Genomic DNA, 113,184 nt, shown 5'->3' with positions numbered 1-113,184 from the left:
CACCCGCGTCGGGGCCTCCGGCTCCGCCAACCCGGCCAGCACGCGCAGCAGGGTGGTCTTGCCGACACCGCTCGGACCCAGCAGACAGGTGGTGAGGCCAGCCTCCAACGTCAGGCTGAGATCGGAAAACAGACAGGTGCCGCCATAGGTCAGGCGGGCCGACGCGATCGCAACGGCCAGACCCGGCGGAACCGCCGCCGGGCGCGCCTGCGGCGGGCCATTGGCGGATGATGGCGATGATGAAACGGACGGGACGCCCGTGAAACGGCCGGTGTGGTCCCGTTCGATCTGGTCCTGATGGGTCTGATCCAGGTCGATCTGGCTCATGGTGGCTCACTGATCCCTACGCCGGTGTGAACCGGATCAGGTTCCAGGGGTCGTCCCGGTGTGACAGGACCTCTCAGCCGACCATCGGCTCCCCCCAGTGACGCCGCGACTATAGGCGTGGCGCGCCATCCGCCGCAAGAGGGGCGTCGGGCGCGCGGCACGCGCTCAACACCGCCACCGCCGCCGGGGGCAGGGGGCGGGACCGGCGGTCGCCCTGATCGACATGGACGATCACGCTTTCGGCCGATGCGACGTGCCGCCCGTCCTGGAACAGCGCCTGTTCCAGCCGGATCGAGCTGCGCCCCAGCGAGGCGACGCGGGTGGCGATGTCCACCGCGCCGGGCCAGCGGATTTCATCGACGAAGTCAATGGCCAGACGCGCGATGACAAAGGCCCCGTTTTCCGCGTGCAGCGGCCCGGCGGGATCGTAGAGCAGTTCCACCCGGCCGGTTTCGAACAGGGTGGCGAAGACGGCGTTGTTGACGTGGCCCTGCCGGTCGGTGTCGGCGTAGCGCAGCTTGTCGTGGGTGTGGCGGGGGAAATCCGCCGGGGTCGGTGGGGTGGTCATGCGTCCTCCGTCGGCTGTCCCGGATCTGCGTTCCAGTGGGCTGGATCAAGCCGCATGATGGTCGTCCTGTGAGTCGCTGTCAAACCGGCGTCCGGGCCGCAATGTCGGTGCGCGTGTCCCCACTCTTTCTTGGGCAAGCCTCCCTTGAGCGAGCGCCCCTTGACCAGCCCCCGCCCGTGCGCCACCTCATCGCGACACACGAGGATGAGGCCATGCCCGTTTTCCGACCCCCTCTGTTCATTGGCGGCGAGATCTACCGGGGTTCGACCTATGGGGCGAAACACCCGCTGGCGATCCCGCGCATCTCGACGGTGATCGACCTCAGCCGCGCCATGGGGTGGTTGCCGGACGCGCAATACCGCGACACCCACGTCGCCAGCGAGCGCGAGATCGCCCGCTTTCACGCGCCGGACTACATCGCCGCGCTGAAACGGGCGGAGGCCGAACAGCGCGTCGATGCCGAGACCGGGGCGCGCTACAATCTGGGCAAGCTGGAAAACCCGATCTTCGCCGAAATGTATCGCCGACCGGCCACCAGCGTCGGATCCACGCTCCAGGCCGCGCGCCTGTTGCTGGCGGGGGAGGCGGATGTGGTCTATGCCCCGGCGGGCGGAACCCACCACGCGCGGGCGGGGCGGGCCAGCGGCTTTTGCTATTTCAACGCTCCGGTGCTGGGAATCCTGGAATGGCTCGACCGGGGGCTGGAGCGGATCCTCTACGTCGATCTCGACGCCCATCACGGCGACGGGGTGGAGGCGGCCTTTGCCCATGATGACCGGGTGTTGACCATCTCCATTCACGAGGATGGCCGTTGGCCCTACAGCGGCAAGGTGGAGGATCGGGCGGGCGGCATGGCGCGCAATCTGCCGATGCCACCAGGCTTCAACGACAGCGAAATGGCCTGTGCGATGCGCGAGGCGGTCCTGCCGCTGGCCCGCACCTTCGCCCCGCAAGCGATGATGATCCAGACCGGGGCCGACGCGCTGGCCGAGGATCCGTTGAGCCGTTTGGAGCTGTCCAACCGCGCCCTGTGGGACGCGGTGGCCGATCTGCTGCCGCTGGCCCCGAAAATTCTGGTGGTGGGCGGGGGTGGGTACAATCCCTGGTCGGTTGGCCGCTGCTGGACCGGCCTGTGGGCGGTGCTGAACGGTCATGATCCCGTCGCGGCCCCCACAGCGTCGGCCGTAGCGGTGCTGCGTGGCCTGACCTGGCACCGCGCGGCCGGGCGCAACCCGCCCGACCATTGGTTCACCACGCTGGCCGACCAACGCCGTCCGGGGCCGGTGCGCGACGCGGTGCGCCGTGTGATCGACGCGGTGCGGGCCTGAATGGGGGCGCGATGGCAGCGGTCGGAAGAATTGCATGCAATATCGACATTTTGTTGCAAATCATGGAAAAATTGGACGTATCCGACAGGCCGGATTGACGAAACCGGATTGTTTGGCGACTCTGATTGCCTTCCTTTTGGCCGCTGGGGTTTTGCTCAGAGGTGGTGATTGGAAACAACCTGGGGGTGCGGCAACCGCATGTCGAACACGACACTCTTTTTGATCGCCATTGTCGTGATTATGCTGGCCGCGATCCCCATCGCCATGATGCTGAAGGATTTTTTGCCGAATCTCATGGAAAAGAGTTCCGGCATGGATCAGTTGGAAAACAAAATTTACGTCCTGCATTCGGAGGTTCACGAGTTGCAGGATCGGGTCAACCATTTGACCCAACGCCGAAACAGTCAGGCGTCGGAGAAAAGCCGACTGGAAAGCGACATACGCAAGGCGGAAAAACTGATCAAGGAACTGTCCGATCTGCCGCCGATGTTTGTGCATGAGGTGGGGGATCCGCAAGCGGGACTGATGAAGTTCGTGGCGACCTTGAGCCACGCCAAGGCCTCCGCCGAAGCCCGTGCGTCGGGGGAAAAGGTACAAGTCAACCCGATCTGGCGCTGCGCCAACGTGGCGGAGGTTTGGGCCACTGGTTTTGAAGACGCCAAGCAGATGCTGGAGGTGGCTTTTCCTTTCAAAATGGGTTTTGAGAAGGAGTTCTTGCGCAGCGGCGGCAAAGGCATGGTGCCGAAAAAGCCGTCCATGTCCGCGCGCATGGGTGCGGGGTCATGATGCTGAACTTCATCATCGTCCTGGCGATCATCGCCATCGGCGCATGGCTCAGCAACATTCTGCTGGTGGTCGAATCCCGCGTGTCGCAAACGCGCAACCGTGTGCGGGGAGCGCGCGGAACCGTCGACAAACTCGACCACGCGATCAAACGCCTGCACCGTGACGAGGAAAAGCTGCATGAGGAGATCGAGGTGCTGACGCGGGAAACGGTGGAACTGCGCAAGGATCAGACAGAGGTGCAAAACCGTCTGGCCGCTGCGCAATCCCGTCGCCGCCCGCAAATCCTCATCCTCAGCGACCGCCGGAATCCCAACGACAAGGAATGGTTGGTGACGGTCGCCAACCCGCAGATCGGTGAGATCGATGCGGCCCACCCTCTGGCCAGCGAGTGGGCGCGCGGTCGGGAGTATCTGGTTTGGGCTGAAACCGAACGCGACGCCACGGAGCGGGCCAACCGGCGTTTCAGCGCCAAGCCCGGCTATCAGGTGAAGTCGGTGGCGGCGGTGAAGACCGATCTCTATTCGTCCGCCCAGAATCCAACCGCCTGAGCCAGCCCACAATCGGGTCCGCGTCGGCCCCCAGACAGCCCGAGCCAATCAACCCGAGGCAATCAGGCGCGTCCGCAAAAAAAAGCGCGCCCTGGCCGGAGCCAGAGCGCGCCTTCATCGCTGTCACCGTGCCGTGTCGGGATCAGCGCGCCTTGCCGGGCACGCCGCCGGTTTGGCGCAGGGCATCGTGCAGGTAGGGCGACAGGGCTTGCCGCATGGTGCGCAGCCACTCGTGGATCACGATCAAGGAGCGCGAGGCCACCGGCGGGGTCATGCCCAGCTTGACCAGATCCTCGCGGGTCATGTTGGCGACATGGTCCAGGCGATGGCCGGTCAACCGCGCCCAGGCGGGGGCCGAGCAGGGGTTCATCGAAATGACCTGCAAGCCTTCGCGTTCGACCATTTCGGCCTTGCGGCGGGCGTATTGGCTGTCTTCCAACTGGCTGAAGGGGCCGGAGAAGCCGTTTTCGACCAGCACGCGCTTGGCCTTCGGCGCGATGTTGGCAACGCGTTCCAGCGTGGCCATGCCGGTGGACAGCGAGGCCAGATCGACCGTGACCGGAACCATGAAGGTCAGCCGTTCGCCTTCGCCGACATAGTAATCAAAGCCCGACACCTCGGCCCAATTGAAGAACCATTGGGAGATGTTGCCGCCGAAGTCGTACAGGCGGCCACCGCGCTGCAACTCCGGGCCGATCAAGTCCCAGAACTCATAGAAGCCGTCACCCGACCCCATCATGTTCATGAAATCCTGGGTGATGCGGCGGTGCTCGACCATTTCCGGTCCGAACAGGCGGGCCAGACGCTCGTTCACCTCATACTCGACGACCTTCCATTGCAGGCCTTCCAGCATGGCGGTCGCCATCAGGTGATGGGACAACAGCGTCTTGCCGACACCGCCACGGTCATTGAGGACGAAGATCGTGCCCAGCATGCGATCGCCTTTCCAGTATACGTTCGTTGAGTCGTCGTGAGACATGAGTGTGCGTGTGCCTTGCGGTTCCACCGGGGGAACGGCGGGCAGGGTGGGCGGTTCGGGGGCGGACATCGCCGGTGCTGTGCCAGCCGCATCAGCGGCGTCCGGCGGCCGTGTGTCCGGCAGGATGGTTTCATCGGTGCCGTCCGGGACCGTGGCCACGCTTGCGGAGACCAAGGAATCCTGATCATCGCCGATGCGATCCAACGCGTTGGCCGCGTCGTCGCCACCGTCGGTCATTGGCGCGCCCCCCTCGTCAATGGGTGGTGTCTCTTCGGGGGGGGCATTGGTGTCGGCGGGCGTCGCGTTGGCGGCGTTGTCCATGACCATTCCCCCCGTCGCGTCGGACGCCTCCGGGGCGTCGGCGATGGGCGGGCGGCCAGCCTCCAACGCGGCGCGGTGGACCGCCGCCAGGGTTTCGGCGGGCGTGGCGCTTTCCCCCTCCACCACGCTGTCGCCCCGGCCTTCGTTCCCGACCAGAAAAAACGCCGACCGCAGGGTGACGGGGGAAATCGGCTGATTGGCGCGGGCGGTGACGCCCAGTTTGGCCAGAATGTCGGAAATTTCAGCCCAGGACAGGCCACGCTCCCGCATCAGTCCGATGTCGGTGTAGCTCTCGCGCACCGCCTGCATCGCGCTGCGGCTTCCGGCAGGGCGATCGGCAAGGAGCCGCTCAAGTTCCGTGCGATCGATCGACACCGTTCGGGTATTCCGGCAAGGGGGAAGCGTTGGATAGGATGCCGCTAAAGCGATGGGCCATAAGGAATCCGTTCCCCTGGCGGGCAAAAAATAGTACAAGCGGCCACAGTGCGCAAACGGTTTCCGACCGAGGTGGAGGACGGCAAACCGGAGCGCACGGTGGTGGTGACGAGCGGGGCCGCCCGTTCTGACCGGGTGGCGGTCGGTGTCCGCGACCGGTTGCGGGCCGAACAGTCCGGGGTATGGCGAAGATGCCTCACGATTTTGGGTCAAACGGGACACACAACCGGCGCACCGGGATGCCTGCCGGTGGAGGCACCGGCGGTGCGCCCGGCATCGGTTTTCACGAGTTGCGGCAGGCGCTGGAAATCTCAACCCTGCGTGAGGATCTGGAGCGTTTGACGCAGGGAACCGAGGTGTTGCGCGCCCATGTCGAGGATTCGGTGGAACAGGTGCGGGACCGCTTCGCCCTGTTGAGCGCCGACGAAATGGCCGATCCGGCGGCCATGGCCACACTTTTGGAATTCGCCGTTGGCACATTGCTGGAGGTGCGTGAACAGGTCCGTCGTTTGGACAGCCGCACCGGACCGGCCAGCGACGACGAGCGTCCCGGCTGGGTGGTGGCGGGCGACCCGATGCCGCGCCGCGCCGCGCCGACGCCCATCGCCCCCGAGCCGGTGGCAGCGGACTCCCGTCAGGAAACCGTACCGTTGCCCGAGTCCACGCCGTGGCATGGAGCAAGTCCGGTGATGGAGCCGCCGCCGCCACGCCGCGCGTCACCCCCGGTGACGTCCGCTCCGCGTCCTGAGTCTGTTCCGGTCGCTCCACCCCCGTCGCGCGGGCGGGACAATCCGATCCCTGAATCCCCTTCTGTCGACGCTCGATCGGGCTTTTCACCCTTGTCCCCGCCGCCGGTTCCAGCCTCGTGGTTGACATCGGAAAGCCCGCCCAGCCCAACCCGGCACGCCCCCGCCCGGGGGGCCTCCCCCACGACCGGCGGCATTGACTGGCTTGGTCCGGCGGGGCGATGAGCGGGGCGGTGGAATCGGTTTTCAAAGCCGTTCACCTCTGTTACATATGTTCGTGAAGTGTTCTGATTGGCCGGTGGTGGCGTGATCCGCAAATCCACTGTGGCTTGACCGCAGGCGGTTCGCGTGGTTCGGTGCTGCGAACACGGACGCTGCTGCCGCGCGTTTGACGCCGCTGGCTTGGTGTATTTTGGATGTGTGGCGTTGGTGCGGATGATGATCCGCCACAACGCCCGATCATGCGCGCTGGAGGAGAATCGAGCGATGAATGTGTGGACCTTTACCGGACGCTTGGGGGCCGACGGCGAATTGCGCACGACCCAGAGCGGCGAAAAGGTGCTGGGGTTTCGCGTGGCCAACGATGTCGGGTTTGGCGAACGCAAGACCACCCAGTGGGTTGATTGCTCGATCTGGGGCCGCCGCGCCGAATCGTTGGCTCCCCACCTGACCAAGGGCAAGCAGGTGGTGATTTCCGGCGAAGTCACCCTGCGCGAGTATGAAAAGCGCGATGGGACTCGTGGGGCTGGCCTGACCGTGCGTGTGGCTGAAATCGACTTCACCGGCGGTGCCCGTGAAGAGGGTGGCGGCTACGGTGGCGGCGGTGGCGGCGGTTACGAAGCGCGTGAGCCTCGCGGTGGTGGCTATGGCGCGGGTTCGTCGGCGGGTGGGTCGCGCGGCTCTTCGTCCCCACCGCCGCGTCATGACGATCTGGACGATGAAATTCCGTTCTGAGACTCGGTGCGCGTTTTTTTGGCACCGATGCAAAGCCCCAGACAATGGTCTGGGGCTTTTTTGTGCGTGGGGCGGGGGGCTGGGATGGTGAATCGAGAGCTGGGACGGTTGAGACAGCGGCAAACGTGATCCAGACACACCGCACCAGACGCGCAAAAGCCCCGCCGAACCGGGCGGGGCTTTTGTTGACAGGCAACCGATCAGACCGTGCGCGTCATCACGCGCCCGGCGCTTCGCTCCGTCGCTCGGCGTGGACGTAAAGCGGCTTGGCGCGGCCTTCGACCACTTCCTTGTTCACCAGGATGCTCTCAACGCCGGTCAAACCCGGCAGATCGAACATCGGATCCAACAGGATGGCTTCCATGATCGAACGCAGACCGCGTGCACCGGTCTTGCGGGCGATGGCCTTGTGAGCGATGGCCTTCAGCGCGTCGTCAGAGAATTCGAGATGGACATCCTCCATCTCGAACAGCCGCTGGTATTGCTTGACCAGGGCGTTCTTCGGCTTGCTGAGAATCTCGACCAACGCGGTTTCGTCCAAATCCGACAGGGTCGCGAGCACCGGCAGACGACCGATGAATTCCGGGATCAACCCGAATTTCAGCAAATCTTCCGGTTCGACGCTGTGCAGGATTTCGCCGGTCGCCCGCTCGTCCGGCGAGCGGACATCGGCACCGAAACCGATGCTGGTCCCCTTGCCCCGCTGCGCGATGATCTTGTCCAACCCGGCGAAGGCACCGCCGCAGATGAACAGGATGTTGCTGGTGTCGACCTGGAGGAATTCCTGCTGCGGATGCTTGCGTCCGCCCTGCGGCGGCACCGACGCCACCGTCCCTTCCATGATCTTCAACAGCGCCTGCTGCACGCCCTCGCCCGACACGTCGCGCGTGATCGACGGGTTGTCGGACTTGCGGCTGATCTTGTCGACCTCGTCGATGTAGACGATGCCGCGCTGGGCGCGCTCGACGTTGTAGTCGGCGGCCTGCAACAGTTTGAGGATGATGTTTTCCACATCCTCGCCCACGTAACCGGCTTCGGTCAGCGTGGTGGCGTCGGCCATCGTGAAGGGGACGTCGATGATTCGCGCCAGGGTCTGGGCCAGCAGGGTCTTGCCGCAGCCGGTCGGCCCGATCAGCAGAATGTTCGACTTGGCCAGTTCAACGTCGTTGTGCTTCGTTCCGTGCGCCAGCCGCTTGTAATGATTGTGGACCGCGACCGACAGCACGCGCTTGGCGTACACCTGACCGATCACATAATCATCGAGCACCGCGTGGATGTCACGCGGAGTGGGAACGCCGTCGCGGGACTTCACGAGGGTGGTCTTGTTCTCCTCGCGAATGATGTCCATGCACAGCTCGACGCATTCATCGCAGATGAACACGGTCGGACCGGCAATCAGCTTGCGGACCTCGTGCTGGCTCTTGCCGCAGAAGGAGCAGTAGAGCGTATTCTTCGAATCGCCGCTGCTGGACTTGCTCATCGGTACTCCGTCATCTCGCGGGGGACGTGGTCCTGGGACCATGCCCGTCTGTGGCGCCCCCCGACGCCGGTCCATTCCATAGGGCACCAGCAACTTGCGCCGCTGGTGCGGTCACGCGGTCATCACAACCGCATCAGATCAGCCCGTGTGATCGGGACCGCTTCCCGGTCATTCAACAACAGGCAAACGGTCCGATCAACCCTTTGTTGGACAGGCTCAAGACGCCTGACCGTCGGCCCCCGGGCGCCGCTCGACCACCTCGTCGATCAGGCCGAAGTCTTTGGCTTCGGTCGCCGACATGAACTTGTCGCGCTCCATCGCGGATTCGATGGTGTCCAGCGTCTGGCCGGTGTGACGGACATAGATGTCGTTCAGGCGCGAGCGCAGCTTCAGGATTTCCTGCGCCTGGATTTCGATGTCCGACGCCTGACCCTGCGCACCGCCCGACGGCTGGTGGATCATGATCCGGCTGTTGGGCAGGGAGAACCGCTTGCCCGGCGCACCGGCGGCCAACAGCAGCGACCCCATCGACGCCGCTTGCCCCATGCACACGGTGGACACCTGCGGCCGGATGTACTGCATGGTGTCGTAGATGGCGAGGCCCGCCGACACATAGCCACCCGGCGAATTGATGTAGAGCGCGATGTCCTTCGTCGGGTTTTCCGATTCCAGGAACAGAAGCTGGGAGCAGATCAGGCTGGCAACGGTGTCATTCACGCCACCGACCAGGAAGATGATCCGCTCCTTCAGCAAGCGCGAATAGATGTCATACGCGCGTTCGCCCCGGTTGGTCTGTTCAATGACCATCGGGACCAGAGCATTCATCTTCGGCTCGAAGTCGTACATGTGTCCTTCCTTGCCCCGGCGGTTGGCTGTGAACCGGCTGTTGTCACCGGCACGAAACCACATATAGGTGCGAAAGGGGGCGGCGGGTAGTCCGGTCCGCCCCCCTTCGTTGGGAAGTTACGCCGCCTCGGCGGTTTCGTCCTCGTCCTTGGTCAGCTCTTCGACCGTCACGGTCTTCTCGCTGACCTTGGCCAGTTCGAGGATGTGGTCAACGACCTTGTCCTCGAAAATCGGCGCGCGGAGGTTTTCCAGCGCCTGCTGGTTGTTCTTGAAGAATTCGAACACCTGGCGTTCCTGACCGGGGAAGCGGCGGGCTTCGTTGATCAGGGCGCGGTTCACTTCGTCCTGCGTGACCTGGATGTTGTTGCGGCGGCCCACTTCGGACAGCAGCAGACCCAGACGCACGCGGCGTTCGGCGATGGCGCGGTATTCGGTCTTCAGATCGTCTTCCGACTTGGCGGCGTCTTCACCGGCCGTGCCGTTCTTCAGCTCTTCCTGGAGGCGCGCCCAGATGCCTTCGAACTCGATGTCGACCATGCCGACCGGCACCTCGAAGGCGTGCGCTTCGGCCAGCTTGTCGAGCAGCTGGCGCTTCACGCGCAGGCGCGACAGGTTGGCGTATTCGCTCTTGATGCGGTCGCGCACGGCGTCGCGCATCTTTTCCAGGCTCTCCATCCCGAACTCCTTGGCGAGGTCGTCGTTGACCTCGGCCGGGACGTTCTTGCGGAGTTCCTTGACGTCCACTTCGAACACCGTGGCGGCACCCTTCAGGCGCTCGTGCGGGTAGTCGGCGGGGAAGGTGACGTTGATGCTGCGGTGTTCGCCGGCCTTGGCACCGATCAGCTGCTCTTCAAAGCCCGGAACGAAACGACCGGCACCCAGCTCCAGCGGGTAATCCTTGCCGTCCATGCCCGGCAGGGCCTCACCATCGACCGAACCGGCAAAGTCGATCAGGGCGATGTCGCCGTTTTCGGCCCCACGCTCCTCGGTGATCGCCACCTGGGTCGAATGGGCGCTCGCCAGCTTCGACAGGGCGTCGGCAACCGATTCGTCGGTGACGTCGGCGACCGGCTTCTCCAGCTCGATCGCGCCGAAATCGCCCGGCTCGACGTCCGGCAGCAACTCGACGGCCATCTTATAGGTCAGGTCGCCGTTCTCTTCGTAAGACTCGACCTCGATCTTCGGCTGGAGGGCGACGCGCAGGCCACGTTCGCTCAGCGCCTGGCGCGAGCTGGTGGCGATGGCGTCTTCCAGAACCTCGGACAGCACGCCGCCGTGGTAACGCTGCTTGATGACAGTGACCGGCACCTTGCCCGGACGGAAGCCCGGCAGTTGGACCGTGCGGCGCAGCTCCTCGAGCTTGCCGTTCACCTTCTCTTCGATGTCCTTGGCGGAGATGACGACCTGAAATTCGCGCTTGAGGCCGTCGGTGCTGGTCTCGGTGATGTTCATCGGAACGAAAGCCTATCTCGTTGTTCCGGCCCGGCGGCGCCCGTCCGGGCGGCCCGAAACCGTGTTTCTTGCGGTCCACGTCTTTGCCATGGTGCGGGCGAAGGGACTTGAACCCATACGACCGAAGTCACTGGAACCTAAATCCAGCGCGTCTACCAATTCCGCCACGCCCGCAGTTTTCATGGCAAAAGGCAGCCTCAACGGGTGCCGCACACCCGCCGGACCACCGGCGAAGTTGGGTCTATAGCACAGCGTGCCCGTTGCAAACAGGCAAAATGGTCCCGCCGCGCGTGGAGCGGGTTTGCGGGTGCCGCGCCGCTCCGGTCGAGCGCGCGCCATGCGGCGTGGCACGGCAAGGGGGTGCGGTCCCGGTGTCTAAGGGGGCGGTTCTCCATCGGTCGATGGGCAGCTCAGGACGCGGCAACGCCATGGAAAGCATCTGTGAAGTGGGATGTGAGAAAATTCGATTAAACAATTGATTAAAACAAAAAATCACAATCTTCCTTTTGTCTTGGAAGCGGGCAGAAGAGGGGTGCGCAAGGAAAGGCCGATCCTGACATCATACCTTCAGAAATCATTACAAAATATTGAAAAACAATGAATTCTTCAGGCGATGCCCCGCGTGCGGCGGCGCAACGAGACGTCACCCTTTCAACGCGCGCAGGACACCGCACAAGGCACCCGGCAAATCCTCGGCGATCAGCCCGGGGCCGATCAGTTTGGCCGCCTCGCCGTGCATCCACACGGCGGCGCAGGCCGCTTCAAACGGCTCCATGCCCTGGGCAATCAGACCAAGCGCGAATCCGGCCAACACATCCCCCGACCCGGCGGTTGCCAACTCCGGCGGCGCGGAGATGTTGACAACGGCCCGGCCATCCGGGGCGGCGATCACGGTGTCGGCCCCCTTCAGCAGGACAACGGCTCCGGACCGCGACGCGGCGGCGCGGGTGCGGGAGAGCTTGTCGCTGTCCAAGCCGACGGAGGCTCCGAACAGGCGGGTGAATTCTCCCTCGTGCGGAGTCAGCAGACATCGGGCGTGCAAGCGGTCCAGCAAGTCATCGGGTGAATCGGCGAAGCTGGTCAGCGCGTCGGCGTCGAGCACGCAGGACACACCCGCCGCCAGCGCCGCCTGCACCTGAGCGCGCGTGTCCGCACCAACACCGGCGCCCGGGCCGAGGAGGATGGCGTTCTTGCGGGTGTCGCCTAAAATTTGTGCAACTGTGACCGATCCAGCCATCGGTTCCACGATCACGCTGGGCGATCCGCTGGCGTAAATGGGAAAAGCCGACTCCGGGCAGGCGATTGTCACCAAACCGGCCCCGGCGCGCAAGGCCGCGACCGAGGCCAGACGGGCGGCTCCGGTCATCCGGCCGCCGCCCAGCACCACGGCGTGGCCGCGCGCGTATTTGTGGCCGTCGAGCTTTGGCCACGGCATCTGACGCCGCCACAGGGCGGGGCTGTTGATGACCGTTTGCGCGCCGAGTCCGTCGAGCACGCGGTCGGGGATGCCGATGTCGGCGACCACGACCTCGCCGCACAGGCTGCGCCCGGGCAGCAGGGCGTGACCGGGTTTGCGGCGGAAAAAGGTGACGGTCAGAGCGGCCTGCGGGGCCACCCCCAACACGCGCCCGCTGTCGCCGTGCAGGCCGCTCGGCACGTCGATGGACACAACGGTTCGTCCCGCCATCGCTTCGACGATGGTTCTGGCCAGGCCATCCAGTGGCCGCGACAGGCCGGCCCCGAACAGGGCGTCGATCACCAGTGGGTTGCCTTTGAGGATATAGGGATCCGCCGCCTCGATCGGCCCCGGCCAGCGGTCGGCGGCCAGGGCCGCGTCGCCGGTCAGCGTGGATCGGGTGCCGAGCAACGCCAGACGCACCGGCCATCCGGCTTCAAGCAGCAGGCGCGCGACCACAAATCCATCGCCGCCGTTGTTTCCTGGGCCGCACAGCACGGCGGTGGGGTGGGGTGCCCAGCGCTCGCAAATGGCCTGTACCACCGCCGCGCCCGCCGCTTCCATCAGCGCGGCACCGGGGACTCCCGATGCGATGGTCAGGGCGTCGGCCCGGTGCATTTCCGCGACGGACAAAAGTTCGTCCATCACCCCTCCTCGACGTTGGCTGTGGCTGCGCTGGGGATGTGGTGGATGATACGGCAAACACAAAAAAACCCGCAAACGGGCAAAACGCCGTGCGGGCTTCGACGGTACTCCATGCAAAAGGAGTTTGGGGCGATGGATGGGACTCGAACCCACGACCACTCGGACCACAACCGAGCGCTCTACCAACTGAGCTACCACCGCCGCCGTCGGGAGCGCTTATTTGCCTCAGGGAGACTTTTGGGTCAAGCGCTTTTTTCGGCGTCGATGGAAAAAATTGATCGACGGCATAGGGCGCGCGGTGGCGTGCACCGAACGGTGGGTGGGTCAGCCATCGTCCAACCCTTGGGCGAACGGCGTGAAACTGGGCAGGGTGTGATTGCCGAAAGGCCGCTGATGTTGGCGGTGGCGGAGTGGAGCTTGCGCTGATTGCACAAATAATGTTCACTTCGCTGCATTATTCGGCAGCAGCCTGCCCGAAACGGCGTCGTCCGACCGTTGCGGGGCCAGCGTTGACGCCGTTTGAACGGACTGCGTGTTTCTGGCACGCTCCATGCTTATCGACGTTGTGTCGGCAGTGCCGTGGACGGTGCCTGCCGACGTTGGCACCTCGTACACGAGAGACCCATGAAGAAGATCGAAGCCATCATCAAGCCGTTCAAACTCGACGAGGTGAAGGAGGCCCTTCACGAAGTCGGGATCAAGGGCATCACCGTCACCGAAGCCAAGGGCTTTGGCCGTCAAAAGGGCCACACCGAACTCTACCGTGGCGCGGAGTATGTCGTTGACTTCCTGCCCAAGGTGAAGATCGAGGTGGTGATGGAAGACACCCTGGTCGAACGGGCGATCGAGGCGATCCAGCAGGCCGCGCACACCGGCCGGATCGGCGACGGCAAGATCTTCGTCACGCCCGTGGAAGAAGTGGTCCGCATCCGGACCGGCGAAAAGGGTGCCGACGCGATCTGATCGCGGCAGTCCCCACCCAACCCAAACCATCAGCCGTAGCCAACATGCGCGTTTCCCAAATGCCGATGACCGTTAACGAAAAGGCCGCACCCCGATCCGGTTCGTTTGTGACGTTCCGTGCGGCTTGCGACATTTTCGGTTGGCGCGTTGTGCAGGCGGGAAAGGCGTGACATAACGTCCGCCGCGAGCCTCGTTGATCGCCAATCCTGCCGAGGGCTGGCGTTGACGCAGCGGGATCCAAACCCTCTTAAGCGTGGAAAAAGAGATATGTCCGACATCAGCAAGGTCTTCGACCTGATTAAGGAACACGACGTCAAGTACGTGGACCTCCGCTTCACCGACCCGCGCGGCAAGCTGCACCACACCGCTCAGCACGTCTCGACCATTGATGAAGACGTGTTCGAAGACGGCATCATGTTCGATGGCTCGTCGATCGCCGGCTGGAAGGGCATCGAAGAGTCGGACATGATCCTGCAACTCGACCCGACCACCGCCGTGATGGATCCGTTCGCCGCCCAGCCGACGCTGAACATCCTCTGCGACGTGTATGATCCGGGCACCGGCCAGGCCTACGAGCGTTGCCCGCGCGGCATCGCCAAGGCCGCCGAGCGTTACACCGCTTCGGCCGGCATCGGCGACACCGTGTTCTTCGGCCCGGAAGCCGAGTTCTTCGTGTTCGACGACGTCAAGTACGCCGTTGAGATGAACAAGGTGTCGTACGAGTTCGCCTCGGACGAAGGCTCCTACTCCTCCGACAAGTCGTACGAAGACGGCAACCTGGGCCACCGCCCGGGCACCAAGGGCGGTTATTTCCCGGTCGCCCCGATCGACAGCGCCAACGATCTGCGCGCCGAGATGCTGAGCGTCCTGGCCGAGATGGGCGTTCCGGTGGAAAAGCACCACCACGAGGTGGCCGCCGCTCAGCACGAGCTGGGCATCAAGTTCGACACGCTGGTCCGCACCGGCGACAACATGCAGTACTACAAGTACGTCGTGCACAACGTCGCCCACGCCTATGGCAAGACCGCGACCTTCATGCCGAAGCCGGTCTTCGGTGACAACGGCTCGGGCATGCACTGCCACCAGTCGATCTGGAAGGACGGCCAGCCGCTGTTTGCGGGCAACCAGTACGCCGACCTGTCGGAACTGGCCCTGTACTATATCGGCGGCATCATCAAGCACGCCAAGGCCCTGAACGCCTTCACCAACCCGTCGACCAACAGCTACAAGCGTCTGGTCCCGGGCTATGAAGCCCCGGTTCTGCTGGCCTACTCGGCCCGCAACCGTTCGGCCTCCTGCCGCATCCCGTACGTCGCCTCGCCGAAGGGCAAGCGCGTCGAGGTTCGCTTCCCGGATCCGTCGGCCAACCCGTACCTGGCCTTCGCCGCCATGCTGATGGCCGGTCTGGATGGGATCCAGAACAAGATCCATCCCGGCGACGCGATGGACAAGAACCTGTACGACCTTCCGAAGGAAGAGCTGGCCAAGGTTCCGACCGTCTGCGGCTCGCTGCGTGAGGCGCTCAACGCGCTGCGCGAAGACAACGACTTCCTGCGCAAGGGCGATGTCTTCTCGAAGGACATGATCGACGGCTACATCGACCTCCGCACGGAAGAGATGATGGCGTTCGAAACCATGCCGCACCCGATCGAGTACAAGATGTATTACTCCGTTTGATGTAAGTTGTTGATTTCGTTGGGAGTCGTTAGACTTTTGCTCCAGATTTGGCGCAAAGAAACCCAAGGAAAATCAACAGCCGCAGTCTCGGATGTCTAACGTGGAAACGGGTCGGCTTGCCGGCCCGTTTCTCGTTTCGCGAGTGCGATCTGGTCTTCGCTTCGCCTTCTTCAAGGGCATACCTCCCCCAACCCCAGCTTGATCGAACCTGATGACAGCGGCCGCACCCGCGTGTAGAGTTTTCTACCGAAGGGAGAATTCTTGTGGCGCGTTCGTCCAATTTCGGGTTCCTGGCACGGCATGATGTCCAGCTCGAACGGCTGGGTGCCTTGGCCGAGCGCTTCTTCGCGGAAGACGCGAACACCTCCATCATTAAGATCGGGCAGTTCGCCGAGTTCCTGGCGCAGCTGACGGCGGCCAAGCTCGGCATGTGGACCTCCCCGGAGGAAAAGCAGGCCGACCTGCTGCGCCGCCTCCGCGATCGCGGCGTGCTGACCCGCGAGGTCGGTGACCTCTTCCACTTTCTCCGCAAGGCCCGGAACGACGCCGCGCACGATCTCGACGGCGATCATCGGATGGCGCTGTCCTGCCTGAAGAACGCCCGGACGCTGGGAGTCTGGTTCCACCGGACCATCACCGGCGATCGCGCCTTCGCGCCAAGCCCATTCGTCCCGCCGCCGGACCCGCGCGCCGAGGGCGCCGCGCTGAAGGCCGAACTGGATCGGCTGCGCGGCGAGCTCGCCGAACGGCAGTCGGCGCACGAGCGCATGGCGGCGGAGGCGCAGGCGGCGGCCCAGGCCGAGGCCGATCGCCGCCTGTCCGCCGAGGAGCGCGCCGCCCGCGCCGAGGCCGAGCGCCAGTCCTGGGAGCGGCTCGCCCAGGAGGCCGACGCCGACCGCGCGCGACTCGAGGCCGAGCTGACAGCCGCCCAGGCCCAGGCGGCGAGCGAGCCTGCGGAAGCCATCCAGGATCGCGTCGAGGTGGCCTATGCCATCGGCCAGGGCATCGACCTCGACGAGCGCGAAACCCGCCGCCTGATCGACGCCCAGCTCCGCGACACGGGCTGGGAGGCGGACAGCGAAGTGCTCACCCACGCCGCCGGTGCCCGCCCGCAGAAGGGGCGCAATCTGGCGATCGCCGAATGGCCCACCGCCGACGGCGTCGCCGACTACGCGCTGTTCGCCGGCCTGACCATCGTCGGCATGGTCGAGGCCAAGCGCGCCAACGCCAACGTGTCGGAGTTCATCAACCGGGCGGAGCGCTACAGCCGCGGCTACGTCCCGCGCGGCGACGATCAGCCGCCATCCGAGGGGCCGTGGGGCGACCTGCGCGTGCCCTTCCTGTTCTCGACGAACGGGCGCCCCTTCCTGCGCCAGTTCGAGGCGCTGTCCGGCATCTGGTTCCGCGACGGCCGCCACCCGCAGAACCTCGCCAAGGCGCTGGACGGCTGGTACACCCCCGCCGGCCTCCTCGAGGCGCTGCGCAACGACCCGCGCGCCGCCGACGCCCGGCTGTCGCGCGACCCGTTCGCCTTCAACTTCCCCCTGCGCGACTACCAGCAGCGCGCCATCCGCGCCGTCGAGGAGGCGATCTCCGCCGGCCGACGCGAGATCCTGGTCGCGATGGCGACCGGCACCGGCAAGACCAAGACCTGCATCGCGCTGGTCTACCGCCTGCTGAAGGCGCAGCGGTTCCGCCGCATCCTGTTCCTGGTCGACCGGACGGCGCTCGGCGAGCAGGCCGGCAACGCGTTCAAGGAAACGCGGATGGAACACCATCAGGTCTTCGCCGACATCTTCGCGGTGAAGGAGCTGGGCGACATCCTTCCCGACCCCGAGACCAAGCTGCACATCGCCACCGTCCAGGCCCTGGTCAAGCGCGTCCTCTACGGCGAGGAGCCGCCGGCGATCGACCAGTACGACTGCATCGTCGTCGACGAGTGCCATCGCGGTTACCTGCTCGACCGCGAGATGGGCGACGAGGAGCTGAGCTTCCGCAGCCAGGACGACTACGTCTCCAAGTACCGCCGCGTGCTCGACCGCTTCGACGCGGTGAAGGTCGGGCTGACCGCGACGCCGGCCCTGCACACCGTGGAGATCTTCGGCGAACCCGTCGTCCGCTACACCTATCAGGAAGCGGTGATTGACGGCTGGCTGGTGGACCACGAGCCGCCCATCCGCGCCCACACCGCGCTCAGCCAGGAAGGCATCCACTGGGACGCCGGGGAGCGTGTGGACGTCCTCGACACCCGGACCGGGCAGCTCGACCTTATCCATCTGGATGACGAGGTCCGGTTCGACGTGCAGGACTTCAACCGCAGGGTCCTGACGCCGGACTTCAACCGAGTCATCGCCGAATGGCTCGCCGGCCACATCGACCCCGGCCTTCCGGGAAAGACGTTGGTCTTCTGCGCCACCGACCTGCACGCCGACATGGTCGTCGGCGCCTTGCGCACCGCCTTCGCCGCCCGCTACGGCGCGGTGGAGAACGACACGGTCGCCAAGATCACCGGGCGGTCTGACGACCCGATGCGCCAGATCCGCCGCTTCAAGAACGAGGCGCTGCCCAAGGTCGCGGTCACCGTGGACCTGCTGACCACCGGCATCGACGTGCCGGAGATCGTCAACCTTGTCTTCATCCGCCGAGTCAACAGCCGCATCCTGTACGAGCAGATGATCGGCCGCGGTACCCGCCTGTGCGAGGACCTGTTCGGCCCCGGTCGGCACAAGACCGCCTTCCGCATCTTCGACGCGGTCGGCCTCTACGCCGCGATGCAGGACCTGACGGAGATGCGACCGGTCGTCGCCAACCCGAACATCACCTTCGCGACGCTGATGGAGGAACTGGCCGAGGCCACCGGCACGCCCCTTCCGGCCCCCCCGCCGGCGCTGCCGCCGCCCGGCTTCGCCGAAGAGGAACAGGCGCCGTTCGAAGGGCCGCCCGCAGCCCCGGAGATCGCAGAGCGCCGCGCGCAGCGGGCGCGCTGGCTGGTCGGCCAGATCGTCGCCAAGCTGCACCGCAAGCGCCGCCGCCTGTCGGAGGCCGGCGAGCGCCGGTTCCGTGAGCTGGCCGGCACCGACCCGGACAGCTTCATCCGCCGCGTGAAGGACGCGCCGCCCGAGGAAGCGGCCCGCACCCTCCTCGAGCATCGCGCCCTGATGGAACTGCTCGACACCCGCGTCGCCGACGACCCCATCCATGTGCCGCTCTACGGCGGCACCGACGAGTTTCGGCACGAGGAGACCGGCTACGGCCCGAACATCACCCGGCCCGAGGACTACCTCGCCAGCTTCCGTCGCTACCTGGCGGAGAACCTGAACCGGGTTCCGGCGCTGAACGCCGTCGCCAACCGCCCTCGCGAGCTGACCCGCGCCCAGCTTCGCGAGGTCCGCCTGCTGCTGGAGCGCGACGGCTTCGGCGAGGCAGAGCTGCGCGCCGCGTTCCGTGACGCGACGAACGCCGACATCGCCGCCTCGGTCATCGGTTACATCCGGCAGGCCGCGTTGGGCGATCCCCTGATCCCCTACGACGAGCGGGTGGACCGGGCGATGCGCCGGGTGCTATCCAGCCAACCCTGGACCAAGGCGCAACGCGACTGGCTGGAACGGATCGGACGGCAGATGAAGAAGGAGGTCATCGTCGATTGCGAGGTGTTGGACCAGGGCGAGTTCCGCCAGCAGGGCGGCGGATTCAAACGGCTGGACAAGGTGTTTGACGGGCGATTGGATGAAATTTTAGGCCGCCTCAGCGACAATATGTGGATGGTTGGCTAAAAAGGAAAATTGCAAATGGGAAGCCTATTGTTTGACAAAGTATACGGAAGATTATTTGGTGCTTTCTTCTTTTTTATCGCCGCTAAATTTATTCTTGATGGTGTGGAATTTAGTGAAATTTGGACTCCGAAATCTGATAAAGATTTTAGATTGTACCATATAATATATTTTTGGGCGATTATGATTGGTCTTTCTTTTGATCCACCAAATGGATTTGCCGCTGGATTTGGCGGGCTTATGGCCGTTTTAATTGTAATGATTTTTACTGGAATGATAGAATCAAGCCTACACTATTATTATTTTGGTATATCAATTCCAGAGTTTCGCATGACTCGATTGGTATGCTCCGCCTCAGTTCCTATTCTCATCGTTGCTTCCGCGTTCTTATTTTCTAATTCTAGCAAAAACACCAACTACAGTCGAATTATCGTGGCTATATCAGGGTTTTCTGTAGCCCTGTCGATTGCAATATTAACAGTAAACGCTATTCGATTGTACAACTCCATGAATGGTGATGGTAGTTTCTCTTTTAGCGTGTTGATTACGCGCTAGCCTGCAACGGAACAAGATCACACCCCATGACTGCCACCACTGACATCGTCTCCAAGCTCTGGGGCCTGTGCCACATCCTGCGGGATGACGGCATCACCTACCATCAGTACGTCACGGAACTGACCTACCTGATCTTCCTGAAGATGGCGGCGGAGACGGGGGCGGAGGAGCAGTTGCCGGAAGGCTACCGCTGGACCGACGTCAGCCGGCGCCAGGGGTTGGAACAGCTCACCTTCTACAAGGAGATGCTGATCCACCTGGGCACCTACGGGTCGTCGCAGGTGCAGGCGATCTTCCAGAACGCGCAGACCAGCCTGCGCCAGCCGCGCATCCTCAAGGCGCTGGTCGAGGCGATCGACGGGCTGGACTGGTACTCGGCGCGGGAAGAGGGCCTCGGAAACATGTACGAGGGCCTTCTGGAGCGCAACGCGACGGAGAAGAAGTCGGGCGCCGGCCAGTACTTCACGCCGCGCCCGCTGATCGACAACATGGTCGCGCTGATGCAGCCGAAGGCCGGCGAGTATGTCCAGGACCCGGCGGCGGGCACCGGCGGCTTCCTGATCGCCGCCGACCGCTGGATCAAGACCCACACCAACAACCTGTGGGATCTGACGGAGGCCGAGCAGTATTTCCAGCGCCACACCGCCTTCTGTGGGATGGAGCTGGTGCCGGACGCCCACCGACTGGGGCTGATGAACCTGATGCTGCACGACGTCACCGGCGACCTCCAACTCGGCGACGCGCTGTCGGAGCAGGGAACCCGGCTGCCGAAGGCGCACGTCATCCTGACCAACCCGCCCTTCGGGACGAAGAAGGGTGGCGGCCTGCCGAGTCGCGACGACTTCACCTACCCCACCTCCAACAAGCAATTGGCCTTCCTCCAGCACATTTACCGGGGCCTGAGGCCCGGCGGGCGGGCGGCGGTGGTGCTGCCCGACAACGTGCTGTTCGAGGACAACGCCGGGCGCGACATCCGCCGCGACCTGATGGACAAGTGCGACCTGCACACCATCCTTCGCCTGCCGACCGGCATCTTCTACAGCCAGGGGGTCAAGACCAACGTCCTGTTCTTCACCCGCGGCCACACCGACCGGGGCAACACGGGGGAGGTTTGGATCTACGATCTGCGCTCCAACATGCCGCAGTTCGGCAAGACCCGCCCCCTGACCCGCGACCACTTCGCCCCGTTCGAGGCCGCCTACGGCCCCGACCCGCTGGGCAAGGCCCCGCGCACCGACGAGGGCGAGCAGGGCCGCTTCCGCCGCTTCACCCGCGAGCAGATCGCCGCGCGCAACGACAACCTGGACATCGCGTGGCTGCGCGACGACAGCGCCGAGACGGAGTTGCCCGAACCCGACGTGATCGCCGCCGAGATCATGGACGCGCTGCGCACCGCGCTGGAGGAGATGGAGGCGCTGTCCGACCTGCTGGGGATGGACGAGACGGCTGGCGACGCCGTGTCGGAGGTCGCGGAATGAGCGGGCGGGAGTTGCCGACGGGGTGGAGTTTTGCAACGCTTGGCGAGCTTGGGGAATGGTCCAGTGGTGGAACTCCAAGCACAAAGGTAGCGTCATATTATGGTGGAAACATACCCTGGGTAAAAACCGGGGACCTGAACGATGGCATCATCAAGGAAATTGAGGATCACATCACTCAGGATGGATTGCTGAATAGTTCGGCGAAAATATTTCCAACTGGAAGTTTGCTAGTAGCCATGTACGGCGCTACGACTGGAAAGCTTGGCCTGTTGCCAATTCCAGCGGCAACAAATCAAGCGTGCGCCGCTTTGATAGCTTCCGGACAGAATTGCGATATAATACCCTATCTGTTCTATTATCTCAAGGAAATGAGAAATGATCTCAAAGCCAAAGCACAAGGGGGCGCACAACCAAATATCAGTCAGCAGATAATAAAGGAAATTGAATGCTCAATCCCTCCCCTCCCCGAACAGCGCCGCATCGTCGAAAAGATCGAGGCGCTGACAGCCCGGTCGCGCCGGGCGCGGGAGGCGCTGGACTCGCTGCCAGCGCTGATCGACCGCTACCGCCAATCCATCCTCGCCGCCGCCTTCCGCGGCGACCTGACGAGCGACGGAGACAGCGGACGACGATCAATGCCTGTGGGAGAATTGGTTGCGGAGCCAACGTGCAATGGAATCTCCATCAGAGGAACCGATATCCCTCCTGGAATTCCGGCATTGAAACTGAACGCTCTCACGGATCAAGGGATCAACTTTGACGCTCGCCGCTATATTCCACTTGAGGAAAGCAGAGCGCGAAGGATCTATATCCGCAAGAATGACTTCTTTGTTTCACGAGGCAACGGCAGCCTTGAATTGGTGGGGCGGGGTGCTTTGGCATCAACTCCGCCCGAGGAGATTGTCTTCCCCGATACGATGATCCGTATGCGCCTTGATCAGAATACGATTCTTCCCGAGTGGTTCGCATTAATCTGGGGCGCGCCTCAAATACGCGAACAGATACGATCCCGCGTGAAGACCACAGCCGGAATTTGGAAGATCTCTCAGCACGACCTCTCTTCCATCACGGTGGATGTGCCAAGCATCGACGTTCAGGCAAAGGAGATTCGGCACATACGGCTGGGGTTGGGCGCCATTGAAAAGTGTCGCGTTCAACTCGATACAGCCACCGACCGCCTCGCCACCCTCGACCAATCCATTCTCGCCAAGGCGTTCCGGGGCGAACTGGTTCCGCAGGATCCGAACGACGAACCGGCCTCCGTCCTGCTGGAGCGCATCCGCGCCGAGCGCGCGGCGGCGGGCGCAGCGCCCCGGCGCGGACGGCGCGGCGGGGGAAAGGCGTCGGCATGAGCATTCCCAGGCGGGGACGACCCTTGCGAAGCGGTCCGGTCGAATTGGAATGGGGGGCGCTCGACGGCCGCCTGGATGGGCTGTTCCCCTTCCTTCTGGTGGCCGAACGCGGGCCGTGGCGGGGGCGGTTCAAGGACGGCGGCCCCGGCAACGAGCGGCGCGGCCTGTTCGGCATCGCCGACCTGTCGCCGTCGAGGTCCGCCGGCGCCTACGCCGGACTGATCCTTCCCGTGTCGTCCTGCCGCGATCCGGCGGTGCGCACGGCGCTGGAAGACACCGTCCGCCTCTTCAAGGCGCGCGATGGCCGCAAGCGGGCGGAGCGGCGGCGCGAGGCTCAGACCCTGCTGGACGCCGTCGGCGGCGGCTTCACGCTGCTCCAGGATGGCGACACCGCCGGATTCCTGGGCCTCGCCCGCACGCCGGCCCTGTTCGGCGCCCTGCACCGCTGCTTCGACCATGTGACCCGGCTGCGCGACGATCCCGCAGGCGCCGTCGAGGTCCTGGCGACCGAACCCTTTCCCTGGCGCAGCTATGGCGAGGCGCTGGAGTGGTATCACGCCCCCTTCGACGATCGTCCTCATCCCTGGTCACATCTCGCCACGATGCTGGTGTTCGGCCGGGCCGCGGGGATCGGCCCCTGGCTGGAGCATTGGGGAACCCGGCACTCGGTCACGGTGCCGGAACTTCGCCTCGCCGACCATTTCACGCTGCGGCCCGATCTGCCGGACGCCGGTCTTTCCGTCGCGTTCCGATTCAGTGGCTGCTACACGGTCTGGCTCGACATCGCGGCCAATGGACAGACCGTGCGCATCGACTGCACGGATGTCTTTCCACCCTTCCGCGACCTCGTGGAATGGGCCAAGCGGATCGACGCCGGCGAAACCCAAGTCGCCGTCGAGATCGACGAGGAAGGCCCGCTGAAGCGGCTTGAGTTGCTCGGCACCGACCAGCCGGGAAAGGGCTTCCTGACGATCATGGAGACATTCAAGGAAACCATTCACCTTCAGGCGGTGGTGAGCACCAGCGAACTGGCACGGCAACTCAAGGAATCGCTCTGGACCTTCCTTCACGATGAGTTCGACCCGGACCAGTGGGCGAATGCGGACAAGTGCGCACCGGAAGAATTGCCGACCGCCGTCCTGTCCGACCCCTGGTTCGACGACCGTCGCGAGGCGCCGGATGACGGCACCGGACGCGCAGCCACCGGCACCGTGCCACGGCGCGAACTTCCGACCGAGAAATGAGGGAATCGCGTGTTCGGATGGAGACGTCGCAAGCCCGCCCCGCCGCCGCTGCCGCCGCCATCGCCGCCGGTCAGCCAACGGAATGTGCTGGCGCGTTGGAAAGCCGAAGCGGCGAAGTCTCCCTACGACTCCGCGATCGCACTGGGCGTCGCCGAGCCCTCAACGAGCATGCCCTACGCGCTGGCGATCACCGACGCCGACGGCGTGCCCGATTGGGTCGCTCCCTGCACCCGCGTGGCCGGCAATGTCCTGATCGCCTGGGACCAGGCGATTCCGGGCCTGAGCCTTCCCGACCCGGACGGGGCGTCTGTCTATGACGCCTTCATCGCGGATCTCCGCCGGCTGTCCCGCTGGATCGTGCCGCTGTCGGACACCGTCTGGCTGGTCGGCACCACGCGGGACATCACGACCATCCACCGCGACCTCGGCGACCAGTTGGGCGTCATGAGCCGTTCGCTGACCGTGGTCGATCTCTTCACTGGCCGCGCCATCGGCTGGGACGCCCGGCGCGGTCTGATGACCATGGTCGAGCCGGCCCGCCCGCAAGAGGACTGACATGCCCCCCAAGACCTGGATGGTCCGCGCCGGCAAGCGCGGCGCGCAGATCGACCGCTTCCTGGCAGCCAGGCGGGTGGCGATCGGCTGGGCCGACCTCGGCTCGCTGGCCGCGGTCGCGGACCGGCCGGCGATGGTCGCCCTGGTGCGGACGCAGTGGCCGGATTGGAATGCCTACGAGGTGGGGAACAATGCCGGCCAGCTTCATCGCTTCCGGTCGGAGATCCAGGCCGGCGACCGGGTCATCTCCTACGACCCCGAGGGCCGCGTCTACCATGTCGGCTCGGTCGGCGGTGGCTACGCTTTCGAGCCGGCCTTCGACCCAGACTACCCGAACGTCCGCCCCGTGGCCTGGATCGGCACGGTACCGCGCGACGCGCTGACCGTCGCCGCCAAAAACTCGCTGGGTTCGGTCACCACCGTGTTTCAGGTGCCAGCCGACACGGCCGCGGAACTCGACGCGCTGCTCGCCGCTCCGGGAGACCGCGCGCCCGTGGAACTTGCCGCGACGGTCCATGCACGAAGCGACGCGGGAGGGGATCTCGCCGGATGGGCTGGGGCTTGAGGATCCCCGCATCTTCGTGGAGGTGAAGCGCCGCAGCGGCGCGATCGGCGCGCCGACGGTCCGGTCCTTTCTCGGCGGCCGACGGCCGGGTGACCGCTGTCTCTACGTGTCGACCGGCGGCTTCGCCCGCGATGCGAAGTACGAGGCCGACCGCGCAGCCGTTCCGCTGTCGCTGCTCGACCTCGACGACCTCGTGGCGCTCGCGCTCGAGCGCTACGACGCGCTGGACGTCGAGGCGAAGCGGCTGTTGGCGCTGAAGCGGCTCTACTGGCCGGCGTAGAGCCGCGCGGGATCAAGGATCGGTCGCGTCCCGGAAAACATGTGTGGCGTACGCCAAGGCTTCGCGCCGATTCCAAGATCCGCGACCGCGTCATCACCCTGGCCCGCCGGCACCGGCATGAGTAAGGCCGGTTGGCCGCCCTTCCGTCGCCTGGCCGGGGACGAGCCCCGGCCTGTCGATGAGATCGCCTTGCCGGAGCTGGCTGCCCTGGCGAGAGCCGTGAAGGACGAGGGGACCACGGGCGAGGACGCCATCCCAACCCCGCGACGTCGGCTTGCAGAGGCTGCACGCAGCCAGCCGCGATCGCTTCCGCAGCGTCTGGCGCCATGACGTCGTCTGAGGGAGGAGAATAGCCGTCCTCGGCAGGAGGTCGGGTCGGGTCGCACCCCAAATCCGTGTTGCTACGGCGTTTTCTTCGGACGAGTGAACACCCGCGCAAGCGCCGCCCTGTGATGCATCGTGACCGTCAGGTCGTTTCTCTGGGCGAGGTCGAGGACGGCTTCCTGCATCCGGCTGGGAAGCCGTTTGCGGCGAACATAGTCTCGAGCAACTTCATCCTCAGATTGCAGAAGCACCAAGGCCGCCAGCACTCGCTCGGGGTGCTTGACCTCCCGGCGAACGAGGTGGATGGCGCGCTGAACCACCGTCCAGTCATGCATGGCGTTGTATCTGAAGGTCTCCGCGCGACACAGGGCGTCCTCCCTGACCGTCAGGGAGCCGAAGAAGGGATCGGGGGCGGTGAGCTGGTAGTCGCCATCTCCCCGATGGATGGAAATCCCCGACGGCACTCCACGCCCATGAAGATCAATCCACCGCTCGACACCACGACGCGCGGAGCAATAGTAGTGCGGCAGGCGCTTGGACCAAGCGTACTGATCGAAGTACGAATTCGCGATGGTGTCCATGAGATGATCCTCGCTGTTTCTTCGATCTTTTTATTCGAATCCTGAATTCCAGAGAATCGATGGAATCTCGGTTCAGCCTTTCCTCCAGCGTGGAAACCAGCTTTCCCCGAAGAACCCATGGCGGTTTTCGCAAATGACTCCGCGGTCAGAGGAGCGCGACGACACCGGCGGTCCCACCGCCTCGCAGGGCGGCACACCAACGCGAGAGTGGCCCGTCCGTCGTGCCAACCCGCCGTTCTTCTCGTCCTGTCGGGTTGTCAGGGCGTCTCCGGTTCGGTGTCGTCCGTGATGGCCCGGACGCCGATACGCTCGAGCACCTGACCGGCAACGCGCAGCAGATGCGCCCGTGCTCGCGCGGCTGCGGCGGCCTCATGCGCGGTTTCCGTGGATTCGGTCGACTCGGGTGGGGGATCGCCGCGGTCGCGACGCCACGCCGCCCAACTCGCCAGCCGAACCCAGTGCATCGCCAAGGCCGCTTCGTCATGCGATGGCGCCGGGATTCCCCCGAGAGTCGCCCGCAGGACGATCCGCAGCGCGGCCGTCCGGCTGGGCACGCGGCTTCGGGGCACGTCACCGCCGCCCAGGTCCGGATGCGCCACCGTGACGGCGACGGCCACCGCGTCGAGCAGCGCCACCTCGCGGTCGTCGAGGTGGACCGTCATCGGATGCAGGCCCCGGTCCCGGGCCTTCTCCCGCCATCTCCGCTGCCAGTCTGCTCGGGGCAAGATCGTCTCCTCTACTGGTAGAGGTTTCGGACTTGGTTCCCGGCAAAGTCGGCGCATGTCCATCGCACGAACGGTGGCTCCTCCGGCGTCGCCAGACGCCCGCATTCAGGCCGATGTGGGTTCGCTCCCCGGAGCCGGTTCCGGCTGAACGGCCTGAAAATTTCCCAGAATCGGAGGATGCGCCAATTCCAGGGATCCCATCTGGGCGGCGTCGAAAACCACCCCAACGAGCGCCATCATGAAAATCGGATATGCCTACTGCTCCAACGACGCCTTCAGCGAAAATCGGGCGGCTCTCACCGAGGTCGGCTGTGAGTGCGTCCTGCACGACAGCTTGGGAGAAGGCCGCAAGGCGCTGCTGAACATCCGCCAGCTCATGCGGGCCGAGGACACGCTGATCATCCGATCGGTCCGCCAGGCCGCGGACTCCATTCACGAACTGGATGGACTGGCTCAGGACGTCCTCAAGGCGAAGGCCGAACTGGTGATCCTCGCGGAGAACCACACGACCCGAACCGTTGTCCAGGCTCTCGGATTGCTGCGCAGCCTCTCCTCGACGGGGTTGCAGCCCGACGGAGTTGGCGGGATCGGCCACAGTCCGGAAGTGGCGGCGAGCCCGATGTCGACCCGGAACGGCGGCGGACGGAAACGGGGGCGGCCGATCTCCGACGAGGAGATGATGGGTCGCCTGGGGAACGGCGAAACGGTCAATGCCATCGCCAAGGATGTCGGCGTCGCCTGGGCCACCATCGACTGCGTCCGCAAGCGCCACCAATCGACCTGACCTCGTCGCGGTCCCGCCGCCCACGGCGCCCCTGCTTGCGCCGACCCCCAATTCCCCCAACTGCCCAGCAACGAGGAGGGCCCGAGCTTGCCGGCTCAGGCCCTCGAACCCGGATGGCGCGAGGGCTGTGGCGGCCCCCGCGCCGGCCGAGCATGTGAGACCGCACATGCGACAGCTCCCCGCAAATGGGGTCATCCCCGCCTGCTGTCCAGCGGTCTCCGGCTTTCAGGAGACCTTGCCGTGACCGCCTTGCCGACCAGCATTCCGCGCCTTCCCGCCGCCCTGCCGACCGTCCCCGAAGACCGCCTCGAGGGCCGGGTGTTGCCCGCCTCCGGCTGGTGGACGCTGAACCAGCTTCAGCGCGGAGGCCGCATGACCCAGGATCATCATCAACTCAACCAGCTCGCCGCCGTCCTCGGCGCCCGGGGACGTGGAACCGACGTCTACATGTCCCAAGGTGTCTTCGAGCGGCCCTCGCGGCGCGCGGTCCATCTGTCCCACATCACCCACGCCTACGTCGATCTCGACTCCTATAAGTCGCCGATGATGTCCGACGGGAAGGGCATCGACGTGGTCGCCCGTCTGGTGTTGTGGGACTGCGATGAATGGGAAATCCCCCGTCCGTCCTGCATCGTCCATTCCGGCCGTGGGCTGTATCTGAAGTGGTTCTGGCGGGAGCCGGTTCCCCGCGCCGAGGCCGGCCGGGCGATGGCGATCAACCGGGCGCTGGTCCGGTCCTTCCGGGACTTCGGCGCCGACCCCGCCGCGGTCGACCTGAGCCGCATCCTGCGGGTGGTCGGCTCCGTCAACAGCCGGTCCGGCAAGACGGTGGAGGTCGTCTGGAGCAACGACGCCGACGGCGACGTCGTGCGCTACGACTTCGGGGATTTCGCCGACGCCGTCCTTCCCACCGGTGACGCACTGGTCGCCCGCTCGGCGGCGATCGTGCCGCTATCGCGCCCCGGGGCCGAACGGGCGGTCACGCCCCGTGAGGCCGTCGAGGAACTCCGGCGGCTCGGCCGCAAGCCCTTCGACCGCGAGGACTGACACTGGGGCGTGCTCGAGGACCTGCGCCGTCTCGCGGCGACCCGGCACGACTCCGGCATCGTCCAGGTTGCCGGGGCCGGCCGCCGGGTCGGCCTGGACCTCTTCGGCCACCTCGGCACCTGCCAGCTCGCCAAGGTCATCCCGGCGCACCGGCTGGCGGCGGAGGTCGAGGCGTGGGCGCGGCTCATCCTGCCCGAGTCCTACGTTGAGGGCGAGTTCCGTCGGCACTGCTCGACGCTGTTGGATCGTGCGAGCCAGGCCGCCGCCAGCGACCGGGTTCAGCACGACGGCATGAGCGCCGGGCCGATCTGGACCTACAGCAAGCAGAGGTTGATCGAACTCCTCGAGATCACCCCAGAGGAGATGAAGGGGATGAAGCGCCTGATCGATGCCGACGAGAAGCGCCGCCGCGACCGCGAAAAGACGCGTGCCAACCACACCGGCCAGGACCGGGCCACCTATCTGGCGGCCAACACCGCCAGCTCTTCCCAGCCCTGGCAGGCCGAAGGCGTCTCCCGGGCGACCTGGTACCGGAGGCGGCGGAAGCAGGAAGCGGCAACCCGCGCCGAATGAGACAGGTCCTCCCTACATCTACGCAATCGACACGGAGAGGGCCCCGCAAGGCCGGGGGAGGTTGGACAGGGAGCCCCCCTTCGGCCACTCCCCCCCCACGCCCCGCCGCCGCCCACGCCTGACCCTGTGGGCGGCGAACCCGGTCCCGTACCGCCGCAGGCCGTCCATGCGACGCGGCGGCCGTCCGATGCCTGGGGAAGTGGGTGGCGGCGACCGGCATCACGGAACGGCCCGGGGGATGCCCGCGGCGACGAGAGCCAGGCGGTAGAGGATGCCCGTCCGGCTCTGAGGGGACAGGAACAGGAAGTCGGGGCTTCGGTGCGCGGTGCAGATCGCCGCGCAGGCCTCCTCCCGGGTCGGCGGCCGGTCGAGCCGCTCGCTGGAGTCGTAAAGCCCGTCCGGCGTGTAGCGGTTGAGCATCACGAAGGACGTCTCGATCGACACCGCGACGGTCGTCCGGGAGGGGGGCTCGTCGAGGTGGATCAGGATGTGGCGGTTCGGCTTCATGGACGGTTCTCCTGGCGATGATGGTCAGTCGGCGCTGCCCAGGCACTCCGCGAGGCCGTCGGCGGTCCAGGGCGCTCGCGGGACCGCGCGATGCGCGCGGCGGACGCGCATGACCGTTCCGACCGACAGCCCGACGGTCGCGGCGATCTCCCGAACCACGACGCCGGTTGCGGACAGGGCGAGGATCTCGGCGACCAGTTCCGGCGTCACGCGGCCTTAGGGACGGCCTCCCGGTCGCCTCAGCGGCGGTGCCTCGCCGACGTCGTGCAGGGCCTCGAGCAGAGCGACGGCCTGGAGAACGACCCCGCCATCCCGCCCGCCGCGCAGCAGGGTGACGCGGATTCCGGCGTCCACCGCGCGGCGCAGCGCGGCCAGCGCCGTGCGGGCGGTGTCGCCGAGATGCTCGAGTCCGGGGGTGAGCAGGTCGTCGCCCTCGTCGAGCAGCGCCAGCAGAGCGTCGTACCTGGTTCGGCCGGCGCTGGCGTCGCGCACGACGATGGCGTCGGCGACTGCGGCGGTGTGCTCGTCGAGCTGATCGGCCGGTGCGGAGGTGCCGTGGATGTAGACGATACGCATGCGGGGACTCCTGTCGTGACGACGGCGGCCGATCCATGGATCGGCGCGGTCAAGAGCAGGAGCTGAGGGTCATATGGGTTCGGGTTCGCGCGACGGTTCCCGGACAATGCACGGTCTTTTCATGGCTCATCCGATGGTTCCGGAACGCGCGGCCGCCGCGCGGCGGGGTGGCGATCCACGCGGGTGATCCGGCAGAACGCGGACATCGGCGGCCGTCCCGCCCTCCTTGCTCCGCCGTCGGCATTGTGCCGGCGGGCCGGATGTTCGAGGAGACCGCCATGCTTTCGTCCGTCGTGCACGCCTCCGCCCGCCATCGGCCGGGCTCTCTCGTCGGCGATGCTCTCAGCCTGCTGCGCAATCCAGCCATCCTGGGGAGCTGGCTCCACGCGAGCCGCCTCGCCGAGATGCTGGCCGCCGCCCACGCTCCGCACCGCGCCGGCAAGGCGACCGGGCAGATCGCCAACGAACTGCGCGCCAAGCTGCTTCCGCCCGCCCGGAGCGGCCGCTACGCCGACATCGAGGTGCGGGCGGGCTCCCTCATCCGCGCGGTCGCGCTGGCGGGCACCGGCTCCCCGGCGGCCGTCCCCGGCGTGCCCCGGCCGCCGTCGCGGCACGAGCGCCTCCAGGGACTGCTGGCCGGCGTCCACCTCATGCTGGGCGACACCGTCTATTTGCCGCCGGGGGACCGCGGCCGGCATCCCGGTCTGCGGGATCGGCTGGTCGAGACCCTCCCCAGTCTCGGTGACGCGGCGGCGGAGCGGAGCCTCGCCCAGGTCGATGTCGCCGTGCTGCGCGACGGCCGACTCTTCCGGCTCTACGAAGTCGAGACCAACGCCGGGAAGGCGACGAAGGCTCTGGTTCGGCTGAACGACATCCTCGTCACCGCGGGCCAGCCCCCCGGAGGCCTCGTCGTCGTGGTCGATGACCGGCAGATCGACCGCCTGCGCCTCGAACTCCAGCGTCCGACCCTGCGCCCGCTGCGCGGCTTCGGCCGCATCCTGCCCTTCTCCAAGGTCGAGGCACCCTTCGGCCCCTGACGGGTCACGGAAGCGGGCGCCGCGCCGGATGGCGGCGGCGCCCCGTGCGCGTCTCAAAACAGGGTGCCCACAGGGAACCATATGGCCCGTAGGGGTGGCGCCATAGCCTACACCCCTACACCCTGGCCGGCCGTAGGGGTGTAGGAGCGTAGGGTGCCGTAGCGGCGCCGGCCCCGTTCTTGGATCACCGCGACAGAACGCCACCGGGGAGACACCATGACGCAGAAAGCAACACGGGCCGCGGTGCAGGCCGCCTACGACAGCCTCGTCGCACGGGACATCCCGCCGACCTACGAGGCGGTCCGGGAGCAGATCGGCGGCGGCTCGATGACCACGATCGCCCGCCACCTGCGCCAGATCGGCGCCGGTTCGTCCCCGTCGGCACCCCCGCCTCCGGCGCCGTCCGCGCCGCCTTCGGACGAGGTGCCGGTCGAGCTGCCGCTCGAGTGGCTGGAAGTCGCGGACGGGCTGAACCGGACCGTCGCCCGGATCATGACGCGGACGATCGCGGACGAGCGGGAGCGGGCGGCGCAGCTTCTCGACGCGGAGACGGCGGCCCGGACCGCCGCCGTCGCCGCGGCGCGGGTGGAGAACGAGGCGCTTCGGCGCGCCCTCGAGGAGAGCCGGGCGCGCACCGAGACGGACTTTGACGCCGTCGCCGCCGAGGTGGAGGCGCTGCAGGGGATCGTCGCCATCCTGCTGGCGACCGTCGAACTGGAGCCGTCCGACGATCCCGACGATCTGCGCGCCGCCGCCGCCCACGCGATCGAGCGGATCCGCGAACGGACTGAGGCGGCGGCACGCATCCCGACGCTGGAGCTCGATCTCCAGCGGTGGCAGGCCGAGGCCCGGACGGCGGAGGCCCGCATCGCGGATCTGCGGGACGCCGCTGCTCAGGCCGAACTCCGGCATCAGGGTGCGCTCGAGGCTGCCTCGCGTGTCCCGGCGCTCGAGGCAACTCTGCACGCCGCCGAGGCCCGCATCACCGCGCTATCGGCCCAGCTCGTCGCCAGCGCCGAGATCGCCGGGCGCGCCAAGGCGCTGGAGGAGGTCGTCGTACAACTGACCAGCCAGTTGGCCCGCGCCGTTGCACTACCGTCGGCGGCTCCGGCTCCGCCCCGCTCCCGCCCGGCGAAGCACGCCGGCACCACAGCGGCGGCGCGCGTGAAGGACAGCACCGCGCCGGCGCCGGTGCCGGAGACAATCTCGGCCGACCAGCCGCTGGCCAACCTGGTGCTGGCCGCGCCGTCTCCGGTCGACGATGGGGCGTCCGGCGCGCCGACCCCGTCGGTCGCCGCCGCCTGACCCGGAGGACGGCGTCGGCCACCGACACCGTCCTCCCTGCAGTCCCGATCGCCCTTCTTCCCGTTGCGCTGCTGCTGCCGACCGCCATCTCTCCGGCCGCCTCGGCCCCTTCAGGGGCCGGCCAGCCGTGCGCGGTTTACGCCCCCGAGGGGCTTCAACGCGCGCAGGGCCGGCCAGGGGCTCCGCCCCGTGGACCCCGCCAGGGAGGGGCCAGCCCTCCCGTGGACCCACCCAGGAGGCCGCGATGCCGCGAACGCCCCGACACCCCGGCCGCATCGGCAGCGGCAGCGAACAGCGCGCCTTGTCCTGCATCGTCACCTACCGCGTGAAGCCGGACGAGTTCGCCACCCTCCGGCGCGCCGGCGAGGAGCGTGGGATGTCGGCGGCGCAGTACGCCCGCGCCGCCGCCCTCTCCGCCACCGGGCAGGCCATCCCGAGGGTCCGCCGCCCCCGAACGATCAAGGCGTCGCCGGAGCTTCAGGCGGCGCTTCCTCTCCTCGGCGCCCTGCAGAGCGACCTCCGGCACATCCGTGCCCTCCTCAATCAGCTGGCCGCCCGCGGCAACGCCGGTGCCGTCAGACCGGCCATGGCCGGCTATGCCAAGGCCGAGAAGGCCGTTCTGGAACTGGCCGAACGGATCATCGCCGCGGCGCTGGGGACGCGGGCGCCATGATCGTCAAGACGTCCCAGCGGGATCGCGCCGCCTGGCTCGCCGCTCACCTGACCCGCACCGACACCAACGAGTCGGTGGCGATCGTCGGCGGGCGCGACGTCATCGCTTTGGATGTCCAGCTCGTTCTGCGCCAGTTCGAGGCGCAATGGCGCCTCTCTGGGTCAAGGGCGCGCGACTTTCTCGTTCACGCCGCCATCTCGCCCGCCCAGCCGCTGTCGGGGACGCAGTGGGCCGAGGCGTGGGAGATCTACGAGCGGCAGCACGGCCTCGGTGGACAGCCCTTCATCGAGGTGGAGCACGGCAAGCCCGGCGACACCGGCTGGCCCAGCCATCGGCATCGTGTCTATCTGCGCATTCAGGCGGACGGTCGGGCCGTTCACCTCGGCTTCACGCACCGGGTGAACGAGGTCGTCGCCCGGCTCTGCGAGTTGAGCTTCGAGCACCCCCTGACGCAGGGCGCCCACAACTGGGCCGTCGTGAACTACCTCGAGCAGCACGGCTACAGCGACGAAGCCGGACAACTCCGCGGCCTGACCGAACGGCGGCGTCCGCGTGCCGACCGCTCGGAAGCCGAGGCGCAGCAGGAGAGCCGCTCGGGCTCCCGCAAGGCGACCGCCGCCGAGTGCGCCGCCGCAGCATGGCGGCTTGCCGACAGCCCGCAGGCGCGCCGCGCGGCCCTGTCCGAGGCCGGCTTCACCCTTGCCCGGGGTGATCGGCGCAACGCGGTGCTCGCGGTCGACGCCGCCGGGGAAGCCTGGGCACTTCACCGCCTGCTCTCAGCCGGCGAGCGCGGCGCCTGGACCGCGGCGCGCGTGCGCAAGGATCTCGAGGGCGTCCTCGACGCGCTGCCGACCGTCGAGGAGCTTCGCGGCCGCCTGCGCGAGGACGCGGTCCCGGAGAATGCACGGTCGTCCTCCGTGAAGACGAGCGGGCTCGGCGCCCATCTTGTCACCTCGCCGGCGAAGCGGAAGGAACCCGTCGCGCTGACGCCGATGGACGAGGCGGACTCCTACTGGCCGACCGAGCCCGACGACGTCGCCCCGACGCGGCCGTCCCCAGCGCCGATCATCTGCCGGCTGGGCGCCGGCGCATCGGTGTCGACGACATCGAGCGCCGCCACTCCCGGCGTTGGCGAAGACATCGTGGAGACGGTGGAGGACGTTCCGCAGGCGGAGCCAGTCCGGTCCGCCGTCACGCTCCCGACGGCGTTCCCAGCCGGCGCCGCCATCATGGCGCCGCCGTCGCAGGACCAGCGCGAAGGCAGGTGCGGCGCAAGCCGCGCACCGGCGACGGTACGCGTCAAGGCCCCGGCTTCCGGGCAGGCAAGATCGGCGGTGAAGGACACGACAGCCCTGGAGGTGGCGTCGCCGTCCGCCGTCCAGCCGTCCAGCAGCGCCGCGCTCCGGGGCCGTCCCGCACCGGTACGGGATCGTCGCGCACCGCCCGCAGATCGGAATGGAGACAACACGGAGGTCCGATTTCGGCCGCCCGCCGGGACCTCGGTGGCTAGCGGCGGTCCGGGTGCCCCGCCAGCAACCGGCGGCGCGCGGTCTCGCCCATCCCGTCCGCCGAAGCCCCACCGGACAGAGTGGAACGACGTCCAGCTCCTCAGCGTGCCGTCTCCGCCATCCGTCGCATCGCCGGACGAAGACCGGCGGCGCGAGGCCTACGCGGCCAAGACCGCCGCCCGCCGGATCCGGGATCTGACAGCGCAAAGACCGCGCCTCGCGGAACCCGCAGTCGGTACTTCTGCCCCCGTCGACCTGGCCCTCGCCGATCAGCTCGGGTCCTACGTCAGCGCCCTTCTGGACTGGTGGAAGGTCCGCTCGGCCAGGGCCGACCGCCTCGAGGAGGCTCGGGGGCGCCTGCGCCGGGCTTGGCGGGATCTCGTCGCGGCGGCGCGGCTTCTGCTGCGCCGAGACGGCGGAAGTGGCACGACCGAGGAGGCGTGCGGCGTTCTGACCCAGGCGCTCACGCGGAGCCGCCCTGAAGCGCGCTCAGCCCATGACCGCGGGCTCGACCGTGCCTACCCGCCGAGCGCGGCGGCCGTCCGCGTTATGGACCGTACGTCCGACGGCACCACCCCCGCTGGACACCGCGCCACCTCCAGGCGTCGAACGGGACCGGAGCGAGAGATCACTGACGCATAGAAGATTCGGCACCAAGTTCCCGCACTTTTTTCTGCGGTTCGGGGACGCCCGAAATCGCCGGACCGAAATACGCCCCGGCGGCGATGGTGCCGTCACATCCAAGGTGATGCGATGCGAAAGGTGCTGCCGACCAACATCTCGAAACGATGCCTCACGATCGATGAGGCCGCCGAGTACGTCGGTCTGTCCGCACCCTCCTTTGAGAGGGCGATCCAGGCCGGGCTCTACCCGCCTCCGCTCCCGCTCAACCGAGCCGGAATCGCGCGGAACGTCTGTGACCTTCGAGCGCTCGACCACGCCCTCGACGGACTCAGCGGACTGAGCAAAGATTCCGCCGGGACAGCATCGCACGCCAAGACGAAGCTCACGGAGTCCATCAATGCGCGTAAAGCTGCGCTACGTAACCGAGCGGCGTAACGCTAACGGCAAGTCGCGGTGGTATTGGGATCGCAAAGGGCATCCGCTGTGCCGGTTGCCTGACGACCCGGTGAAGCGGTTCGCGCGGGCCGAGCAGCTCAATGCCCAAGCTGACCGCGCTGCCGCTGGCGTGCAGGTGGTAGCGGAGGGTAGCATCGCATGGGTCATCAGCAAGTACAAGGAGAGCAAATCCTACGGCAAGCTGTCGGCGGGCACGCTGAAGTACTACAACCGCTTCCTGGACGATATTCACGAACTCGGCCCCGGCCTGCCGTTCGAGGTGTTCGACCGCCGCATGGTCCTCGACTTCATCGAAACCTATGAGGGAATCGGCGATGACCGGAAGGTCGCCGCCGTGCTCCGCAACCTGTTCAAAACGGCGCAGTACTGGCGGATCGTCCCGGACAACCACGCTTCCAAACTTGATCTCTCGGCACCGGCGGCCCGCGAGCGCATCTGGTCCGACGAGGAGATCGCCGCCTGGCTCGAGGCCGCGGCGTCGCACCCGCGCGGCGAGGCCATGATCACAGCGTTCCATCTGCTGCACTACGTCGCCCAGCGCCCAATCGACATGCTCAAGATGGGTTGGTCGCATCTGCGGTCGGGCGCCGCCCTCGTCCGCCAGCAAAAAACCAACAAGCTGGTCGAAGTGCCGTGTCACTCGGCGCTGGTCGCGCACCTGGAGAACCTCCGGCCAACGGCCACCACCATCGTCGCGTACAGCAGCAAGTCGGTGAGCTACCCGGCGTTCAACGCTGCCTTCCGGGAGATCCTGGCCAAGGCCGGCCTCGCCGACTCCGGGCTGCAGGCGCGCGACCTGCGGCGTACGGCCTGCGTGCGCATGGCCGAGGCTGGAGCAACCGAGACACAGGTCAGCGCCGTATCCGGACACAACATCCAGACGACGCGGCAAATCCTCGAGACGTACCTGCCACGCACGGGCGCGATGGCTCGGGCGGCCATCAAAAAGTGGGAGAAGGCGGAACGTCGCCGGAACAAGAAAGTCTAACGCGTTAGACTTTTTCTGCTCCAAAACCAAGTGAATTCAATGCGTTCAAGGTCGAAGAGGAGTACAAGATGTACTATTCGGTCTGATGCGCGACACCGGTGCTCCTGACGTGTTGTGCGTGTCGGGAGCATTGGTGGTGCTGTTGCCGTTGCGAAAAGCCCCGCCGGTTTCGGTGGGGCTTTTTTCATGGGGTTTGCGCAAACAGTTTGAGTGTGATGGCCGGGGGGCATTTCGGCGGCTTTGCACCGTGGCGATTGCGGCGCGGTCCTTTGTCCAAATCCAGAGGGAGGCAGCGGCGAATCGCCGAGGTTGGGGCGTTGATGGCTGGACGTCGTGGGCCATGCGAGGCCGAAATCAGCGTCGAACGGTGGTGAATCCCAAACTAGCCCCCTCTGCGCCCTGCGATTCGGTTTGACGGGGCGGGTTCACGGCGATTTCCGGTCGGCTTACGGTTCGGAAAACACCGTTGGCAGGTTCTCACCCCCTTGAAGGGGGCGGGGGCGTGTGCCACGTTACTCCCGTGCCGTAGACGGTCCCTCGCGCTCAACCGGAGGCGGGGTATCACATCAGGCCCATTCCGGGCTGGCGGCGATCCATCCATTGAGGCTTTGCCGATGATCGAACTCTCCCGTGGTGCCCTCTACCCGGTCCTGCCGCTGCGCGACATCGTGGTGTTTCCCCACATGATCGTGCCGCTGTTCGTCGGGCGTGAGAAGTCCGTGCGCGCTCTGGAAGACGTGATGAAGGACGACAAGCAGATCCTTCTCGTCACCCAGAAGAACGCGGCGCAGGACGATCCGTCTCCGTCCGACATCTACAGCGTCGGCACCGTCGGCACCGTGTTGCAGCTTCTCAAGCTGCCGGATGGAACCGTCAAGGTCCTGGTCGAGGGTGGTCAGCGCGCCGCCATCACCAAATTCTCGGACAACGAAGAGTTCTTCCAGGCGCAGGCCGAGCTGGTCGAGGAAAAGATCGGCGAGAACCAGGAGCTGGAGGCGCTGAGCCGCGCCGTCGTCTCCCAGTTCGAGCAATACATCAAGCTCAACAAAAAGATTCCGCCGGAGGTGCTGGTCTCGATCAACCAGATCGAGGATTCCAGCAAGCTGGCCGACACCGTCGCGTCCCACCTGGCGCTGAAGATTCCCGAAAAGCAGCAGCTTCTGGAATGCGCCACCGTGTCGGAGCGCCTGGAGCGGGTCTACGCCTTCATGGAAGGCGAGATCGGTGTGCTTCAGGTTGAGAAGCGCATCCGCAACCGCGTCAAGCGGCAGATGGAGAAGACGCAGCGCGAGTATTATCTGAACGAACAGCTCAAGGCGATTCAGAAGGAACTCGGCGAGACCGAGGACGGTCGCGATGAATCGGCGGAGCTGGAAGAGAAGATCAACAAGACCCGCTTCTCCAAGGAAGCCCGCGACAAGGCGCTGGCGGAGCTGAAGAAGCTGCGCTCGATGAGTCCGATGTCGGCGGAAGCGACCGTGGTGCGCAATTACCTCGACTGGATGCTGTCGATTCCCTGGAAGAAGCGCACCAAGGTCAAGCGCGACCTGAAGCTGGCGCAAAAGGTGCTGGACGCTGACCATTACGGCCTGGAGAAGGTCAAGGAACGCATCCTTGAGTATCTCGCCGTCCAGAACCGGATGAACAAGGTCAAGGGACCGATCCTCTGCCTCGTCGGCCCGCCCGGCGTCGGCAAGACCTCGCTCGGCAAGTCGATCGCCAAATCGACCGGTCGCAACTTCGTGCGCATGTCGCTCGGCGGCGTGCGCGATGAGGCCGAGGTGCGCGGGCATCGCCGGACCTACATCGGTTCGATGCCCGGCAAGGTCATCCAGGGGATGAAGAAAGCCAAATCGTCAAACCCGCTCTTCCTGCTCGACGAAATCGACAAGCTGGGGGCTGATTGGCGCGGCGATCCGTCGTCGGCGCTGCTGGAGGTGCTTGATCCCGAGCAGAACGGCACCTTCAACGACCATTATCTGGAGGTCGATTACGATCTGTCGGACGTGATGTTCGTCTGCACGGCCAACACGATGCGCATGCCGCAGCCGCTGTTGGACCGCATGGAGATCATCCGGGTCGCGGGCTACACCGAGGATGAGAAGGTCGAGATCTCCAAGCGCCACCTGATCGAAAAGCAGATCGAGGCGAACGGGTTGAAGAAGGGTGAATTCACCATTTCCGACGACGCCGTGCGCGACCTGATCCGCTACTACACCCGCGAGGCCGGTGTGCGCAGCCTGGAACGCGAGATCGCCAACCTCTGCCGCAAGGCGGTGAAGGAGATCATGCTGAAGACGGGCGGGGCCGGCAAGGTCGCCGTGACCCGTCGCAACCTGGACAAATACGCGGGCGTGCGCCGCTTTCACTTCGGTGAGGCGGAGCTTGAGGATCTGGTGGGCGTCACCACCGGCCTGGCCTGGACCGAAGTCGGCGGCGAGTTGCTGTCGATCGAGGCGGTGGGGCTGCCCGGAAAGGGCCGCGTCACCACGACCGGCAAGCTGGGCGACGTGATGAAGGAATCGGTGCAGGCGGCCGAAAGCTACGTCAAGTCACGGGCCACGGCCTTCGGCATCAAGCCGACCCTGTTCGAGAAGAAGGACATCCACGTCCACGTCCCCGAAGGGGCGACGCCGAAGGACGGTCCGTCCGCCGGTGTGGCGATGGCCACCTCCATCGTGTCGGTGCTCACCGGGATTCCCGTCCGCAAGGATGTGGCGATGACCGGGGAAATCACCCTGCGGGGTCGCGTTCTGCCCATTGGCGGCCTGAAGGAAAAGCTGCTCGCCGCCCTGCGCGGTGGCATCAAGCATGTGCTGATCCCGAAGGACAACGAAAAGGACCTGGCCGACATCCCGGACAACGTGAAGCGCGGTCTGGAGATCATCCCGGTCGGCACGGTGGACGAGGTGCTGCGCAACGCCCTGACCCGTCCGGTGACGCCCATCGAATGGACGGAACCGGAGGTTGATCCGGCGGCGGCGAAGGCGCAGGCGGAAAAGACGGGTGACGCGACCGGCGATCATCTGCGTCATTGATCGAACCGTGGACAATCATGGTTTGAACACGGCGGTGTGACCAACGTGCCCGCTCGTCGCCAATTGACGGGCGGGCAACGCTGTGATTATCCTTTGCCCCTGGAAAGTCGTGGGGCGGCTTTTTCCCATTGAGTATTTGCCGAATTCGGAAGGGGGATTTCGTGAACAAGAATGATCTGGTGGCGCACGTTGCCGATGCGTCGGGATTGTCTAAAACGGATGCGACCAAAGCGGTTGATGCGGTTTTTGATGCGATCACCGACTCATTGAAGAAGGGGGACGAGGTGCGTCTGGTGGGCTTTGGCACCTTCGCGGTCGCCGAACGCGCCGCCAGCGAGGGCCGCAACCCGCGCACGGGCGAGAAGATCGACATCCCGGCGTCCAAGCAGCCGAAGTTCAAGGCTGGCAAGACCTTGAAGGACGCCTTGAACTGATCACGCCTCGTGGGGCATAGTGCCGCCGGCCGGGCCGTACCCGGCCGGTTTTGTTTGTGCCGGTTGTCTGTGTGGAGCAGCCGGGCGATTAGCTCAGCGGTAGAGCGTCTCGTTTACACCGAGAATGTCGGGGGTTCGATCCCCTCATCGCCCACCACACCAGCCTGTCCCAGGCCCGATGATCGCGCAAGGCCCCCATGGTGGGGCCTTTTGTCGTTGACGGAAAATCTATGGTCGGGCCGGTGGAAATCCGAAGCGGGTCTTGCTAGACAGGGGCGCGCCCCAAACGCTTCATAAAAAGGACACACCATGACCGCGCGTCGGAAGCTGATCGCTGGAAACTGGAAGATGAACGGGCTGAAGGCCGATGGGCTGGCGCTCGCCTCGGACCTTGCCGGTCGTGTGAACGGAGCCGGGGCGACCGCCTTCGACCTGTTGATCTGCCCGCCGTTCCCGCTGCTGTTTCCGGTCGCGGACGCCATCGCGGGCAGCGCGTTGGCGCTGGGCGGCCAGGATTGCGCGGCCAAGACCTCCGGAGCGCACACCGGCGATGTCGCTCCGACCATGTTGACCGATGCCGGATGCCGGTACGTCATCCTCGGCCACTCGGAACGCCGCGCCGACCATGGCGAAAGCGACGCGCTGATCGCCGCCAAGGCCGCCGCTGCGCACGCCCAGGGCCTGATCGCCATCATCTGTGTCGGCGAAACCGAATCGCAGCGCGACGCCGGGCAGGCGAACGCGGTGGTGTCGGGCCAGTTGGCCGGATCGATCCCGGCGGGGGCCACCGCCGCCAACACGGTGATCGCCTATGAACCGGTCTGGGCGATCGGCACCGGCAAGACGGCAACGCCGGAGGATGTGCGCGCGGTGCACGCCCACATCCGGGCGGAACTGGAGGGCAAGATCGCCGACGCGGGTGCCGCCAAAATCCTGTATGGCGGCTCGGTGAAGCCCAGCAACGCGGCCGAACTGATGGCGGTCGAAAACGTCGATGGCGCGCTGGTCGGCGGGGCTTCGCTGAAGGCTGACGATTTCTGGGCCATCGCGACCAGTTGCCGCTAGCATATCGCGCGATGGCGCGGTAAAAACACTGGGCGCGCGCCACGGGCCTGTCATACGGCCTGTGGCGCGCTATTCGATTTTCAGGATGGGCGTGGGGAAACGGAACGCATGGAATCGGTGATTCTCGTTGTTCACCTGCTGATTGCGGTCGCGCTGGTTGGCGTGATCCTGATCCAGCGTTCGGAAGGCGGCGGCCTTGGCATCGGCGGCGGAACCATGGGCGGCATGATGAGCACCCGTGGCACGGCCAACCTGCTGACCCGCACCACAGGCATCCTGGCGGGCAGCTTCTTTGCCACCAGCATCATTCTGGCGATCTTGGCGGGCGGTCATTCCAAGCCGACCTCCATCATCGACACCTTGCCGTCCGCGATCCCGGCTCTGCCGGCGGCTCCGGCCCAACCCGCTCCGCCGGTCAGCCAGTAACGGCTGCGTTTCGGCACGGGTGCGACAGACGAGGCGGCCTCCCCGAAGCCGCCTCTTTCTTTTGAGGATCCCGAACGCGCGCGGTCAACGCGTCGGCGGGGTTTCTGGGGACAGGAAACGGCTCTCAAGCTTTTCGGACGGACATGACTCGCTACATCTTCATCACTGGTGGCGTCGTTTCTTCGCTGGGCAAGGGCCTGGCGTCTGCGGCGCTCGGGGCACTCCTCCAGACTCGTGGTTACAAGGTTCGGCTCCGCAAACTGGACCCTTACCTGAATGTCGATCCCGGCACGATGAGTCCCTACCAGCACGGCGAGGTCTTCGTGACCGACGACGGGGCGGAGACGGACCTCGACCTCGGGCACTATGAACGCTTCACCGGCGTCTCGGCCCGTCGCGGCGACAACATCACCACCGGGCGCATCTATTCCACCGTGATCGCCAAGGAGCGGCGCGGCGATTACCTGGGTGGGACCGTCCAGGTCATTCCGCACATCACCGATGAGATCAAGGAATTCATCCGCGCCGATTCGGACGAGGAGGATTTCGTCCTGATCGAGATCGGCGGTACGGTGGGCGACATCGAATCGCTGCCGTTCCTGGAGGCGATCCGCCAGTTCGGCAACGAGGTCGGGCCGGAAAACGCCCTGTTCATCCATCTGACCCTGTTGCCCTACATCCCGACGGCGGGCGAACTGAAGACCAAGCCGACCCAGCATTCGGTCAAGGAGCTTCTCAGCGTCGGCATTCAGGCCAACATCCTGCTGTGCCGCGCCGACCGCCCGATCCCGGAGAACGAGCGCAAGAAGATCGCGCTGTTCTGCAACATCCGCCCGGAGCGGGTGATCGCGGCGCTGGACGTCGATTCGATTTATCAGGTGCCGATCAGCTACCACGAAGAGGGATTCGACACGCAGGTCCTGTCCTATTTCGGTCTGCCGACCGACAAGGCCCCGGATCTGTCGCGCTGGACCCGCATCGTCGACCGCGTGCGCAAGCCGCAAGGCGAAGTCACCATCGCGGTGGTGGGCAAATACATCAGCCTTCTCGACAGCTACAAGTCGCTGGCCGAGGCGCTGACCCATGGCGGCATCGCCAACAACGTCAAGGTCAACCTCGACTGGATCGATTCGGAGATCTTCGAGGATGACGAGGCGGCGGTGAAGCGGCTGGAGAACGTCCATGGCATTCTCGTGCCGGGCGGCTTCGGCTTGCGCGGCACCGAGGGCAAGATTCGCGCGGCCCAATTCGCCCGCGAACGCAAGGTTCCCTATTTCGGCATTTGCTTTGGCATGCAGATGGCGGTCATCGAAGCGGCGCGCAACCTCGCCAAGATCGAGGACGCCGGTTCGACCGAACTCGGCAAGCCCGGCAACCCGGTCGTCGGCCTGATGACCGAATGGCTGCGCGGCAACACGCTGGAACGCCGCACGGAAGTGGGCGATCTGGGCGGAACGATGCGTCTGGGTGCCTATCCGGCCAAGCTGCTCGACGGGTCCAAGGTCGCGGAGGTCTATGGAGCCACCCAGATCAGCGAGCGCCACCGTCACCGTTACGAGGTGAACGTCTATTACAAGGACCGGCTGGAAAATTGCGGCATGCTGTTCTCCGGCCTGTCGCCGGATGGCGAACTGCCGGAAATTGTCGAACTGCCGGATCACCCATGGTTCATCGGCGTTCAGTTCCACCCGGAACTGAAGTCCAAGCCGTTCGAGCCGCACCCGCTGTTCACCGCCTTCATCAAGGCGGCGATGGACCAGAGCCGTCTGGTCTGATTCATCGCGCGAGTTCTTTCTGTCCGGTTTGCAGCCCCGCCTTCCCAGGAAGGCGGGGTTTTCTTTTGCGCCTGAGCGCATCGGATGAACCAATACGTTTTAAGAATGCCGTATACGTCATAGTCCTTGAGCGAACGTCACCCTTGTGCGAGCATCCCATTGGCTAGGGAACCAAGCAATTTGGGTTGGGGAGGATTCGCATGGGTTCGTTTCGCAACAGGGTGGTCGCCGGATCGGCGGTGGCTGCGGTGCTGGCGTTTGCCGCAACGTCGGCGTCGGCTGGGGATTATTCCAGCACGATCTTCTTTGGCGACAGCCTGACCGACAGCGGGACCTTCCGGTCCGTGGTGCCGACCGGTGGCAAATTCACCACCAACCCGGGGCCGGTGTGGGCGGAGAATGTCGCGTCCGCCTATGGCAAATCGGCGACTCCGGCGGTGTCGGGGGGCACCGATTACGCGGTTGGCGGCGCGCGGGTGTCGCAATTGCCCGGCGTTCCGGCGACGGCCCCGACCGCCACGGCCACCCCGGTGCGGACGCAGATCACCAATTATCTGGCCTCGACCGGTGGGCGGGCCGATCCGAACGCGCTGTACTCGGTGTGGGGTGGGGCGAACGACATTTTTGCCGCACTTGCCAGCCCCTCCACCGCGCAGGCGGCGATCACCCAGGCGGCCACCGATCTGGTGGGGGAGGTGGCGCGGCTGCGGGCGGCGGGAGCAAAAACGATCCTGGTCCCGACCCTGCCGGACATCGGCCTGACCCCCTTTGGTCAGGCGCAAGGCGCGACAGCGGCGGCGCAGATCACGCAGTTGGTCAGCGGTTACAACCAACTGGTCACGCTGGGGTTGGGCAACGCCGGGGTGTCGGTCATTCCCATCGACACCTATTCCCTGCTGCGCGACGCGGTGGCTAACCCGGCCTCCTACGGCTTCAGCAACGTCACCGGCACGGCCTGCACCACCAGCAGTTCCCTGCTCTGCACCTCCTCCACCCTGGCGACCTCGACGGCGGCGCAAAGCTATCTGTTTGCCGATGGGGTTCACCCGACCACCGCCGGGCATCGTGCCATTTCCGATTTTGTGCTGAACGCCTTGTCGGCCCCCGGCAACGTCGCGCGTCTGGCCGAATCACCGCTGCACACGCGTGATCGGGTGATGACCTTGGTGCAGGCGCAGGCGGCGGCCAATCTGTGGACCCGCAAGACCGGTGAATCCGGAGCCTGGATCGTCGGCGGTGGCGGGCGTTTGACCTTTGACCGCCAAGGCGACCAGGCGGGAGCGCGGGGAACACCGCTCAATCTCAGCGTGGGTGTGGACAAGCGGTTCACCGACAACCTGCTGGTCGGCGTTGCGGGCACGATTTCCCATTACCGGGGGGCCTTTTCCACCGGTGGTGATTACAAGCAGCGGGAGTATGTCGCCAGCGCCTATGGCCTGTATCGCGTCGATGGACTGTATGTCAGCGGGGTCGGCTCCTTCGGCTTTGCCAATTTCGATCTGCGTCGTGGCGTGACCATCAATGGAACCGACCATTCCACCGGCGGCAGCACCGAAGGCATCAACGCGTCGTTCGCGCTGGAAACCGGATACGAGTTCTCAGCGGGCGGGTTGACCCACGGGCCGTTGCTGGGCCTGCGGTATCAGCATGTCTCGGTCGAGGGCTTCAGCGAGGACAGCAGCCTGTTCGGCTTCACCTATCGCGAGCAGCGGCGCAACGCCCTGGTGGGCAGCGTCGGTTATCAGGTGGCTTACGACGCCGGATCGGTTCGCCCCTTCGCCAAGGTCACGCTGAGCCGGGAGTTCTCCAGCGCCGAGCGCAGCATCACGGTGGAGAGCAGGAGCGTGTCGACCTTGCCCTACAGCATGACGGTGGCGAAGGGCGATCGCGGGTGGCTCAACGCCACGGCGGGCGCGACGGTGCGTTTGGCCGACGCCGTCACCGGCACGCTTGGCATCGACGCCCGGCTGGCGCAGCAGCGCACGCGTGATTTTGGCGCGTATGCCGGGGTCAGCGTCGGATTCTGATCGCGGTTCGGGAGGGCAAGGCGGGCGCGGCGGGGCCAGTGGGCAAAGCCGCGCCCGGCTTTTTGTGGCACAGTCCACGCTGTTGGCTGCAAGCGCGTTGACCTGCCCGCTCTTTGGTGGGATTCACAAAGCGCCGTGCGGGTTGGGGGCAAGGCTTCCCTCCCGGCGCGGCAGCCCCATGTGTGGGGTGGAGCCGTCGCTCTCCTCCCTTCTGTCTGGCCCGTTTGTTTGGAGTTCCCCCGTCCCATGACCACGCCGCGCACCGTTCAGGTCGGCTCGTTGACCATCGCCAACGACCGCCCCTTCACCCTGATCGCCGGGCCTTGCCAGATGGAAAGCCGCGATCACGCCCTGACCACGGCGGCGGCCTTGGTGGAGATGACCACCGCGCTGGGCATCGGGTTGATCTACAAATCGAGCTTTGACAAGGCCAACCGCACCTCGATTTCCACCGCGCGCGGTTTGGGCATGGACAATGCCCTGCCGATCTTCGCCGAAATCCAGGAACGGTACGGCTGCCCGGTCATCACCGACGTGCACGAGGCCGAGCAGTGCGCCCCGGTGGCCGAGGTGGTCGATGTTCTGCAAATTCCGGCGTTCCTCTGCCGCCAGACCGATTTGCTGATCGCCGCCGCCAAGACCGGGCGGGCGGTGAATGTGAAGAAGGGCCAGTTCCTCGCCCCGTGGGACATGAAGAACGTGGCCGCCAAGCTGGTCGCCACCGGCAACGAGCGGGTGATGCTGTGCGAGCGCGGCGTCAGCTTTGGCTACAACACCTTGGTGTCGGACATGCGGTCGCTGCCGATCATGGCGGAAACCGGATTCCCGGTGGTGTTCGACGCCACCCATTCGGTTCAGCAGCCGGGCGGGCAGGGTGCCACGTCAGGCGGACAGCGGGAGTTCGTTCCGGTCCTGGCGCGCGCGGCCATCGCCGTGGGTGTGGCGGCGGTGTTCATGGAAACGCACGAGAACCCGGATTGCGCGCCCAGCGATGGCCCGAACATGGTCCCGTTGGCGGAGATGCCCGCCCTGCTGGCCCGACTTCAGGCGTTTGATCGTCTCGCCAAAAGCCACTGATTTCCCGACCACGTTCCGACCGATGGCGACGGCGGTTCAGGCCCGCCGCCGTAGCCGCTTGGCGATATACATGGCGTCGTCCGCGTGGCGCAGCAGTGCCGCCGCGTTGTTCGCATCGGCGGGGAAGCGCGCCAGGCCGATGCTGCCCGACACCGTGATTGTTTTGCCTTCCCACACCCAGGGGGTGGACAGGGCGGTGGCCATCGCGTCGATCACGCGGGTGATGTCGGCCTTCGGTTCCAGATCCTCCAGCACCACGACGAACTCATCGCCGCCAATGCGGGCCAGTGTGTCGGTGTCGCGCAGCAGCAGGCGCATGCGGTCGGCCTGGGTGCGCAGCAGATCATCGCCGGCGGCATGACCGTAGCGGTCGTTGATCGGCTTGAAGTCGTTGAGATCGATCAACAGCACCACCACGTCGCGCCGATGCCGCACCGCCCGTGACAGGGCGCGCTCCAACCGCTCATCCAACAGAATACGGTTGGCCAAGCCGGTCAGCGGATCGCTGTGGGCGAGAACCCGCATGGCCTGCTCGCTTTCGCTCAAGCGGGCGTTGATGGTGCGCAGTTCCTCCGTGCGGATGGCGACGCAACGCTCCAACTCCTCAATGTGGCGCTGTTCGCGCGCGTGGGCGTCGTTCAGGCGGTGGTAGGCGTTGTTCAGGCTTTCCTGCAGCAGGGTCAACTCGTCGTTGGGCGGCGACTGTCCCCGGTCGAGCGCCAGAGGGGTGAAGGTTTCACCGGGCACGAATGAACGGGCAAAGGCGGCCATGCGGTGCAGATGCCGGGTGATGAGAGCCGAGACCAGCAGCAACAGCGACGCCGACATGACGATTGCGTTGGCGATCTGTGTGCCCAGGATCAACACCAGCCGCTCTTTGGTGCGCCGATGCACCTCCTCCATGTTCGGGCGCACGAGAAGACGCCCGACCTGCACCTGCGTTGTGCCGTTGATGTGGAGCAGCGGGTATTCCCGAACGTCCGACATGTCCGCCCCGAGATCCCCGGCGGTGATGACGGCGTTCTCCTTCACCCCATAGCGCAATTGCGCGGCGGACACCCATGGCGATTCCAGCATACCGCCGACATGGGCCTGAAGCTGGTTCCGGTCGAAGTTCCAGGCGGCCACCGTCAGGCTTGGCAGTTCCATTTTCTCGATCACGTCAAGGGCGTTGCGCAGATTGCTCATGTCGCGCCGGTATTCCATCGTCACTTGCAGGGTGATCGAAGCAAGGGTGATGACGCCGCTGATGAGCAGAACCCACAGCAACAGCCGGGGGCCAAGACGTGACCAGTTGCGGACCATTGTTCTCGACACCGGCGCGTGTTCCATTGCCAGCCTCGTGATCCTTACGGCCGGGTGTATGGATTGAAGCGGGTCAACAGATCTTCCAATTGTTGGGCGCTGGCGGAGTCGGACAGGGCGACCTCCACATCGATCCATGGCGGGCGCGGAGACGCCGCTGCCACGATCGCATCGATCCGCTTGATCAACGCGTCACCGACCGCCCCTTTGGTGCAGAGGACATGCCCAAGAGTATAGTCTTCCACCCCAACGATGGGGAAATACACCAGCGACGCTCCAGGGGTTGTTTCATTGCTGATGTACCAGCGCGGTTCCACCGGATACGCGATGATGTAGTCCACCCACCCGGCGGCCAGTTGCAGAAACGGCGCGTTGAAATGGACACCGGTCATCAGAATGTTCGGTGCCCCTTTGCGCGCGTTCAAGGCGGATTGAATGGCTGGCGCAAAGGCCCGCTGCTCCGTAACCGAGGTCTTCAGACTGGTGTCGTTCAGCAGCCCATCAATGTTGATCCGCCCTTGTGCGTTCAGGAACGGACGCAGGCGGTCGGCGTTGTCGGCGCGCGCCACCACATGATGGGGGAGGGCAAAATGAACCGGGCGGCTGGCAACGGCATACGCCAGACGTTCCGAGGTCGGCAACAGCGCCGGGTGGCAAACGGGCAAACCCAATTGCATCAGATTCAAGGCGCGGGCGATTCCCGACACTTCGAACCGGTGGTTGAATTCCGGGGTTCGTTCGATGATGTGGCGAACCGCCGCATCAACGAATCCTTTACCCGGCAAGGGGCCATCCACCTGAATGAAGGGTGGAAAATCGTTGAGCAACCACGTGATGGTCGGCTTTTCACTGTCTGTTGCGTCAGCCGATCCCGCCGCGTTCGCCGTGCCGATGACAGCGGTGGCCAAGCACAGGGCAAAGACCAATCCTGCCGTCAGGGAACGGACCATCCGCAGCTCCTCAATCAGTTCCACCCATCCTTACCGGCTGCCCACCGGATGCAACGCCGTTGTCGCATCCGATCTCCCGCAGGAGCAGCAAAGAGGCGCGTCTGTGAAGCGAATGCGTGTTCATTCACAGACATCCGCTGTTGGATTATAAGAATCGTGAATTGCAAAGCCAACACGGAAACGGATCGGGTTTTCCCCAATTGGTGCCGGTGAACGCCTGTTTTTGATTGTTTTCCGTCTGTTCTTACAGCGCGGCCTGAACATTTTTGACAAATTGTGTCATGCCGACCTGTCGACGACGGCGCAGTCGTTCGGCGTGAAGAATGGCCGTCACCGCCGCGACGCTCTCGTCAACATCGCGGTTGACGATCACATAATCGTATTCGGCCCAGTGGCTGATCTCGTCGGAGGCTTTGGCCATGCGACCAGCGATGACCTCCGCCGAATCCTGCGCCCGGCCGCGCAGACGGCGTTCCAGCTCTTCTCCCGATGGGGGGAGAATGAAGACGCTGACCAGATCGTCGCGCGCGTTTTCGGCCAACTGCTGGGTGCCCTGCCAATCGATGTCGAACAGCACATCACGCCCGGCGCTCAGCGCCTCGTCCACCGCGCCGCGCGGAGTTCCATAGCAGTTGCCGAAGACGCGGGCGTATTCCAGGAAGGCACCGTCCTCCGCCATCCGGTCAAAGCGGGCCTGGTCGATGAAATGATAATCGACTCCGGACACCTCGCCGGGGCGCATGGCCCGCGTGGTGGCCGACACCGACATGGTGATGCCGGATTCCCGCTCCAGCAGGCGGCGCGAGATCGTGGTTTTGCCCGCCCCGGATGGCGATGACAGAACCAGCATCAGCCCACGGCGGGAGATGTCCTTCGGAGCGGTGGTGGATGGTGAGGGAATCGGGGCCATTGCGGGGTCACTCAATGTTCTGGACCTGCTCGCGAAGCTGCTCGATCGAGGCTTTCAGCGACAGGCCGATGCGGGTCAACTCCACGTCGGCGGACTTGGAGCACAGGGTGTTGGCTTCGCGGTTGAATTCCTGACAGAGAAAATCGAAGCGCCGACCGATGGCCCCGCCTTCGGCCATCATGTCGCGGGCGGCCTGGATGTGGGCGCGAAGCCGGTCCAACTCCTCCCGCACATCGGCCTTGCCGATCAACACGGCGGCCTCGTGGGCCAGTCGTTCCTCCGGCAGGGCCGGGAAGGCTCCCAGGATGGCCGCGACCTGCTGCCGCAGCTTCTCCCGCAACGCCTCAGGCTGGACCGAGTCGCAGGCGGCGGCGGCGTCCACCAACCGGGCGATCTCGTCCAAATGGCCGGTCAGGATGACGGCGAGTCGCGCGCCTTCGATCAACCGGTTGCCCGCCAACTGGTCGATCAGGGTCGACAGATCGGTTTTCAGCCCGGCTTCAAGCCGGTCGCGGGCGTCGGTTTCATCCTCTTCCACCGGTTCGATGATGCCGCGCACGGCCAGCAGCGAATCCAGGCGGGGCGGGGCGGCCCCGGCCCCTTCGATTTCGCGGGCCAATTCCAGCACCTGGGCCAACAGGTCGCGGTTGATGCGCAGCTGTGACACCGCCTGCGTGCGGGTGACGGTCAATGACAGGTTGACGTTGCCACGCGCCAGACGCTTGGGCACCTCGGCCCGCGCCTGCGCTTCGACGGTGTCGAAACCGGTCGGCATCCGGCACCGCACATCCAGGCTGCGGCCGTTCACGCTCTTGGCCTCAAACGTCCAGGAATAGCCGTCGCCATGCCCGTCGACGCGCGCGAAACCGGTCATGCTGGCGACAACAGGGTGATGTGCGGACAAGGCGGCGGCCTCCGGTGTATGGATGAGCGTGCGGTGTGGGCCGGTTATACCGGTGCCGCCATCCGGCAACAAGCGCGCAACAGAGAGGGCTGCATGCGGAACCCGCGATCTTTGGTCATCACCGGTGCGTCCAGCGGCATCGGCGAAGCGCTGGCCCTGTGTTACGCCGAACCGGGGCGGCGTCTGGCCCTCACCGGGCGTGACGCCGCCCGGCTTGATGCGGTGGCCGCCCGTTGCCGCAGCCAAGGCGCACAGGTCCTTGCCCGCGTTGTGGACGTCGCCAGCCGGGAGGAGATGGCCGACTGGTTGGCGATGGTGGACGACGACGCGCCGGTCGATCTGGTCATTGCCAACGCCGGAATCTCCGCCGGAACCGGTGGCGCGGTGGAGAGCGAGGAGCAGGCCCGGCGGATTCTGTCGATCAACATCGACGGGGTGCTGAACAGCGTCTATCCGCTGCTGCCCCGCATGCAGTCCCGTCGTCGAGGCCAGATCGCGTTGATGGCGTCCCAGGCCAGTTTTCGCGGCCTACCCGGCGCACCGGCTTATTGCGCCAGCAAAGCGGCGGTCCGGGTGTTTGGCGAGGCGATGCGCGGTGATCTGGCCGGGGATGGGGTGGGCGTGTCGGTGATCTGCCCCGGATTCGTCAAAAGCCGCATCACCGCCGCCAACGGCTTCCGCATGCCGTTTCTGATGGAAGCGGACGCGGCGGCGTGGGTGATTCGCCGGGGGTTGGCGCGCAACGCGGCACGGATCAGTTTTCCCTGGCCGATGGCGGCGGCGGTCTGGTTGCTGGCGCTGCTGCCACCCGCCTGGACGGATTGGATTCTGGCCCGCGCGCCCCGGAAGGGCTGACGGGGGGGATCCCATTGCCCCCAAAGACAACGCCAGGATGGCTTTTCAGCCCATCTTGGCGTGGGCGATGGCCTCGCGGACGCTGACGCCCTTGCGCAGGATGTTGTCCACAGCGCGGCCCTGCACGAGGCTGATCCCCATCTTATGGGCGTAGACGAGGCTGGACACGCTGTCGCAGCGGGCGAGGATGAATTTGCAGCGGTCCTGTTCGGCGATCCGGTCGCGGAAGAACTTCTCGAACGCCGGCTCCATCTCCAGCATGTCGTTCGACCAGAAGATCTTGGCGTAGTCGGCGTTCAGATACTCCAGATCGAAGTTCGTGACCCAGAAGGGATTCAGACCATCGACGGCAATCTGGTAACGGCGATCCTGCGCAAACTCGACCACCTCGTTGAACAGAGAGAGATTTTCGATCAGATCGCCCTTGGAGACCTCCAGCACCACCTGCCCACGGAAATCAATCGGCAACCGTTCGTCGAACTTAACGAAGCCGGTGGAGATGACCGTGGACAAATTGATGTTGATGCCGATCCGACGGCCGCGCATGAAACTCAACCCGTGATTGAGAGCGCGGAGAACCGACTGGTCAAGATTCGCGGTGAAGTAATTGAACAACCACTTGTTCGCGGTGATGTCGTATTCGGGGCACAGGCGTTCCTGAAGCAGCTTGATCGAGATGTAGAGTTCGAAGTACTCCATCTCGCTTTCCGAGCTGGATCCGATGTTCGCAATCGCCTGGTTGAACAGGAACGGCGACAGATCGAACATCTGCATCGACCGTTCGAGCTTACCCAACTCCTCCAGCGTGATCGGCGGCTTGGTTTCGGTGACGGCGTTGCCGGTTTCGCTCGCCTGCAACTCTTCGATGAAGCGGATGACGTTGATGAAATTCAACGCCAGTTCCATGATCGAATAGAGCGAATATTCCTTGTACGGGTTGGCTCCGGTCAGGGTGGTTTTGGACAGGAAGACCTGTTCCAGCTTCTGGCAGACGTCGGTGACGCCGGTCAGCTTCAATCCCTTGTAAAGGACGATGACGTCGCCGTTGGAGATGTTGAAGGGTTGCAGGTACGACGCCTTGCTGGCCAATTCCTGGATGATGGTGCGGACCATCATCTGACCAGCCGGGTCCTTGTCCTTCAACAGCGACAGATGCATGTGGATCAACCGCATGCCCTGCAATTCGCTTTTGGCGGAACGAAGCAGGTTGAGCAACTTGTCGTTGTCGAATTCAGGACGCTGGTCTTTGGCGGCGGCCACCGCCGCCTGCTTTTCCGTGGTGGAAAGGCGGACCCGGTCCCGTCCCATCGGTGGTTTTCCGCCAAACCTGCTCATTCCGTGTCTTCCCCCAAAGAAACCTTTTGTTCAAGCCGTCGCAATCAGCCTGCTTCATCACCGCTCAAACCCACCACCGCGCTCCACACCACCAGCCCCGATGATGAAGCCACGCAGTGGCCATTTTCGATACCTCGACGCGCGCGCGCGTCGGCAAAGACCCAGCCATCGACCCTGGTCGATTGTAAAAGGAACTTTCTTTAAGAAGCCCTTAAAGCGTGGTTAACGCTGAAATGCGACAAACACTCTCACGGTTGTCCTGTCCGCATCCAATCGACGCCATTGCAAATGGTCAAGTCTCCGCACACTCCGTTGTGGTGGTGTCAAGGGATGACCCAACCGGAACAATGCGCACGCGGCGATCCATAACCGCAAGCGCAATGCGGCCATGTTTCAGCGCCAGCGCATCGTCTCCGAACAGTTCACGCCGCCAGCCGTGAAGGGCCGGAACATCAGCGGTATCATCCGCCGCCATCGCTTCCAAATCGGCCGAAGACGCCACGAGTTTTGCCGCGACGTTGTGTTCATCACACTTCATCTTCAACAAAACGCGCAACAACTCGACGATGGGTTGCAAACCGGGGGGCGGTTCTTCGCGCGGCTCCACTCTGGGCAAATCACGATCCGGCAGATCCAGACCCGCCTGCACCGCAGCCAACACATCGGTTCCTTGGCGTCCTTCGGCGAAGCCGCGCCCCAGACCGCGCGTGCGGGCGAGGTCATCCACATTGGTCGGGGCATGGGCCGCGATTTCCAACAGCGCCTCGTCCCGCAGAACGCGCGAGCGCGGCTGGTCGCGACGCTGCGCCTCGCGCTCCCGCCACGCCGCCAGTTCCTTGAGGATCGCCATGAAACGCGGCTTGTTGGTGCGGACCTTCAGCCGCAACCATGAGCTGTCGGGATCCACCTGATAGGTGCGGGGGTCGGTGAGGATGGCCATTTCCTCCTCCAACCAATGCGACCGTCCCGAGCGGGCAAGGCGGCGCTTCAGCTTCTCGTAGGCCGGGCGCAGATGAATCACGTCCGACAGGGCGTAGGTCAGTTGCCGGTCGGTCAGCGGGCGGTGCGACCAGTCGGTGAAGCGGCTGGATTTGTCGATGCGTGCCCCGGCCAGCTTGGTGACGAGCGTCTCGTACCCCACGCTTTCGCCAAAACCGCAGACCATGGCCGCGACCTGGGTGTCGAACAAGGGGGTCGGAATGCGGCCTGACAGGTGCCAGAAGATTTCCACATCCTGGCGGGCGGCGTGGAACACCTTCAGAATCGCCGGGTCGTCCATCACCGCGTACAGAGGGGCCAGATCCATGCCCTCGGCGAGCGGGTCGATGGCGACCGCGCCGTTGGGGCCAGCGATCTGCACCAGGCAAAGCTGGGGCCAATAGGTCTTTTCCCGCAGAAACTCGGTGTCGACCGTGATGTATTCCGCCCCGGCCAGCGATTGGCAGAAGGCGTCCAGGGCGTCGGTGGTGGTGATGAGCGTCATGGTTGCTTCATACACGAGGCATCGGCCGCTTGAAAGCGTGCGCTTTGACCCGAACGGTCAGTCGGTGGTGTCGGTGGGAAAGGTCGCGTCGGCACCGCGCGCCGTCGCGGACGCCGCGTAGATGCGGCGGCGCAGATCGTTGATCGATCCCAACGGCTCATGCGCGCGCAGCGCGTTCCACGGGCTGAAGGCGACGCGCTCTCCCCGGTCGATGGTGTCGCGGACCGGTTGCGGCGGCAGGGTGAGTTGCGCGACCCGCTGATAGGGCCCGGTCCACGCCGGTCCATCCAGTTCCAGGGACTCGGCGTCGCCCTGTCGGAGTCGCACCAGAAAATCGAACAGGATGGGGCCGTCGTCGAGCCGGCTTTGCAGCTTTTCGGCAAAGCTGCGGCCCCGGGGACGCCGCAGGGTGGTGGGTGGCACCGGACAGCATTGAAACGTCATCGCACCGGACAGGCCCAGGCGGTAGGGGGCAATGCTGTGATAGATCATGCGGGACAGGTCGGGGGTGCGCGCGTGCTCAATCGCGACGGACAGCATGCTCTTCAGGCAGTCCCATCGGATCCGCCAGGGACGGAGTCCCGGCATCAGGTAAGAGGGCGCGATCAGGCTGAGCGGTGTGACCTGTTTGATTCCGTCCAGCGCCTGGAAAATGGCGACGGTGTCACGGACGGTGCTGGCGGGCAGGGTGGTGGCGTTGATCATCAGGAAATCCTGCTGCCCTTCCGGCGCGCCGTCGCACACCTCTCCCGGAACCCCGCGCAGTTTGATCGCCAGACCTCGGCTGTCAGGGTGTCGATCCTCCGCCAGCAAACCGCTGGAGAAGCGGACAAAGGCATCGTAACGGCCCGGCGCGGCGAACAACCCCTGACGCAGGGCCGGATCGGCGGGAGACTCGACGGTGAAGGTGCCGTTCAGGCAGGCGTGTCCCTTGTCATGGAGAATGCGCGGCAGGGAGCCATCCGGGCGCGGACGCTGAAAATTCCGCTGCATCAAGGCGACGAAAATGTCCCCCACAGCCCCCAGCGGGCATTGGGCGCTGTCGGTCGGCGGGCGCGAATCGGGACGGGGCATCAGCGGCCTCATGGAGCGGAGGGCAGGGGAAGGCTCACAAAGGTGCGTCTTTTTCGGCGTGCAACCGTTCGGGCATGCGGTAGCTGATGCCGCTGGCCTCGTGGAAGGAGACATCGAGCATGCGTTGGAACTGGCCGACCCGCCGCCGCGCTCCCAGCGTCGGCACCGCGCGGTACAGCCAGCGTTCCATCCGGTTGGTCCAGCGCAGAGCGGCGAGCACGCCAAAGGTCCGGCCCGGCGGGTAACGCAACCGGTCGGCCAGCTCATCGCCGATCAAGGCGCGGGAAATGGTGTAGATGCGCCGGACCAGCGCCTTTCGGGCATGCGGTGCGGTGATGCCCGCGACGACGGGGGCCGAGTTGATGAGTCCGTTCGCCAGGATGATCGATTCGATGTCCGGCGGTGGTTCGCAGAGCGCGCCGACGCGCTGCAACCGCAACGCCGAATCCAGATCGGTGAAGAGCAGGGCCGGATCCACTCCCATAAGCTGGCCCGAATAGCGCCAGATCATCATGAAGGACTCGCTCTCCTCCGCCGAGAGCGTCACGCCCAGGGCGCGGGCGCGTTCCAGAAGCAGGCCGGAAAAGGCGGCGGTGGCGTAGGCGATGTGCGCGGAGCTGAGCGGTGTTCCCCAGGCGGCGGCGTCCCAATCCTCCGACTCCGCCAGCAGGTGACGGATGCGCGCGTGGATCAGGCGGATGCGCACCGACAGCTTCCAGCCCTCGCCATGGCGTTCCAACCCGCCCGGCAGGAAGATTTCAACCAGATGCAGGTTGTTCTGCTTCAGCCGCCGCACGCCCTGGTCCACCAACCGCCCGGTGATGCTGAAGGATTTGGAGATCAGCGTGGAGAAGCCTTCCACCAGCACCGCCGCGACAAAGGCGCCCAGGAACATTTCCGAATTGCGGTGAAAGGCACGGCAACCGGGCAGCGCGCGGTCCGGGGAAAACCAGGGCGGTGGTGTTTCGATGTCGGCGAAAAAGGCGCGCACGGCGTCGGGCGCGTCGGACAGCGCGGACGGCCCGTCCTCGATCCCGCGCCGCATCCAGTCGCGTTGCAGCGGACCGGGGTGGGCGCGGAACGCCTCCATCACCGCGTCCGCCGCCGGATCGCCGATGGTGGTGTGGCGGACGTAAAGCGTGGCCAGATCGGCATCAATCCGTTGCGCGGTGGCAAAGCCGGTGCGGTAATCGCTGGGAATGATCATGCGGCGGCCCCCGGTGCCCGTTCCTGTCGATTGCGATCCTGTGGAGGCAGCCCATCCGGCGCAAGCGCCTTATGCCCGCTGCGCCGCGACCACAGGGCAATCGCTTGAACGAACGCTCATCGTTCCGCAAACAAGAATGGACGCGGATTTCACGGACAAAATGAGGGATTGCACGGATTTTCGACTCCAATGGCCTCCTGCATCCCGCCATGAGGTTTGTCGCCAGATCGGGAGCAAGGCAGATCGGGGGAGCGTTCCGCGAAATCCGTGAAAAAATCCGTGAAATTCGTGTCCATTCTTGTTTTGATCTGGTGCACGCTGCTTCAAGCGATTGCCTTGGCCGCGACCATGCGAAACGCGCCGGGCGGCTTGACATTCGCGCGCGTCCGGTGTGGTGTGTCGCACTCCATTTCCTTGCCGGAATCCGACCTTTTCAAGGTGTTTCGACCCATGCACCCCTACCGCACGCACACTTGCGGCCAGCTTCGTGAAGACAACGCCGGTGAGATCGTCCGCCTGTCGGGCTGGATCAACCGGAAGCGCGACCATGGACAGTTGCTGTTCATCGATTTGCGCGACCATTACGGCCTGACGCAGTGCGTGGTCGACACCTCCAACCCGGCTTTTGAGGTTGCCAACCGTCTGAAGCTGGAATCGGTCATCACCGTGACCGGCAAGGTGGTGACGCGCACGGCGGAAACCACCAACGACAAGCTGCCGACCGGCCGGATCGAATTGCAGATCGCCGACCTGGAGATCCAGGGCGAGGCGGAGCAAATCCCGTTGCAGGTCAACCAGGAGGCCGACACCGGCGAGGACATGCGCCTGCGTTACCGGTTCCTGGATCTGCGCCGCGAGCGCATCCATGAAAACATCCTGCTGCGGTCGCGCGTCATCGCGTCGGCCCGCCGCCGGATGATCGACCAGGGTTTCACCGAATTCCAGACGCCGATCCTCACCGCCTCGTCGCCGGAGGGTGCCCGCGACTATCTGGTTCCCAGCCGCAACCATCCCGGCAAGTTCTACGCCCTGCCGCAGGCCCCGCAGCAGTTCAAGCAATTGCTGATGGTCGCCGGGTTCGACCGCTATTTCCAGATCGCCCCCTGCTTCCGCGACGAGGACGCCCGCGCCGACCGCAGCCCGGGTGAGTTCTACCAGCTTGATTTCGAGATGTCCTTCGTCACCCAGGAAGACGTCTTCGCCGCCATCGAGCCGGTCCTGCACGGCATTTTCGACGAGTTCGGTGGGTTCCGCCGCGAGACCAAGCCGGTCATCGATCAGGCTCCGTTCCGCCGGATCAGCTACGCCGAATCGATGCTGAAATACGGCAACGACAAGCCCGATCTGCGCAACCCGCTGGTCATCACCGACGTGACCGAGGTGTTCAAGCGCGACGACGTGGAGTTCCGCGCCTTCAAGCAGACGGTGGAGAAGGGCGGCGTCGTCCGCGCCATCCGCGCGCCGAAGGTGTCCGACAAGCCGCGCAGCTTCTTTGACAAGCTCAACGACTGGGCGCGCGGTCTGGGCGCTCCGGGCCTGGGTTACATCATCATGGAAGGTGCGGCGGGCAAGGGACCGATCGCCAAGTTCGTCCCGGAGGCCGCCCAGGCCGCCCTGCGCGATCTGGTCGGGCTGGAAGACGGCGACGCCGTGTTCTTCGTCTGCGATCAGGTCGGCCCGGCGAGCAAGCTGGCCGGTCTGGCCCGCACCCGCATCGGCGAGGAGCTGGACCTCATCGAGAAGAACGCGTTCCGCTTCTGCTGGATTGTCGATTTCCCGATGTTCGAACTCGACGAAGAGACCAACAAGATCATCTTCAGCCACAACCCCTTCTCGATGCCGCAGGGCGGCCTGAAGGCGTTGCAGGAAAAGAACCCGCTGGAGATCAACGCCTATCAGTACGACATCGTCTGCAACGGCGTCGAACTGTCGTCGGGTGCCATCCGCAACCATCTGCCGGAAGTGATGTACAAGGCGTTCGAGATCGCCGGTTATCCGCCCGAGGAGCTGGAAGCGCGATTCGGCGGCATGCTGAGCGCGTTCAAGCTGGGCGCGCCGCCGCACGGCGGCTCCGCGCCGGGCATCGACCGCATCGTCATGCTGCTGGCCGATGAGCCGAACATCCGCGAGGTCATCGCCTTCCCGCTGAACCAGCGCGCGGAAGATCTGCTGATGCAGGCCCCGGCCCCGGTCGATCACGCCCGGTTGAAGGAACTGCATCTCAAACTCGACCTGCCCAAGCCGAAGGTCGCCGCGCCGCAGGCGTAAGGGGGCCGATCAGACACGTCGACGGATCGGGCCGCGCTGCACAGGCGCGGCCCGTTTCGTTCGGGCGGTCGCCCGTGGAGTGTGCATGGCTGCCCTGTGACAAGCACGGGAATCCCCGCAACCCCTGCGTCCACCCGTGTTTTTTCCCGCCATCGCTGTTGCCAAACCCGGATGGGCGGGCTATGAAAGCGCCGTCGTCAAAACCTCACGCGAGCTGGCGGACCCTTGGCTTTGCGCCGAAGGCCCGCTCCGGTGTTCACATCCGTGAACAGACGCTTGCGGCGGATCAACCGGAAAAAGGGATTTTTCCATGGCTATGCCCACCTTCACCATGCGCCAGCTGCTGGAAGCCGGCGTCCACTTCGGCCACCACACCCGCCGTTGGAACCCGAAGATGAATCAGTACATCTTCGGTGTGCGCAACGGCGTTCACGTCATCGACCTGGAACAGACCGTTCCGATGCTGCACCGCGCCCTCCAGGCCGTGCGCGACGTGGTCGCCGGTGGTGGTCGTGTGCTGTTCGTCGGCACCAAGCGTCAGGCGCAGGAGCGGGTTGCTGAAGCCGCCTCGAAGTGCGGCCAGTACTACGTCAACCACCGTTGGCTCGGCGGCATGCTGACCAACTGGAAGACGATCTCGCTGTCGATCAAGCGCCTGCGCGAGATGGAAGAGCGTCTGAGCGTTGACACCTCGGGCCTGACCAAGCGCGAAGTCCTGGAGCTGACCCGCGAGCGCGACAAGCTGGAACGCGCCCTGGGCGGCATCAAGGAGATGGGCGGCCTGCCGGACATCATCTTCATCATCGACACCAACAAGGAGTCGATCGCGGTCAAGGAAGCCAACAAGCTGGGCATCCCGGTCGTCGCGGTCCTCGACAGCAACTCCGATCCCGATGGCGTGGCGTTCCCGATCCCCGGCAACGACGACGCCCTGCGCGCGATCGACCTGTATTGCGACCTGGTGATCGGTTCGGTCCTCGACGGTCTGCAGGCTGAAATGAGCGCCGCTGGCATCGACGTCGGTGCCCGTGAAGACGCTCCGGCCGAGCAGCTGCCGGAAGAAGACGCCGCCGAAGCCGCCCAGGCCTGAGCCTGAGCGACGAAGGGGGCAGCCGGGCCTGTTCGATGGCCCGGCTGCCCTTTTTGTGTGGCGCGACACCCGTTTTTTGTTCATGACGATCACGCGGTCCGACGAAGGATCGCTTGCCAAGGAAGAGGGCGCAACATGGCCGAGATTACCGCCTCGCTCGTTAAGGAACTGCGCGAGAAGACCGGCGCGGGCATGATGGATTGCAAGAAGGCGCTGAACGAGACCCAGGGCGATCTGGAAGGCGCGGTTGACTGGCTCCGCAAGAAGGGCCTTGCCGCTGCCGCCAAGAAGTCGGGCCGCGTCGCCGCCGAAGGTCTGGTTGCCGTCGCCACCGAAGGCACCAAGGGTGCCGTCGTCGAGGTGAACGCCGAGACCGATTTCGTGGCCCGCAACGACAAGTTCCAGGGCTATGCCGCCACCGTCGCCACCCTGGCGCTGGCCGGTTCGGGCGACGTGGAGGCCCTGAAGGCCGCCGCCTATCCGGGGACCGCGCACACCGCCCAGGATGAGCTGACCGCCCTGATCGCCACCGTTGGCGAGAACATGAACCTGCGCCGCTCGATCACCCTGTCGGTCAACGCCGGTGTGGTCGTCAGCTATGTCCACTCGGCGATCGCGCCGGGCCTGGGCAAGATCGGTGTGCTGGTCGCGCTGGAATCGACCGGCGACGCCGCCAAGCTGTCCGATCTGGGCAAGCAGATCGCCATGCACATCGCCGCCGCCCGTCCGGAAGCCCTGGACATCGCCGACGTCGACACCTCGGCCCTCGACCGCGAGCGCAACGTCCTGATCGAACAGGCCCGCGCCACCGGCAAGAAGGAAGAGTTCATCGGCAAGATGGTCGAAGGCCGCATCCGCAAGTACTACGAAGAAGTGTGCTTGCTGGAGCAGGTCTACGTCATCGACGGTGAGACCAAGGTCCGCAAGATCGTTGAGAACGCCGCCAAGGACGTCGGCGCTCCGGTGACGCTGACCGCGTTCGCCCGCTTCGCGCTGGGCGAGGGCATCGAGAAGGCCCAGAGCGACTTCGCCGCTGAAGTCGCCGCGACCGCCGCCGGTCAGGCCTGATCCAGACGGCGCTTCCGGCCGCAAGCCGCATTCCGCAACAGCACAGGAGCGTTTCCCCCATGGTCGAGACCACCGGGACCACCGCGCCGAACAGCAACCGTTACAAGCGGGTGCTTCTCAAGGTGTCGGGCGAGGCGTTGATGGGTCAACGCGACTACGGCCTCGATCCGGATATGGTCAACCGCGTCGCCAACGAGGTGAAGGCGGTGATCGAGCTGGGTGTCCAGGTCTGCCTGGTCATCGGCGGGGGAAACATCTTCCGTGGTGTCAAGGGTGCGGCGGGCGGCATGGAGCGCGCCTCGGCCGACTACATCGGCATGCTCGCCACCGTGATGAACGCGCTGTCGATGCAGAGCGCGTTGGAACGGATCGGTGTGACCACCCGCGTGCAGTCGGCCATTCCCATGTCGTCGGTGTGTGAGCCGTACATCCGGCGTCGTGCGATCCGTCACATGGAAAAGGGCCGTGTGGTGATCTTCGCCGCCGGAACCGGCAACCCCTTCTTCACCACCGACACCGCCGCCGCGCTGCGCGCGTCCGAAATGGGTTGTGACGGGCTGTTGAAGGGCACGCAGGTCGATGGCGTCTACACCGCCGATCCCAAAAAGGATCCGAACGCCGAGCATTACGACCGTCTGACCTACATGGATGTCCTGACCAAGGATCTCCAGGTCATGGACGCGTCGGCGATTTCCTTGGCGCGCGAGAACCACATCCCCATCTTGGTGTTCTCGATCCACACCCCTGGTGCTTTCGCCGAGGTCATGCAAGGCCGTGGCAAGCACACCATCATCACGGAAGAAAGGGAGTAGACCCGTGGCTGCGCCCGACATCTCGGATCTCAAGCGCCGCATGGAAGGCGCGCTTGAAGCGTTTCGCAAGGAATTGACCGGTCTGCGCACCGGTCGTGCGTCGTCCAGCCTGCTGGAGCCGGTCACGGTCGAAGCCTATGGCAACCGGATGCACCTGAAAGAGGTGGCGACGGTGTCGGTTCCCGAGCCGCGCCTCATCAGCGTGCAGGTGTGGGACCGTGGCATGACCAAAGCTGTGGAAAAGGCCATCCGGGACTCCGGTCTGGGCCTGAACCCGCAGGCCGAAGGCCAGGTCATCCGCGTGCCGCTGCCCGATCTGACCCAGGAGCGCCGCGCCGAGTTGGCCAAGGTCGCCAACAAATACGCCGAGCAGGCGCGCGTGGCGGTCCGCAACGTCCGTCGCGATGGCATGGATGGTCTGAAGAAGGCCGAAAAGGCCAGCGAGATCACCCAGGACGAGCACAAGACCCTGGCCGACAAGTTCCAGACGTTGACCGACCAGCATATCAAGATGGTCGACGACGCGCTTGCGGCCAAAGAAAAGGACATCATGCAGGTCTGATTCGGAATGCGCCACGCAGACGACAGCCTGACCAGCCGGACGCCCCCGCTGGGGGCACCCGCCCATGTCGCCATCATCATGGATGGCAATGGGCGTTGGGCCAAGGCGCGCGGCTTGCCGCGCACCGCCGGTCACAAAAAGGGCGTGGACGCGGTGCGTCGCACGGTCGAGGCCGCGCGTGAGCTTGGCATCGGCACCCTGACCATCTTCAGCTTTTCGTCGGAAAATTGGCGTCGTCCGGAAGACGAGGTCAAGGATCTGATGGGCTTGCTGCGCTTCTACCTGCGCAGCGAGGTTGCCGAACTGCACAAGGCGGGAATCCGCCTGCGCGTGATCGGGGAACGCTGTCGGTTGTCGGACGACATCGTGCGTCTGATCGACGACGCCGAAACGCTGACCCGCGACAACCGGACCATGACCTTGGTCGTCGCCCTCAGCTATGGCTCGCGGCAGGAAATCGCGTCCGCCGCACGGCGATTGGTCGAGGATGTGGCGGCGGGGCGCATCGCCGCCGACGCCATCGACGAGGATGCCTTGTCCGGCCGCCTGTTCACCGCCGACCTTCCCGACCCCGATCTCATCATCCGCACCAGCGGCGAAAAGCGGATCAGCAATTTCCTGCTGTGGCAGGCGGCCTATGCCGAACTGGTCTTCGTTGATACGCTGTGGCCTGACTTCACCAAGCGCGATCTGGAGGCGGCGATTGACGAGTTCCACCGACGGGAACGCCGTTTCGGCGCCACCACCGCCAGCACCCGCTAAACCCAGCGACCTCAAGGCGCGCGTTCTGTCCGCGCTGGTCATGGCCCCGGTGGTTCTTGGGGCGGTGTGGGCGGGGGGATGGGTGTTTCTTGCCCTGATTTTGCTCGGCGCGGTTCTCGCCGCGCTTGAATGGGTGGCGCTGGTTCCGTGCCATCGGCGCCCCTTGGCGCGCGCCGTGTCGGTGTTTGCCGTGGCCACGCTGCTGGTCGCCCAGACGGCGGCCGGTCCGTTGGCCGGGCTTGCCGCCGCCGTTGCCGGCGCGCTGGCAACCGCGTGGTTGGGCGGCGGCAAGGATCGGGCGCTGCTCGGCTTCGGCGTGATCTATGTCGGGGCGGGCGTGGCCGGGTTGCTGTGGCTGCGCGAACTGCCAGGGCAGGGGCTGGCGCTGTTCCTGTTCGCCATGCTGGCGGTCTGGGCCACCGACATTGGTGCCTACGCGGCGGGCCGGACCATCGGCGGGCCGAAGCTGGCCCCCCGCATCAGCCCGAAGAAAACCTGGGCTGGGTTGATCGGCGGCATGCTGTCCGCCGCGCTGGTCGGCTGGCTGGTCGCGTTGGTGGCCGGGGCCGCCATGCCCGCTTTGGCGCTGGTCGTCGGCGCGCTGTCGGCAGTGGTCGGGCAGATCGGTGATCTGTTCGAATCGGCGGTCAAGCGCCGCTACAACGTCAAGGACAGCGGCCACCTCATTCCGGGGCATGGTGGCATCCTGGACCGCATCGATGGGCTTCTGGTCGCCGCCCCGGTGCTGGCTGTGTTTCACGCGACCCTCGGAACGACTCTCTCATGGTGGTGACGACCAACAGCGGTGCGACGGCGGGCGTCGGACGGCGGCGCGTGACGATTCTCGGGTCCACCGGTTCGGTTGGAACCCAGACCGTCGATCTGGTGGCGCGCGACCCCGACCGCTTTCCGGTGGAGGCGCTGACGGCCAACCGCAACGTCGCCCTGCTGGCCGATCAGGCCAAGCGCCTGAACGCCCGTTTGGCGGTGGTCGCCGACCCCGCCGGATACGCCGAGTTGAAGGAGCGTCTGGCCGGAACCGGGATTGAGGCCGCCGCCGGTCCGCAAGCCGTGGTGGAGGCCGCCGCCCGTCCGTCGGACTGGGTGATGGCGGCCATCGTCGGATTCGCCGGGTTGGAACCGACGCTCGCCGCCATCCGGCGCGGGGCCATCGTCGCCTTCGCCAACAAGGAGGTTCTGGTTTGCGCCGGAGCCTTCATGATGGAGGAGGTGCGCGCCCATGGGGCGACCCTGCTGCCGGTGGACAGCGAGCATTCGGCCATCTATCAGGTCTTTGACTTCGTCCGCCCGGACAGCGTGGCGCGGTTGATCCTGACCGCGTCCGGTGGCCCGTTCCGCACCAAGGACCGCGCCTTCATGGCGACGGCCACGCGGGAACAGGCGGTGGCGCACCCGACCTGGGACATGGGTGCCAAGATTTCGGTCGACAGCGCCACCCTGATGAACAAGGGGTTGGAACTGATCGAAGCGCATTTCCTGTTCGACATCCCCGAACCGCGCATCGATGTCCTGGTCCATCCGCAATCGGTGATCCATTCGCTGGTCGAATACGTCGATGGCTCGGTTCTGGCCCAACTTGGCACACCGGACATGCGCACGCCCATCGCCTACGCCCTGGGCTGGCCCGCGCGGTTGGCAACCCCGGCGGAGCGACTCGATCTGACCAGGGCGGCGACGCTGACCTTCGAGGCGCCCGATCCGGTCCGATTCCCGGCCTTGCGCCTGACCCGGGCCGCCTTGCAAAGCGGGGGGAGCGCACCTACTCTTTTGAGTGCCGCCAATGAAGTGGCCGTTCAGGCGTTTCTTGACCGCCGGATCGGCTTCCTCGAAATCGAACGGATCGTCGAGGAGACGTTGACGGCGTTGCCCCACCGCCCGCTGCGTGATCTTGACGCGGTGCGCGAGGCGGACGCCGACGCGCGACGCGTCGCCGCTGCCCGTGTGCCGTCCTGATGCGTTCCGGCGGCGTCGGCAGCCGGTGATCCGCGATCAGGCCCCCAAGGGGCGCAGAGGCAAGGGGCGCAAAGGGTAGCATGGACATTCTCGGCGGTTTTTCGTCTTCGGTGCTGGCGTTCCTGCTGGTGCTGACCGTGCTCGTCTTCGTGCATGAGCTGGGCCATTACCTCGTCGCCCGCCGCAACGGCGTTCGGATCGAGGTGTTCTCCATCGGATTCGGGCCGGAGCTGTTCGGCTTCACCGACAAGGCGGGAACACGCTGGAAGATCAGCGCCTTGCCGCTGGGCGGTTATGTGAAAATGTTCGGCGACGCCGACCCGGCCAGCACGCCCGGCGCTCATCTCACCGCGATGACCGACGAAGAGCGCGCGGTTTCCTTCCATCACAAGCGTCTGGGGCAGCGCGCGGCGGTGGTCGCCGCCGGTCCGATCGCCAATTTTGTCTTTTCCATCACGGTGTTGGCCCTGTTGTTCGCCACCGCTGGGCAATCCTTCACGCCGCCCGACGTCGGCGGGGTGCAACCGGGCAGTGCGGCGGAACGGGCCGGGCTGAAGCCGGGCGACCTGATTCGCGCCATCGACGGAACGGAGATCCAGCGTTTTGAGGAAATCCGCGCGGTGGTGTCGATCAAGCCCGGTGAAGCTTTGCGCCTGGACGTCGAGCGCGACGGCAAAATGATCGCGTTGACCGCCACGCCCGACGCGCGCGAGGTGGTGGACCGCATGGGCAACAGCCACCGCGTCGGCCAGCTTGGCATCTCGCGCGGTGGATCGGACATGAAGCGCCACGATCCGTTGACCGCCGTCTGGCAGGCCGGGCGTGAGGTTTACGGCATGATTTCCGGGACCTTCACCGCGCTGGGGCAGATGATTGAAGGCTCGCGCGGTACGGAGGAGCTGGGTGGGCCATTGCGCATCGCCCAGATGTCGGGCGAGGTGGCGCAATCCGGCTGGTACCCGCTGGTGTGGTTCATGGCCTTCCTGTCGGTCAATCTGGGCCTGATCAACCTGTTTCCGGTGCCGATGCTCGACGGTGGGCACCTGCTGTTTTACGCGATTGAAGGGGCGCTTGGTCGGCCTCTTGGTGCGCGGGCGCAAGAATACGGTTTCCGCATTGGATTGGCTTTGGTATTAACGCTCATGGTCTTCGCCACGTGGAACGATTTGGTTCAGCTGCGCGTGGTCGATTTCTTCCGGGGATTGGTGTCTTAACCAACCCCCAAATGCCAGGGAGCGGTGATTTGCCGGTGTCGAGCAAAGTTCTGGTGGCGGGCCTGTTGGCCGGCTGCGCCATGACGACGGTGTCTGTTGCCCTTGCCCAGAGCGGTGCGCCGCTGACGGTGCCCGGCACGCTGGTCGCGCAGGTCTTTTCCGGCGGGACGGTGCGGGATATACGCGTCGAGGGCATTCAGCGAATCGAGGCGTCGACCGTCCGCTCCTATCTCACGATTCAGCCGGGCGACCCGTTTGACCCGGATCGGATCGACCGCTCGCTGAAGGCGCTGTTCAACACCGGTCTGTTTTCCGACGTGAATCTGAAGCGTCAAGGCGACGTTCTGGTCGTGGCGGTGGCGGAGAACCCGATCATCAACCGCATCGCCTTCGAGGGAAATCGGCGCATCGAAAAGGAGAATCTGGAAAAGGAAATCCAGCTTCGCCCCCGCGTCGTCTACACCCGCACGCGCGTTCAGAACGACGTCCAGCGCATCCAGGACATCTACCGGCGCCAGGGCCGTTTCGCGGCGACGGTGGAACCCAAGATCATCCAGCTCGACCAGAACCGCGTCGATCTGGTGTTTGAGATCAACGAAGGTGTGCGCACCGGCGTTCGCGGCATCACCTTTGTTGGCAACGAAAAATTCTCCGACGGGTCGTTGCGCGAGTCGATCCAGACCAAGGAGACCACGTGGTGGCGTTTCCTGAGTTCGGATGACAATTATGACCCCGACCGTCTGGCCTATGACCGCGATCTGCTGCGCCGCTTCTATCTGAAGGAAGGTTACGCCGATTTCCGCGTGGTGTCGGCGGTGGCCGAACTCACCCCGGATCGCGAGGCGTTCTTCATCACCTTCACGATCGAAGAGGGTGAGCGCTACAAATTCGGCAAGATCGACGTCAAGACCCAGATCAAGCAGATCGACCCGTCGCAGTTGTCCGATATCCTGACCACAAAGGAAGGGAGTTGGTACAACGCGCAGGAGGTCGAGAACACCATCACCAAGCTGACCAACGCGGTCGGCGATCTGCAATACGCCTTCGTGGACATTCGCCCACGCATCACCCGCAATCGCGAAAACCAGACGGTTGACATCACCTATGAGGTGGTGGAAGGCCCGCGCGTGTTCGTGGACCGCATCGACATCAATGGCAACGTGCGCACGCTGGACAAGGTGATCCGCCGTGAAATGCTGCTGTCGGAAGGCGATCCCTTCAACGCGTCCAAGCTGAAGCGCTCCGAACAGCGCATCAAGGATTTGGGGTATTTCGAACGGGTGAACATCACCACGGCGGAAACCAGCGTCCCGGATCGATCGGCGATCAACGTCGAGGTGGCGGAACAATCGACCGGCGAAATCTCCATCGGTGCCGGTTTCTCGACCTCCGACGGTCCGCTGGGCGATTTCTCGATTCGCGAGCGCAATCTGCTGGGCCGTGGCCAGGATCTGCGCCTGGGGGCCACCATCTCCGGCAAGCGCCAGGAATACGACATCTCCTTCACGGAACCGTATTTCATGGATCGCGACATGTCGGCGGGCGTCGACCTGTTCCGGGTGCGTCGCAACTATCAGAACGAAAGCTCCTTCAACGAAAAGAACACGGGCTTTGCGCTGCGTCTGGGCTTCCCGTTGAGCGAGCATCTGCGCCAGCGCGTGTATTACCAGCTTCAGGACACGCTGATCGAAGAGGTGGCTTCCACCGCGTCGAAATGGGTCAAGGAGCAGCGGGGCGAGCGCTTGACCTCTCTCATCGGTCAGGAACTGACCTATGACATGCGCAACAGCAAGCTGACGCCGACCGAGGGTTATTACATCCGCTTGACCAACGACATTGCCGGTCTTGGCGGGTCGGTCCGCTTTCTGCGCAACCGGTTGAGCGGTGGTTATTACCTGCCTTTGGGCGCTGAAAACTGGGTTCTCAGCACGTCGGGTGAACTGGGTTACATCCTGGGTCTTGGGCAGAAGGTCGCGCTGTCCGACCGCTTCTTCATCGGTGGTGACACGCTGCGCGGCTTCAACACCGCTGGCATTGGTGCCCGCGACATCTCGACCGGTGACGCGCTGGGCGGCACGCGTTACGCCCGCGCCTCGGTGGAAATGAGCTTCCCCTTTGGTCTGCCGGAAGAGTTCGGCCTGTTGGGCCACGCTTTCACCGACGCAGGCACGCTTGGCAAGTCCGGTGTCACCGACCCGGTGGTCAAGGAAAACGAGTCGATTCGCGTGTCGGTGGGCACCGGCGTGTCGTGGAAGTCCCCGTTCGGGCCGATCCGGCTTGATCTGGCGCTGCCGCTGCGCAAGGAAAGCTACGACAAGAAGGAACTCATCCGCTTCAGCTTCGGAACCAGGTTCTAACATGCAAGTCAGCATTTTCCAGACGGCGGTTCGCGCCGCCGCGCTTTCCGCCGCGATCAGCGCCGGTTTGTTCCTGGCCGCTCCGGTGGCGTTCGCCCAGGAGGCTCCGAAGCCCGATGCGGCCAAAGCGGCCGAAGCGGCGAAGGCGGCGGAGTTGAAGGCTCCCGTCATCGCGGTGATCGACGTGCAGAAGGTGATGCAGGAGTCGAACGCCTCCAAGAGCATCACCAAGTCCTTCGAGGCTTTGCGCGACACCTACCAGAAGGAAATTTCCGGTCTGGAAGACAAGCTGCGCAAGGGAGAGGACGAGTTGCGCAAGCAACAGACGGTTCTCTCGGCGGACGCGTTGGCCAACAAGCGCCGTGACTTTGAAAAGCAGGTCGCGGACGTCCAGAAGACGGTGCAAACGCGCAAGCGTGTGCTGGAAACGACGCTGAACGATGCAATGGCCGTCGTTCACAAGACCATGGTCGAGGTGGTTGCCGACATCGCCCGCGAACGTGGAGCCAATCTGGTGTTGGCGCGCCAGCAGTTTGTTCTGGTGGACACGCAGCTTGACGTGACCGACGCGGTGATGGACCGGGTGAACAAGAAGCTCCCGCAAGTGGCGCTGAACGTTCCCAAGCAGTAAGCTCGCCCGATTGATCGGAAGGCCGCCATCGTCCTCTGCACAGGATGGTGGCGGCTTTTTCCGTAAGGGATGGCGGTCGTTGCGAGTGCCGCGAAAATGCGGCATGAAGACGGGCGTCGGAATCGGTGCGGCGGTGATCCGTTGGGAACGGCACCGGGTTCCGTGATAACCTCAGGCGGTGTTTGGAAAGGTGGGCGGCCGGATTATGGACGCAACGGCAGAAAACAATTCGCAAGACAAGCGGATGGCGGACATCGACGTTGTCCGCATCATGGAAATGATTCCGCACCGCTACCCGATCCTGATGATCGAGCGGGTGGTCGACATCGTGCTGGGCGAAAGCGCGGTGGGCGTCAAGAACGTCTCGATCAACGAGCCGTATTTCCAGGGCCATTTCCCCTCCCGTCCGGTCATGCCCGGTGTTCTCATCATCGAGGCGATGGCCCAGACCTCCGCCGTTCTGGTGGTTGGCACGCTTGGCAAGGACGCGGAAGGCAAGCTGGTCTATTTCATGACGGTGGATGAGGCGCGGTTCCGCCGCCCGGTGACGCCGGGCGACACGCTGCACATCCACGTCACCAAGCAGCGCCAGCGCGCCAACGTCTGGAAGTTCAAGGGTGAAGCCAAGGTGAACGGCGTTCTGGTCGCCGAAGCCGTCTATTCCGCCATGATCCTGGACGAGAAATGACCACAACCATCCATCCGTCCGCCATCGTCGATCCGGCGGCGTCGCTGGGCGAGGGCGTTTCGATCGGCCCCTTCTGCGTCGTCGGCCCCCAGGTCGAACTCGGCGATGGCGTGCGGCTGGTGTCCCACGTCGCCGTTGATGGGCGCACGCGGATCGGGGCCGACACGGTGATTTATCCGTTCGCCTCCATTGGCCACCGCCCGCAGGATTTGAAGTTCCACGGCGAGCCGTCCGAACTCATCATCGGCGCGCGCAACCAGATCCGCGAGCATGTGACGATGAATCCCGGAACCGAGGGCGGCGGCATGCTGACCAAGGTTGGGGATGACGGGCTGTTCATGATGGGATCGCACGTTGCCCATGATTGCATCGTCGGCGATCACGTCATCATGGCCAACAACGCCACGCTCGGCGGCCATGTTGTGTTGGGTGACTACGTCATCATCGGCGGCCTGTCGGCGGTGCGTCAGTTCGTGCGCATCGGCGCGCACGCGATGATCGGCGGCATGTCCGGCGTTGAGAACGACGTGATTCCCTTTGGCACGGTGATGGGCGACCGCGCCCGTCTGGCCGGGCTGAACATCATCGGGTTGGAGCGTCGCGGCTTCAAAAAGGACGACATCCACGCCCTGCGCGCGGCCTATCGCAACCTGTTCGGCCCGGAAGGCACTTTTGCCGAACGTCTGGACGAGGTGGAGCGCGATTTCGGCCAACGTGCGCTGGTGGCCGATGTGCTGGCTTTCATCCGTGCCAAGGAATCGCGGTCGCTCTGCCAACCCCGCGACAACTGACACCGGCGGGAACCGTCGGCATGGTCGAACGGAAAATGGCCATTCTGGCGGGCGGCGGCAGCTTGCCCGCCCGGATCGCAGCGGCGGTGCGCGGACAGGGGCGGGACGTGTTCATCGTCGCCTTCGAAGGTCACACCGATCCTGAAACGGTCGTCGGATGGCCGCATCTGTGGAGTCGCTTCGGCGCGGCGGGCGGCATCATCCGCCGTCTGCACGACGAGGGAGTCGGCGACATCGTGTTCGCCGGCCCGGTCAAGCGCCCTTCCTTCACTGAATTGCTGCCCGATTGGTGGACCGCCCGGTTCCTGGCGCGGGTCGGCACCCGTGCCTTGGGCGACGATGGCTTGCTCCGCGCGGTGGCGCGGGAGTTGGAGGGGGAGGGCTTTCGCGTTGTTGGCCTGCACGACGTGCTGAAGGATTTGCTGACCGTTCCCGGTCCGGTCGGTGCCTTGACACCCGACGCGGAGGCCGAACGCGACATCGCGCGCGGCGTCCAGGTGGCTCGCGCCCTGGGCGATCTCGACGTGGGGCAAGGGGCGGTCGTTCAACAGGGGCTGGTTCTGGCGGTGGAGGCCATTGAGGGCACCGATGCCATGCTCGCGCGTTGCGCCGCTTTGGCTCGGCCCGGTCCGGGTGGCGTTCTGGTCAAGGTGAAGAAGCCGAACCAGGATCGCCGGGTCGATCTGCCGACCATGGGCGTGACCACGGTGGAGCGGGCGGCGGCAGCGGGGCTGCGCGGCGTGGCGATTGAGGCGGGCGGCAGTCTGTTGATCGACCGCGAGGCGGTGGCGGCGACCGCCGACCGGCTTGGTCTGTTTGTGGTCGGCATCGATCTTTCCACCGGGAGTGCTGAGTGACCGACCCGACCCCGCATGTTCCAACCCTGTTCGTGATGGCCGGGGAACCGTCGGGCGACGCGCTGGGCGCGCGGCTGATGGCGGCGACCAGGCGGTTGACCGGCGGGCAGGTCCGTTTCATCGGCATCGGCGGCGAAAAGATGATCGCCGAGGGGTTGGTCAGCCTGTTTCCCATGGGCGAACTCACCCTGTTCGGCGTGTTTGAACTGCTGCCGCACCTGCCCAACCTGATCCGGCGCATCGACCAGACGGCGGCCGAGATCCTGCGCGTGCGGCCCGACGCGGTGATCGGCATCGATTCGCCGGGCTTCACCCTGCGTGTTGCCAAGAAGGTCCGCGCGGCGCAGCCGTCCATTCCGCTCATCCATTACGTCGCCCCCACGGTGTGGGCCTGGAAGCCGAAGCGAGCGGCAAAATACGCGGCGATTTACGATCATTTGCTGGCGATCCTGCCCTTCGAACCGCCCTATTTTGAACGCGCAGGTCTGCCGTGCAGCTTCGTCGGCCATTCGGTGGTGGAAGGCGGGGCGGGGCGGGGCGATGGTTCCCGCTTCCGCGCCGCGCACGGTTTGGCGGACCGCGACCGTGTGGTCGTGGTGCTGCCGGGCAGCCGCAAGGGCGAGGTGGCGCGCCTGTTGCCGGATTTCCGCGCCACGCTGGAACGGTTGATGCCCCGCCATCCCAATCTGGTGGCGGTGGTCCCAACGGTGGCCACGGTGCGCGACCGGGTGGCCGCCGCGCTTGCCGATTGGCCGCTGCGCACCATCTTGGTGGAGGGCGACGCGGACAAACACGACGCCTTTGCGGCGGCGGAGGTGGCGCTTGCGGCGTCGGGCACGGTGGCGTTGGAGCTTGCCTTGGCCCGCTTGCCGTCGGTCATCGCCTATCGCCTGAACCCGATCACGGTGGCGCTCTATCGTCGGCTGATCCGGGTCAAATACGTCAATCTTGTCAATCTGATGCTTGACCGGATGCTGGTCCCGGAGCTGTTGCAGGAGGAGTGCCGCCCCGACCGTCTCGCCGACGCCCTTGGCCGCCTTCTCGACGATCCGCAGGCTCGCCAAGCCCAGATCGACGGTGTGGCGGAGGTGGCGCGCTGGTTGGGGCAGGGCGATGTTCCGCCCAGCGAACGGGCCGCCCGCGTCGTCCTGGATCTCGTCAGCCAACACCCCAACAGGGGGTAAGCCCGAAACGGGAAAGGTGGAACATGAGCAATTTTCGTTTGCTGCACACCATGCTGCGCGTGCTGGATCTCGACAAGTCCATCGACTTCTACACGCGCCTGCTGGGCATGACGCTGCTGCGCCGCACCGATTACGAAAGCGGCCGCTTCACCCTCGCCTTCGTCGGTTATGGTGACGAATCCGACACGGCGGTGATCGAACTGACCCACAATTGGGACCAGACCGAGCCTTACGCCATCGGCAGCGGGTTCGGTCACATCGCCTTGGGCGTGCCGGACATTCACGCCACCTGCGCGGCGCTGGCGGCGGAAGGGGTGTCGATCCCCCGCCCGCCCGGCCCGATGAAGCACGGCACCACCGTGATCGCCTTCATCGAGGATCCGGACGGCTACAAGGTCGAGTTGATCGAGAAGAAATAAGCTTCAGAGCCGACGGTAGAAGATCACCGCGTCGTGATAGCTGCCGTCGGCCTCCAGCGTGTGGGCGGGCAACAGACCGGCGCGCGTCCAGCCGGTGCGGCTGTAGAACGGTTCGCCATAATCCCCGGCGCGTGTGTCCAGTTGCAACAGGCTGCGGCCCAGCCCGCGCGCGACGTCTTCAAGCGCCTCCATCAAGGCCCGCGCCACGCCGCGTCCGCGCTGGTCGGTCAAGACCAGCAGCTTTTGCACCTCGGCCCGATGCGGTCCGTTCTGTTTGGCGCACAGCGCCAACTGCACCGATCCGATCACGCGGCCCGATTCATCGCGGGCGATCAGCAGATGATGATGGCCTGTGGCGAGGGCGGCGGCCACCCCATCCCAAAAGGCGGTGTTCCGCGCCGGATCCAACGGGTGGTGAAAGCCGACCGACGCGCCGCTTGCCACGGCGTCGGTCAACAGCGATTCCAAATCGGCGCGCACCTGCGGGTCATCCAACCGATCAAGGCGCGCGATGGCAAGGGAAGGGGGAGTGTGTGTGTCCATGCCCGAATCTTCCCCTGGACCTGGTGTCCGGTCCATTGACTTCGAAACGGGTGGGTGTGAGGATTTCTCACAGCTCTTTGGCGGCTTGACGCACGCATCATGTCCCGTTTGCCCCTGACCGCGCTCGCGGCCTTCGAAGCCGCCGCTCGCCACGGCGGCATGACCCGCGCGGCCGATGAGCTGGGGCTGACCCATGGCGCGATCAGCCGCCAGGTGGGGGACCTGGAAAAGCGGCTGGGTGTGCGGTTGTTCGATCGCACGCCGCGCGGTCTGGTCCTGACCGAGGCCGGGCGGGAGTTGGCGCGCGCCTGCACCAGCGGTCTGGGCCGGATGACGGAGGCGTTCGACCGGGTGGCCAGCGGCGGGCCGTTGCGCCTGCGGGTTGCGGCACCGCGCGCCTGGGCCGCACTGTGGCTGGTCCCGCGCCTGCCGGGTTTTCTGGCCGACTGGCCGGGGTTGCGCGTGGATCTGGACGGCAGCAACCACGATCGCCCGGCCGAGATGGAAAGCGGCTGGGTGGTGGTGCGCTATGTGCGTGGCGGCGATCCGGTTCCCGAGGGGATCACGCTGTCCGAAGACGGGCTGTTGCCGGTGTGCGCTCCCGCTGTTGCGGCACGGCTGCGGCAGCCAGCGGATTTGCTGACGGGGGCCACATTGCTGCACGTTCACGAATGGCCGGATTGGAGTGTGTGGAAGGCGGCGGCGGGGCTGGACGCGCTGGACGTGTCCGGTGGCCTGAGCTTTTCCGATTCGGTGATGGTGATGCAGGCCGCCGAAGCCGGTTTGGGGGTGGCGTTGGCGCGGCCATCGCTGGCGTTGTCGGCGCTGGCCGCCGGGCGGCTGGTCTGCCCCTTTGGGCCGCTGGCGGCCTGCGGGGATCGTTACGTGTTGTCCGCGCCAGCGGTCGGGCAGGCGCGGCGGTTGCCTTTGGCCTTTCGCGCGTGGCTGGTGGCCGAGGCGGCGAACGATCATCGCAATTTGGACGTCGTTGCCCTCAAGCGTGATGGTGCAACTCAAGAGTAATGTTCTCCTTCCGGTTTGCTGCTTTGGCACGCTTTTTGCTGAACCGCTCCTTGAACAGCGGGGGCTGTGAAACCGAAAGGGGGATGTTCGATGTCGGATCAAGGCGTGTATTTGGGCAACTCAACCATGAAGGCGTTTCCGCTTGATCCATCAAGCTACAAGCCTTTCAAGGTAGCGGAGGCCTCGGAAGAGGTGTTTCAAAGCTTTCTGGAGGCTGGCGAGCGTGCGCTGAGATCCAGCCATTTCATTCTGCCGGACATCAGGAATCATCCAGCCTATCAGGACTTCGCGCGCGTGATGGTCAACGGCAAAGAGGTTGCCCGTGTGAACAATCATGGTGTGGTGACAATGCCCAACAGCGTCGCGGCAAAAGTGGATGGAACCTTGCCCAATCAGACACCCAGCGGTGGAACAGGGCCAACCCTGGCGAAAATGCGGGCCGAGGTCATCGCACGGGCCATGGGGGGAACCATAAAAATGGCCGAAACCGCCATCACACAGCAGCAATATGATGGCTTGGACATGCCAAAGGCAACGGTTGATGAGGAAGCGGTGAAGCGTGACCCCGAGTATCAAAATCTTCAGGATTTGAAAAAGGCTCGGCTTTTGTTTCTGGCCCAGCAGTTGGCGTCCCAATCGGTGGGATGATTCTGCCGACGGGACAATTTTGCCGAGACATTTTCTGATTGCGCGGACTACGACGTCCGTCGGAACCGCGCCCGGTAGGTGGTGGGGCTGAGGCCGACGCGTTGGCGGAAATGGTGGCGCAGGGTGGCCGCTGTGCCGAAGCCGACGCGGGTGGCGACCTCCTCCACCGACAGATCGCCGTCCTCCAACAGGCGGCGGGCGTGGGCCAGCCGTTCGGTCAGCAGCCATTCGCCGGGGGTCAGACCGGTCAGGGCGGAAAAGCGGCGCAGGAAGGTGCGCAGGCTCATCCCCGTCCGTTCGGCCATGGCCGCCAGACTGTGGTCGTCGGCCAGATGGGCGCGCAGGTGATCAAGCAGCGGGGCAAGCCGCGCGCCTTCCCGCGCCGTCGGCACTGGGGTGTCGATGAACTGCGCCTGCCCGCCTTCCCGGTGCGGTTGGACCACCAGACGGCGGGCGACGCTGTTGGCGGCCTCATGGCCAAAATCCCGACGGACCAGATGCAGGCACAGGTCGATCCCGGCGGCGCTGCCCGCCGAGGTCAGGATGGTCCCCTCATCGACGTAGAGCACATCGGGCACGACCTGGATGTTCGGGTGCAGGTCGGCCAAAGCCTGGGCGTAACGCCAGTGGGTGGTGGCCCGCCGCCCGTTCAGCAGCCCGGTGGCGGCCAGCACGAAGGCCCCGGAGCAGATCGACAGCAGGCGGGCACCGCGCGCGTTGGCACGCTTCAACGCGGCGACCAACGGGTCGGGAACCGGGGTGCGCGCGCCGCGCCAACCGGGGATGACGATGGTGTGGGCGTCGTCGAGCAGGTCCAACCCGCCATCGACCAGAATCCGGACTCCCCCCATCGCCCGCAGCGGGCCGGGATCCAGCCCGGCGACGGCGAAACGGTACCAATCCGGCCCCAACTCCGGCCGGGGCAGGGCGAACATCTCCACCGCGACGCCGAATTCAAAGGTGCACAGCCCGTCATAGGCCAGGGCCACGACCAGCGGGGCGGTGTCGGGGGAAGGGGCGTGGTCGGCGGCGCGTGTGTTTGGCATGATCCTGACGGTAGCTGTCCAGAGCGCCACTTTCCAGCCCGACGTGATCCGGCGATGCTGGCGTCACATCAACTCCCAATCACACCCACCGCATCGGAGTCTGTCATGCCCAGTCTGGTCAGCGAAATCGCCGCCGCCCCGTCGGAGGACGCCGCCGCCCATTTTGCCCGTCGCCTGTCGTTTGAAACCGATTGCTGGGATGTGCACAACGCGCTGTCCACCGGGGCGCAGGATTTCGTGCTGCTGGACGTGCGTGGCCCGGCGCTCTACGGCGAACGCCATGTGCCGGGCGCGCTCAACCTGCCGCACGGCAAGATGACCGAGCGGAAGATGGCGGAATGGCCAGACGGCACGCTGTTCGTGGTCTATTGCGCCGGTCCCCATTGCAACGGCGCGGATCGCGCGGCGCTGCGTCTGGCCCGGCAGGGGCGTCCGGTCAAGCTGATGATCGGCGGAATCACCGGCTGGGCGGATGAGGGGTTCGCCTTCGCCACCGGTGTCGAACCCGGCACGGTGCGGTCGGTCGGCGAATAGACGGACTCACACGAAACGAATGGTCTGGCCGGACGGGCGTGTCAGACCAGTATGATTCCGGCGATCAAGGCCAGGATCACGACGTAAACCAACAGACGACGCACGCGCCACCCCAGTGGCGCGGCGTTGTCGTTTGCGGGCGCGGGCAAGCGCACGCGCCGCACGGGCACGATGTACGCCATGGGGTCCTGGGCGGCTCCGTTGGAGCCACCCATTCCCTTGCTGGCGGTCGGCCGGTTAGCCACGCTCGGCCAGCGGCACGAAGGCGCGCCGGGTCTCGCCGGTGTAGAGCTGACGCGGACGGCCGATCTTCTGCACCGGATCCTCGATCATTTCCTTCCACTGGCTGATCCAGCCGACGGTGCGGGCCAGCGCGAACAGCACGGTGAACATGCTGGTCGGGAAGCCCATCGCCTTCAGGATGATGCCCGAGTAGAAATCGACGTTCGGGTACAGCTTCTTCTCGATGAAATATTCATCGGTGAGCGCGATGCGCTCCAGCTCCATCGCGATGTCGAGCAGCGGCTCGTTCTTGATGCCCAGCTCGCCCAACACTTCGTGGCAGGCTTGGCGCATGACCTGGGCGCGCGGGTCGTAGTTCTTGTAGACCCGGTGGCCGAAGCCCATCAGACGGAAGTTGTCGTTCTTGTCCTTGGCGCGGCGGACGCATTCGGGGATGCGGTCCACGGTGCCGATCTCTTCCAGCATCTTCAGAACGGCTTCGTTCGCACCACCATGGGCGGGGCCCCACAGCGAGGCGATGCCGGCGGCGATGCAGGCGAACGGGTTGGCGCCCGACGAACCGGCCAGACGGACGGTCGAGGTCGAGGCGTTCTGCTCGTGGTCGGCGTGCAGGATGAAGATCTTGTCCATGGCCTTGGCCAGGATCGGGTTCACCTTGTACGGCTCGCACGGGGTGCCAAAGGTCATGTACAGGAAGTTTTCCGCATACGACAGGTCGTTGCGCGGGTACATGAAGGGCTGGCCGACCGAGTATTTGTAGGCCATCGCGGCGATGGTCGGCATCTTGGCGATCAGACGGTGCGCGGCGATCTTGCGCTCCACCGGCTTATTGATGTCGGTCGAGTCGTGGTAGAAGGCCGACAGCGCGCCGACGACACCGCACATGATCGCCATCGGGTGGGCGTCGCGACGGAAGCCGCTGTAGAAGCGGGTCAGCTGCTCGTGCACCATCGAATGGCGGCGCAGGATGCTGTCGAACTCGGCGCTTTCGGCGGCGGTCGGCAGATGGCCGTTCAGCAGCAGGAAGCAGACCTCCGGGAAGGTCGACTTGGCGGCCAGTTCATCGATCGAATAGCCGCGATGCAGCAAAACCCCTTCATCACCGTCGATGTAGGTGATCTGCGATTCGCAGCTGCCGGTCGAGGTGAAACCGGGATCGTAGGTGAAACAACCGGTCTCGGCGTAGAGCTTGCGGATGTCGATCACGCTCGGCCCGATCTTGCCGTCGAGGATCGGCATCGTCACTTGCTTGCCCGTGCGATTGTCCGTCAGTGTTACGGTGTTCGACACGTCCTTGGTTTGGGTCATCTCGGCACGTCCTTATCGTTGAGCGGTGGGCTTGGTGCCCTTTTTTCGTCGGCGCAGCATAGTTCCATGCCGCACCGATGGCAACGCACGGAAATGACCTTTATGCTGCAACTGCTGCATCGCGGATGCGAGCGAGCGTCTCCTCCCGGCCCAGCAATTCCGCCACCTCGAAAATCGGCGGCGAGACCGTCGATCCGGTCAGCGCGGCGCGCAGCGGTTGGGCGATTTTGCCCAGCTTTTCCCCGCGTTCCTCGGCAAAGGCGCGCACCTGTGCCTCCAAAGCCGCCGCCGTGAAATCAGCCTCCTGGGCAAAGCGTCCGGCCAGTTCGGCCAGGACGGCGCGGCCCTTCTCGTCCAAGAGCGCGGCGGCCTTCTCGTCATAGGCCAGCGGACGGGCGGCGAGGTAGAATCGGGCGCTCTGCGCCAGTTCCACCACCGTGCGGGCGCGCTGCTTCAGCCCGTTCATCGCCCGCGTCAGAAGGTCGCGGTCGGTGTCGGTCAGGGCGCGACCCAGATCGGCTTCCAGGCGCGGCGCGATCAGCCCGACCAGACGGGCGTCGTCGGCCTGACGCATGTAATGGGCGTTGAGGCTGTCGAGCTTGGCGAAGTCGAATCGCGAGGCGGAACGACCGATGCCCTCCAGGTTGAACCACTCGATCGCCTGTTCGGTCGCGATGATCTCGTCATCGCCGTGCGACCAGCCCAAACGCAGCAGATAGTTGCGCACCGCCTCGGGCAGATAACCGAGGTCGCGGTAGGCGTCCACACCCAGCGCGCCGTGACGCTTGGACAGCTTGGCCCCATCGGCCCCGTGGATCAGCGGGATGTGGCCGAACTGCGGAAGATCCCAGCCCATGGCGTTGAAGATCTGGATCTGGCGGAAGGTGTTGGTCAGGTGATCGTCGCCGCGCACGACGTGGGTCACGCCCATGTCATGGTCGTCCACCACCACGGCCAGCAGATAGGTCGGCGTGCCATCGGCGCGCAGCAGGATCAGATCGTCCAACTGCGCATTCTGCACCGTCACCTCGCCCTGAACCAGATCCTTCAGAACGGTTTCCCCCTCCTGCGGGGCCTTCAGGCGGATGACCGGGGCCACGCCCGCCGGGGCGTCGGAGTCGGGGCGGTCGCGCCACCGGCCATCGTAGCGCATCGGCTGCCCGGCGGCCTTCTGCGCCTCGCGCATCTCGGTCAGCTCCTCCGGGCTGCAATAGCAGCGGTAGGCCTTGCCAGCGGCGAGCATCTGGTGGGCGACCTCGGCGTGCCGGTCCTTGCGGGCGAACTGGCTCACGGCCTCGCCGTCCCAATCCAGGCCCAGCCACTTGAGACCATCGAGAATCGCGTCCACCGCCGCGTCGGTCGAGCGTTGCCGGTCGGTGTCCTCGATCCGCAACAGGAACTTACCACCCATCCGACGGGCGTACAGCCAGTTGAACAGGGCGGTGCGGCCACCGCCGATGTGGAGAAAGCCGGTGGGCGAGGGGGCAAAACGGGTGACGACGGTCATCGGTGTCTCAATTCCGGGTTCGGCGCTGTTACAATGCAACAGGGCGCGCGATGGGCGCATCCGCGTTGTGTAACACAGCCGACCGGCTTCGGGGCAATGCCATGCGCGCATGGGCGTCAAAAGGATGACGGCGTCGGTGACGACGGAGCGGGACGGACGCCGTGGCGATGGCGGCGCGTTGACGGAGTCGTGGGACGATCCGCCGCCATCGGCGGGTGGACCGGTCGCGCGCGCGCTGGCCCCGCTGCGGCGTCTGGGGCGCTGGTTGGTGGAGGAGGTGGCGGCCGACCGGGAGCGTTGGGTGCTGTGGGGGCCGGTTGGGTTTGGCACCGGGGCCGCGCTCTACTTCGCCCTGCACGCGGAACCGCCCTGGTGGAGCGGGCTGGCGGCGGTCGGCGGCGCGGCGGTGTTGCTGATCGGGCTGCGGCGCTGGCTGGCCGCTGCGATTCTGGCGTTGGCCGGGCTGGTGGTGGCCCTGGGCTTTCTGGTGGCGCAGGCGGAAACCGCGCGCGTCGCCGCCCCGATCCTGACGCGCGAGCTGGCGGGCGCGGAGGTCACGGGGCGGGTGATGGCGGTGGAGCGGCGTCCGGGCGCGGTGCGGCTGACCCTGCGCGACCCGACGATCAGCCGTCTGAATCCCGAGGAAACGCCCAAAGCGGTGCGGATCCGCATCTCGGACCGGCACCCGCCGCCCGCACCCGGTGCCATGGTCCGGTTGCGCGCCAGCCTGTCGCCCCCGGCCCCACCCGCCGAGCCGGGGGCCTTCGACTTCCAGCGCCGGGCCTTTTTCATGGGGCTGGGGGCCACCGGCTTTTCGGTGGGCGGGGCGGAGACCATCGAAGCGCCACCGGTCACCGGCTGGTCGCGGGTGGCGGTGTGGTTCGAGCAGGCGCGGGGCCACATCGCCGCACGGGTCGCCGCCACCATCGCCGACCCGGTCGAGGCCAGCGTCACCGCCGCCCTGCTGAACGGCGAGGAGTTCGCCATTCCCGACGCGACGATGGACGCCTTCCGCTTCAGCGGGCTGGCGCATCTCCTGTCGATTTCCGGCCTGCATGTCGGCATCGCGGCGGGCATCCTGTTCTATGTGGTGCGCGCGCTGCTGGCGCTGTCGCCCTGGATCGCCCTGCGCTGGCCGATCAAGAAGATCGCCGCGCTGTTCGGCATCCTGTCGGCCTTGGCCTACACCCTGTTGGTGGGTGCGCCCTTGCCAACCGTGCGGTCGGTGCTGATGACCGGCATGGTGATGGGGGCGATCATGCTGGACCGCGATCCGCTCAGCATGCGGTTGGTCGCCTTTGCCGGGCTTGTCACCACCGCGCTGGATCCCGAGGGGATGCTCGGCCCTAGCTTTCAAATGTCCTTTGCCGCCGTGGTGGCGCTGATCGCGGTGTTCGAGCGCATTTCGGAACCGATGGCCGTGTGGCGGCGCGGCTTTGGCTGGTTCGGGCAATCGCTGATCTATGTCGGCGGAATCGTGCTGACCAGCGTCATCGCCACGTTGGCGACCTTGCCCTTCTCCCTGTTCCATTTTCAGCAGATCGCTTTTTACGGCGTGCTGTCCAACATGATCGCCATCCCCATCACCTCCTTTTGGGTGATGCCCTGGAGTCTGGTGGCCTACGCCCTGTTCCCTTTTGGCTGGGAGGCTCCGGCGGTGATCGCGATGAATTGGGGCGACCGGGCGGTGATCGCCACCGCCGTGTTCTTCGCCGGGTTGCCCTGGTCCTCCATCACCGTTCCGGCCATGCCGGTCGGTGGATTCGTCGCGGTGGTGCTGGGCGGTCTGTGGCTGTGCGGGTGGACGCGGCCCTGGCGCTGGCTGGGGCTGGTCGCGGTGCTGGGCGGGTTGGCCTCTCCGGCGCTGGTGGCGCGGCCCGATCTGTTGGTGTCGGGCGATGGCAAGCTGGTGGGGGTGCGCACGGCGTCCGGCCGCCTCAGCCTGTCCGCGAAATCGCCGGGCCGGACGGGGGAGACGTGGTTGCAGCGCGACGGCACCCCGCAAGCCGCCGATTCCTGGCCGGTCAGCGGGGGCGGCGCGGACGGCCGTTTGTCCTGCGACGCGTTGGGCTGTGTCTACCGGCTGCATGGCCGCAGCGCGTCGATTCTCCGCCTGCCCGACGCGTTGGACGACGATTGCGGGGCCACCGACGCCGTGATCGCTGCCGTTTCCGCCCGTGGCTGCCGCGCGCCGCTCGTGATCGACCGTTGGCGCTTGCGGCGGGAGGGCGCGCACGCCCTCTACGTCACGCCCGATGGTGTTCGGGCCGACAGCGTGCGCGACCATCGCGGGGACCGCCCCTGGACCGCGTCACGCCCATAGCGGCGGATCCGATCAGTATTTGCGGACCAGTCCGACCAGCTTGCCTTGAACCCGCACCCGGTCCGCCCCGAAAATTCGGGTTTCATAGGCGGCGTTGGCCGGTTCCAGCGCGATGGTGTTGCCCTTGCGCCGCAGCCGCTTGAGCGTGACCTCCTCCTCATCGACCAGGGCGACGACGATGGTCCCGTTCTCCGCGCTGTCGCAGCGTTGAATGACAATGGTGTCGTGGTCGAGAATCCCGGCCTCGATCATCGAATCACCGGCAACCTCCAGCGCGTAATGATCGCCGGGGGCGAGCATGGTGGCGGGGATGTCGACAAAGGCGGACTGGTCGCGCAGCGCCTCAATCGGGGTGCCGGCGGCGATCCGGCCATAGAGCGGCAGTTGGACGGTTTCCGCCGCCGGGGCTGACGCGATTTCCCGGCCGGTGAAGGCGAAATCAGCCTTGATGACGTTGGGCTGGAACTTGGCCCGCGCCGCAGCGGCGGCGGCCTTCAGCTTGGCGGCTTCGGCCCCCTCCGGCATGCGCAGCACCTCCAGCGCGCGGGCGCGGTGGGGCAGGCGGCGGATGAATCCGCGTTCCTCCAGACCGGTGATGAGGCGGTGAATGCCGGATTTGGACTTCAGCCCAAGCGCGTCCTTCATCTCATCGAAGGAGGGCGACACCCCGCCCTGGCCGAGACGCTCGTGGATGAACAGCAGCAATTCGTGCTGCTTGCGCGTCAGCATGGTTGCCTCCCGGCGGTCGCCAAATCATTGATAGAACAAAAGCAAAACGTTAGCTTGTGTTCTAGTTTGGTTCCGTTCGCGCGTCAAGGCGGATTATCGGGTCTGGGTTGTGGAGGCGACGCAAGCGCCGCTCAACCACACGGGTCAAAGCGGCCACGCGGGTCAGAGATTGCAGGATCCGCCGGTCAGCGGAACGATCTCCACCATGTCACCCGGTTGGGCCGCCGGGGCGTGGGGCGGGCGGACGACCAGACAATCGGCCTGGGCGAAGAGCGAGGTGATGGCGCTGTCCTGGCGGGCGAAGGGCGTGACCAGCGCCGCACCATCGGCGGCGGTGGACCGGGTGGCGCGCAAGTAGTCCTGCCGCCGGTCGTTGGCCTTCAGCGCGGTGGTCAGCCGGGCGCGCTGCGGCCCGCCGGGATCGTCCGGCGGCAAGCCCTGCAACACCCGCAGGATCGGGCGCAGGAACAGAACGCCGGTGACGCCGGTGGAGACCGGGTTGCCCGGCAAGCCCAGCAGCGGCACCGACCCGGCCCGACCGAACATCAGCGCCTTGCCCGGGCGCATGGCGATGGCGTGCACGTCCAGCGACACGCCCTTGTCGGCCAGCACGTCGCGCACAAGGTCGTAATCGCCCTGGGCGGCTCCCCCCGTCGTCACCAGCAGATCGCAGCCCACCGCCCCGGCGGCCATGGCGGCGACGCTTTCGGCGCTGTCGCGGGCGATGCCGAGGTTGAGCGCGGTCCCGCCCTGGGTGGCGATCAGCGCGCACAGGCCCAGCGCGTTGGTGCTGACGATCTGGCTCGGCCCCAGCGGGTCGCCGGGCATGGCGATCTCGTCGCCGGTTGCCAGCACCGCCACGCGCGGCCGCCGCCGCACGCTCAGCCACGGCACATTCGCCCCGGCGGCCAGCGCGACATCGCGCGCCGTCATCCGCCGCCCGGCGGGAATCAGCTCCTGGCGTTCGGAAAAATCGAACCCGGCCGGTCGGACGTAGCGCCCGGCGGTCACGGCGCGGCCCACCCGGACGACGCTGTCGTCGTCGGCGCAATCCTCCTGCATCACCACGGCGGTGGCCCCGCCGGGCATCGGCGCGCCGGTGAAGATGCGCACCGCCTCGCCCGCGCGCAGGATGCCGGAAAAGGCGTGACCGGCGGCGGATTCGCCGATGCGGCGCAACGACACCGGGCGGTCCGCGCTGGCCCCGGCGATGTCGGCGGCGCGCACCGCCCAGCCATCCATCGCGGCGGCGTCAAAGGGCGGTTGGGTCAGCCGGGCGACGACCGGTTCGGCCAGCACGCGGCCCAGCGCGTCCGGCAGCGCGACGGTTTCCGCCGGAAGGGCGGAAAAGGCCGACAGGATGCGGGCGCGGGCCTCGGCGACCGGGATCATCAGGCCGCTCCGGGGTTGGACTCGCTGGCTGCGCTGTCACCGGCCTGGGTGCCGGACGCGTCCCACACGCCGCTTTTGCCGCCCGCCTTGTGCAGCAGACGCACGTCGGTGATGGTCATGCCGCGATCCACCGCCTTGCACATGTCATAGACGGTCAGCGCGGCGACGGTGACGGCGGTCAACGCCTCCATCTCCACCCCGGTCTGCCCCTTCAGCTTGCAGGTGGCGGTGACGTCCACCGCGTTGCGTTCCGGGTCGCAGCGCAGATCGACCTTGACGGAGGTCAGCGCCAGCGGGTGGCACAGCGGGATCAGGTCCGGCGTGCGCTTGGCCCCCATGATGCCCGCCAGCCGGGCCACCGACAGGACATCGCCCTTTTTGACCCCGCCCTCCAGGATCAGGCGCAGGGTCTCCGGCTGCATCCGCACGGTGGCGGCGGCGGTGGCGGTGCGTTCGGTCTCCGCCTTGTCGGAGACATCGACCATCACGGCGCGCCCTTCGGCGTCAAAATGGGTGAAACCGCTCACAGCGGACGCTCCATGAACAGGCTTTCGGGGATGTCGGGGTAATCGGCGTAGGGACCGCGCGCGGCGAATCCGGCCTTGCGGTAGAGCGCCACCGCTTCGGGCTGGTGGATGCCGGTTTCCAGCAGCAGGGCGGTCAAACCCTCCGCGCGGGCCTGTTCAACCAGCCGGTCGAGCAACCGTTCGCCGATCCGCCCACCGCGCGCCTGAGGCGACACGAACATCCGCTTGACCTCGCCATAACCCGACGGATCGACGCGCAGCGCCGCACAGCCGACCGCCTGCCCATCATCGTCCCGGCGGGCGAGGAAGAAGCGCACATCGTCCGCCGCCAGCGACTCGATGTCGAGCAGGTGGCAGGTGTCGTCGGCGTAGCGTTCTTTCAGATAGGCGTCGAGTGCGGCGACCAGCGCCACCGCGTCGGGCTGGCGCGGGCTTTCCTGGGCGATGGTGACGGCGCTGGCGGTCATCGCGCGTCAGCCCTGCGCCAGCAGCGCGCGGGTGGCGGCGGTGACGTCGGACTGGCGCATCAGCGATTCGCCAACCAGGAAGCAACGCGCCCCGACCGCCGCCATCCGCGTCAGATCCGCCGGGCTGTACAGGCCGCTTTCGGCCACCAGCGTGCGGTCGGCGGGGACATGGGCGGCCAACTCCTCCGTCGTCGCGATGTCGACGGCCAGAGTCTTCAGATTGCGGTTGTTCACCCCCAGCAAGGGGGTTTTCAGCGCCAGCGCGCGGTCCAGCTCCTCGCGGTTGTGGACCTCCACCAGCACGTCCAGCCCCTGGGCGATGGCGGCGTCCTCGATCTCGGCGGCCTGGGCGTCGGACAGCGAGGCCATGATGATGAGGATGGCGTCGGCCCCCAGCGCGCGCGCCTCGACGATCTGATAGGGATCGACCATGAAATCCTTGCGCAGCACCGGCAGATCGACGGCGGCGCGGGCGGCGACCAGATAGTCGTCCTTGCCCTGGAAATACGGCTCGTCGGTCAGCACCGACAGGCAGGTCGCCCCACCGGCGCGGTAGGCCTGGGCCAGTGCCGGCGGATCGAAATCGGCGCGGATCAGGCCCTTGGACGGGCTGGCCTTTTTGATCTCGGCGATCAGGCCATAACGCCCGCTGGCCACCGTGCGGCGCAGGGCGTCGATGAAGCCGCGCGTCGGGTCGGCGGCACGCGCCGCCTCCTCCACCGCCGCCAGCGGGCGGGCGGCCTTGCGGGCGGCGACCAGGGCGCGCTTGTCCGCGTTGATGCGGTCGAGAACGTCGCTCATGCCGAAACAACCTCGTTGGTGATGGCGACCAGACGGCGCAGGCGCTCGCGCGCACCCCCGCTGTCGATGGCGGCGGCGGCCAGCGCCACACCGTCTTTCAGCGTGTCGGCCTTGCCCGCCACCAGCAGGGCGGCGGCGGCGTTCAACAGCACGATGTCGCGGTAGGGGCCGGGCGCGCCATCGAACAGGGCGTGGATGGCCGCCGCGTTGGTCTGGGCGTCGCCGCCGCGCAGATCCTCCAGCGTGGCGCGCGGCAAGCCGACATCCTCCGGCGCGATCTCGAACACGGTGACGGCCCCGTCCTTCAACTGGGCCACCGTGCTGGGACCGGTGGTGGTGATCTCGTCCAACCCATCGGAGCCATGGACGACCCACGCCGTGTCCGACCCCAGACGCTTGAGCACCTGGGCCAGCGGTTCGACCCATTGCTTGGCGAACACGCCCAGAAGCTGGCGCTTGGTCGTCGCCGGGTTGGACAGGGGCCCCATCAGGTTGAAGATGGTGCGGGTGCCCAGCTCGACCCGCGTCGGGCCGACGTTGCGCATGGCCAGATGGTGGCGCGGGGCCATCAGGAAGGCGATCCCGGCCTCCCACAGCGCCTTGCGCACCAGCGACAGGTCGCAATCCAGATTGACGCCCAGCGCGCTCAGCACGTCCGCCGCGCCCGATTTGGAGGAGATGGCGCGGTTGCCGTGCTTGGCCACCGGAATCCCGCAGGCCGACACCACAAGCGCGGCGGCGGTGGAGATGTTGTAGGTGCTGGCCCCATCGCCGCCGGTTCCGCAGGTGTCGATGGCCCCGACGGGCGCGTCCACCGCGATGGCCTTGCCGCGCATGACGCGGGCGGCCCCGGTGATCTCGTCCACCGTTTCGCCGCGCACGCGCAGCGCCATCAGGAATCCGCCCATCTGCGACGGGGTGGCGTTGCCCGACATGATGATGTCAAAGGCCAACCCGGCCTGTTCCTCCGTCAGCGTGGCACCGGAGGCGACGCGGGCGAGGATGGATTTCATGTCAGCGATGTCGCCGCCGTGGCCGTGCGCGCTCATGCCGCGTTCTCCAGCCGGGGGCGGGTCAGATCCAGGAAATTGCCAAGGATCTTGTGGCCGTGTTCGCTTTCGATGCTTTCCGGGTGGAACTGCACGCCGTGGATCGGCAGGTCGCGGTGGGCCAGCGCCATGATGAGGCCGTCCGCCGTCTCCCCCGTCACCTCCAGGCAATCGGGCAGGCTGGACCGCTCGACGATCAGCGAGTGGTAGCGGGTGGCGCGGAAGGGGCTGGGCAGACCAGCCAGCACGCCGCGCCCCTGGTGGATCATGCTGTCCACCTTGCCGTGCATCGGCAGCGGCGCGCGGATCACCCGGCCGCCAAAGGCCTGGCCGATGGATTGATGGCCCAGGCACACGCCCATCAGCGGGATGCGCGCCGTGGCCGCCGCGTCGATCAGCGGCAGGCAGATGCCCGCCTGATCGGGATCGCAGGGGCCGGGCGACAGCACGATGCCCGACGGGCGCAGGGCCATCGCCTCGTCCACGGTCAAGGCGTCGTTGCGGCGCACCTGCACGTCGGCACCCAGCTCGCCCAGATAATGGACGAGGTTGTAGGTAAAGCTGTCGTAATTGTCGATGAGCAGCAGCATGCGCGTCGCCTTATGCCTTCGCCGTTCCGGCCCCGTTCCAACCTGTGCGACACCCTAACGGCTGATCGGGTGGATTTCCAGCCTTGGGCGGTCGTTTCCGCGCAATCAGGCGCGCAACCGTCACCGGCAATCGGTTTGGATCGGGCCTTTCGGCTCCGGCACCCATTCCCCGCGCGCGTCCAATTCCAGCGTCACCGTGCAGCGGCGCACGCCGCGCGGCAGGTCGGCGGCCAGCGTCGCCTGGGTGTTGCGGTAGCGGCACAACAAAAAGACGTTTTCCTTCCGCGCGCCGGGAAACTCCCACACCTGGATCATGGATCGGCCTCGTCGCACCTCGCGGTCCGGGGCCAGCGTGACGGGGGAGGCGGAGGCCATCTGCGCGGCGCGGTCGCCCTCGATGATGGTCACGCCGACCAGGGGGTGGCTGTCCTTGCCGGGGTAGGGCGACCAGCCGCTGGGCGCGTCGGGTTGCGCCTGCACCATCAGGCTGGGTGGGCAGCGCAGTTCGGTGGCGGCGAGAGCCGGGGCGGACAGGCTGGCGAGGAACGCGGCAAGCACCAGCGGAATCGGTTGCGGGCGCATGGGAAGCGGGAACCTCTGGCGGGTGGGGTGGTCGAGCGGGAGAAAGGGCGATTGCGGCGGCGCGGACGTGGTGCCACTCTGCCGCAACGATTTGATCAGCTATGGACGTCGCCGCCATGGCCCGCAAGGTGCCTCGCAAAAAATCACGGATCGCCTTGCCCGCCGTGGCGACGAATCCGGTGGCGCTGGCGCTGGCCGCCGTGGCGGGGGTGTTCGCGTTGGGGTTGGGCGTGTCCTGGTTGATGGGCCAACCGGAGCCGAAACCGGTGTCCATGGCCAAGCCCCCGGCGGTTGCCGCCCCGGTTGCCCCCTTGCCGCCGCCGGTTCCGGCTCGCCCTCCGGTGTCCGCCGCCGTCTCCCCGCCGGTGGTCCCGCCGCCCGCTGCCCCGGTCATCACCGAACCGGACGCGGGCAGCGTCGCGGAGGCGTCCGACCCGCCGGGCAAGGGGACGGTTGCCCTGTTGCCCCCGCCGGTCCCGCCCTCCGTTCCTTTGCCTGCGGTTCAACCGCCGTCCGGCAACGCCGCCCCGTGGCGACGCTTCGCCGTGCCGGTGAAGGCGGTGGCACCGGGCCGTCCGGTCATCGCCGTGGTCATCGACGACATGGGGCTGGACCGCAAGCGCTCCACCAAAATGGCCGGTTTGCCGGGGCCGCTGACGCTGTCCTGGTTGCCCTACGCCCGCGAGTTGGCGGGGCAGACCCAGGCCGCCCGCGCCAACGGGCATGAATTGATGCTGCACATGCCGATGGAACCCAGCGTGGACGCCGACCCCGGTCCCGACGCGCTGCTGGTCCGGCTCGACAAGACCGAGATCCTGCGCCGCGCCCGCGCCGCCCTGGACAGTTTCGACGGCTATGTCGGCGTCAACAACCACATGGGCAGCCGCTTCACCGCCGACCGTTCCGCGCTGTCGCCGGTTCTGGCGGAGCTGCACCGCCGGGGTCTGTTGTGGCTGGACAGCAAGACGACGCCGCACAGCGCCGGGTTGGGCATCGCCCAGGACCTCAACATGCCCTTTGCCGGGCGCGACGTGTTTCTCGACAACATCCCGGCGGTGGGGGCGATCCGCGCCCAATTGGGCAAGGTGGAGACGGTGGCCAAGCAGCAGGGCTACGCCATCGCCATCGGCCACCCGCACGATGCGACATTCGAGGCTCTGGCGTCCTGGCTGCCGGACGTGCAAAAGCGTGGCTTCAGTCTGGTTCCGGTCAGCGCCGTGGTGCGCGCCCATCACGCGGGCGGCTGACGGCGCTGACCCAAGCCGTCAAGCCCTTTTAAGGCCCTTGCCAAACAGGAGAATTTCGAGATGGCCGACGCGTACAAGGTGGATGGGATGACCTGCGGCGGCTGCGCCCGGTCGGTGTCGAACGCCATCGTCAAGGCGGCCCCGAACGCCGCCGTCACCGTCGATCTGGCCTCCGGCCGGGTGATGGTCGATGGGGGCATTGCGGAGGATGTGGTTCGTCAGGCGGTCGAGGACGCCGGGTTCGATTTCGTTGGCACCGCGTGACCGCCGTGTTGGAAACCGGTGAAGGAAGGGCAGGGGAATGACGACCAGGACACGGACGGTGCGGTGGATGGCGGGCACGGCGCTGCTCAGCGTGACGCTGTGCGCAACGGTTGGAACCGGCCAAGCGGCGGACGGGCCGGGGCTGGCGCAACGGGTTCTGGCCCAACCGGCCGAGCCACGCCCCAAGGATTGCGACGCCAACATGCTGTCGTTGAAGATCTGCGCGGCGGCGGAGTTCCGGCAGGCTGACAAGGCGCTCAACACCGCCTATCAGGCGGCGCGCAAGGAGATGCCGGACGACAAGGCCCGCGCCCTTCTGCTCGACGCGCAACGGGCGTGGCTGAAATACCGTGACGCCATGTGCGAATGGGAGGGCGATGGCCTGTATCGCGACGGCAGCATGAGCGGGTTGGTGATCCTGAATTGCCTGACCCGCGTGACCACCGAGCAGGCCAAGGCCCTGGACAACGCGATCAAGCCCTGATCCATCACAGGATATCATGATTTTTGGGGTGGGCTGGCCATGCCCACCCCAAACCCCTCCGATCACCCCCGCCAATAGCCCCAGACGGAGGCGGGCGGCAGGTTGAACGGGGTGAAGCCCAGGCGCTTGCCCCGCAACCCCAGCGCCGCCCGGTTCAGCGGCGAATGGGGCATGAAGCTGTAGAGCAGGAAACGGCCACCCGGTTGCAGGATGGTGAAGGTGGCGTCGATCACCTCGCGCTGAAATTCCAGCGGGAAGGTGATCATCGGGATGCCGATCACCACGGTCCCGACCTTGCCGGTCTGCTCCGCCCCCAGCAGCGACGCGGCCTTGCGGCAATCCTCGCGGAACACGGTGATGTCGGGGTAACGGTTGCCAAGGTAATCGGCCAGTTCGCCATCGATCTCGAAGCTGACCAGCTTGTTGGCGGGAACCCCGGCCTCCAGGATCGCGCGGGTGACGGCCCCGGTGCCGCCGCCGAACTCCACCACCAATTGATCGGGCGTGCGCTGGATGTTGGAGCCGATCAAACGGCGCAGCGCGGCGGACGACGGCGCGATGGATCCCATCGCCCAGGGGTCGGCCAGCCAGCGTTTGAAGAACAGCCACGCGGCGGCGGCTGAATCGCCCTGTGTGGCGGGCCTGTGGGATGCGGCGGGCGAGGCGGGCGTGACGGTCACGGTGGGTGCTCCGGTCCAGCGGGTGGGCGGGGCCGCCCGATCCCGGTCGTCCGATCCCGGTCAGGCCAACCCCTTACCCCGTAGCTGCCAGAAGTTGATGACCCGCGTATGACAACCCGCTGGCGACCAGCAGGAAAAACACCAACGCCGCCACGGTCAGGCCCAACCCGACCCCGATGGCCGCCCCGTCGCGCTCGATCAGGCCCAACGAGATCAGCACCAGGGCAAAGCCCGGCAGCCAGCCGGTCAACGGCAGCGGCACGATGCAGGTCAGCGTCAGGATGAACAGCAGCAGCCCGAACCAGCGTTCGCGGTCGATGGTGGCGAGGCGGTGGTTGCGCGGTTTCAGCAGCTTTTCGATGCCGATCAGGCGCGGCATGGCGGCGTCGAGCGTGCGCGCGGCCATCTTGCGGCTGACCGACCGTTTCAGCAGCCAATCGGGCAGCCGTGCGCCGCGCGACCCAAAGGCCAGTTGCGCGGTGTAGAGCAGGATCGGCAGGTCGAACAGGCAGGACACGCCCAACGGAACCGGCGCGATGGTGGGCAGCGATAGGGCCAGCAGGATGGTCCCGAGCGAGCGGTCGCCCAACGCCTGGATCAGATCGCCCAGAGACACCGCATCGGCGGGCAGATTGGCGCGGAAATGGGACAGAACGTCCGACGTGCGGTCGTCCTCGGCGTCGTCCGGCGCGGCGCGGTCGGGGATGGGGGAGGAGGTCACGCGCCCGCCTCCGCCGCCGCCGTTTCATAGGCCTCCAGCGCCTCCAGCCAGGTTTCCTCGGCGCTGGCCAGCTTCTTGTCCACCGTGCCCAGATCGATTTGCAGCTTGGTCAGCTTGTCCGCCGGGCCGGTGTACAGGGCCGGGTCGGCCATCTTGGCTTCGATCTTGCGCTTTTCCTCGGTCAGCTTGTTGACCAGCGCCTCCGCGTCGGTCGCCTTGCGCTTCAGCGGGGCGAGTGCGGCGCGCGATTCGGCGGCCGCGCGGCGCTGGTCCTTCTTGTTGGGGCCGGTGTCGCGGTCGCCCAGGGCGTTGGCCTTGGCCACCGCCCGTTCGGCCTTGGCGCGGTCGAGCAGGAAGCGGCGGTAATCGTCCAGGTCGCCGTCATAGGGCTGCACCGTGCCGTTGGCCACCAAGAGCAGGCGGTCGGCGGTCAGCTCGATCAGATGGGGGTCGTGGCTGATGAGGATGACGGCACCGGGGAAATCGTTGATCGCCTCGATCAGGGCTTCGCGGCTGTCGATGTCCAGATGGTTGGTCGGTTCGTCCAGCATCAGGATGTGCGGGATCTCGCGGCTCATCAGCGCGAGCAGCAGACGGGCCTTTTCCCCGCCCGACAGGTCGGCGATCTTGGTTTCCGCCTTGCTCTGCTGGAAGCCGAAGCGGCCGAGATGGGCGCGGACCTTTTCCTCCAGCGCCAACGGCATGATCCGTTGGGTCTGTTGGATCGGGGTCAACGACAGATCCAGCTCTTCGGATTGGTGCTGTGCGAAATAGCCGATGCGCAGCTTGGACGACCGCCGCATCTCCCCGACCATTGGTTGCAACCGTCCGGCCAGCAGCTTGACCAGGGTCGATTTGCCGTTGCCGTTGGCCCCCAGCAGGGCGATCCGGTCCTCCATGTCGATGCGCAGGTTGACCCGCTTGAGGATCGGCGTGTCGCCATAGCCGATGGTCACGCCTTCCAGCGCGATGATCGGCGGGGCCAGCTCGTCGGGCGGCGGGAAGTTGAAGACAACCTCGGCGTCGTCCTCCATCAGCGTGATGGTTTCCAGCTTTTCCAACGCCTTCAACCGGCTTTGCGCCTGCCGGGCCTTGCTGGCCTTGAAGCGGAAACGGTCGACATAGGCCATCATGTGCTTGCGCCGGGCCTCCTGCTTGGCCGCCATCGACTGCAAGCGTTCCTGGTTCGCCCGGCGCTGGCGCAGGAAGGAATCGTAATTGCCGCTGTAGGTGACAAGCTTCCCGTTGTCGATGTGGATGGTCGTTGTCGGGACCGCGTTCAACAGCTCGCGGTCGTGGCTGACCATCAGGATCGTGTGCGGGTAATTCTTCAGATAGCCTTCCAGCCAGATGGTGGCTTCCAAATCCAGATGGTTGGTCGGCTCGTCCAGCAGCAGCAGATCGGGGCGGGAGAACAGCACGCCCGCCAGCGCCACGCGCATCCGCCAACCGCCGGAGAAATCCGAACAGGGGCGCTGTTGCGCCTCGGCGTCGAACCCCAAGCCGGACAGGACCTGAGCCGCCCGCGCCGGGGCGGAATGGGCGTCAATGTCGGCCAACCGGTTGTGTATCTCACCGATGCGGATCGGGTCGGTCGCCGTCTCGGCCTCCGCCAGCAGGGCGGTGCGCTCCTTGTCGGCGGCCAGCACGGCGTCGATCAGGGTGATCGGGCCGGAGGGGGCCTCCTGCGCGACCATGCCCATCCGCATGCCGACCGGCAGCGTGACCGCCCCGTCGTCGGATTGGAGCAACCCGAAAATCAGCTTCAGAAGGGTGGATTTGCCGGTGCCGTTGCGCCCGACCAGCGCCACCCGGTGCCCTTTGGAGACGACCGCCGTGGCGTGATCGAACAGGACGCGCCCGCCGAAGCGGAAAGTCAGATCATTGATGTGCAGCATGACAGCGCAGGATGTAGCACGCGGCCCCGGCGAAGAGAAGCGGCGCAACGGCATGACGATTTTCTGACATTGTTGACAACGGACCCGCTGCGGCGCGGAACAGGGTTGCCCGACGGTCCGGTCCTCTCTATAAAGCCGCGCAATCGGCGCCCCGGCCAACGGCGGCGCCCCTCCGTGTTGTTTTCACGTTTTGCATCCTTTAGGAGTCCACCGCCATGGCCGTTGAACGCACCCTCTCGATCATCAAGCCCGACGCCACCCGCCGCAACCTGACCGGCAAGATCAACGCCAAGTTCGAAGACGGCGGCCTGCGCATCGTTGCCCAGAAGCGCGTCCAGCTGTCGAAGGCCCAGGCCGAGGCGTTCTATGGCGTCCATCGCGAGCGTGGCTTCTTCAACGATCTGGTTTCCTTCATGATCTCCGGCCCGGTGGTCCTGCAGGTTCTGGAAGGCGAGAACGCCATCGCCCGCAACCGTGAAATCATGGGCGCGACCAACCCGGCCAACGCCGCCGAAGGGACCATCCGCAAGGAATTCGCCGAATCGATCGAGGCGAACTCGGTCCACGGCTCCGACGCGCCGGAAACCGCCGCTCAGGAAATCGCGTTCTTCTTCGCCGGCACCGAAATCGTCGGCTGACGTGTGAACGCATCGGGCCGCTTGGCCCGGTGACGCGCAAAAAGGCCGCTCCCCGAAAGGGGGGCGGCCTTTTGGCTTTGTGGACAGGGCCGGGAAAACCGCGTATTCCGGTGGAACACCCTTTGCCGCGTTGCGGCTGATTGTTCAGGAGTCGCAACGCGATGGACAGCAAGATCACCAACCCCATCATCGCAGCACTCCTGGAGCCGTTGCCCAGCCTGGCCCAGGGACAGAACGACTTGTCCGATGAAAGTGTTGTCCGTCTGCTGGTGCGTCATTTCATCGATTACAGCCTGGCCGCCTTCCAGGGCGCGTTGCACAAGGCGCGGACGGACGACGACGCGGTCGAGGCGATCAACCGGCAGGCCATCGCGCTGAACGCGGTGTTTCTCGGCACCAGCGGCATCAGCAGCGTGACGACCCACGCCTGGAATAGCCCGGAGCAGCTGGGGGCCTTCCTGAAGGACACGGTTGGTCTGGAGTACCCGGAGGATGATTGCGTCCGGGCGATGCTGATCCATCTGGCCACCCAGCTCATGCACTCCTTGCGTTTGCCCGACGAGGACCGGAACGAGGAGGTGGAGGCGCTGACGTTGGACGCCGCCGACCTGCTGCTGGGCCGCGCGCCGCAGGACGACGACGAGATCGACATCGACATCAATCTTTGAACGTCACCCGTCCGCAAGACATGCGTGTGGACGGCTGATTGGCAACAGCATGGCGCGAGCGGAAGAGGCGTTGTTTCGCGTCATGTTGCGGTCAAGTTCCCAACAACAGACAGAATAAATCGCTGCGACGAAACTTTGCGTTAACGGCTTCTCTCCTATCACAGTTGACCTATGACGGATGATCATCCGTCAGGACGGTCTGGCTGTTCGGGAGAGTGTTCGTGCAGGTTGCAGAATCCAACAATTCCGCACGCTCTTCGAACGGATTGTCCTGCCCGTTGCGGTCGGGCCTGCCCGCCGCTTTGGCCGCTGCCTGTGGTGCGGTGTCCTTTGGCGCGGTGGTGGCGTCCGGTCTGACCGATCCGCTCCCATTGGCTGCCCTGGCCGCGACGGTCGGTTTGGCCGGTTGGAGCGCGTGGCGGGCCAATGTCCGCGCCAACGCCTTGCGCCGGTCGGAGCGCGCGGCGGCGGTGGCGGCGGAGTCGCTGCACGACACCCGCGCGCGCGCGCTGGACTTTGCCCGTGCGTCCACCGATTGGTTTTGGGAAACCGACGCCGACCACCGGTATGTCTTCGTGTCCGATCGGCTGAGCGCGATCCTGCGGGTGGATCCGTCGTCGGTGCTCGGCTCCGGGTTGCTTGATCTCGGATCCCTGGTGGAGGACGCGGCCACCTGGGCGGAGTATCGCGCCGACATTCTGGCCGGTCGCGATTTCCAGGAGCTGGAACTGTCGATCCCCACCACCAACGGCGGCAGCCTGTTCCTGCGGTTGAACGCGACGGCGGTGCGCGACGCGCAGGGGCGCTTCCGGGGTTATCGCGGCTGCGGCATCGACACCACGGCGGAAACGCTGGCGCTGGTGGAAGCGCGCTTCATGCAGACCGTGGTTCACGACGCGCTCGACAGCATTTCCGAGGGGTTTGTGCTGTTCGACGCCGACGGCCGCCTGCTGATCTGCAACGAACGCTATCGGCAGGCCTACCCGACCATCGCCGATCGTCTGGTTCCCGGAGCCACCTTTGCCGAGATCCTGCGCACGGCGGCGGAACGCGGTGGTTACGAGGGGGAGGGGGACGTCGGTGCCTGGGTCGAGCAGCGGTTGAAGCGCCATCTGCGCCACGCCGCCCCGGTGGATGGCCTTCTCTCCGATGGCCGATGGTACCGCATCAGCGAGCACGCCACCGGAACCGGCGGGGTGGTCAAGCTGCTGATGGACATCACGGAGTTGAAGACACGGGAGGAGGAGCTGGCCGGGCAGACCAACCGGCTGGAAGTCACCGTAGCGGCCCTGCGCGAGAGCGAGCGGCGTTACCGCCAACTGGTCGAACTTGCCCCCTATGGAATCGTCATCTGGGACCGCAGCGCGATCCGCTTCGCCAACACCGCCGCCGCCTCGATCCTGGGGGTGGGGGCCGATGGCCTGGATGGTGCACCGCTCGCCCGCTTTTTCGATGATGGTGCCGCGTTGGAGGCGCAACTCGCCGCCGCCGCCCAGGGGGGGGATCTGCGGGTGGAGGGCGAGGCGATCCGCCCATCGGGCGAACGGCGCTTTCTGGAGCTGCGCGCCTCGCCCGCCGTTCATCGCCGCGAACCGGCGGTGCTGCTGGTGCTGAACGACGTCACCGACCGCCGCCGGGTGGAGGGCGAGTTGCAGCGCGCCCAGAAGATGGAGGCGGTGGGCCGGATGGCCGGCGGCGTGGCGCACGAGTTCAACAACATGCTGACCGCCATCGGCGGCTTTGCCCGGCTGGCGGAGCGCAACCCGGCCGACGCCGACCGCGTGCTGACCTGCGTGCGCGAGATCGCCAAGGCGTCGGAACGGGCGGCGACGCTGACCAGCCAGTTGCTGGATTTTTCCCACCGCCGGGTGTCGGAGGAGCGGGAAATCGTCGCCATCGCCCCGCTGGTCCGCGATCTGCGCGTGTTCCTCAAGCCGCTCATCAGCGCCGGGATCGACGTGGTGTTCGACATCCGGGACGAGGACGCCCACACCCTCATCAGCCCGGTCACGCTCAATCAGGCGGTGCTCAACCTCGCGCTCAACGCGCGCGATGCGATGCCGACCGGTGGGCGTCTCACCATTGGTTTGACGGTGGAAACGCCGCCGCGCGCCTTTTTCGCCCGCCATGGCGGGCTGCATCCGGGCCGCTACGCCGTCATCCGCGTCACCGACCAGGGCAGCGGGGTGCCGGACGCCATCCGTGATCGGGTGTGGGAACCGTTCTTCACCACCAAGGAACCGGGCAAGGGAACCGGGCTTGGCCTGTGGATGGTCTATGGAGCCGCGCAGCAGGCGGGTGGCGTGGCGGAATTGGAAAGCGCGCCGGGGCAAGGGGCCTGCTTCGCCCTCTATCTGCCCGCCATCGACCCGCCCGTGCTGGCCGCCAGCCCGCCCCCGTTGCTGATCGCCGACGGCGACAGTGCGGCGATTTTGCTCGTGGACGACGAGGCGTCGGTGCGCTCCTATCTGCGCCTCGCGCTGGAGGAGGCGGGCTGTGTGGTGACGGAAGCCGCCGACGGGGTCGAGGCGCTGGAGCGCTTCGACGAGGCGGGCGGCCTGTTCGACGCGGTGGTGACGGACGTGTCGATGCCGCGCATGAACGGCCCCGACCTCGCCCGCGCCCTGGAGGAGCGGAACCCTGGCCTGCGGATCCTGTTCCTGACCGGCTACGCCTCCAAGGAGACCGCCGCCGATCTGACCGCGCAGGCCGGGCGGCGGATCGTGATGAAACCCTTGCCGCCGGAACGGCTGCTCGAAGCCCTGAACGAGCTTTTGGCTGACGAATGATGCCCCGCACAGGGGATGGCCGCAGCGGATATACATGAGGAGCGGACGCCCATGGCGTCGGACAGTGCCGCAACGCTAGACAGCCCGGAGTTGGACTCCGATGGCGCGGTTGAGTCGGTTGAATGCCGCGAACCGGCGGATTTCTACGGCCCGGCGGCCCGCGACAGCGTCGGGCGCTTTTGCCGCCGCTTTCTTGATGAAAACGCGCTGACGGCCACGGAGCTGCTGCACAACAACCGCCACCAGAACGCGTTGTCCAACACCCCGACCTTTGTCGCCATTCTGGGGCAGGTCGAGCGGGTGCAGAACCGCAAGGGCGCGTTGACGCCGCTGGTCAACGAGGTGGCGCGCCTGACCCGTGAACGCGCCAAGGACAACCCGCCGCCGGAGCTGACGCCGGAGCGCTACAGCCAAACCGCCGGAATCCTTCTGGGCAAGGGCGGGTTGCTCGGGCGCTTCCTGGTCGATGCCGCGCTGGCCCAGCATCTGATCGCCGAACGGACCTTCGCCGACAAGGCCAAGGCGCTGCTGACCCTGGCCGAAGCGACCGAGGACGCCGACGCGCTCGCGCCCATTGAGCGGCTGCTGGCGGACATCCTGTCCAGCGAGGTCGGCACCGCGTCTTGCGCGCAGGACGCCGCCTTTCCCACCCTGATCGACCTGATCGTCACGCTGGCGGTCGCCGACCGCCCGATGCCGGACACGGCCCCGCCGGTGTTCCGGCGTTTGGCCGCGCTGATGGCGCGGGCGGCCATGCCGGGGCTGACGGATGCCCTGATCCGCGCCTTCCGCCGGGACATGGCGCGACCCCACTTCTTCACCATCGCCAGCGCGGGCGACATGCACGGGATCGACGCGATCCAGCGCGAGATCCTGGCGCTCAGCGAGGTGTCGTCCCGTCTGCGCCGGTCCGAACCGGGAATCGATGGGGCGTATCTGGGCGGGGCGAAGACCGAAGCCGCCCTGCAACGGCGCACCGCCCTGCTGGTCAACGAGGACACGATCCCGGAAATCACCAAGGGCCGCAATCTGGTGCAGAAGCTGCGGGTCCTGTTCCTGTTGCAGAAGATGCCGCTGTCGCCCAGCGCCGCGCGGGCGGTCAACGCCTATCTCAAGGGGTTCTTCGACGCCCGCGACTTTCCCGGCCGCATCCTGGATTGCTGGAAGGAGCGGGGGGAGAAGCTGAAGGGGCTGGCCGAGGTGCAGGCGATGGTGGCGGCCAGCGCCTTTCCGGCGGAGGATCGCGATTGGCTGTGCACCCAGGTGGACGACATTCAAAGCAGCTTCCTGCGCACCCAACGCATTCTCCTTCCCCTGACCCACACCGCCAAGGAGGATCCGCACCCCGACATCGTGCTGGATCTGGTGCGTCTGGCGGGCGAAGGGGCGTTTTGCAAGGGCAAGAGCCGGATGGCGGTGGCCCGCGCGCTCTACCGCCAGACCCACCGACCGCGTTTCGTCCGTGGCTTCCTGCTCAGCGCGCCGAGTTCCAAGGAACGGCTGGCGCGGGTGGAGTGGTTGCGGAAATCGCTGGCGGGGGTGGGGGTTCCCTTCGTCGATCTGCCCAGCCGCCGGGTGCTGGTGGTCGATGACGAGGAGGGGCCGCGCAACTTTGTCGCGTCGGTCCTGCGCGATCTGGGGGTCGCCCAGATCGACACGGCGGCGGATGGCCAGGAGGCGTTGGACCGGCTTCTGGGGCAGCAGGGCGGGGATTGCGATCTGGTCATCTGCGATTGGATGATGCCCCGCCGCAACGGGTTGGAGGTGCTGAAGCGGGTGCGCGCCGTGCGGCCCGATCTGCCCTTTCTGATGGTCACGGCGCTGGCGACGCTGGACGCGGTCAAACAGGCCCTGGCCCATCAGGTCAGCGCCTACATCGCCAAACCCTTCACCCCGGACCAGCTGGAGGAAAAGATCTTCCTGGTTCTGGCGCAGAGCGGCATGGTGGAGTAAGGGAACGGCGTCGCGATGGGCGGCGGAGACACCGGATGGGTTTGATCGGATGAGCGGCGATCCTGATTGCCTGGGCATGTGCGCGATCGATGGCGATGTCTGCACCGGTTGCGGGCGGACCCTGGACCAGATCAACGCCGCGTTGGAAGCCGCCGAGGCGGCGGACGACGCCGATGGCGCAGGGCCGGTCCCTCCGGCCACGCGCTGACCGGGACCCGGCCGCGACGATGAAACCGACAGAGACGATGAACAGGGACAGGCGGATGCGATCCAATCTGATGCTGGGCGCTGGTTTGGCCCTGGCGCTGTCGATGCTCTGGGTGGCCCCGGTTGCGGCGGCCAACACGCGCCCGCCGGTTGCCGAACTCTCCGCCGATCTGAACGGCGACGGCGTGGCGGACCGGGTGGTGTTGAGCGGCGAGGATGACGAGGTTGACGTCGCCCTGCATCTCAGCGCGGGCGGGCGCGTGCCGGACAAGCCGACGCTGTTCAAGCGGGCGGTCGGCTGGCGCGGGGCGATGGCGGGGACCGAACCGTCGATGTCGGCGACGGCGCGCGGCTCGCTGGTGCTGGTGTTTCAGAACGAATCCATCGGGCGCGACCGCTGGCGGCAGCAATTGACCATCGCGGTCCGCGACGGGGCCATCGTGGTCGCGGGCTACACCTATGTCGCGCGCGACACGCTGGATCCCAAGAACGGCTTCACCTGCGATCTCAACCTGTTGTCCGGCAAGGGCCAGCGCAACGGCAAACCCTTCACCGTGGCGATCAAGCCGCTGCTGCTGGCCGATTGGGACGACACCACCATCCCCAAGGAATGCGCGTTCTGACCAAGCAGACCCCGGCCCAAGCAGACCCCGGTAGAATCATGCACCTGCCGGGGATCTGTGGGGTTGGGGATCCGTGCTGTGATCAGCGCCGCAGATCGCGGTCCAAATTCAGGTCGGCGCTCGGCCCCTGCAATTTGGCGCGATAGACCAGCACCGCTTCCATCACCCGCTGCACATAGTTGCGTGTTTCGTAGATCGGGATCAGCTCGATCCAATCCACAGGGTCGATGTTGCCGCTGCGCGGATCGCCATAGGCTTGGATCCACTGCCGCACCCGGCCCGGCCCGGCGTTGTACCCGGCAATCGCCAGAATGTAGGAGCCGTTGAAGCGGTCGATCAACTCGCTGAGATAGGCCGATCCCAAGGTCATGTTGAAGGCGGGGTCGGCGGTCAGCCGGGGAACCGAATGCTTCAACCCCAGCTTTCCGGCGACGAGCTGCGCCGTGCTGGGCATCAACTGCATCAACCCGCGCGCGCCCGCCGACGAGACGATCTGCGTGTTGAAGGTGCTTTCCTGGCGGATGATGCCGTGGATCAGCGCCGGTTCGGGGGCGCTGGGCCGCTCCTCGATCACCGGATACCCGGCATCGACCAGGAACACCTCGTTCTGCGCGGCGTCCTTGGCGGCGGCGACCGCCAGATCGCGCCGACCGATCTCCCCCGCCAGCCGCGCGGCCAGCGTGTAATCGGTGGGCGTCTTGGAATCGAGGCTGATGCGGCGCAGGAAGGCGGCCAGACGGTCGTCGTCGCGGCCCAGAATCTCCGACAGCATCCGGGCGACTTGCACCAGCTCCCACCGTTCAAAGGCGGTGGCGTCGGCGTTCGACACCGACGGCGGGTTGGGCAGGGTCACGCGGCCGTCGCCCAGATGACGGGCCGACAATTGCCCGTAAAAGGTCGTGCCGTAGGGGGCGGCCTTGGCGAACCATTCGCGCGCCTGGGCGGTCTGGCCGGTGGCCTCCGCCGCCCGTCCGCACCAATAAGCCCCGCGCGCCTTGCTGATCGGCGCGGTGACGGACCGGTAGAGCTTGTGGAAATGGGCGAACGCGTCCGACGGCTGGTCGAGGAAGCGCAGGGCGATGAACCCGGCCAGGAACTCCGCCTCGGCCAGCCCCGACCCGTCCTTTTGCCCGTGGGCCTTGACCAACTGATAGGCGAGGTTGAAGTCGCTGCGCTCGATGGCGCGGCGGGCCAGCAACTGCCGCTCGCTCCACCAGGATTGCGGGCGGCCCATCTCCGCCGGGGCCTGCGTCACGATGGCCAGCGCGCCGGTGTCGTCGCCCTTGCGGCGGCGGTAGCGGGCGAGGTCGAACAGCAGGCCCGGATCGTTGGCGAGGCTGGACGCCACCCGCGCGGCGGCGGCCTCGGCCCCCGGCTTGTCGCCGTCCAGGGCGATCCGCGCCTCGATCAGGGTGTCATAGGCGTCGTCGAACAGCGGCAGCATGCGGCGCGCCGCCGCCTCCTGCCGGTCCCACAGCAGCCGGTCGATGCGGGCCTTGTGGTCCTGCGCCCGCAGAAAGGAGCGGTAGCGCCCCAGGAAGGCGGCCTCGTCGTAGGCGGTCAGCGTCGCCTCGACCCAGCGGGCGCGGATCAGCGGGGTGGCGCGTTCGGCGCTGCCGGTGGCGATCAAGGCGTCGGCGTGTTGCAGAAAGCCGTCGTTGGTCAGGGCCGGATACTGCCGGAACCAGTCGATCAGGACCGACGGATCGGTGCCGGGCGGGATCGCCTTTTCCGCCTGCCGCCGCAAAGGGGCCAGATTGGGCCAGGACGGGTTGTCGCGGACAAAGGCGGCGATCTCGTCAAAGCTGGCCCCGCCGGTGGGCGCGGTCAGCGCCAGCCAGCGGATGACCTTGGCGGGCAGCCGTTCCCCGGCCTGCGCGGCCAGCCGCTGCGCCTCGTCGAGTCGGTCGTTGTCGGCGGCCTTGAACGCCTGCCGGTACAGCGCGGCGTCCGCCGGGTTGAGGGCGGCGGCGTCGGCCAGGCTGGTGATGGGAAGGCAGAGCAGGGCGGCGATCAGAGCAAGCCGGGCGCTCTTGCCCACAGCGGCGGGGAGGTCTAAGGTGCGCAACTCTTTTTTTCCAGCAGTCCGTTCAAGGAGGCAGCCATGTTTCACGGTTCCATCGTCGCTCTCTTGACTCCGTTCAAGGGCGGGAAAGTGGACGAGGCTGCCTTTCAGTCCTTCGTGGAATGGCAGGTGGCCCAGGGCACGCACGGCCTCGTTCCCTGCGGCACGACCGGCGAATCGCCGACTCTCAGCCATGAGGAACACAACCGGGTCGTCGAGCTGTGCATCGAGGCGGCGGGCGGCAAGGTTCCGGTGATGGCCGGCAGCGGTTCCAACTCTACCGACGAGGCGATCGCCCTGACCCGCCACGCCAAGAAGGCGGGCGCGCAGGCGGCGCTCGTGGTCACGCCCTATTACAACAAGCCGTCTCAAGAGGGTCTGTACCAGCATTTCAAGGCGATCCATGACGCGGCGGATTTTCCGATCTTCATTTACAACATTCCGGGCCGGAGTGTCGTGGATATGTCGGTGGCGACCATGGCCCGTCTGGCCAAGCTGCCGAACATCATCGGCGTGAAGGACGCCACCGCCGACCTGTCGCGCCCGTCGCGCCTGCTGGCGGAGGTCGGTTCCGACTTCATCCAACTGTCGGGCGAGGACGCCACGGCGATGGCCTTCAACGCCCAAGGCGGCGTCGGCTGCATCTCGGTGACGGCCAACATCGCGCCTTCGCTGTGCTCGGCCATGCAAACCGCCTGGGCCAAGGGCGACCTGACGGAGGCCTTCCGCCTGCGCGACGTGCTGACCCCGCTGCACGACGCCATGTTCGTGGAAACCAGCCCGGCTCCGGTGAAGTTCGCCGCCAGCCTGCTGGGTCTGGCCACCGACGAGGTGCGCCTGCCCCTGGTTCCGGCCAGCGACAGCGCCCGCGCGTCCGTGCGCGCGGCGATGACCAAGGCTGGCCTGCTGACCTGATGACCATGATCTGATGACCAACGGCCTGCCGTGCGTTGCGACGCGCGGCAGGCCGCAAGGAGTGACGCTGTGTCGCGCGAGACGGAAGTAAAAAAATACGCGGCGCAGAACCGCCGTGCGCGCTTCGATTTCTTCATCGATTCCACGCTGGAAGCCGGAATCATGTTGACCGGCACCGAGGTGAAATCCCTGCGCGGTGGCCGCGCCAGCGTGAACGAGGCCTATGCCGGGCTGAAGGGCGGGGAGCTGTTCCTGTTCAACGCCTACATCCCGGAATATCTCCAGGCCGGGCGCTGGCTTCAGCACGAACCCAAACGCCCGCGCAAGCTGCTGATCCGTCGGCGGGAGCTGGACAAGCTCGCCGCTGGCATCAAGCAAAAGGGCGTGACGCTGATTCCGATGTCGATCTATTTCAACGATCGCGGCATGGCCAAGGTCGAGATCGGCGTCGCCACCGGCAAGAAGAAGCACGACAAGCGCGAAACCGAAAAGGAACGCACCTGGCAGCGCGACAAGGCGCGGCTGATGCGGGACAAGAACTGACAAAAAAGGTTTGAGTGGTGAGCCGACTGGACAACCGCGCGACGGATCGCGATTCCACCATCGCCGCCGTCGCGGCGGAGGCGTTGAGCGAGCGCAAGCCGCAGGGCCGCATTCTGGTGGCCTTCGACAGCGACGGCGGCATCGCCGACGCGCTGCGGGCGGGCGGGGCGGAGGTCGTTCCGTGGCTGCGACTGGCCACGACGGGTGCCAGCCGTGACGGCGCAACGGCGTGGCCCGCCGATGGGGCGTTCGATGGCGCGGTGCTGCGTTTGCCGCGCGGTTGGGCGTCGTTCGAAATGGCCCTGCACGCGCTGGCCGCCCGGTTGCCGGTTGGCGCGCCGCTGTGGATCGTCGGCAGCAACGACGAGGGCGTGACCTCGGCGGTCAAGCGCTTCGACGGGTTGGTCGAGGGGGCGGAAACCCTCATCATCAAACGGCGCGCCCGCGTTCTGGAAACCCGCCGGACGGCGGAATCCGCGCGTGGCCAGTTGGAGGATTGGCGGGAAACCGTCACCCTGCCGCTGCCCGCACCGGCCAGCCCGCTCGATCTGGTCAGCTACCCCGGCCTGTTCGCCCATGGCCGCTTGGACGCTGGGACCGAATGCCTGTTGCGGGTGTTGCCGGACATCGCGGCGGGCGTGCGCGTGCTGGATTTCGGCTGTGGGGCCGGGGTGATCGGGCGCGCCGTGCGCGAACGCCAGCCCGAGGCGCCATTGACCTTGCTGGACATCGACGCGGTGGCGCTGCACGCCGCCCGTCAGAATGTGCCGGGGGCCGAACTGGTGTTGAGCGATGGCCTGGACGGTCTGGGCACCCGCGAGCGCTTCGGCCTGATCCTGTCCAACCCGCCGCTGCACCGTGGCAAGGACGAGGATTTCGGCATGCTGGAAGCGCTGGTGGCCGGAACCAAGCAATATCTGAAGCTGCGCGGCACGCTGATCGCGGTGACGCAGCGCACGGCGGGCGTGGGCAAGCTGTTCAAGACCGCCTTCGGCCATTCCGACCTGCTGCTGGAAACGCCGCAGTTCCAAGTCTGGTCGGGGACGCCGAAGTAAACGGCCTCCCCAACCGGATGGCCAGCGTGTCAGGCCCTGTTCAGGCTTTCAGGCTTTCAGGCGTTCAGTCCCCGCATCCCCGCCTCCGGGTAACGGTCGCCGCTGGCCGCACCGGGCGGCAGCGCGTCGGACAGGGCGGCCACCTCCGCCGCTGACAGGGTGACGGCGGCGGCTCCGACATTGTCCTCCAGATAGGCGATGCGCTTGGTGCCGGGGATCGGCAGGATGTCGGTGCCCTGCGCCAACAGCCACGCCAAGGCGATTTGCCCCGGCGTGCAGCCCTTGGTCGCCGCCAGCGCCTTCACCGCCTCCACCAAACGCAGGTTGGAGTCCAGATTCCCGTCCTGGAAGCGCGGGGCGATGCGGCGGAAATCATTGTCGGCCAAGTGCGCCGGGTTGGTGATCGTCGCCGTCAGCAAGCCTCGGCCCAACGGGGCGTAGGCGACCAGCGACACGCCCAATTCCCGGCAGGTCGGCAACACCTCCGCCTCCATGTCGCGGGTCCACAGGGAATATTCGCTCTGCACGGCGGCGATGGGGTGGACGGCGTGGGCGCGGCGCAGGGTGGCGGCGGACACCTCGCACAGGCCCAGCGCCCGGATTTTACCCGCCCGGACCAGATCGGCCATCGCCCCGACCGTCTCTTCCACCGGAACATCCGGGTTCAGGCGGTGGGCGTAATAGAGATCGATGGCGTCCACCCCCAACCGCTTCAGCGACTCCTCGCAGGCACGGCGCAGATAGGCCGGGCTGCTGTCGATGCTGCGGTCATAGACGCCGGGTTGGCGGACGATGCCGAATTTGGTGGCGATCACCAGACGGTCGCGCTTGCCGGGCAAAAAGCGGGCGAGCAGCGTTTCATTGTGGCCGGACCCATACATGTCCGCCGTGTCGAAATGGGTGACGCCCAGCTCGAACGCCCGTTCCAGCGTGGCGAGCGATTGGGAATCGTCGGTCGGTCCGTAAAACTCCGACATGCCCATGCAGCCCAACCCAAGGGCCGACACGGTCAGGGAGGTTCCACCCAGGGTGCGTTGGTCCATGCTTTTCCCCTCCCGCCCCGTGGTGGGGCGGATTACAGTGACGCAGGAAGATTTGGAAGTACACTACACGGTGCAGTGTACTTTTATGGGGAGAGCCATGTCAATCGGCAACGACGGTCCAACCGGGCGCGGCGACGCCAAACGCCGCGCGGTGGTGCAGGCGGCAACCCGCGCCTTCACCACCCAGGGCTATGAGGCGACCTCGATGGACGCCATCGCCGCCGAGGCGGGCGTGTCCAAACGCACCGTCTACAACCATTTTCCCGGCAAGCGCGACCTGTTCCGCGCCGTGGTCGCCGGTTTGTATGAGGGGTTGAACGTCGCCGATCCCGGCCGCCTACCGCCCGATCAACCACCCGACGCGGTGCTGCCCGCCTTCACCCGCGAATTGCTGACCCACATGCGCCGCCCGGAGGTGAAGGGCCTGTTGCGGCTGGTCATCGCCGAACACCAGCGTTTCCCCGATTTGGCCGAGGATTATCTGAAGGAGGGGAAAAGCCGCGCCGTGGCGCTGCTGGAAACCTACATCGCCAGCCAGCACGCGCGCGGCCGCCTGAACGCCCCTGACCCGGCGACGGTGGCAAGCCAGTATCTGGGCGGCATCAAGGAGGTGATGTTCTGGCCGACCATGCTCGGCCTGCCGGTCCACGCCGACGACGACCGCGTGATCGCCGAGGCGGTGGGGCAGTTGATGCGGGCCTATGGCCGCTGACGTAGAGCGTCACCCGCCGCGCTGCAACGCCGACGGTGTGCGGCCGGTGGCGCTGCGGACCCGCCGGGCAAAGTGGGAGCGGGAGGCGTAGCCGCAGGCTTCCGCCGCCTCCTGCACCGTTCGTCCTTCGGTTTCCAGCAAATGGCGGGCGTGGGCAACCCGCTCTTCCGTCATGATGCGGCGGACGGAGCTGTCCTCCTCGGCCAGACGGCGGCGCAGGGTGGCGTTGCTGAGGTTCAGCGCGCTGGCGACGCGTTCCGCGGTCCAGGCCTGATCGGGTTGGCTGCGGACCAGCGCGCGCACCGCCTCCACCAACCCGTTCGGGGCGACCGGACCCAGCCACCACACACCGCTTTCCAGCAGGGCAAGCAACACCTCCATGCAGCGGTGCTCGACGATGGACGGGCTGAGCGGTGGCGTGCGGGACAGGCCCTCGGCGGCGTGCAGCACCGCGTCGCTCAGGCCGGGGGTGGGCGTCACCCGGTAATCGCGGGCGCGCCGCCCATCGCCGATGAGGGCGTCGCCGTGGGCGCGCAGCAGGCGGCGCACCATCTCGGCCGGGAACAGCAAAATCAGGGAGCGGTAAAACCCGCTGGTCGGGTCGGGTTCGTTCACCACCGTGCCGCGCCAACCGGCGGGCAACAGCAGGGCGTCGCCCTTGCGATAATGATGGCTGCCGTCGGCGTCGCTGATCTCCTTCCGCCCATCCAGCAGAATGATGAAACCGGTGGCGCTGACCTCAAGATCGGCGATCCGTTCGCGGTCGCGGGCGATGAAGCTGCCCAAGGTCGGGGCTTGCGGCACGCCGCCGCTGGGGCGGTTGTCGCGGGCGGCATAGCGGGTGAGCTTGGCGAACGGATCGTCGGTCATGACGCGTATCCTATCCCATCAACGGCCAAAGCGCGCGGTCAGAGACGCGGTCCCCAGGCTGTTGGCGGTCAGGAAATAGCCGATCATCGCGCCGGAGGAGTCCGCCGTGACCATCGGCAGCGCGTCCACCTTCAACGCGTGCACGGTGAAGATGTAGCGGTGCGGCGCGTCGCCCACCGGCGGGCAGGGGCCGAAATAGCCGGGGCTGCCCACGTCGGTGCGGCTCTGCACCACGCCGGCGGGCAGCTTGGCCCCGGCGGCGTCACCGGCCCCGGCGGGCAGGCTGCGGGCGCTGGCGGGCAGGTTGAAGACCAGCCAATGCCACCAGCCGCTGCCGGTCGGCGCGTCCGGGTCATAGGCGGTGACGGCGAGGCTGCGGGTTCCGGCGGGCGGGTCGCTCCAGCTCAAGGCCGGAGACACATTGCCGCCGGTGCAGCCGAAGCCGTTGGCCACCTGGGTCATCGCCATCGGCTTGTCCGCCGACAGGTCGGGGCTGCGCAGCTCGAACGCGGCGGCGGGCAGGGCGGCCAGGGCCAGCAGGGCGGCGGTGAGGGACAGGAACGGGGCGCGCATTGGCGGGTCTCCATCGGTTCGGGGTGTGTGGTCCCGACGATAGAGGGGCGGGGCCAGCGCCGTGGCCCCGATCCGCTCAAACACGCGCCCGTTTTGCTCAGGCGATCTTTGCTCAGGCGATCCGTGCGGCGCTCAGCCCCGGTGCAGCAGCCGGGCCGCGTCCACCGCGCCATAGGTCAGCACCGCGTCGCAGCCCGCCCGTTTGAAGCCGGTCAGCGTTTCGATCAGCGCCTTGTCGTAATCAAGCCAGCCGTTGAGCGCGGCGGCGCGGAGCATCGCGTATTCACCGGAGACGTGATAGGCGAAGGTCGGCATGGCAAAGGCGTCCTTCACCCGGCGGATAACGTCGAGATAGGGCAGGCCGGGCTTGACCATCACCATGTCGGCCCCCTCCTGGATGTCGTGGGCGACCTCGCGCAGCGCCTCGTCGGTGTTGGCCGGGTTCATCTGGTAGGTCTTCTTGTCGCCCTTCAGGAAACCGCCGGAATTCACAGCGTCGCGGAACGGGCCGTAAAAGGCCGAGGCGTATTTGGCGGCGTAGGAGCAGACGCGCACCAGCTCGTGCCCGCTGGCGTCCAGCCGGTCGCGGATGGTGCCGATGCGCCCGTCCATCATGTCCGACGGCGCGACGATGTCGGCCCCGGCGTCGGCCTGCGACAGCGCTTGACGGGCGAGGATCTCGACCGTCTCGTCGTTCTGGATGTAACCGTCGCGCAGGATGCCGTCATGGCCGTGGCTGGTGTAGGGGTCGAGCGCCACGTCGCACAGCACGCCCACGTCGGGGGCCGCCGCCTTCAAGGCGCGGATCGCCCGGTTCATCAGATTGTCGGGGCGGTAGGCTTCCGCCGCGTCCTCCGACTTCGCGTCCGAACCCACCACCGGGAACAGGGCGACGCAGGGGATGCCGAGCGATCCGGCCTCCACCACCGCTTCGGACAGCAGGTCGATGGTCATCCGTTCCACGCCGGGCATCGACGCCACCGGAACCCGCTGGTTCTCCCCTTCGATCACGAAGACCGGCCAGATCAGGTCATCAACCGTCAGCGTGTGCTCGGCCACCAGACGCCGGGTCCAGGCGTCGGCGCGGTTGCGGCGCAGACGGGTGCGCGGGAAGGAGGCGGGGACGGAGATCGGCATCGGGGAACCACAGCGCTCGTGAAATCGGGTGCGCGATCCTACGCCCGCGCCCCCGGCAAACTCAACCTCAAGCGAGGGGGTGCTGCGGTGCCGATGGGTTGGCTTCCGTGTCCAGGACCCAACGGTCCGTGTCCTTGCGCCAATCGCTGCGCGATCCGGCGGTGAAGCGGTCGCCGTCCCACACCCGCAGCCGGAACGACACACGGGGCGGATCAACGGTGATGAGGGTGTAGGCGTTGGCCTCCCCCCGCAGCCGGGTGGAGGTGGCCGTCGCGGCGTGCGACGCCAGGATCGAGCGCGACAGGCCGGGGTGGCGGATGGCGGCGTCGCCGGTGTAGGCGCGGTGCAGATGCCCGGACAGGATCAGATCGACGCCGCAGGACTCCAGCGCGGACAATGCCAACCCATGCCGACCCACCAGCGGCGTGTCCGGCGCGTCGGGGGGCGGCAAAAACGGGTGATGGGCGAACACGATCTTGAACAGCCGGTCCGGCAACGGATCGAACACGTCGCGGATCCGGGCGATCTGCGCCCGGTTGATCCGTCCGGCGGTGAAATCGACACCGATGGCCCGGGCGGTGGTCAGGCCAAGGATGGCGATGTCGTCATCGACGTGGAACGGGCTGAGGTCGGCGCTGATCCAGCGACGGTACAGGCGGAACGGATCGGTGAACCGCTTGATGAGGTTGTAGACGGGAATATCGTGATTTCCGGGAACCACCAGATAGGGGAAGGGCAGTTCCTCCAGAAAGGCCCGCGCCATGGCGAAATGGTCCGGCTTGGCCCGCTGCACCAGATCGCCGGAGATCACGACGCCATCGGGGCCGGTGTGGACCAGATCGGCCAGCAGCCCGGCCACCACCCGCGCGTCGATCCGCCCGAAATGCAGATCGGACAGGTGGGCCAACCGCTTCATCGAAACCTCACAAACCGCATCAGGACGATGCCATAACCCTCAGAGCCAATGGACGAATCTTGTAGTGAAGCGGTGACGAGAGCCGCGACACCTCGCCATCGTTCGCCATCGACAGGGCGCGGCGGTGGCTGGCCACGGTCAGGCGGGTGACGGTGAAGCAATCCAGCCCTTCATCCTCTTTCCAGCGGCCCAAGGCCAGGCGGCCCATCAGGCGCAGCAAGGACAGGGCGCTGCGGTCCCGCGCCACATACACGCCCAACCGACCACCATCCAGAACCGTGCGCCGCAACGGCAACCCATAGCCATCATCATACAGATTGTTGGACACCGCCAGAATCGGCGTCCGCACATGGCGCAGCCCGTCGCCCCAATCGATTTGCACGTCCAGCAGCGGCAGGCGGTAGAGCGCCTTGGCCATCGCCCAGGCTGACCCCGGCCATTTCAGCCAGCGATGGACCCGCCGATGCCGTTCCCGTTCCCGCACCACCGTGGGATAGAACCCGAGGATCGAGCTGTTGAGGTAGGGCGCGCCGTTCACCTCGGCCACGTCGATGGCGCGGATGCGGCCATTGGCGAGCGCGCTGGCCGCCGCGTTGATCTCAATCGGCGTGTTAAGATCACGCGCCAACATGTTGAGAGTGCCCAAGGGAAGCACGCCCAACGCCTTTCCGGTCGGCAGGATCTGGCGCAGCGCGCTGTTGACCGTTCCATCCCCGCCGCCAACCACCAGCGCGTCGGCGTCGGACGCCAGCGCGCGGGCGATGGCGGCGGTGCAATCGGCCCCATCCACCGCCTGCGCCATCACCTCCGCCCCTTGCGCTGCGAACGGGCGGCGCACCGCCTCCAGAACATCGTCCACCGGCTGGTCCACCAGGGATCCGGCGGACCGGTTGAGCAGCAAGGCGATTTTCATGGCGGTGTTCCGGTTCCAAGGCGCTCCCGCACACATGTGGACGCCAAGCCGTCCCGCCAACCCGTGCCGGATGGAAAAAGGCGGGGAGCGAAATCCATCCGTTGCCGTATGGTTGATTTGACAGCGGCCTGCCGTCCCGTATGATTTCCACCATTGCCCGAAGGAGGACGCGCCGCGCACCGGTTCCTGTTCGTTGGCCGGTTCGAGACCACAACCATCAACAATCGAGAAAAATCAATCCGATGAGCGACAACGCTGAGATCCTGTTTGAACGCCGTGGGGCGATTGCCCTGGTCACGCTCAACCGTCCGAAGGCGCTGAACGCCCTGACGCTGGGGATGATTCGCCTGTTCGACCCGCAACTGCGCGCCTGGGACGCCGATCCCGAGGTGAAGGCGGTGGTCATCCAGGGTGCCGGCGAAAAGGCCTTCTGCGCCGGTGGCGATGTGGTCAGCCTGTATGAGGCGGGCAAGGCCGCGAAGGCCGGGCAGGGCGACGGCTCGTCGATCCGCGCCTTCTTCAGCGAGGAATACATCCTCAATCGCCTCATCAAGCGCCTGTCCAAGCCCTATGTCGCGCTGCTCGACGGCATTTCGATGGGCGGCGGCGTCGGGCTGTCGGAGCATGGCTCCCACCGGGTCGTCACCGAACGCACGCTGTTCGCCATGCCGGAAACCGGGATCGGCCTGTATCCCGACGTCGGCGGCACCTATTTCCTGCCGCGCCTGCCGGGGATGACCGGCACTTGGCTGGGCCTGACCGGCGACCGGCTGAAGGCGGCGGACATGCTGGCGATCAACGCGGCCGATGCCTTCGTGCCCAGCGACCGGCTGGAGGATCTGATCGACGATCTGGCCGCCGGAACGCCCCCGGACGAGGCCATCGCCAAGCGTCGGGACTCGGCGGGCGACGCCCCCAACGCCGTTCATCGCGCGGCGATCGACCGTTGCTACGCCTTCGACACGGTGGAGGAGATCATCGCGGCCCTGACGGCGGAAGGCACGGAGTGGGCCGCCGGGCAGCTCGCCACCCTCAACCGCGTGTCGCCGACCAGCCTGAAGGTGACGTTGGAGGCCATTCGGCGCGGCGGCCGACTGGATTTTGACGGCTGCATGATCCAGGAGTTGCGTTTGAGCACCGCCTGCCTGAAGGGCGTGGACTTTTTCGAAGGGGTGCGCGCCGCCCTGGTCGACAAGGACCGCAGCCCGAAATGGTCGCCGTCCAGCCTGGACGCGGTTGGCCCCGCGCTGGTCGCCGACCATTTTGTTGAACCGGAAGGCGGCGATCTGGCCTTTCCCGCCTGATCGCGCATCTCCCGCCGTCAACGGCCCAGCATGAGACAAAGCCCTGTGGTTTCAGTGGGATCACCCGCTGAAACCACAGGAGCTTTTAACCGGA

The 113,184-nt window shown here is 66.2% G+C and carries 108 protein-coding genes, 3 tRNA genes and 1 riboswitch (1 of these 112 only partly in view); of the genes, 66 read left to right on the top strand and 45 right to left on the bottom strand.

What is annotated here, in order from left to right; all coding sequences use genetic code 11:
- Together EJ903_RS03660 and EJ903_RS03655 are read right to left on the bottom strand one after the other, a co-directional pair.
- A protein-coding gene (locus EJ903_RS03660; protein ID WP_126612231.1) for an ABC transporter ATP-binding protein crosses the window boundary here: on the bottom strand, positions 1-327 show its 5' portion. 543 nt of this gene lie to the left of the window's left edge; 327 of the gene's 870 nt are visible here — the first part of the coding sequence; its start codon is at positions 325-327; its stop codon lies beyond the left edge, outside the window.
- Positions 323-432: riboswitch (TPP riboswitch) on the bottom strand. It overlaps the preceding gene by 5 nt.
- Before the next feature lie 4 nt (positions 433-436).
- Positions 437-895 carry an acyl-CoA thioesterase gene (locus EJ903_RS03655; protein ID WP_126612229.1) on the bottom strand — a complete coding sequence of 153 codons (459 nt, stop codon included), beginning with the start codon at positions 893-895 and terminating at the stop codon, positions 437-439.
- A gap of 212 nt (positions 896-1,107) precedes the next feature.
- Here EJ903_RS03655 and EJ903_RS03650 point away from each other — a divergent pair, with 212 nt between their 5' ends.
- From EJ903_RS03650 to EJ903_RS03640, 3 genes are all read left to right on the top strand, one after another.
- Positions 1,108-2,223 carry an acetoin utilization protein AcuC gene (locus tag EJ903_RS03650; RefSeq protein ID WP_126612227.1) on the top strand — a complete coding sequence of 372 codons (1,116 nt, stop codon included), beginning with the start codon at positions 1,108-1,110 and terminating at the stop codon, positions 2,221-2,223.
- Between the two features lie 198 nt (positions 2,224-2,421).
- Positions 2,422-3,009: a hypothetical protein gene (locus tag EJ903_RS03645; protein WP_126612225.1), complete on the top strand. Its 588-nt coding sequence runs from the start codon at positions 2,422-2,424 to the stop codon at positions 3,007-3,009.
- On the top strand, positions 3,006-3,557 hold the full coding sequence (locus EJ903_RS03640; RefSeq protein ID WP_126612223.1) for a hypothetical protein: 552 nt from the start codon (positions 3,006-3,008) through the stop codon (positions 3,555-3,557). Before EJ903_RS03645 ends, EJ903_RS03640 begins: the two co-directional genes overlap by 4 nt.
- Positions 3,558-3,699: 142 nt before the next feature.
- Here EJ903_RS03640 and EJ903_RS03635 read toward each other — a convergent pair whose 3' ends face one another.
- Positions 3,700-5,232 carry a hypothetical protein gene (locus EJ903_RS03635; protein WP_126612221.1) on the bottom strand — a complete coding sequence of 511 codons (1,533 nt, stop codon included), beginning with the start codon at positions 5,230-5,232 and terminating at the stop codon, positions 3,700-3,702.
- Positions 5,233-5,531: 299 nt separating this feature from the next.
- Here EJ903_RS03635 and EJ903_RS03630 point away from each other — a divergent pair, with 299 nt between their 5' ends.
- Entirely contained in the window at positions 5,532-6,263 is a 732-nt protein-coding gene (locus EJ903_RS03630) for a hypothetical protein (protein WP_246015156.1), read from the top strand.
- A 261-nt stretch (positions 6,264-6,524) separates the two neighbouring features.
- Positions 6,525-6,992 carry a single-stranded DNA-binding protein gene (locus tag EJ903_RS03625; RefSeq protein WP_126612217.1) on the top strand — a complete coding sequence of 156 codons (468 nt, stop codon included), beginning with the start codon at positions 6,525-6,527 and terminating at the stop codon, positions 6,990-6,992.
- Positions 6,993-7,209: 217 nt separating this feature from the next.
- Here the strand turns inward: EJ903_RS03625 and clpX are convergent, their stop codons facing one another.
- The 6 genes from clpX to EJ903_RS03595 all read right to left on the bottom strand — a co-directional run bounded on the left by clpX (position 7,210) and on the right by EJ903_RS03595 (position 13,072).
- Entirely contained in the window at positions 7,210-8,472 is a 1,263-nt protein-coding gene (gene clpX, locus EJ903_RS03620; protein ID WP_126612215.1) for an ATP-dependent Clp protease ATP-binding subunit ClpX, read from the bottom strand.
- A 216-nt stretch (positions 8,473-8,688) separates the two neighbouring features.
- A complete protein-coding gene (gene clpP / locus EJ903_RS03615) occupies positions 8,689-9,318 on the bottom strand; it encodes an ATP-dependent Clp endopeptidase proteolytic subunit ClpP (RefSeq protein WP_126612213.1) in 630 nt (209 codons plus the stop codon).
- A 117-nt stretch (positions 9,319-9,435) separates the two neighbouring features.
- Complete coding sequence (tig, locus tag EJ903_RS03610; RefSeq protein WP_126612211.1) at positions 9,436-10,770, bottom strand: trigger factor; 1,335 nt, start codon at positions 10,768-10,770, stop codon at positions 9,436-9,438.
- A gap of 89 nt (positions 10,771-10,859) precedes the next feature.
- Positions 10,860-10,944, bottom strand: a tRNA-Leu gene (locus EJ903_RS03605).
- A 469-nt stretch (positions 10,945-11,413) separates the two neighbouring features.
- Complete coding sequence (locus EJ903_RS03600) at positions 11,414-12,871, bottom strand: NAD(P)H-hydrate dehydratase (RefSeq protein ID WP_126612209.1); 1,458 nt, start codon at positions 12,869-12,871, stop codon at positions 11,414-11,416.
- 125 nt (positions 12,872-12,996) lie between these two features.
- Positions 12,997-13,072, bottom strand: a tRNA-His gene (locus EJ903_RS03595).
- Positions 13,073-13,495: 423 nt separating this feature from the next.
- Between EJ903_RS03595 and EJ903_RS03590 the strand changes: the two genes are divergently transcribed.
- From EJ903_RS03590 to EJ903_RS27305, 10 genes are all read left to right on the top strand, one after another.
- A complete protein-coding gene (locus tag EJ903_RS03590; protein WP_119829694.1) occupies positions 13,496-13,834 on the top strand; it encodes a P-II family nitrogen regulator in 339 nt (112 codons plus the stop codon).
- Between the two features lie 267 nt (positions 13,835-14,101).
- The gene (gene glnA, locus EJ903_RS03585) at positions 14,102-15,511 is read left to right on the top strand and encodes a type I glutamate--ammonia ligase (RefSeq protein ID WP_126612207.1); all 1,410 of its coding nucleotides are present in this window, start codon (positions 14,102-14,104) and stop codon (positions 15,509-15,511) included.
- 263 nt (positions 15,512-15,774) lie between these two features.
- Entirely contained in the window at positions 15,775-19,284 is a 3,510-nt protein-coding gene (hsdR, locus tag EJ903_RS03580) for a type I restriction-modification system endonuclease (protein WP_126612205.1), read from the top strand.
- 15 nt (positions 19,285-19,299) lie between these two features.
- The gene (locus EJ903_RS03575) at positions 19,300-19,836 is read left to right on the top strand and encodes a hypothetical protein (RefSeq protein WP_126612203.1); all 537 of its coding nucleotides are present in this window, start codon (positions 19,300-19,302) and stop codon (positions 19,834-19,836) included.
- A 26-nt stretch (positions 19,837-19,862) separates the two neighbouring features.
- Positions 19,863-21,314, top strand: a complete 1,452-nt coding sequence (locus EJ903_RS03570) for a class I SAM-dependent DNA methyltransferase (protein ID WP_126612201.1) — start codon at positions 19,863-19,865, stop codon at positions 21,312-21,314.
- Positions 21,311-22,666: a restriction endonuclease subunit S gene (locus EJ903_RS03565; RefSeq protein ID WP_126612199.1), complete on the top strand. Its 1,356-nt coding sequence runs from the start codon at positions 21,311-21,313 to the stop codon at positions 22,664-22,666. The genes EJ903_RS03570 and EJ903_RS03565 overlap by 4 nt, the downstream gene beginning before the upstream one ends.
- On the top strand, positions 22,663-23,910 hold the full coding sequence (locus EJ903_RS03560; protein WP_126612196.1) for a hypothetical protein: 1,248 nt from the start codon (positions 22,663-22,665) through the stop codon (positions 23,908-23,910). Before EJ903_RS03565 ends, EJ903_RS03560 begins: the two co-directional genes overlap by 4 nt.
- Before the next feature lie 9 nt (positions 23,911-23,919).
- Positions 23,920-24,465, top strand: a complete 546-nt coding sequence (locus EJ903_RS03555) for a hypothetical protein (protein WP_126612194.1) — start codon at positions 23,920-23,922, stop codon at positions 24,463-24,465.
- A gap of 1 nt (position 24,466) precedes the next feature.
- Positions 24,467-25,030, top strand: a complete 564-nt coding sequence (locus EJ903_RS27310) for a restriction endonuclease (RefSeq protein WP_210211369.1) — start codon at positions 24,467-24,469, stop codon at positions 25,028-25,030.
- Positions 24,981-25,310 (top strand): restriction endonuclease, encoded by a 330-nt coding sequence (locus tag EJ903_RS27305; protein WP_210211368.1) that lies wholly within the window; start codon positions 24,981-24,983, stop codon positions 25,308-25,310. Before EJ903_RS27310 ends, EJ903_RS27305 begins: the two co-directional genes overlap by 50 nt.
- Positions 25,311-25,711: 401 nt before the next feature.
- Here the strand turns inward: EJ903_RS27305 and EJ903_RS03545 are convergent, their stop codons facing one another.
- A complete protein-coding gene (locus EJ903_RS03545; protein WP_126612192.1) occupies positions 25,712-26,215 on the bottom strand; it encodes a hypothetical protein in 504 nt (167 codons plus the stop codon).
- A 257-nt stretch (positions 26,216-26,472) separates the two neighbouring features.
- Positions 26,473-26,877: a hypothetical protein gene (locus tag EJ903_RS03540; RefSeq protein ID WP_126612190.1), complete on the bottom strand. Its 405-nt coding sequence runs from the start codon at positions 26,875-26,877 to the stop codon at positions 26,473-26,475.
- A 301-nt stretch (positions 26,878-27,178) separates the two neighbouring features.
- Here EJ903_RS03540 and EJ903_RS03535 point away from each other — a divergent pair, with 301 nt between their 5' ends.
- The 3 genes from EJ903_RS03535 to EJ903_RS03525 all read left to right on the top strand — a co-directional run bounded on the left by EJ903_RS03535 (position 27,179) and on the right by EJ903_RS03525 (position 29,344).
- The gene (locus EJ903_RS03535; protein WP_126612188.1) at positions 27,179-27,724 is read left to right on the top strand and encodes a hypothetical protein; all 546 of its coding nucleotides are present in this window, start codon (positions 27,179-27,181) and stop codon (positions 27,722-27,724) included.
- 240 nt (positions 27,725-27,964) lie between these two features.
- On the top strand, positions 27,965-28,771 hold the full coding sequence (locus EJ903_RS03530; RefSeq protein WP_126612186.1) for a hypothetical protein: 807 nt from the start codon (positions 27,965-27,967) through the stop codon (positions 28,769-28,771).
- Positions 28,772-28,780: 9 nt separating this feature from the next.
- The gene (locus EJ903_RS03525) at positions 28,781-29,344 is read left to right on the top strand and encodes a hypothetical protein (protein ID WP_126612184.1); all 564 of its coding nucleotides are present in this window, start codon (positions 28,781-28,783) and stop codon (positions 29,342-29,344) included.
- A gap of 219 nt (positions 29,345-29,563) precedes the next feature.
- Here EJ903_RS03525 and EJ903_RS03520 read toward each other — a convergent pair whose 3' ends face one another.
- The 3 genes from EJ903_RS03520 to EJ903_RS03510 are packed head-to-tail and all read right to left on the bottom strand — an operon-like array spanning position 29,564 to position 30,427.
- Entirely contained in the window at positions 29,564-29,851 is a 288-nt protein-coding gene (locus tag EJ903_RS03520; protein ID WP_126612182.1) for a hypothetical protein, read from the bottom strand.
- Positions 29,852-29,875: 24 nt separating this feature from the next.
- Positions 29,876-30,061 carry a helix-turn-helix domain-containing protein gene (locus EJ903_RS03515; RefSeq protein WP_126612180.1) on the bottom strand — a complete coding sequence of 62 codons (186 nt, stop codon included), beginning with the start codon at positions 30,059-30,061 and terminating at the stop codon, positions 29,876-29,878.
- 6 nt (positions 30,062-30,067) lie between these two features.
- The gene (locus tag EJ903_RS03510) at positions 30,068-30,427 is read right to left on the bottom strand and encodes a hypothetical protein (protein WP_126612178.1); all 360 of its coding nucleotides are present in this window, start codon (positions 30,425-30,427) and stop codon (positions 30,068-30,070) included.
- 260 nt (positions 30,428-30,687) lie between these two features.
- Here EJ903_RS03510 and EJ903_RS03505 point away from each other — a divergent pair, with 260 nt between their 5' ends.
- From EJ903_RS03505 to kdsA, 13 genes are all read left to right on the top strand, one after another.
- Entirely contained in the window at positions 30,688-31,464 is a 777-nt protein-coding gene (locus EJ903_RS03505) for a hypothetical protein (protein WP_126612176.1), read from the top strand.
- A gap of 216 nt (positions 31,465-31,680) precedes the next feature.
- Positions 31,681-32,769, top strand: a complete 1,089-nt coding sequence (locus tag EJ903_RS03500) for a DNA-binding protein (protein ID WP_126612174.1) — start codon at positions 31,681-31,683, stop codon at positions 32,767-32,769.
- 244 nt (positions 32,770-33,013) lie between these two features.
- Positions 33,014-33,442, top strand: coding sequence for a plasmid mobilization protein (locus EJ903_RS03495; RefSeq protein ID WP_126612172.1), 429 nt, complete (start codon positions 33,014-33,016; stop codon positions 33,440-33,442).
- Entirely contained in the window at positions 33,439-35,592 is a 2,154-nt protein-coding gene (locus EJ903_RS03490) for a hypothetical protein (protein ID WP_126612170.1), read from the top strand. The genes EJ903_RS03495 and EJ903_RS03490 overlap by 4 nt, the downstream gene beginning before the upstream one ends.
- Before the next feature lie 379 nt (positions 35,593-35,971).
- Complete coding sequence (locus tag EJ903_RS03485) at positions 35,972-37,018, top strand: tyrosine-type recombinase/integrase (protein WP_126612168.1); 1,047 nt, start codon at positions 35,972-35,974, stop codon at positions 37,016-37,018.
- Positions 37,019-37,632: 614 nt separating this feature from the next.
- Positions 37,633-40,056, top strand: coding sequence for an endopeptidase La (lon, locus tag EJ903_RS03480; protein ID WP_126612166.1), 2,424 nt, complete (start codon positions 37,633-37,635; stop codon positions 40,054-40,056).
- A gap of 143 nt (positions 40,057-40,199) precedes the next feature.
- On the top strand, positions 40,200-40,490 hold the full coding sequence (locus EJ903_RS03475) for an HU family DNA-binding protein (RefSeq protein WP_158627871.1): 291 nt from the start codon (positions 40,200-40,202) through the stop codon (positions 40,488-40,490).
- An 82-nt stretch (positions 40,491-40,572) separates the two neighbouring features.
- Positions 40,573-40,647, top strand: a tRNA-Val gene (locus EJ903_RS03470).
- Between the two features lie 152 nt (positions 40,648-40,799).
- Positions 40,800-41,555, top strand: coding sequence for a triose-phosphate isomerase (gene tpiA / locus EJ903_RS03465; RefSeq protein WP_126612162.1), 756 nt, complete (start codon positions 40,800-40,802; stop codon positions 41,553-41,555).
- Positions 41,556-41,663: 108 nt separating this feature from the next.
- Complete coding sequence (gene secG, locus EJ903_RS03460; protein WP_126612160.1) at positions 41,664-41,981, top strand: preprotein translocase subunit SecG; 318 nt, start codon at positions 41,664-41,666, stop codon at positions 41,979-41,981.
- A 143-nt stretch (positions 41,982-42,124) separates the two neighbouring features.
- Complete coding sequence (locus tag EJ903_RS03455) at positions 42,125-43,756, top strand: CTP synthase (protein ID WP_126612158.1); 1,632 nt, start codon at positions 42,125-42,127, stop codon at positions 43,754-43,756.
- 200 nt (positions 43,757-43,956) lie between these two features.
- Positions 43,957-45,783 carry an autotransporter domain-containing protein gene (locus tag EJ903_RS03450; protein ID WP_126612156.1) on the top strand — a complete coding sequence of 609 codons (1,827 nt, stop codon included), beginning with the start codon at positions 43,957-43,959 and terminating at the stop codon, positions 45,781-45,783.
- A gap of 246 nt (positions 45,784-46,029) precedes the next feature.
- A complete protein-coding gene (gene kdsA, locus EJ903_RS03445) occupies positions 46,030-46,860 on the top strand; it encodes a 3-deoxy-8-phosphooctulonate synthase (protein ID WP_126612154.1) in 831 nt (276 codons plus the stop codon).
- 36 nt (positions 46,861-46,896) lie between these two features.
- Here the strand turns inward: kdsA and EJ903_RS03440 are convergent, their stop codons facing one another.
- From EJ903_RS03440 to EJ903_RS03425, 4 genes are all read right to left on the bottom strand, one after another.
- A complete protein-coding gene (locus EJ903_RS03440; protein WP_158627868.1) occupies positions 46,897-48,177 on the bottom strand; it encodes a GGDEF domain-containing protein in 1,281 nt (426 codons plus the stop codon).
- Positions 48,178-48,209: 32 nt separating this feature from the next.
- The gene (locus EJ903_RS03435; RefSeq protein WP_126612150.1) at positions 48,210-49,115 is read right to left on the bottom strand and encodes a hypothetical protein; all 906 of its coding nucleotides are present in this window, start codon (positions 49,113-49,115) and stop codon (positions 48,210-48,212) included.
- A gap of 244 nt (positions 49,116-49,359) precedes the next feature.
- Positions 49,360-50,025: a guanylate kinase gene (gene gmk, locus EJ903_RS03430; RefSeq protein WP_126612148.1), complete on the bottom strand. Its 666-nt coding sequence runs from the start codon at positions 50,023-50,025 to the stop codon at positions 49,360-49,362.
- Positions 50,026-50,032: 7 nt separating this feature from the next.
- Positions 50,033-50,899, bottom strand: coding sequence for a YicC/YloC family endoribonuclease (locus EJ903_RS03425; RefSeq protein WP_126612146.1), 867 nt, complete (start codon positions 50,897-50,899; stop codon positions 50,033-50,035).
- 123 nt (positions 50,900-51,022) lie between these two features.
- Here EJ903_RS03425 and EJ903_RS03420 point away from each other — a divergent pair, with 123 nt between their 5' ends.
- Complete coding sequence (locus EJ903_RS03420) at positions 51,023-51,784, top strand: SDR family NAD(P)-dependent oxidoreductase (RefSeq protein WP_126612144.1); 762 nt, start codon at positions 51,023-51,025, stop codon at positions 51,782-51,784.
- 45 nt (positions 51,785-51,829) lie between these two features.
- Here the strand turns inward: EJ903_RS03420 and EJ903_RS03415 are convergent, their stop codons facing one another.
- The 4 genes from EJ903_RS03415 to EJ903_RS03400 form a co-directional block, all read right to left on the bottom strand.
- The gene (locus tag EJ903_RS03415) at positions 51,830-53,092 is read right to left on the bottom strand and encodes an EAL domain-containing protein (RefSeq protein WP_246015154.1); all 1,263 of its coding nucleotides are present in this window, start codon (positions 53,090-53,092) and stop codon (positions 51,830-51,832) included.
- A 319-nt stretch (positions 53,093-53,411) separates the two neighbouring features.
- Positions 53,412-54,602: a ribonuclease D gene (gene rnd, locus EJ903_RS03410; protein ID WP_126612140.1), complete on the bottom strand. Its 1,191-nt coding sequence runs from the start codon at positions 54,600-54,602 to the stop codon at positions 53,412-53,414.
- Positions 54,603-54,659: 57 nt separating this feature from the next.
- On the bottom strand, positions 54,660-55,676 hold the full coding sequence (locus tag EJ903_RS03405) for a catalase family protein (RefSeq protein ID WP_126612138.1): 1,017 nt from the start codon (positions 55,674-55,676) through the stop codon (positions 54,660-54,662).
- Between the two features lie 34 nt (positions 55,677-55,710).
- Entirely contained in the window at positions 55,711-56,883 is a 1,173-nt protein-coding gene (locus EJ903_RS03400) for an oxygenase MpaB family protein (RefSeq protein WP_126612136.1), read from the bottom strand.
- Between the two features lie 450 nt (positions 56,884-57,333).
- Here EJ903_RS03400 and aspS point away from each other — a divergent pair, with 450 nt between their 5' ends.
- The 16 genes from aspS (at position 57,334) to gloA (ending at position 73,560) form a co-directional block, all read left to right on the top strand.
- Positions 57,334-59,151 carry an aspartate--tRNA ligase gene (gene aspS / locus EJ903_RS03395; protein ID WP_126612134.1) on the top strand — a complete coding sequence of 606 codons (1,818 nt, stop codon included), beginning with the start codon at positions 57,334-57,336 and terminating at the stop codon, positions 59,149-59,151.
- 310 nt (positions 59,152-59,461) lie between these two features.
- Complete coding sequence (gene rpsB, locus EJ903_RS03390) at positions 59,462-60,241, top strand: 30S ribosomal protein S2 (RefSeq protein WP_126612132.1); 780 nt, start codon at positions 59,462-59,464, stop codon at positions 60,239-60,241.
- A 135-nt stretch (positions 60,242-60,376) separates the two neighbouring features.
- Positions 60,377-61,309, top strand: a complete 933-nt coding sequence (gene tsf / locus EJ903_RS03385) for a translation elongation factor Ts (protein ID WP_126612130.1) — start codon at positions 60,377-60,379, stop codon at positions 61,307-61,309.
- 59 nt (positions 61,310-61,368) lie between these two features.
- A complete protein-coding gene (gene pyrH, locus EJ903_RS03380; RefSeq protein ID WP_126612128.1) occupies positions 61,369-62,121 on the top strand; it encodes a UMP kinase in 753 nt (250 codons plus the stop codon).
- A gap of 4 nt (positions 62,122-62,125) precedes the next feature.
- Positions 62,126-62,683 (top strand): ribosome recycling factor, encoded by a 558-nt coding sequence (frr, locus tag EJ903_RS03375; RefSeq protein WP_126612126.1) that lies wholly within the window; start codon positions 62,126-62,128, stop codon positions 62,681-62,683.
- A gap of 6 nt (positions 62,684-62,689) precedes the next feature.
- A complete protein-coding gene (locus EJ903_RS03370; RefSeq protein ID WP_126612124.1) occupies positions 62,690-63,445 on the top strand; it encodes an isoprenyl transferase in 756 nt (251 codons plus the stop codon).
- The gene (locus EJ903_RS03365; RefSeq protein ID WP_126612122.1) at positions 63,387-64,238 is read left to right on the top strand and encodes a phosphatidate cytidylyltransferase; all 852 of its coding nucleotides are present in this window, start codon (positions 63,387-63,389) and stop codon (positions 64,236-64,238) included. The genes EJ903_RS03370 and EJ903_RS03365 overlap by 59 nt, the downstream gene beginning before the upstream one ends.
- Complete coding sequence (locus EJ903_RS03360) at positions 64,229-65,419, top strand: 1-deoxy-D-xylulose-5-phosphate reductoisomerase (RefSeq protein ID WP_126612120.1); 1,191 nt, start codon at positions 64,229-64,231, stop codon at positions 65,417-65,419. The genes EJ903_RS03365 and EJ903_RS03360 overlap by 10 nt, the downstream gene beginning before the upstream one ends.
- A gap of 80 nt (positions 65,420-65,499) precedes the next feature.
- Complete coding sequence (gene rseP / locus EJ903_RS03355; RefSeq protein ID WP_126612119.1) at positions 65,500-66,633, top strand: RIP metalloprotease RseP; 1,134 nt, start codon at positions 65,500-65,502, stop codon at positions 66,631-66,633.
- Between the two features lie 11 nt (positions 66,634-66,644).
- On the top strand, positions 66,645-68,990 hold the full coding sequence (bamA, locus tag EJ903_RS03350; protein ID WP_377005903.1) for an outer membrane protein assembly factor BamA: 2,346 nt from the start codon (positions 66,645-66,647) through the stop codon (positions 68,988-68,990).
- A gap of 1 nt (position 68,991) precedes the next feature.
- Positions 68,992-69,621 carry an OmpH/Skp family outer membrane protein gene (locus tag EJ903_RS03345; RefSeq protein WP_126612116.1) on the top strand — a complete coding sequence of 210 codons (630 nt, stop codon included), beginning with the start codon at positions 68,992-68,994 and terminating at the stop codon, positions 69,619-69,621.
- A 205-nt stretch (positions 69,622-69,826) separates the two neighbouring features.
- A complete protein-coding gene (fabZ, locus tag EJ903_RS03340; RefSeq protein WP_126612114.1) occupies positions 69,827-70,309 on the top strand; it encodes a 3-hydroxyacyl-ACP dehydratase FabZ in 483 nt (160 codons plus the stop codon).
- Positions 70,306-71,100, top strand: a complete 795-nt coding sequence (gene lpxA / locus EJ903_RS03335) for an acyl-ACP--UDP-N-acetylglucosamine O-acyltransferase (protein ID WP_126612113.1) — start codon at positions 70,306-70,308, stop codon at positions 71,098-71,100. Before fabZ ends, lpxA begins: the two co-directional genes overlap by 4 nt.
- 20 nt (positions 71,101-71,120) lie before the next feature.
- A complete protein-coding gene (locus EJ903_RS03330; RefSeq protein WP_126612111.1) occupies positions 71,121-71,957 on the top strand; it encodes an LpxI family protein in 837 nt (278 codons plus the stop codon).
- On the top strand, positions 71,954-73,141 hold the full coding sequence (lpxB, locus tag EJ903_RS03325; RefSeq protein ID WP_281274740.1) for a lipid-A-disaccharide synthase: 1,188 nt from the start codon (positions 71,954-71,956) through the stop codon (positions 73,139-73,141). Before EJ903_RS03330 ends, lpxB begins: the two co-directional genes overlap by 4 nt.
- A 23-nt stretch (positions 73,142-73,164) precedes the next feature.
- Positions 73,165-73,560, top strand: coding sequence for a lactoylglutathione lyase (gene gloA, locus EJ903_RS03320; RefSeq protein WP_126612109.1), 396 nt, complete (start codon positions 73,165-73,167; stop codon positions 73,558-73,560).
- Between the two features lie 3 nt (positions 73,561-73,563).
- Here the strand turns inward: gloA and EJ903_RS03315 are convergent, their stop codons facing one another.
- Positions 73,564-74,103 (bottom strand): GNAT family N-acetyltransferase, encoded by a 540-nt coding sequence (locus EJ903_RS03315; protein ID WP_126612107.1) that lies wholly within the window; start codon positions 74,101-74,103, stop codon positions 73,564-73,566.
- Between the two features lie 99 nt (positions 74,104-74,202).
- Here EJ903_RS03315 and EJ903_RS03310 point away from each other — a divergent pair, with 99 nt between their 5' ends.
- The gene (locus EJ903_RS03310) at positions 74,203-75,126 is read left to right on the top strand and encodes a LysR family transcriptional regulator (RefSeq protein ID WP_126612105.1); all 924 of its coding nucleotides are present in this window, start codon (positions 74,203-74,205) and stop codon (positions 75,124-75,126) included.
- 90 nt (positions 75,127-75,216) lie between these two features.
- Entirely contained in the window at positions 75,217-75,774 is a 558-nt protein-coding gene (locus EJ903_RS03305; RefSeq protein WP_126612103.1) for a hypothetical protein, read from the top strand.
- Between the two features lie 47 nt (positions 75,775-75,821).
- Here the strand turns inward: EJ903_RS03305 and ftrA are convergent, their stop codons facing one another.
- Entirely contained in the window at positions 75,822-76,820 is a 999-nt protein-coding gene (gene ftrA / locus EJ903_RS03300; RefSeq protein WP_126612101.1) for a transcriptional regulator FtrA, read from the bottom strand.
- A 105-nt stretch (positions 76,821-76,925) separates the two neighbouring features.
- On the opposite strand from ftrA, the gene EJ903_RS03295 reads away from it, so the two are divergent.
- On the top strand, positions 76,926-77,354 hold the full coding sequence (locus EJ903_RS03295) for a rhodanese-like domain-containing protein (RefSeq protein WP_126612099.1): 429 nt from the start codon (positions 76,926-76,928) through the stop codon (positions 77,352-77,354).
- A gap of 41 nt (positions 77,355-77,395) precedes the next feature.
- Here the strand turns inward: EJ903_RS03295 and EJ903_RS26915 are convergent, their stop codons facing one another.
- From EJ903_RS26915 to gltX, 3 genes are all read right to left on the bottom strand, one after another.
- The gene (locus tag EJ903_RS26915; RefSeq protein ID WP_158627867.1) at positions 77,396-77,536 is read right to left on the bottom strand and encodes a hypothetical protein; all 141 of its coding nucleotides are present in this window, start codon (positions 77,534-77,536) and stop codon (positions 77,396-77,398) included.
- A 55-nt stretch (positions 77,537-77,591) separates the two neighbouring features.
- A complete protein-coding gene (gene gltA, locus EJ903_RS03290; protein ID WP_126612098.1) occupies positions 77,592-78,905 on the bottom strand; it encodes a citrate synthase in 1,314 nt (437 codons plus the stop codon).
- A gap of 100 nt (positions 78,906-79,005) precedes the next feature.
- The gene (gltX, locus tag EJ903_RS03285) at positions 79,006-80,412 is read right to left on the bottom strand and encodes a glutamate--tRNA ligase (protein WP_126612096.1); all 1,407 of its coding nucleotides are present in this window, start codon (positions 80,410-80,412) and stop codon (positions 79,006-79,008) included.
- Between the two features lie 136 nt (positions 80,413-80,548).
- Between gltX and EJ903_RS03280 the strand changes: the two genes are divergently transcribed.
- Positions 80,549-82,735, top strand: a complete 2,187-nt coding sequence (locus EJ903_RS03280; RefSeq protein ID WP_246015152.1) for a ComEC/Rec2 family competence protein — start codon at positions 80,549-80,551, stop codon at positions 82,733-82,735.
- Between the two features lie 12 nt (positions 82,736-82,747).
- Here the strand turns inward: EJ903_RS03280 and lexA are convergent, their stop codons facing one another.
- The 8 genes from lexA to EJ903_RS03240 all read right to left on the bottom strand — a co-directional run bounded on the left by lexA (position 82,748) and on the right by EJ903_RS03240 (position 88,872).
- Positions 82,748-83,464 (bottom strand): transcriptional repressor LexA, encoded by a 717-nt coding sequence (gene lexA / locus EJ903_RS03275; protein ID WP_126612094.1) that lies wholly within the window; start codon positions 83,462-83,464, stop codon positions 82,748-82,750.
- 162 nt (positions 83,465-83,626) lie between these two features.
- The gene (locus EJ903_RS03270; protein ID WP_126612092.1) at positions 83,627-84,856 is read right to left on the bottom strand and encodes a molybdopterin molybdotransferase MoeA; all 1,230 of its coding nucleotides are present in this window, start codon (positions 84,854-84,856) and stop codon (positions 83,627-83,629) included.
- Positions 84,856-85,383 carry a cyclic pyranopterin monophosphate synthase MoaC gene (moaC, locus tag EJ903_RS03265; protein ID WP_126612090.1) on the bottom strand — a complete coding sequence of 176 codons (528 nt, stop codon included), beginning with the start codon at positions 85,381-85,383 and terminating at the stop codon, positions 84,856-84,858. Before moaC ends, EJ903_RS03270 begins: the two co-directional genes overlap by 1 nt.
- On the bottom strand, positions 85,380-85,850 hold the full coding sequence (locus EJ903_RS03260) for a GNAT family N-acetyltransferase (RefSeq protein ID WP_126612088.1): 471 nt from the start codon (positions 85,848-85,850) through the stop codon (positions 85,380-85,382). The genes moaC and EJ903_RS03260 overlap by 4 nt, the downstream gene beginning before the upstream one ends.
- A 6-nt stretch (positions 85,851-85,856) precedes the next feature.
- On the bottom strand, positions 85,857-86,651 hold the full coding sequence (trpC, locus tag EJ903_RS03255) for an indole-3-glycerol phosphate synthase TrpC (RefSeq protein ID WP_126612086.1): 795 nt from the start codon (positions 86,649-86,651) through the stop codon (positions 85,857-85,859).
- Positions 86,648-87,700 carry an anthranilate phosphoribosyltransferase gene (gene trpD / locus EJ903_RS03250; protein WP_210211367.1) on the bottom strand — a complete coding sequence of 351 codons (1,053 nt, stop codon included), beginning with the start codon at positions 87,698-87,700 and terminating at the stop codon, positions 86,648-86,650. Before trpD ends, trpC begins: the two co-directional genes overlap by 4 nt.
- Entirely contained in the window at positions 87,697-88,290 is a 594-nt protein-coding gene (locus EJ903_RS03245; RefSeq protein ID WP_126612084.1) for an anthranilate synthase component II, read from the bottom strand. The genes trpD and EJ903_RS03245 overlap by 4 nt, the downstream gene beginning before the upstream one ends.
- 120 nt (positions 88,291-88,410) lie before the next feature.
- Entirely contained in the window at positions 88,411-88,872 is a 462-nt protein-coding gene (locus tag EJ903_RS03240) for an STY0301 family protein (RefSeq protein WP_126612082.1), read from the bottom strand.
- 101 nt (positions 88,873-88,973) lie between these two features.
- Between EJ903_RS03240 and EJ903_RS03235 the strand changes: the two genes are divergently transcribed.
- Genes EJ903_RS03235 through EJ903_RS03225 form a run of 3 tightly spaced genes read left to right on the top strand, consistent with a single transcriptional unit; the run spans position 88,974 to position 90,867 of the window.
- Positions 88,974-90,119, top strand: coding sequence for a divergent polysaccharide deacetylase family protein (locus EJ903_RS03235; protein ID WP_246015150.1), 1,146 nt, complete (start codon positions 88,974-88,976; stop codon positions 90,117-90,119).
- Positions 90,120-90,179: 60 nt separating this feature from the next.
- Positions 90,180-90,383: a heavy-metal-associated domain-containing protein gene (locus EJ903_RS03230; RefSeq protein ID WP_126612080.1), complete on the top strand. Its 204-nt coding sequence runs from the start codon at positions 90,180-90,182 to the stop codon at positions 90,381-90,383.
- A gap of 37 nt (positions 90,384-90,420) precedes the next feature.
- Positions 90,421-90,867 (top strand): lysozyme inhibitor LprI family protein, encoded by a 447-nt coding sequence (locus tag EJ903_RS03225; RefSeq protein ID WP_126612078.1) that lies wholly within the window; start codon positions 90,421-90,423, stop codon positions 90,865-90,867.
- A 62-nt stretch (positions 90,868-90,929) separates the two neighbouring features.
- Here the strand turns inward: EJ903_RS03225 and EJ903_RS03220 are convergent, their stop codons facing one another.
- The 3 genes from EJ903_RS03220 to EJ903_RS03210 form a co-directional block, all read right to left on the bottom strand.
- On the bottom strand, positions 90,930-91,547 hold the full coding sequence (locus EJ903_RS03220; RefSeq protein WP_246015148.1) for a class I SAM-dependent methyltransferase: 618 nt from the start codon (positions 91,545-91,547) through the stop codon (positions 90,930-90,932).
- A gap of 73 nt (positions 91,548-91,620) precedes the next feature.
- The gene (locus EJ903_RS03215) at positions 91,621-92,268 is read right to left on the bottom strand and encodes an exopolysaccharide biosynthesis protein (RefSeq protein WP_126612076.1); all 648 of its coding nucleotides are present in this window, start codon (positions 92,266-92,268) and stop codon (positions 91,621-91,623) included.
- Complete coding sequence (locus EJ903_RS03210) at positions 92,265-94,166, bottom strand: ABC-F family ATP-binding cassette domain-containing protein (protein WP_126612074.1); 1,902 nt, start codon at positions 94,164-94,166, stop codon at positions 92,265-92,267. The genes EJ903_RS03215 and EJ903_RS03210 overlap by 4 nt, the downstream gene beginning before the upstream one ends.
- A 215-nt stretch (positions 94,167-94,381) precedes the next feature.
- Between EJ903_RS03210 and ndk the strand changes: the two genes are divergently transcribed.
- The 6 genes from ndk to EJ903_RS03180 all read left to right on the top strand — a co-directional run bounded on the left by ndk (position 94,382) and on the right by EJ903_RS03180 (position 101,044).
- Positions 94,382-94,804 carry a nucleoside-diphosphate kinase gene (ndk, locus tag EJ903_RS03205; RefSeq protein ID WP_126612072.1) on the top strand — a complete coding sequence of 141 codons (423 nt, stop codon included), beginning with the start codon at positions 94,382-94,384 and terminating at the stop codon, positions 94,802-94,804.
- A gap of 161 nt (positions 94,805-94,965) precedes the next feature.
- Positions 94,966-95,472 carry a hypothetical protein gene (locus EJ903_RS03200; RefSeq protein ID WP_126612069.1) on the top strand — a complete coding sequence of 169 codons (507 nt, stop codon included), beginning with the start codon at positions 94,966-94,968 and terminating at the stop codon, positions 95,470-95,472.
- Positions 95,473-95,693: 221 nt separating this feature from the next.
- Complete coding sequence (locus EJ903_RS03195) at positions 95,694-98,261, top strand: hybrid sensor histidine kinase/response regulator (RefSeq protein WP_246015146.1); 2,568 nt, start codon at positions 95,694-95,696, stop codon at positions 98,259-98,261.
- 51 nt (positions 98,262-98,312) lie between these two features.
- On the top strand, positions 98,313-100,214 hold the full coding sequence (locus EJ903_RS03190; RefSeq protein WP_246015144.1) for a response regulator: 1,902 nt from the start codon (positions 98,313-98,315) through the stop codon (positions 100,212-100,214).
- A gap of 49 nt (positions 100,215-100,263) precedes the next feature.
- Positions 100,264-100,422 (top strand): DUF1289 domain-containing protein, encoded by a 159-nt coding sequence (locus EJ903_RS03185; RefSeq protein ID WP_126612063.1) that lies wholly within the window; start codon positions 100,264-100,266, stop codon positions 100,420-100,422.
- 55 nt (positions 100,423-100,477) lie between these two features.
- Positions 100,478-101,044: a hypothetical protein gene (locus EJ903_RS03180; RefSeq protein WP_126612061.1), complete on the top strand. Its 567-nt coding sequence runs from the start codon at positions 100,478-100,480 to the stop codon at positions 101,042-101,044.
- An 82-nt stretch (positions 101,045-101,126) separates the two neighbouring features.
- Here the strand turns inward: EJ903_RS03180 and EJ903_RS03175 are convergent, their stop codons facing one another.
- The gene (locus EJ903_RS03175) at positions 101,127-103,112 is read right to left on the bottom strand and encodes a lytic transglycosylase domain-containing protein (protein ID WP_126612059.1); all 1,986 of its coding nucleotides are present in this window, start codon (positions 103,110-103,112) and stop codon (positions 101,127-101,129) included.
- 36 nt (positions 103,113-103,148) lie between these two features.
- Between EJ903_RS03175 and dapA the strand changes: the two genes are divergently transcribed.
- The 3 genes from dapA (at position 103,149) to EJ903_RS03160 (ending at position 105,622) form a co-directional block, all read left to right on the top strand.
- Positions 103,149-104,024, top strand: coding sequence for a 4-hydroxy-tetrahydrodipicolinate synthase (gene dapA / locus EJ903_RS03170; protein ID WP_126612057.1), 876 nt, complete (start codon positions 103,149-103,151; stop codon positions 104,022-104,024).
- A gap of 69 nt (positions 104,025-104,093) precedes the next feature.
- Positions 104,094-104,567 (top strand): SsrA-binding protein SmpB, encoded by a 474-nt coding sequence (gene smpB, locus EJ903_RS03165; RefSeq protein ID WP_126612055.1) that lies wholly within the window; start codon positions 104,094-104,096, stop codon positions 104,565-104,567.
- A gap of 17 nt (positions 104,568-104,584) precedes the next feature.
- Positions 104,585-105,622: a class I SAM-dependent methyltransferase gene (locus EJ903_RS03160; RefSeq protein ID WP_126612053.1), complete on the top strand. Its 1,038-nt coding sequence runs from the start codon at positions 104,585-104,587 to the stop codon at positions 105,620-105,622.
- Positions 105,623-105,678: 56 nt separating this feature from the next.
- Here EJ903_RS03160 and EJ903_RS03155 read toward each other — a convergent pair whose 3' ends face one another.
- Complete coding sequence (locus EJ903_RS03155; RefSeq protein WP_126612051.1) at positions 105,679-106,665, bottom strand: aldo/keto reductase; 987 nt, start codon at positions 106,663-106,665, stop codon at positions 105,679-105,681.
- 97 nt (positions 106,666-106,762) lie between these two features.
- On the opposite strand from EJ903_RS03155, the gene EJ903_RS03150 reads away from it, so the two are divergent.
- Positions 106,763-107,377 (top strand): TetR/AcrR family transcriptional regulator, encoded by a 615-nt coding sequence (locus EJ903_RS03150; RefSeq protein ID WP_126612049.1) that lies wholly within the window; start codon positions 106,763-106,765, stop codon positions 107,375-107,377.
- 9 nt (positions 107,378-107,386) lie between these two features.
- Here the strand turns inward: EJ903_RS03150 and EJ903_RS03145 are convergent, their stop codons facing one another.
- The 5 genes from EJ903_RS03145 to EJ903_RS03125 form a co-directional block, all read right to left on the bottom strand.
- Complete coding sequence (locus EJ903_RS03145) at positions 107,387-108,247, bottom strand: helix-turn-helix transcriptional regulator (protein WP_126612047.1); 861 nt, start codon at positions 108,245-108,247, stop codon at positions 107,387-107,389.
- Between the two features lie 18 nt (positions 108,248-108,265).
- A complete protein-coding gene (locus EJ903_RS03140) occupies positions 108,266-108,820 on the bottom strand; it encodes a YbhB/YbcL family Raf kinase inhibitor-like protein (RefSeq protein WP_126612045.1) in 555 nt (184 codons plus the stop codon).
- A 132-nt stretch (positions 108,821-108,952) separates the two neighbouring features.
- Positions 108,953-109,957, bottom strand: a complete 1,005-nt coding sequence (gene hemB / locus EJ903_RS03135) for a porphobilinogen synthase (protein WP_126612043.1) — start codon at positions 109,955-109,957, stop codon at positions 108,953-108,955.
- A gap of 67 nt (positions 109,958-110,024) precedes the next feature.
- Positions 110,025-110,873 (bottom strand): metallophosphoesterase family protein, encoded by an 849-nt coding sequence (locus EJ903_RS03130; RefSeq protein ID WP_126612041.1) that lies wholly within the window; start codon positions 110,871-110,873, stop codon positions 110,025-110,027.
- A 19-nt stretch (positions 110,874-110,892) separates the two neighbouring features.
- Positions 110,893-111,786, bottom strand: coding sequence for a diacylglycerol kinase family protein (locus tag EJ903_RS03125; protein ID WP_126612040.1), 894 nt, complete (start codon positions 111,784-111,786; stop codon positions 110,893-110,895).
- Between the two features lie 242 nt (positions 111,787-112,028).
- Between EJ903_RS03125 and EJ903_RS03120 the strand changes: the two genes are divergently transcribed.
- A complete protein-coding gene (locus tag EJ903_RS03120; RefSeq protein ID WP_126612038.1) occupies positions 112,029-113,090 on the top strand; it encodes an enoyl-CoA hydratase/isomerase family protein in 1,062 nt (353 codons plus the stop codon).
- The last annotated feature ends 94 nt before the right edge of the window (positions 113,091-113,184 follow it).

It is taken from the genome of Azospirillum griseum (assembly GCF_003966125.1).
GTDB classification, from domain to species: Bacteria; Pseudomonadota; Alphaproteobacteria; order Azospirillales; family Azospirillaceae; genus Azospirillum; species Azospirillum griseum.
The sequence above is the reverse complement of the archived record's forward strand: the minus strand, read 5'-3'. Positions and strand labels throughout refer to the sequence as shown.

Bases quoted from the DNA above. Each gene is read 5' to 3' on its own strand.
- gmk (WP_126612148.1), bottom strand. From the start codon at position 50,025: ATGGCCCCGATTCCCTCACCATCCACCACCGCTCCGAAGGACATCTCC.
- kdsA (WP_126612154.1), top strand. From the start codon at position 46,030: ATGACCACGCCGCGCACCGTTCAGGTCGGCTCGTTGACCATCGCCAAC.
- tsf (WP_126612130.1), top strand. From the start codon at position 60,377: ATGGCCGAGATTACCGCCTCGCTCGTTAAGGAACTGCGCGAGAAGACC.
- EJ903_RS03575 (WP_126612203.1), top strand. From the start codon at position 19,300: ATGGGAAGCCTATTGTTTGACAAAGTATACGGAAGATTATTTGGTGCT.
- EJ903_RS03330 (WP_126612111.1), top strand. From the start codon at position 71,121: ATGGTCGAACGGAAAATGGCCATTCTGGCGGGCGGCGGCAGCTTGCCC.
- EJ903_RS03190 (WP_246015144.1), top strand. From the start codon at position 98,313: ATGGCGTCGGACAGTGCCGCAACGCTAGACAGCCCGGAGTTGGACTCC.
- EJ903_RS03210 (WP_126612074.1), bottom strand. From the start codon at position 94,166: ATGCTGCACATCAATGATCTGACTTTCCGCTTCGGCGGGCGCGTCCTG.
- EJ903_RS03500 (WP_126612174.1), top strand. From the start codon at position 31,681: ATGACGCAGAAAGCAACACGGGCCGCGGTGCAGGCCGCCTACGACAGC.
- EJ903_RS03630 (WP_246015156.1), top strand. From the start codon at position 5,532: ATGCCTGCCGGTGGAGGCACCGGCGGTGCGCCCGGCATCGGTTTTCAC.
- EJ903_RS03625 (WP_126612217.1), top strand. From the start codon at position 6,525: ATGAATGTGTGGACCTTTACCGGACGCTTGGGGGCCGACGGCGAATTG.
- secG (WP_126612160.1), top strand. From the start codon at position 41,664: ATGGAATCGGTGATTCTCGTTGTTCACCTGCTGATTGCGGTCGCGCTG.
- EJ903_RS03270 (WP_126612092.1), bottom strand. From the start codon at position 84,856: ATGATCCCGGTCGCCGAGGCCCGCGCCCGCATCCTGTCGGCCTTTTCC.
- rpsB (WP_126612132.1), top strand. From the start codon at position 59,462: ATGGCTATGCCCACCTTCACCATGCGCCAGCTGCTGGAAGCCGGCGTC.
- EJ903_RS03245 (WP_126612084.1), bottom strand. From the start codon at position 88,290: ATGCTGCTGCTCATCGACAATTACGACAGCTTTACCTACAACCTCGTC.
- trpC (WP_126612086.1), bottom strand. From the start codon at position 86,651: ATGAGCGACGTTCTCGACCGCATCAACGCGGACAAGCGCGCCCTGGTC.
- EJ903_RS03230 (WP_126612080.1), top strand. From the start codon at position 90,180: ATGGCCGACGCGTACAAGGTGGATGGGATGACCTGCGGCGGCTGCGCC.
- EJ903_RS03560 (WP_126612196.1), top strand. From the start codon at position 22,663: ATGAGCATTCCCAGGCGGGGACGACCCTTGCGAAGCGGTCCGGTCGAA.
- bamA (WP_377005903.1), top strand. From the start codon at position 66,645: ATGCCAGGGAGCGGTGATTTGCCGGTGTCGAGCAAAGTTCTGGTGGCG.
- EJ903_RS03505 (WP_126612176.1), top strand. From the start codon at position 30,688: ATGTTCGAGGAGACCGCCATGCTTTCGTCCGTCGTGCACGCCTCCGCC.
- gltX (WP_126612096.1), bottom strand. From the start codon at position 80,412: ATGACCGTCGTCACCCGTTTTGCCCCCTCGCCCACCGGCTTTCTCCAC.
- EJ903_RS03345 (WP_126612116.1), top strand. From the start codon at position 68,992: ATGCAAGTCAGCATTTTCCAGACGGCGGTTCGCGCCGCCGCGCTTTCC.
- EJ903_RS03310 (WP_126612105.1), top strand. From the start codon at position 74,203: ATGTCCCGTTTGCCCCTGACCGCGCTCGCGGCCTTCGAAGCCGCCGCT.
- EJ903_RS03140 (WP_126612045.1), bottom strand. From the start codon at position 108,820: ATGCGCGCCCCGTTCCTGTCCCTCACCGCCGCCCTGCTGGCCCTGGCC.
- EJ903_RS03590 (WP_119829694.1), top strand. From the start codon at position 13,496: ATGAAGAAGATCGAAGCCATCATCAAGCCGTTCAAACTCGACGAGGTG.
- tpiA (WP_126612162.1), top strand. From the start codon at position 40,800: ATGACCGCGCGTCGGAAGCTGATCGCTGGAAACTGGAAGATGAACGGG.
- pyrH (WP_126612128.1), top strand. From the start codon at position 61,369: ATGGTCGAGACCACCGGGACCACCGCGCCGAACAGCAACCGTTACAAG.
- EJ903_RS03570 (WP_126612201.1), top strand. From the start codon at position 19,863: ATGACTGCCACCACTGACATCGTCTCCAAGCTCTGGGGCCTGTGCCAC.
- lon (WP_126612166.1), top strand. From the start codon at position 37,633: ATGATCGAACTCTCCCGTGGTGCCCTCTACCCGGTCCTGCCGCTGCGC.
- clpX (WP_126612215.1), bottom strand. From the start codon at position 8,472: ATGAGCAAGTCCAGCAGCGGCGATTCGAAGAATACGCTCTACTGCTCC.
- EJ903_RS03415 (WP_246015154.1), bottom strand. From the start codon at position 53,092: ATGGGACGGGACCGGGTCCGCCTTTCCACCACGGAAAAGCAGGCGGCG.
- clpP (WP_126612213.1), bottom strand. From the start codon at position 9,318: ATGTACGACTTCGAGCCGAAGATGAATGCTCTGGTCCCGATGGTCATT.
- lpxA (WP_126612113.1), top strand. From the start codon at position 70,306: ATGACCACAACCATCCATCCGTCCGCCATCGTCGATCCGGCGGCGTCG.
- EJ903_RS03435 (WP_126612150.1), bottom strand. From the start codon at position 49,115: ATGGTCCGTTCCCTGACGGCAGGATTGGTCTTTGCCCTGTGCTTGGCC.
- EJ903_RS03485 (WP_126612168.1), top strand. From the start codon at position 35,972: ATGCGCGTAAAGCTGCGCTACGTAACCGAGCGGCGTAACGCTAACGGC.
- EJ903_RS03120 (WP_126612038.1), top strand. From the start codon at position 112,029: ATGAGCGACAACGCTGAGATCCTGTTTGAACGCCGTGGGGCGATTGCC.
- ndk (WP_126612072.1), top strand. From the start codon at position 94,382: ATGGCCGTTGAACGCACCCTCTCGATCATCAAGCCCGACGCCACCCGC.
- EJ903_RS27305 (WP_210211368.1), top strand. From the start codon at position 24,981: ATGCACGAAGCGACGCGGGAGGGGATCTCGCCGGATGGGCTGGGGCTT.
- EJ903_RS03360 (WP_126612120.1), top strand. From the start codon at position 64,229: ATGGTGGTGACGACCAACAGCGGTGCGACGGCGGGCGTCGGACGGCGG.
- EJ903_RS03490 (WP_126612170.1), top strand. From the start codon at position 33,439: ATGATCGTCAAGACGTCCCAGCGGGATCGCGCCGCCTGGCTCGCCGCT.
- EJ903_RS03400 (WP_126612136.1), bottom strand. From the start codon at position 56,883: ATGATCATTCCCAGCGATTACCGCACCGGCTTTGCCACCGCGCAACGG.
- EJ903_RS03495 (WP_126612172.1), top strand. From the start codon at position 33,014: ATGCCGCGAACGCCCCGACACCCCGGCCGCATCGGCAGCGGCAGCGAA.
- EJ903_RS03425 (WP_126612146.1), bottom strand. From the start codon at position 50,899: ATGACCGGTTTCGCGCGCGTCGACGGGCATGGCGACGGCTATTCCTGG.
- EJ903_RS03200 (WP_126612069.1), top strand. From the start codon at position 94,966: ATGGACAGCAAGATCACCAACCCCATCATCGCAGCACTCCTGGAGCCG.
- EJ903_RS03510 (WP_126612178.1), bottom strand. From the start codon at position 30,427: ATGCGTATCGTCTACATCCACGGCACCTCCGCACCGGCCGATCAGCTC.
- EJ903_RS03565 (WP_126612199.1), top strand. From the start codon at position 21,311: ATGAGCGGGCGGGAGTTGCCGACGGGGTGGAGTTTTGCAACGCTTGGC.
- gloA (WP_126612109.1), top strand. From the start codon at position 73,165: ATGAGCAATTTTCGTTTGCTGCACACCATGCTGCGCGTGCTGGATCTC.
- EJ903_RS03455 (WP_126612158.1), top strand. From the start codon at position 42,125: ATGACTCGCTACATCTTCATCACTGGTGGCGTCGTTTCTTCGCTGGGC.
- gltA (WP_126612098.1), bottom strand. From the start codon at position 78,905: ATGACCCAAACCAAGGACGTGTCGAACACCGTAACACTGACGGACAAT.
- glnA (WP_126612207.1), top strand. From the start codon at position 14,102: ATGTCCGACATCAGCAAGGTCTTCGACCTGATTAAGGAACACGACGTC.
- EJ903_RS03225 (WP_126612078.1), top strand. From the start codon at position 90,421: ATGACGACCAGGACACGGACGGTGCGGTGGATGGCGGGCACGGCGCTG.
- rnd (WP_126612140.1), bottom strand. From the start codon at position 54,602: ATGACGCTCATCACCACCACCGACGCCCTGGACGCCTTCTGCCAATCG.
- EJ903_RS03130 (WP_126612041.1), bottom strand. From the start codon at position 110,873: ATGAAGCGGTTGGCCCACCTGTCCGATCTGCATTTCGGGCGGATCGAC.
- ftrA (WP_126612101.1), bottom strand. From the start codon at position 76,820: ATGCCAAACACACGCGCCGCCGACCACGCCCCTTCCCCCGACACCGCC.
- EJ903_RS03150 (WP_126612049.1), top strand. From the start codon at position 106,763: ATGTCAATCGGCAACGACGGTCCAACCGGGCGCGGCGACGCCAAACGC.
- EJ903_RS03600 (WP_126612209.1), bottom strand. From the start codon at position 12,871: ATGGACGAACTTTTGTCCGTCGCGGAAATGCACCGGGCCGACGCCCTG.
- EJ903_RS03185 (WP_126612063.1), top strand. From the start codon at position 100,264: ATGAGCGGCGATCCTGATTGCCTGGGCATGTGCGCGATCGATGGCGAT.
- EJ903_RS03645 (WP_126612225.1), top strand. From the start codon at position 2,422: ATGTCGAACACGACACTCTTTTTGATCGCCATTGTCGTGATTATGCTG.
- fabZ (WP_126612114.1), top strand. From the start codon at position 69,827: ATGGACGCAACGGCAGAAAACAATTCGCAAGACAAGCGGATGGCGGAC.
- EJ903_RS03125 (WP_126612040.1), bottom strand. From the start codon at position 111,786: ATGAAAATCGCCTTGCTGCTCAACCGGTCCGCCGGATCCCTGGTGGAC.
- EJ903_RS03420 (WP_126612144.1), top strand. From the start codon at position 51,023: ATGCGGAACCCGCGATCTTTGGTCATCACCGGTGCGTCCAGCGGCATC.
- EJ903_RS03260 (WP_126612088.1), bottom strand. From the start codon at position 85,850: ATGACCGCCAGCGCCGTCACCATCGCCCAGGAAAGCCCGCGCCAGCCC.
- aspS (WP_126612134.1), top strand. From the start codon at position 57,334: ATGCACCCCTACCGCACGCACACTTGCGGCCAGCTTCGTGAAGACAAC.
- EJ903_RS03295 (WP_126612099.1), top strand. From the start codon at position 76,926: ATGCCCAGTCTGGTCAGCGAAATCGCCGCCGCCCCGTCGGAGGACGCC.
- EJ903_RS03520 (WP_126612182.1), bottom strand. From the start codon at position 29,851: ATGAAGCCGAACCGCCACATCCTGATCCACCTCGACGAGCCCCCCTCC.
- dapA (WP_126612057.1), top strand. From the start codon at position 103,149: ATGTTTCACGGTTCCATCGTCGCTCTCTTGACTCCGTTCAAGGGCGGG.
- EJ903_RS03370 (WP_126612124.1), top strand. From the start codon at position 62,690: ATGCGCCACGCAGACGACAGCCTGACCAGCCGGACGCCCCCGCTGGGG.
- EJ903_RS03180 (WP_126612061.1), top strand. From the start codon at position 100,478: ATGCGATCCAATCTGATGCTGGGCGCTGGTTTGGCCCTGGCGCTGTCG.
- tig (WP_126612211.1), bottom strand. From the start codon at position 10,770: ATGAACATCACCGAGACCAGCACCGACGGCCTCAAGCGCGAATTTCAG.
- EJ903_RS27310 (WP_210211369.1), top strand. From the start codon at position 24,467: ATGCCCCCCAAGACCTGGATGGTCCGCGCCGGCAAGCGCGGCGCGCAG.
- EJ903_RS03450 (WP_126612156.1), top strand. From the start codon at position 43,957: ATGGGTTCGTTTCGCAACAGGGTGGTCGCCGGATCGGCGGTGGCTGCG.
- EJ903_RS03145 (WP_126612047.1), bottom strand. From the start codon at position 108,247: ATGACCGACGATCCGTTCGCCAAGCTCACCCGCTATGCCGCCCGCGAC.
- EJ903_RS03655 (WP_126612229.1), bottom strand. From the start codon at position 895: ATGACCACCCCACCGACCCCGGCGGATTTCCCCCGCCACACCCACGAC.
- lexA (WP_126612094.1), bottom strand. From the start codon at position 83,464: ATGCTGACGCGCAAGCAGCACGAATTGCTGCTGTTCATCCACGAGCGT.
- EJ903_RS03545 (WP_126612192.1), bottom strand. From the start codon at position 26,215: ATGGACACCATCGCGAATTCGTACTTCGATCAGTACGCTTGGTCCAAG.
- EJ903_RS03315 (WP_126612107.1), bottom strand. From the start codon at position 74,103: ATGGACACACACACTCCCCCTTCCCTTGCCATCGCGCGCCTTGATCGG.
- EJ903_RS03155 (WP_126612051.1), bottom strand. From the start codon at position 106,665: ATGGACCAACGCACCCTGGGTGGAACCTCCCTGACCGTGTCGGCCCTT.
- EJ903_RS03235 (WP_246015150.1), top strand. From the start codon at position 88,974: ATGGACGTCGCCGCCATGGCCCGCAAGGTGCCTCGCAAAAAATCACGG.
- trpD (WP_210211367.1), bottom strand. From the start codon at position 87,700: ATGAGCGCGCACGGCCACGGCGGCGACATCGCTGACATGAAATCCATC.
- EJ903_RS26915 (WP_158627867.1), bottom strand. From the start codon at position 77,536: ATGGCGTACATCGTGCCCGTGCGGCGCGTGCGCTTGCCCGCGCCCGCA.
- hemB (WP_126612043.1), bottom strand. From the start codon at position 109,957: ATGCCGATCTCCGTCCCCGCCTCCTTCCCGCGCACCCGTCTGCGCCGC.
- EJ903_RS03650 (WP_126612227.1), top strand. From the start codon at position 1,108: ATGCCCGTTTTCCGACCCCCTCTGTTCATTGGCGGCGAGATCTACCGG.
- EJ903_RS03535 (WP_126612188.1), top strand. From the start codon at position 27,179: ATGAAAATCGGATATGCCTACTGCTCCAACGACGCCTTCAGCGAAAAT.
- EJ903_RS03240 (WP_126612082.1), bottom strand. From the start codon at position 88,872: ATGCGCCCGCAACCGATTCCGCTGGTGCTTGCCGCGTTCCTCGCCAGC.
- EJ903_RS03405 (WP_126612138.1), bottom strand. From the start codon at position 55,676: ATGCCCCGTCCCGATTCGCGCCCGCCGACCGACAGCGCCCAATGCCCG.
- EJ903_RS03640 (WP_126612223.1), top strand. From the start codon at position 3,006: ATGATGCTGAACTTCATCATCGTCCTGGCGATCATCGCCATCGGCGCA.
- rseP (WP_126612119.1), top strand. From the start codon at position 65,500: ATGGACATTCTCGGCGGTTTTTCGTCTTCGGTGCTGGCGTTCCTGCTG.
- EJ903_RS03540 (WP_126612190.1), bottom strand. From the start codon at position 26,877: ATGACGGTCCACCTCGACGACCGCGAGGTGGCGCTGCTCGACGCGGTG.
- EJ903_RS03305 (WP_126612103.1), top strand. From the start codon at position 75,217: ATGTCGGATCAAGGCGTGTATTTGGGCAACTCAACCATGAAGGCGTTT.